This is a genomic window from Synechococcus sp. MU1648, assembly GCF_023630615.1.
Lineage (GTDB): Bacteria > Cyanobacteriota > Cyanobacteriia > PCC-6307 > Cyanobiaceae > Parasynechococcus.
In genome coordinates, this window is sequence record NZ_JAKUHI010000001.1 from 1 (window position 1) to 107,568 (window position 107,568).

Consider the following 107,568-nt stretch of genomic DNA (forward strand, 5'->3'; position numbering starts at 1 on the left):
GGGGATGGTGGTCGCTGGGGTACGGGGGGCATGACGACCAAGCTGGCGGCAGCCCGAATCGCCACCGCCAGTGGCATCACGGTGCAGCTCGCCGATGGCCGCAATCCTTCCCGCTTGGAGGCCTTGCTGCAGGGGGAACGAGGTGGAACGGTGTTCCATCCCCACCCCGAACCCCTGGGCAATCGACGCAGTTGGCTGGCCCACGTGCTCCGGCCTGAGGGTGAACTGCAGCTGGATTCGGGGGCCTGTGATGCGCTGAAGCACCGTGGCGCGTCTTTGCTGCTGGTGGGTGTGACGGCGGTGCGGGGCGACTTCGCCGCCAATCAACCCGTTCAGTTGCTGGACCCCCAGGGCCAGGACGTCGGCCGCGGCCTCTGTTCGATGGACAGCGACCAGCTGCGGGCCGCCATGAACGCCGTATCTCCGGGTGAGGCTTCCCCGGTGGTGGTGCATCGCGATGTTCTGGTGTTACGCGGTCGTTAGCCACGTCTACGATCCGCGCGACTGTCGTGGCGGCCATGCGTTTCAGCACCCTGATCAAGGTTCTGCAGACCGGTGATGCAGGCTTGCGCTGGAGCCAGCTCGGATTGGATCCATGGCTGGAGGGTGCCGCTTCGCTCGACCAGGCCTCGTCCTCGCAACTCAGCTTCCTGGAGAAGGGCAACGCCTTAACTGCTGCGCTTGGCGCCAGTGGAGCGGGTGCTCTCTTGCTGCCCGACCAACAGGACCTGATTGATCTTGCTTCCGAGCACGGCATTGCCTTTGCCGTCTTCGCTGACCCCCGTCTGGCCTTTGCTGAAGCCCTCGACCAGTTGCATCCCCGTCGCCGGCCGTTGGCGGAGATTCATCCCTCGGCGGTTATTGATGAACGGGCGGTGGTGGGGCCAGGTAGTGCTGTAGGGCCGCGGGTCTGCATCGGCGAGGGGAGTCGTGTCGGCTCCGATTGCATCCTTCATCCCGGGGTTGTGATTTACGACGATGTGGTGGTGGGTGATGGCTGTGAGCTGCACGCCAATGCGGTGCTGCATCCTGGAAGCCGTCTTGGAAAGCGATGCGTGGTGAATTCCAACGCCGTTGTCGGGTCCGAGGGCTTCGGCTTCGTGCCGACGGCGAAGGGATGGCGAAAAATGCCGCAGACCGGTCAAGTGGTTCTCGAGGATGGCGTTGAGGTGGGTTGTGGAAGCACCATCGACCGTCCATCGGTGGGGGAGACCCGGATTGGTGCCGGCACCAAGATCGACAACCTCGTCCAGATCGGCCACGGCGTAACGACAGGCCCTGGCTGTGCCTTCGCCTCCCAGGTTGGAATTGCTGGAGGAGCCCGGATCGGTCAGGGGGTGATCCTGGCGGGCCAGGTGGGTGTCGCCAATCGAGCCGTGGTGGGCGACCGTGCCATTGCCAGCTCCAAGAGCGGCATCCACGGTGAGGTGGCTCCCGGTGAGGTGGTGAGCGGTTACCCCGCGATTCCGAATCGTCTCTGGTTGCGTTGCTCTGCCGCCTTCAGCAAGCTGCCGGAGATGGCGAAGACCTTGCGCGAGCTCAAACGCGACTCCCCTCAGTAACCTCAGCGGTCGACCTGCCGCACCGCACCGTCATGGCTCAGCACCGCGTTGTTCTTCTGCCAGGTGATGGGATCGGCCCGGAGATCACCGCTGTCGCCCGACAGCTGCTGGAGGTTGTCAGTGAGCGCCATGGCTTTGCGCTGAGCTTCGAGGAACAGCCCATCGGCGGCAGCGCCATTGATGCCACCGGTGAGCCACTTCCCGCCAGCACCCTGGACGCCTGCCGGTCAGCGGATGCTGTCTTGCTGGCAGCCATCGGCAGCCCTCGTTTCGACAGTCTTCCCCGCGAAAAGCGTCCGGAAACCGGTCTGCTCGGTTTGCGATCCGGCATGGAGCTGTTCGCCAATCTTCGCCCGGTCAAAATTGTTCCGGCCCTCATTGATGCCAGCAGCCTCAAGCGAGAGGTGATTGAGGGTGTGGATCTGATGGTGGTGCGTGAACTCACTGGTGGGATTTACTTCGGTCAGCCCAAGGGACGCATCGAGACCGAGGGAGAGGAGCGTGGCTTCAACACCATGACCTATTCCGCCTCGGAAGTGGATCGGATCGCAAAGGTGGCCTTTGAGATCGCCCAGGAGCGGCGTGGACGGCTGTGCTCGGTGGACAAGGCGAACGTTCTCGACGTGAGCCAGCTCTGGCGTGATCGTGTGGATGCCCTGGCGCCCGGTTACGCCAGTGTTGATGTGAGCCACATGTACGTGGACAACGCAGCGATGCAGCTAGTGCGTGATCCCCGTCAGTTCGATGTGCTGCTCACGGGAAACCTCTTCGGAGACATTCTCAGCGACGAGGCGGCGATGCTCACCGGCTCGATCGGGATGCTGCCTTCGGCCTCCCTCGGCAGCGCAGGGCCTGGACTGTTTGAGCCTGTGCACGGTTCGGCCCCGGATATCGCTGGTCAGGACAAGGCCAACCCGATGGCCATGGTGCTCTCGGCGGCGATGATGCTGCGCACTGGTTTGAAGCAGAGTGCTGCTGCCGATGATCTCGAAGCCGCTGTTGATGCCGTTCTGGCCGGCGGATTTCGTACCGGTGATTTGATGGCAGAAGGCTGCACACAACTGGGTTGTCGCGCAATGGGTGAGGAATTGCTCAAAGCTCTTTGAACTTCGGATTGGTGTAATTGGGCCCTGATCTGGCAAGATCGCCGGGCCTCTAGTCCCCGCGTCGATGTCGAAGCGTCATCCGGTTGTCGCTGTTACTGGTTCTTCCGGAGCTGGAACCAGCACCGTCAAGCGCGCCTTCGAGCACATCTTTGCGAGGGAGGGCATTACCCCTGCAGTGGTGGAAGGCGACAGCTACCACCGCTACGAGCGGATGCCCATGAAAAAGGCCATGGCGGATGCCCTGGCCAAGGGTGAAAACTTTTCTCATTTCGGCCCTGAGGCCAACTTGTTCGACAAGCTTGAGGAGCTATTCCGCACCTATGGCGAGACCGGGGCCGGTCAGAAGCGCTACTACCTCCACAGCCCCGAAGAAGCTGCCGAACACAACGCCCGTCTCGGTGTCAACCTCGAGCCGGGTCAGTTCACGCCTTGGGAAGACATCCCCTCAGGCACTGATGTGTTGTTCTACGAAGGCCTTCACGGTGGCGTGAAGGGAGAGGGATACGACGTGTCGGCCCTGGCTGACCTGCTGGTGGGCGTGGTGCCGATCACCAACCTCGAGTGGATTCAGAAGATCCATCGTGACAATGCTGAGCGCGGCTATTCCGCTGAAGCGATCGTTGACACGATCCTGCGCCGGATGCCGGATTACATCAACCACATCTGCCCCCAGTTCAGTCAGACCGACATCAACTTCCAGAGGGTTCCCACGGTGGACACCTCCAACCCCTTCATCTGCCGGAATATCCCGACGCCTGATGAAAGCTTCGTGATCATTCACTTCCGCAAGGGTGCTCGCGAGAAGTGGGGAATCGACTTTGGCTATCTGCTGAGTATGATCCACGATTCCTTCATGTCCAGCCCCACCAGCATCGTGGTGAACGGCGGCAAGATGGGCTTTGCAATGGAACTGATTCTCACTCCGATCATTCACCGCATGATCGAGGAGAAGAAGAAGGTCAGCTGATCGCTTTTCGATACAACATTCATCTCTACAATGAGTCCATCTGAGTGATCAGGTGGGCTCTATTTCTTTGTCAACGCCCTCCTTCGAAATTCGTGGAGCTTCGGGTGTGCCGTCGGCTCCACGCTGGGATCGCATTGACAGCCGTTCGCTGATTGCCCAAGCCCGTCGGGTCTACTTCGCTTATCTCTCCAGCACACCTGCGGGGCATGAGCCTCTTGGGGTTGTTGTTGATTCGCAGCAGCCCGACGGTCGGGTGGTCTTCGAGACGCCCGTCCTGCTGCCGGATGAAGAGTTCATCGCGATCGATCTGATCCGTGGCCGCACGAGCCGTGGCAGGACCCGATGGAAGGGTTGATCTTGCTTTGGATCGTTTTGCTTGGCGCCTGCGTTGGCAGCTTCACCAACGTGGTGGTGTGGCGCTTGCCCCGTCAGGAATCGGTGGTGTTTCCCGGCAGCCACTGCCCCAAATGTGGCCATTCCATCCGCTGGTATGACAATCTCCCGGTGCTCGGTTGGCTTCTGCTGAGAGGGCGCTGTCGCGACTGTCATGCCCGGATTAGCTGGCGCTATCCAGCGGTGGAGGCCCTGAGTGCCGGCTTATGGATGACAGCTGTATTGGTGTGGCCTGGTGCTGGTGCCGGGCTCCCCGATCTCTGGCTCCCCTGGGCTGGTCTTCCTCTGATCGCTCTGCTGCTGCCTCTGGTGTTGATCGATCTTGACCACCTTTGGTTGCCGGAGCCCCTGTGTCGCTGGGGTGTGGTGCTGGGGTTGTTCGTCAGCAGCGTTGGTGGGGTCTCCGTTCTTGCAACCCATCTGATCGCAGCTGTACTGGCTTTGCTGCTGTTGGAAGGTCTCAGTGCCCTAGCCGAACGGCTTTTGGGTCAACCTGCGCTGGGCCTGGGTGATGCCAAGTTGGCTGCGCTGGGTGGGGCATGGCTGGGACTTGGGGGTATCGCAGCCGCGATGGCCATTGCGATTGCGTCGGGTGCCGCTGTTGGCGGTGCAGCTCGTTTGAGTGGGCATCTTGGCCCTAGGGAACCCTTCCCCTTCGGTCCGTTTATTGCTCTCGGCATCTGGTTGGTCTGGTTGACGGGTCCGCTGTGGTGGTGGAGCGAATGGGTGATGCTGCTGGGTGGCTGAACCGATCTGGGCTCAAGCTCCTGCGCTACTTCCCTGGGAATCAAAGGCTCGGCCTGCTTTCACATTGGCCAGCAGCGTCCCATCGAGGAATTGTTGATCCAGAAGAATCAGCGCTGCGCTGTTCGAATCGGCCAGGCGCAACCGTTTGATCACAAAACGAGCTTCTGATTCTTCCTGTAGTTGTTCTTCGATAAACCAATCCAGCATGGCTGTCGCGGTGCGATCTCCTTGCTTCTCTGAGAGGTTGTAGATGTCGTTGATCGAGCGTGTGACGTCTTTCTCCATGCTGTAAACCATGTCGAAGAGTGCTTCGACGGAATCCCAATCCCGTTGCGGTGACTCAATCGTTGGCAATTGAACCTCGCAATCACTGTCCACCAGATACGAGATCAGCTTGGAGGCATGTCCACGCTCTTCAACGCTTTTGTTCAGCATATAGCTGGAAAAACCGATCAGATCTTTTTCCCGCAGCCAGATCGACATAGCCAGGTAAGTGTGGCTGGCTTGGAATTCAAGGGATAAGTGGGTATTGATGGCAGCTGTGTGGGAGCTCATGCCTGACGTTGCTCAATCTCGTTATCGGCAGGCTAAAGACAGCATCTGTCGGGTTCAAAAACGAAAAAACATTGCCCCAGAACATGGATCACGTTCTGGGGCAGCAGAGGGTGGTTCGCTCTGCTGTGAGCCATCTGGAAGGTCTTCCCCCGGGCAGCTTTTAATGGAGAGAGCTGACAGCCCTGTGTGTCTCTGTTCGATTGGTTTGCTGATCGCCGCAAGGGTCAGTTCGTTGCCAACGTCAAGCAGGAACCCGATGAAGGCGATGGTCTGTGGAGCAAATGTCCTGAGTGCGGTCAGGTCGTTTATCTCAAAGACCTGAAGCTGAATGCAAGTGTTTGCGCTAACTGCGGCTACCACCACCGGATCGACAGTGCTGAACGCATTGCCCTGATTGCCGATCCCGACAGCTTCCAGGTGCTGAATGCTGATTTGGCACCGGTGGATCCACTGGGATTCAAAGACCGGCGTGCCTATGCCGACCGACTGCGGGAAAGTCAGGCCTCGACTGGGCTGCGGGATGGCGTGGTGACGGGGCTGTGCCGGGTTGAAGGCATCCCCATGGGGTTGGCGGCGATGGATTTTCGCTTCATGGGTGGGTCGATGGGATCCGTGGTCGGGGAAAAAATCACCCGTCTGATCGAGGAGTCCACAGCCCGAAAGCTGCCGCTTCTGATCGTCTGTGCGTCCGGCGGTGCCCGGATGCAGGAGGGGATGCTCAGCCTGATGCAGATGGCGAAGATCTCCGGAGCACTGGAACGCCACCGCGAAGCCGAGCTGCTCTACATGCCCTTGCTCACCCACCCCACCACCGGGGGGGTGACGGCCAGTTTCGCCATGTTGGGAGACTTGATCCTTGCGGAGCCGAAAGCGCTGATTGGCTTTGCTGGGCGTCGCGTGATTGAGCAGACCCTGCGCGAGAAGTTACCGGACAATTTTCAGACGGCTGAATATCTGCAGGAGCACGGGTTCGTGGACACGATCGTTCCACGCACCCAGCTGCGCTCCACCCTGGCCAATCTGCTGCGCTTGCATGGCTGCAAACCGATGGAGCTCACCAGCGCATGATCAGGTTCGGACTTGCCCTGATTCTGGGTTTGATCTGCTGGGCAGCACCCGTCTTGGCCGCTCCTGTCGAATGGATCGAGGTTCCTTCCACCGACGCTGGCCAGCAGTGGTGGGATCGCGGCAGTGTCCGGATCGATCGGGATGGCTTCCGAACGGTGCTGAGCCGCTTCACACCAGCGGCAACTGACGATGGCAACCAGCCTGCTGGGGAGCTTTATGTGATGCAACTGGACTGTGCGCAAGGTCTCTTTCGCGACAAGCAGGTGAATGGTTTGCCGCGGTTTCGTGCCCAATGGCAGCCTGCCGGGGACGACGGGTTGATCACCTCTGTGATTGAGGCTGTCTGCACCGAACCCCTCTCCAGCTGAGATGCCTCCACAACCCATTGGTGTTGCTATTGCCGGTCTCGGCTTTGGTGAGAAGGTGCACCTACCGGCGCTTGCCGCAGCTCCCGATCTGAAGGCGGTCGCCCTCTGGCACCCACGTCAGGAGCGGCTGGATGACGCCACGGCCGTGCATGGGCTGAAGGGATACAGCGACTGGGACGCTCTGCTTGCGGATCCTGCAGTCGAAGGAGTTGTGATAGCCACACCGCCTGCACCGCGCTTCGAGTTGGCTCGTCGAGCCCTTGAGGCCGGTAAGCATCTTCTGTTGGAGAAGCCCATCGCCTTGCATGCCGATCAAGCCCGGGAGCTTCAGCGGCTCGCGATGGCAGGGGCTCTATCGGTTGGTGTTGATTACGAATATCGAGCCGTCCCCTTGTTCATGCAGGCGGAGCGTCTGCTTCGGGCCGGTGCTGTTGGTACTCCCTGGCTGGTGAAACTCGACTGGTTGATGGGCAGCCGTTCCGATCCCCGGCGCAGCTGGAATTGGTATTCCCAGGCCGATCAAGGCGGCGGTGTGATTGGCGCTTTGGGAACCCATGCCTTCGACATGCTCGCCTGGTTGGTTGGTCCCCTGGGGTCTGTTCAAGCTTTGAACAGCGTGTCGATTGCTCAGAGACCTCATCCCAATGGGGGCTTGGCCTCTGTTGATGCACCGGATGTGTCATTGATTCAGGCCAATCTGCAATGGCAAGGCCGACCGGACGTGCCGGTGCCAGCCCAGGTCAGCTTGAGTTCGGTGTCCCGCTGCGGACGTGGGTACTGCCTCGACATCACTGGATCAGACGGGTCCCTGGTGCTCAGCAGCAGCAATCAGAAAGACTATGTGCACGGATTCGAACTTCATCACGCACCGTTGGGTGAGGGCCTAAAAGAGGTGCCTCTAGATGCGGACCTCGCGTTTAAACAAACCTGGAGTGATGGTCGGATTGCGCCCGTTGCCAGAGTGTTGGGTTGGTGGGCTGACAGCATTCGCAGCGGCAATCCGATGATTCCCGGCTTGGCTGAAGGAGTGGTGAGCCGCGACGTATGCGATCGGGTTGAAGCATCGCTATCTCACACTTGATCGCTTCAAATGATGCAATCTCTTGGCCTGATTTATAGGCCTGCACTTAACTCACGTGTGTTTTTTCATCAGTTCAGATTGAAAAACTGATGTTGCTTGAACCGACTCGACGGTTCTAGTGGATTACACCTTGGAACTGATGGCTACAGCGCCACCCCTTGCCGCTCCTGGGAAGGAGATCTTGGCTGTTGATGAATCCAACCAAGACGCTTGGTATGCGTCTCGCTCCCATCGGGGAGGGCTTGGACAGCCAGCAACCCGCTTGATTTCAATCCTGTATCAACGGAGACGCCTTGGCGTGTCTTTGAAAATGTCTCGCATTTTTTCAATCGCTTTAATAAGTACATAGCTCTTTGATCAATGCTTAGAAAAGTAACTTGCATTGCCGCCCTTCTCCTGATGGCGGCATGCTCCTCTGGATCGGTCGGCGAGGATTCATCCAAGGAACAACCTGATGTGAAAACCGGTGAGGTTGAAGCCTATGAGCAAAATGACACCACCCTCTCTGGAGAACAGAATAACAAAGATTTCGTCAACAAAGTTGAGGGCAAAGATCTCGCCAGTGCTCTCAGAGATGGCGGTTATGTCATCTACATCCGTCATGCCAAAACCACAAAGGACTGGGGCGATCAGGTCAGCCCTGAGCTGAATCTTTTGGATTGCACCACTCAGAGACGCTTGAGTGATGAAGGCAAAGCTGATGCTAAAAGAATTGGTGAAGGCATCAAGGCTGTAGGTATTCCAGTAGGAGATGTCATCTCAAGTGATTACTGCCGTGCGTACAACACAGCTGAGTTGGCTTTCGGCACCTACACCAAGAACTCAAATCTGAATTTCTTGCCTTGTGTTGAGTGCACTCCTGAGGATTACAAAGAGTATGCGAAGCGCGTTGCTCCCTTGATGTCCGCGAAGCCTGAAGCCGGGGAAAATACATTCCTCGTTGGACATGATGACCCTTTCCAGGGTGTGACGATGCCGATCGTTCCAACCAATGGAATTTATCCCGCACCCATGGGCGTCGCATACGTTGCAAAGCCTCTCGGTGATGGCAGCTTCGAATTAGTTGCCAAAATTCTGCCCAATCAGTGGCAGGCCCTCTCTCAGCTGTGAATCGGTCTGCTCAAGATTGAGGCTTGGTTCGAAAAAAAAGGCTGGCTCTTTTCAGAGTCAGCCTTTTTTGTTGAAGAGGAGTATTGAACGAGGATCGATCCAAAAGGGTGAGGCGTCCAGCAACAGTGCGCATCTGAAGCCTGAAATCACACCATCCATGGGCACAACCCATGCGCACAACTGGTCCAATCTCGCACGCCCTCAAAAACCAAAAAATACAAATAGCTCGTAGCAAATATTACTCAAATGCGTAATCAGAGAGGCCAGGTTGTCCTTCGAGGCCCCGAGACTCCCTCAATTCCGATAAGTCAAATGGCACTGTCTGATTATTCCTCCGAACTGATTGCAACCGCACAATCCCTTGCCTCACCTGGCAAAGGAATTCTTGCTGTTGATGAGTCCACCAAGACGATCGGCAAGCGTCTTGGCTCCATCGGAGTGGAGAACACCGAAGCCAATCGACAGGCCTATCGGGGGATGCTCTTCACCACAGCGGGGCTCGGAGATTTCATCAGCGGAGCCATTCTTTACGAAGAGACCCTCTTCCAAAACCATGCTGACGGCGAGTCCATGGTGAACAAGCTGGGCAAGCTCGGAATTATTCCCGGCATCAAAGTCGATATGGGCCTGAGGCCTCTGGGTGGTGCCAACGCCGTCGAGACGCTCTGCACTGGTCTTGATGGGTTGGTCGAGCGTGCTGCTGACTATTACGCCCAGGGCGCTCGCTTCGCCAAGTGGCGTGCTGTGCTGCAAATCACGGCAGATGGCTGCCCTTCAGCCCTCTCTGTTCGCGAAAATGCTTGGGGTTTGGCCCGCTATGCCCGCTCGGTTCAGGAATCCGGCCTTGTTCCCATCGTGGAGCCTGAAATCCTGATGGATGGCAACCACAGCATCGAAACCACCGCTCGAATTCAGGAACACGTCATTCAGGAGGTGTATCACGCTTGCTACGCCAACGGTGTCTTGCTTGAAGGAACCCTGCTGAAGCCCTCGATGACGGTTCAGGGCGCGGACTGCCCAGACAAGGCAGACCCTGCAAAAGTCGCAGCCATGACAGTGCGAACCCTCGAGCGCAGTGTCCCTGCCAGTGTGCCCGGCATTGTGTTCCTGTCCGGAGGCTTGAGTGAGGAAGCTGCTTCGGTGTACTTGAACCACATGAACAGCATTGAGCGCAAGGCTAAGTGGAACCTCGGCTTCTCCTATGGCCGTGCCCTGCAGCACTCTTGCCTCAAAGGTTGGGCTGGTACTAACACCGAAGCTGGCCAGAAAGCACTGTCTGCAAGGGCCCAAGCCAACTCTGAAGCCTCACTCGGCAAATACGTGGCTGGCTCTCAGCCTTCGTCGGATGAACAGTTGTTTGTCGCCGGTTACACCTACTGATACTGAATCGAATTTCACCAAGCCCTGTCGTTTGTTTGGATGGGCTTGGTGACAATTTGAACACAAATAGGTAAAGTCGTCGCCCGGCGGAGTCTTTCCGTCAAGGTTCCGTATCAGATTTTTCCTATGGCGCTCGTTCCGCTTCGGCTTTTGCTCGACCATGCCGCCGAAAACGGCTATGGCATCCCTGCGTTCAACGTGAACAATCTCGAGCAGGTCCAGGCCATCATGGAAGCGGCTGACGAGACCGACAGCCCCGTGATCCTCCAGGCGTCCCGCGGTGCCCGCAGCTACGCCGGCGAAATTTTCCTTCGTCACCTGATCCTGGCCGCGACCGAGACCTATCCCCACATCCCTGTGGTGATGCACCAGGACCACGGCAACGCTCCTGACACCTGCTATTCCGCTGCCATCAACGGTTTCACCTCCGTGATGATGGACGGATCCCTGGAAGCCGACGCCAAGACTCCCGCCAGCTACGACTACAACGTCAACGTCACCAAGCAGGTTGTTGACTTCGCCCACTCCGTCGGTGTGAGCGTTGAGGGTGAGCTGGGTTGTCTGGGATCCCTGGAAACAGGTAAGGGTGAAGCCGAAGACGGCCACGGTTTCGAGGGAGAGCTGTCCAAAGACATGCTGCTCACCGATCCTGCTGAGGCAGCTGACTTCGTCGCTAAGACCAAGTGTGATGCTCTGGCTATCGCTATCGGTACCAGCCACGGCGCTTACAAGTTCACCCGCAAGCCCACGGGCGAAGTGCTGGCCATCAGCCGCATCGCTGAGATCCACAAAGCCATCCCCAACACCCACCTGGTGATGCATGGCTCCTCCTCCGTTCCCCAGGAATGGCTGGAGATGATCAACAAGCACGGTGGTTCCATCCCCGAGACCTACGGCGTTCCCGTCGAAGAGATCCAGGAGGGCATCCGCAATGGTGTGCGCAAGGTGAACATCGACACCGACAACCGTCTGGCCTTCACCGCCGCTGTGCGTGAGGCAGCCATGGCTGACCCTGCCAACTTCGATCCCCGCCACTTCAACAAGCCGGCGCGGAAGTACATGAAGCAGGTCTGCCTCGACCGCTACCAGCAGTTCTGGGCTGCCGGCAATGCCAGCAAGATCCAGCAGCAGAGCATCACCCACTTCGCCGGCCTGTACGCCAAGGGTGCTCTCGATCCCAAGGCTGCTGTCGCCGCCTGATTCAGAGATCAATCTCCAGCAGGGGCCCTTCGGGGCCTCTTTTTTTGTGGATGATTGATGCCAGAGCTCATGAAATCTGGACTTCCAAGTCCAATCGATTGTTGTTCCTACGGTTCTCCGCTTCGATCACAATCTCCTCAGGATCTGCGATCACTGTGATCAGCTGCTTGCCGCTTGGGAGGGATAACGACAAGGTGAATTCCTCATCGTCGCCTGCACTTAACCAGGGAATCCTGATGTAACGACGACTGCTGTAGCGGTCATTAATCACAACGGCCACGCCAACGTCGCTCACGTCCATTTCCCCTGCATTCACAACACGAAAACGAATCATTCCGTTGTCGAAGCTCAAGTCTTCAACGGCCATATCGCTTCCAAGGGCACTGAAAGTCTGGAGTGGATACAGCCAAAGGCGTTCCAATTGTTTGAGTCTGGTTGAAGCATGTTCATGGTGAAGATGTCCTCCATAGGCCAGATCAGTGCTGCATCCATGGAGATGCAAGTGGGCGCCTGGCTGAGGAACGGTGACGCGCCCCAGCTCCGGTTCGGTGTCAAAAAAGCCACAGCAATCCCACTGCATCGCGCGTCCCAGATAGCGGATTGGATCGTTGGTTTTCTCCGTAGGTTGCGGCGCCAGTCGGTAGTGCTGAAGCATGTCGTAGATGCTTTGACCTGCGGTTGATGATCCCGCTTCACTTGCGGCGACTTTCATGTTGCGCCGCTGCTGACCCATGCAGAGCTTGGAGGCCACGGTGATCACGAGTTCATGCCAGTGGGTCAACATCCGCACTCCGTAGATGGGAGCCGACTCAAGGGTTCCGGAGCGTTGTCCCTGGGCGATTGCTTCTGCCACCAGTCTTTGCAGAGGCGCTTCCTCCGTGGGTCCGAGCGATTCAATCGCCACAGGGCGACGCAGGGTGGATGCATCCCTTGTGAAGCACACATATGGGAAGTGACCACTCCCATCGCCAGGAGAGAGTTTGATGATGCTGCCGTCATGGGCCACGCAACGCCAGATGGCTGATGTCGATGCGCTGTCCTGCAGAAAGGTCAGCTCTCCGTTGTCAATGCTGGTCGTGGTCCCAAGCCCAAGCACGTCGCCCTGCAGGGGAATCTGCTCCAGCGGCAAATGTTCGCGGACATCACCCAGGATCAGATCGGACACCGTGTTCGCGATGGTGAGGTCGGCCACGAGGGTCAGCTGCTTTGGTCCATCGCTAGCGGCAAAGCCACCGAAGGACCAGCGTTTTGCCAACAGATCAGGGAATCAGGCTGAGAAGGCCCCGCTGGCCATCCAGTTGTGCTTGTGATCCCAGAGGTAAAGCCTCGTTGGGGCGACCATGGCCCACCGGCAGATTGAGCACTAGGGGAATGCCAAGATCGCCCAGGCGTTCCTCAAGGATCTCCTCCATGGTGAAATCACCGGGGAGGATGTCGTCTTTTGCCCAGCTGAAGCGACCGCAGGCCACCCCCGCCAAGTGCTGCAAAAGGCCAGCGCTGCGCCATTGGGTCAGCATTCGGTCCACCCGGTAGGGCGCTTCTCCAACGTCTTCCAGCACCAAAATGGCCCCCTTCAAAGAGGGAAGCCAGCGCGTTCCGATCAGATGGGTCGCCACGGTCAGATTGGTGACAACCAAAGGGCCGCGAGCGATCCCCCGCCGTCTTGGCTCTCCCTGCAGAGGTTCTACCGGACGTCCACGGAGCAGATCCACCGTCCGTTGCCACTGCGCATCTGTGCCGCCGCTGGATCCATGGATCCCCCCAGGCAGGCCGGCGGCCCATTGGGCCAGCAGCAGGGAGCTGGTGTCAGAGAACCCAAGGCTCCATTTTGGATGTCGTGGAAAGCGGAATCCGGCTTCGAGCACGCGGGCGGCCCCCCAGCCACCTCCGACGGTCAGCACAGCATCAACTGTTGGATCATTCCAGGCAGCCGTCAGATCGCTGCTCCGCTCCCGGTCGGTTCCGGAGAAATAGCGCCACTGACGGGTGACTGCTGCTGGGATCTCCAGATGCCAGCGCTGTTCATCACAGCGCTCGAGCAAGAGTTTCAGATCGGTGTCTGGATCTATCCATGTGCCGGGGTTCACGGCGCGGATGCGTGCTCCAGGTTTCAGCGGTGCCAACCTCCGCTGGGCGCTCATGGCCCGGGGGGAGAGCAGGGCCGTGACGACAGTGGATGCAATGGTGGATGCCCCTGAGATCAGCAGCGTCCGGCGGCTCTGCATCAGCCCAGCAGGGCCTCCAGCATGCGTCGGCCGTCGGTTCCTCCAGTCGCAGGATCACAGGCCCGTTCCGGGTGGGGCATCAAGCCCAAAACGTTGCCGCTGGTGTTGGTGATGCCGGCGATGTCTGCGATTGATCCATTGGGATTGTTGCCGTAGCTGAGGGCAATGGCGTCTTCGTCCTGAAGCTGTTTCAACGTGTCATCACTGCACTGATAACGGCCTTCCCCGTGGGCGATCGGCAAGGTCAGCGTTCCGCCCCCGTCGCTGTACCCCTGCATCCAGGCCGAGCGCTGACTCACAACCTTGAGGGGCGTGTTCTCACAGATGAAGTGCAGATCCCGGTTTCTGGTCAGTGCTCCGGGCAGCAGCCCAAGTTCCGTCAGTACCTGGAATCCGTTGCAGATCCCGAGCACGCGACCGCCCCGGGCTGCAAAGTCAATCAGCGATTGCAGGGCTGGTGCGAAGCGTGCAATGGCACCGCAACGCAGATAGTCGCCGTAACTGAACCCTCCAGGCAGAACGATGGCGTCAAAGCTGCTCAGGTCGGTCTCTTCATGCCAGACCCGGCGTGTGCTCAAGCCCAGGCATCCCTCCGTTGCCCATTGCACGTCCCGATCACAGTTCGAGCCCGGAAAAACGATGACCCCGATGCTCATGAGTGGTTCAGCTCCAGAGTCCAGTCCTCGATCACCGGGTTGGCCAGCAGTCGATCACTGAGCAATTCCAACTTGCGGCGGGCCTCCGCTTCATCGGGGGCCTCTATCTCTATTTCCACGGCTTTTCCGATCCGCAATTTGCTGAGGCCTTCCACCCCAAGACGTTCAGCGGCACCACGCGCGGCTTCTCCGGCTGGATCGAGCACAGAGGGGCGCAGACGCACAAGGACGCGGGCTTGAAAACGCGGCACGATCAGCAACTGGTCTGATCGAATCCTGACAGACACCAAACCCTGAAGAGATCTGATGCCCCCCACGGGCGTGACAGTCGCCCGTTCGCATGGTGAGGAGGAGTCCTTTCGCCAGCGTGCTGCCCAGCGAGTGTCTGTGTTTCACATCAAGCTCTGGACAGCTGCTCTACTAATAATCGGTAGTTCAGTCGGCGGCACGTCCGTTGCAGCGGCATCGATGCGCTGCCGGATCGGAGAGCAGGCCTGGAGTCCATGCCGCATGGTCGCCGCGACTCCTGGACAGCGCTGGGTGTTGACCTGGGATCAGCAGCGCGTCGAATTCGTCCATGACGGAACTGGTCAGATGATGATGCGGGTTGGTCAGAACCAGGCGTGGCTGCAGGTGCAACCCTCCTGGACGGCGGATCGCAGTCTCTGTTGGGGCGCTGTCTGCGCCCATGGGGCCATCCCTCTGGAATGAAATCGTGGTGATAGACCTGTGGAGAGGGCAGATTCCCGATGGCTGTTTTTTCTCTCCCCTGTTCCAGCTGCGGAACACCTGTTGAGATCCCAGGCCGTTACGGCTTCAAGTTGAAAAATGCAGGCATTTCCAACACGGTCTGCACCAGCTGTCGTCAGGAATCATTTTTGGCGTCGCGGCGCGACAACATCTCCCAGCAGATCACTCTCGGAACAAGTGCGGATCAGCGTCGCTTGATTCCTTTCACGGCTGCTGTGGCTGCGTTGGCCTTGTTGATTGGTGGTGTTGTCTGGCGTTCGGCAGCCCCGACCCATCAAGACGCTTTGCCAGTGAGTGAATCTCCCTCTAAGTAGAGCGTTTGGCTTGGGAAGGCAAATTCAATGCCTGCTCGGGCAAAAGCATCCATGATTGCGAGGTTGATCGCTTGCTGATCATTTAATGCAACGGTGAAATCTCGGGTGTCGATGTAATAAACAAGCTCAAAATTCAGACTTGAATCAGCAAATTCGGTGAAGTGACAGCGATTGAAGGTGCTGTGCTTCTGAGAATCGATGATGGTTTGAATGATGGTTGGGATGGACTTCATCTGATCGACAGTTGTGTCGTAGGTGACGCCAATCGAATAGATCATGCGGCGTTGCGCCATTTCGGCGAAATTAAGGATGGTTGAGCCTGTGAGGGTTGAGTTGCTCATCACCACTTGTTCGCCACGCAGGCTTCGCAGATGGGTGGAGCGAACACCGATTCTTTCCACTGTTGCTGATGTTGAGCCCACCGAGATGAATTGACCAACGGTGAATGGCTTATCCAGAAGAATCATCATGTAGGCAAACAATTCCTGGGCCGGCTCTTTCAAGGCCAAGCCAATGCCGATACCGCCGGCGCTTAATAAGCCCCAGATCACGGTCATCTTGACACCGAGGCTCTGCAGCAGCACCAGGGTGCCGATGCCCCAGATCACTGCTCTTAGTAGTGGGAGAAGACTTTGAAATAAATGCTCAAGATCTTCTGCACCTGAACGTCGGGCGACCCCCGTCAGAAAGCGAGCGCCGACACGGTTGACAAACCTGATCAGAACGATTGTTCCAACAAGTGTTAGTGCTGTGTCGTAGGCACGCTCAACGTTGATGGGCAGCCCAAGTTCTTTTTGCGTGAGGATCAGGACGACGACAATTCCGAACGGAATGATTGAATCCGCAAGGGCATTTAGGACAAAGTCGTCGAAGTTGGTTTTGCTTCTCTTGGTGAAGCGAGGAAAGATTTTCCTGCACAGAAAGGACAGGACCAGGGTGGCAGCGATGCCGATCAGGATTTTTATCAAGAGCTCACCAAGACCCATGCCTTCCGCCGTTGTCAAGGCTGAATTGTGGAGTGCCTGGTGGGAGCTGGCAAGAACCTCTTCGCTCAACGGCGGCGAAGCACCAGAGTCAGGTTGTTGGCGGGCATGGGCACCACGTCGTCGATTTTGAAACCAGCGTTTGCGGCAAGAGACGTTACCAAGCTCACCTCTCGCAACCCCCACTGGTTGTTCCGCTCCCTTAGCGATCTGTCGAAGGCGGCATTGCTCGCGCTCGTGTGGGCGCCATTGCGCATGAAGGGGCCATAGATGATCAGTGGGGCCCCGCTGGGCAGCAGCACGGCAGATTCTTCGAGCACCGCATTGGTGCAGTTGGCTGGACTGATGTGCAGCAGGTTGATACAAACCACAGCGCTCAGTGACGCTCCAATGGTTTGGGGGAGGGGCCAGGGTCGTTCCTCAACATCAAGATTGAGGGCTGCTGGCATGACATTGCTCAGGCCTTGGTGGCGGATCCAGGCATCGATGCTGGCGCGATGGTCTGGATCCGGATCGCTGGCCTGCCAGAGCAGATTCGTGAACCGCTGCTGAAAGCAGACGGCATGTTCTCCACTCCCACTGGCCAGCTCCAGCACAGCTCCTGCAGCGGGCAGCAGCTGGCTCAGCAGATCCCCGATGGGCCTGCGATTGCGTTCCGTTGCCGGAAAAAAAAGCCGTTGGTCCATCGTTATTCCTGACAGGGGACAGCGTCTTGGCTGCAGTGGAGGCGCAGATCGGCTAGCCAGGCCTCCAGCGCTGCGAGGGCATTCGGTTGCAGCCGGTAGTAAATCCAGCGACCGCTTTGCCGATCGCTCAGTAGCCCTGCTTCGCGCAGCACCCTGAGGTGAAAGGAGAGTTTGGACTGGGGGAGGTTGAGATCCCCCGTTAAATCACAGACGCATCGTTCCCCCAGCGCCAGTGCATGAATCACCTTGAGGCGGATGGGGTCGGCCAGTGCTTTGAGCATCTGCCTCGACTGCTCGACATTGAGGGTGTTCTGCATCACAGGAGCAGCATCCACCGATCTGTTTGGATCAACATAATTTGATTGATCAGTGGGGTTGCTATGCGCATCGGTATCAACGGGTTTGGACGGATTGGTCGTCTGGTGTTTCGGGCTCTCTGGGGTCGGCCTGGCATTGAACTGGTGCATGTCAATGATCCCGCTGGTGACGCTGCAACGGCGGCTCACCTGCTGGAGTTCGATTCCGTCCATGGTCGTTGGGATCGGGGGATCGCCAGCAGTGCCGATGGTTTCACTGTGGAGGGATCCGAGCTCACCTGGTCCAGCGAAAAAGATCCCACGGCTGTGCCCTGGATCGATCGGGGTGTGGAGATGGTGCTGGAGGCCAGCGGAAAGATCAAGACGCCGGAGACCCTCAACCCCTACTTCGAGCAGGTGGGCCTGAAGCGTGTGGTGGTGGCCTGTCCGGTGAAGGGTGTTGTTGCCGGTGAGGAGGCGCTCAACATTGTTTATGGCATTAATCATCAGCTGTATGAGCCAGCGCGGCACAAATTGGTGACGGCGGCCTCCTGCACCACCAACTGCCTGGCGCCGGTGGTGAAGGTGGTGCACGAAAACTTTGGGATCGAGCACGGACTGATCACCACCATTCATGACATCACCAACACCCAGGTGCCGATCGACTCCTTCAAAAGTGATCTGCGCCGGGCACGTTCCGGACTGACCTCACTGATCCCCACCACCACCGGGTCGGCCAAGGCGATCGCCATGATCTTCCCCGAGCTCATGGGCAAGCTCAATGGCCATGCCGTGCGCGTTCCCCTGCTGAATGGTTCCCTCACTGACGCGGTGTTCGAGCTCAAGCAGAACGTCACGGTGGAGCAGGTGAATGCTGCTTTCAAAGCTGCAGCCGATGGTCCGCTGCAGGGAATCCTCGGCTACGAGGAACGCCCGTTGGTGTCTTGCGACTACACCAACGACAACCGCAGCTCGATCGTCGATGCCCTCTCGACGATGGTGGTGGATGACAACCAGCTGAAAGTGTTCGCCTGGTACGACAACGAATGGGGCTACAGCTGCCGCATGGCCGACCTCACCTGTCATGTGGTGGAACGCGAGTCATGAAGCTCTCGCCGCTGCAGCAATACGGCATCGTCACCGCCAACTATTGGGCCTTCACGCTCACCGACGGTGCCCTGCGGATGTTGGTGGTGTTCCATTTCCACCAGCTCGGCTACACCACCCTCGAGATCGCCGCTCTGTTCCTCTTTTATGAATTCTTTGGGGTGGTCACCAACCTGTACGGCGGTTGGATTGGTGCCCGCTATGGGCTTCGGCTAACCCTCTGGATGGGCACGCTGCTCCAGATCCTTGCACTGCTGATGTTGATTCCCGTCACAGCTGGGTGGCCGAAGCTGTTGAGCGTGGTTTACGTGATGGTGGCTCAGGCGATCAGTGGCATCGCCAAAGATCTCAACAAGATGAGCGCCAAAAGTGCCATCAAGACGGTGGTGCCCGAAACCCCAGAGGATGAACAGCAGGGGCAACAAAAGCTGTTCAAATGGGTGGCGATCCTGACGGGATCGAAGAATGCTCTCAAGGGTGTGGGCTTTTTTCTGGGTGGGGTGTTGCTCACCGCTTTTGGCTTCAACGCCGCCGTGGGCTGGATGGCCGCGGGCCTTGCCCTCGCCTTCCTGCTGACCCTGGTGCTGCCGGGGGAGATCGGAAAGATGAAGTCAAAACCAGCGTTTGCAGCCCTGTTCTCCAAATCCCAGGGCATCAATGTGCTGTCTTTGGCGCGCTTCTTTCTGTTCGGTGCCCGTGATGTCTGGTTCGTGGTGGCCTTACCGGTGTTTCTGGAGGCTTCCTTGGGGTGGAGCTTCTGGGAGATCGGTGGCTTTCTTGGCCTTTGGGTGATCGGTTACGGCATCGTCCAGGGAACAGCTCCTGGTCTACGAAAACTCTGGGGTCAGACCGCTCCGCCTGGCGTGTCCGCCGTGCAGTTCTGGAGTGCGCTTTTGACGGCGATCCCGGCTCTGATTGCTGTTGCGCTTTGGCGAGAGGTTGATGTGGCGGTTGCTATCACCGCCGGCCTTGCCGCCTTCGGGGTGGTGTTCGCGATGAATTCGTCCATCCACTCCTACATGGTGCTGGCCTACACCGATGCGGAGAGTGTCAGCCTCAACGTGGGCTTCTATTACATGGCCAATGCTGCTGGGCGCCTGGTGGGAACCATGCTCTCTGGAGCGGTGTTCATGCTCGGGAAAACGGAGGCCGCTGGCATGCAGGCCTGTCTCTGGGCTTCATCACTGTTGGTGTTGTTGTCATGGGTCAGCAGCCTCAGACTGCCGGCTGTGCGAAATGCCCCAGGATGAAGAGGATTGCTGCAGCACTGTTGATGGCTTTGGCTCTGCCGCTTTCGAGTCGCGCAGAGTTGCAGCCGGTTCGGGTGTTGAGCATCAGCAACGCGCAGCAGCTGCTGGTTGAGTTGGATGGTCAGGGGAGAGCGGTTCGGTTGGCTTGTCTCCAGGCTCCGCGACGGAGTCAGACGCCATGGGCAACGCGTGCATCGGTGGCCATCAGTGCCTTAGTGAAGGTCGGAGACCAAGCTTTGTTTGAGCTCCGCTCACGCGATGTGTACGGACGCCTGGTGGGACGCCTCCTGATCGATGGGGAAGATCTCGGTGCTGCCTTGATTCGTCAAGGTGCGGTTGTTGCCTGGGATGGCTTCCTTGGACGTTGTGATGATCTCGATTATTCCGTTCTTGAAACGGAGGCGGCCTCTGCAGAGCTTGGGGTCTGGTCAGCGCAACCTCCGCTCGAGCGTCCTTGGGATGTGATGGAACGGGAAGGTGGTGGTGAACCCTGAATTTCTGCTGAATATCGCTGCATTGGTAGGGATTCAGACACCCGAATGCCGGGATTTTCTGCTGAATGGAATTATTCGCTTCCGATCTGATGCGCGATGAGCCTGGCAGCCCTGATTGTCGTTTGGTGATCGACGCCAAGCGATCCCTGGAAGATGTGCTGCGTTTGATCGCTGATCTGCCCCACACCGATCACATGCGGCGGCAGCTTCTGTCGGTGTACAACCAGTTGGAGGGCATGCACGACTTAAAACGGAGTGGTGGTGCCAATGTGTCGTTTCGCTCTGCCGATTGGAGTTCGTCGGCGAAGTGATGCTGGTTCGGCCGCTGCTGATCAGACTTTGAGCAACTGATTACGTTCAGTGGTCTGGGGGGTCGCTTTTTTCTGTGTGCTGGCGATCGGCAGTTGTCATTGGCTGGCCAGTTTGGTCGTCTCGCGTCCAGACCAGCATCAGCAACGCTGGGCGTCGGTTGGAGGTGGGGCTGGCTTGGCCTATGTGTTTCTCCATCTGCTGCCGGAGTTGGCAACGGGGGGATCTGAACTTTCGGACGCTCGGGGTCTCATCGATTACGTGCCGACACCTCTGGTGGAGGCTTTGCTGTTCCTGGTTGCCCTCTTGGGCGTCCTGGTGGTTTTCAGTCTGAACGTGGTGATGAAGCAAAGGCAAGATGCACCTCCTTTTGCGGTGTGGTTGCAGCTCTTCAGCTTTGCGGCGATCAACTATCTCTATGCCTATTCCCTGCCATCACTCATCACAACCGGGATTGGTTACGGCATCTTGTTCACTGTTGCGATCAGCGCCCACGTTCTGTTGACGGACCGCTACGCCGCGGTGCACCATCCTCAGCGATTTCGCCGTCGGAATCGTTGGATTGGAAGCGCCGCCCTTGTTGTGGGGCTTCTGCACGCTTTGGTGTTTCATCCCGTGGATGCGCTCACCCTGGCCATGGCGACGGCATTCTTGGGAGGAGGGCTTTTGATGGCGGTGTTTCGCGATGAATTGCCTGACGCCCGGCAGGCTCGTCTTCCCTGGCTCTTGGTGGGATGCGGCGGCATGGGAGGGCTGCTGCTGCTCCAACTCCTTCGCCATGGCCATTAATGCGCGTCACCGATAAGGTCAGTTGTCGCCTTCGCTTCCCTTAGAGATGTTTGAAAACGACCGCCGTCCCGCTTGGCTGAACTGGGTTTTTCTCGGGATGTTTCTCTGGTCGTCTTGGCAGCTCTTTGGCTTTTGGTCCCAGCGGCTCAGCGGTTGAGCGATTGAAACTTGGATTGATGCGGTGCTCTTAGACAAGGGCGCCGGTCAGACGCAGGGTTCCCCACAGGTCGAAGACACAGAAAATTAGTCCGATCACGATGATGTCCCAGGCCTTATGACGCAGGGCCCAAGGAGCGAGAAACAATTCAGCAATCCCGTGGAGTGCCGTGCCCATCGCGATGTGCTCAAGCACCAGCAGGCCATGGGCCAACAGGAACAACGCACTGGCGATGCATCGCATTAGGACTTGCCAGGAACCGAGCAAAACCCGCAGGACTGGATGGTCCGACACCTTAAAGCGTGCTGACGTCTCGACTCAAGCCCAGTGAGCACTTCGGGTGAAGCCTGCTCATTTGCTATCAGCACTTAATTCTGTGACGTTATTTCTCCTGGGTTGAGGTAAAACTTTTGATCGCTAAATTTCAGCTATCTCTCTTCGAGTTCCTCGATGCGTCTTCAATACTGGATTGGACAGCAACTTAGAAAGCACAAAGAGTTGCTCTATAACCTCGGAGCGATTTCGTCCTATGCATCCATGCTGACATTCTTTTGGCATGGGATCGGCATGATTCTTGCAAAGGAGCATCCAAAACACACATTGGTTGTGTATGCCGGGTTGACGTTGTTTTCGATTTTGGTGATGGCACCCTATAAGTGGGATAAGAAATGGATGCGTATCAAGACATCGGTTGGAATGTTGGTGTTTGGTTTGTCGCTGCTAATCTATTTGTTCTGCTTCATTGTTTATTGACGAGGCTTTAGGTATCAGCATCAGATTGGTGTATCCCGATATGTAGTTCGGTTTTGTTCGATTGCAGTTGCTTTGTCTCAGTGAGATCGGGTTGAGCCCCCATTGGTTTCCCCGGTTGGCTTCCTGGTGGGGGGATTCAGGGTTTGCTGAAGCCGCTCAGGTGCACAGAGGCGGTCGACATGCGACGATGCCTATGCACCTTAATGCTGCTTTATAAAAAAGAGTATTGATTTGGTTTAAATATTTTTTAGCTCCGCTTTTGCGCAGGAGAGCCCTTCAGTCTTTGTAGGGATAGTGGTTGGGAACAAAGAACTGTTCGTTGAAGGGAGGTCGCTTATAGCCGCCTTGCTTTGGACGTTTTGGCATCTTGATCGGTTCTGGTGTCATGTCTTCATAGGGCACCTTGCTGAGAATGTGGCTTAGGCAATTCAGGCGAGCACGACGTTTGTCATTGGCTTCCACGGTGAACCAAGGTGCTTCTGGAATATGCGTCTTGGAAAACATGATGTCTTTCGCTTTGGAGTACTCCACCCAGCGATTGCGCGACTCGATGTCCATAGGACTCATTTTCCAGCGCCGCTCTTCGTTATCAATGCGTTCCTGGAAACGCTTCTCCTGCTCATCATCATTGATGGAGAACCAGTATTTCAGCAGCAGAATTCCGTCCTGCACCAGCATTTGCTCAAACCGGGGGCAGGACACATAGAACTGCTCGACCTGTTCGGCGCTTGCAAAACCCATGACCTTTTCCACCCCGGCCCGGTTGTACCAGCTGCGATCGAAGACGACGATTTCTCCAGCACCGGGGAAGTGCTCGACGTAGCGCTGGAAATACCATTGGCTTTTCTGATGCTCTGACGGGGTACCCAGGGCAACCACCCGACAGCCCCTTGGGTTCAATGGTTCCGTCAGACGTTTGATCGATCCTCCCTTGCCTGCGGCATCCCTTCCTTCAAACAGGATGATCATGCGAAAGCCCGTGGCTTTCACCCAGTACTGCATCTTGACCAGTTCCGTCTGGAGTTTGGCCAGCTCCTTTTCGTAGATCTTTTTGCTCAGCCGTTTGTGCTTGTTGGAAAAGCCCTCTTGTAGCTCCACCATGAGTTCCTGTGGATGCTCGATATCGCCATCGCTGTAGTGATCTATGGCCTCGAGTACACCTGTGAAGTCATGTTCTTTTGACTGGCTCATGCTGGAGATGGATTTTTCTTCTGTTTTGGCAGGAACGCCGTCAGCGGGCACGATCCGGGCCGATTTTTTACGGAATTACGGTACTTTTCGTCTCATCCCCTGGGGAGGTTGATGATGACGCCAAATCGTCCTGGGTCTCCGTTCCCTTGCCGGAAATTGATCTTTCCCTCGTGGGTGCGGATCACATGATTCACGATGGCCAGCCCTAGACCGCAATGGCCTTGACGTCCCCGTGCCGAATCCAGGCGTTGAAAGGGTTGCAGAGCACGTTCCCAATCACTGCTGGGTATTCCCTGGCCCTGGTCCCAGACTTCAATCGCTACCTCTGATCCCGTCTTTCGTAGGCGAACGACAACTGGTGTGGTGCCATAACTGAATGCATTGTCGACCAGGTTGCTCACGGCGCGCCCCAGGGCAATCGGTCGAATTCGCACGCTGATGGAACTGAGTTGGAGTTGCAGCTGGTTACTGGGCTGTCCAGCAACCGTTTCAGCCAGCCACTGATCCAGCGGACAGACGACATACTCCTCGCGCTCACCGCCTCCGGCGTACAGCAGAAACTGGCCTGTGATCCGCTCGAGTGCATCCAGATCGCTTTGGCAGCGCGTTCGCTCATCTGCGTTCAGCTCCGGCATCGACAGACGGAACTGCAACCGCGTCAAAGGTGCCCGCAGATCGTGGGCGATGCCCGCCAGCATGGTGACGCGCTCCCTCTGAGCTTCCGCGAGCCGACGCACCATGGCGTTGAAGCGTCGCGAGATTCGCCGAACCTCTGGAGCCCCCTGCTCCGGGACCGGATCGCGGTCGTTGTCCTCCCCAACGCGGGACACCGCGTCCTCGAGCTTTCGAAGGGGACGGGCGACATCAAGGAGTAGGTAGAGCACCCCAGTGATCACGACAGCACTCACCAGGGCCAGCAGCAGGAGCATCGGTTGCGGCGGCCAGGCGCGTGCCATCGGGAGGGGTGTACGCAGCCAGACCGGTTCCAGCGGAGAAAACAGCTCAATCCAAACCTCGGGCGTTCCAGACCTGTTGGGGGCTGGTCGGAGCTCAGGGCAGTGCGTCAGGCGAGAGCAGAGCACTTGTTGCAGTTCCTGGCGCCGCTGGGCCATCCCCTGCGTCTCTTTGGTCGGTCTCGATGGTTGTTGGCTGACCAGCAGTTCCAGACCGGTGAGCTCGCTGATCAGTGCGGGGGGATAGCGCTCCAGGGTCAATTCGGTGAGGCGCACGTTCAACGCCAGATCTCGACCCAGCTGCAGGGTTTGGATGCGTTCCAGTTGCCGCCCGAACAGCACCTGCAGCACCAGTAGGGCCAGCATCCAACTGGCTAGAAGCGTCGTACCCCAGACACCGAAGCGGGCTAGTCCACGTGTCACCCCCCGTTGGCTGGGCATCTCAGCGGGATCTCGGCGTGCCATCCGGGACAAAGACATAGCCATATCCCCAAACCGTCTGCACGTAGCGGGGCCGGCTTGGATCCGGTTCCACCAACTTGCGCACCCGTGACACCTGAACGTCCATGCTGCGGCTATCGGTGTCGCTGCCGGGACCTCGGGCGAGTTCGATCAGGCGCTCTCGGGAGAGGGGCCGATGCGGGTGGCGAACAAAGGCGGCCAGAAGACTGAACTCACCACTGGTGATCACAACCGGTTGATTGTTCTTCAGCAACGTGCGTGAGGAGAGATCCAGCTGGTTGTCTCCAAAACCGACGCACTCACCACCTTCCACCGGTGTTCCTGCAGGCAATGCGTTGCGCCGTCGCAACACGGCTTCGATCCGGGCCGTGAGTTCCCGAGGTAAGAACGGTTTGGCGATGTAATCATCTGCGCCCTGCTCGAGGCCGATGATCCGATCAACACCGTCGGCACGGGCGGTGAGCATCACCACAGGGAGATCATCTCCGGCATCCCGCAGTCTCCGCAGCGCCGTCAGGCCATCATCGCCGGGCAGCATCAGATCAAACACCACCAGGTCTGGGCGTTGGCACTCCAGACGCGCCTCGAATTGCTTTACATCGCAGAGACTGCGCACGTCGTATCCCTGATCCATCAGGTACGTGCCGACCATCTTTCTCAGTTCCGGGTCGTCATCCACCACCCAGATCATGGTGTCCTTGGCCATGTCCATCAGCGGTTGGGCTGATGGTATGCAGTGGCTAAGCCTCTGTCCCTTTCCGGTAGGACCCAGTCACAGCTGATCAGGCGTCGGTCATCCATCAGTCATCGTCAGAGATGCCCAAGCTCCATAGGCTGGCGTCATGAATGCGCTGACCGCCATCCGTGTGCTCGGGCCGTTGGCATTCGTGGTGAGTCCCTTGGCACTGCAGGCTGGCCCGGGCAACAAGACCATGCGTGTTTACAGCGCCAGGATGGAAACATTGTTCATCCGCTTGGACGTCAACAGTGATGGTCGACTGGATGCGTCTGAAGTGCAGGGACGCCGTGGGCTGAGCCGTCGGCTCAAACGCCAGAACAATCGTTCCTATCTTCTGCTGGAGGATCTACGTCTCCAGGATTCATCGCCCAGTGGGCCAAGGCTCAAGCAGCATTTCAGCCAGGCCGACCGCGACCGGAACCGTGGCTTGGATCGACGGGAAGCCAAACGCATCCCTTGGATCAGTCGCAACTTCAACGTTTTGGATCGTGATCGGGACGGAACCGTGACGTTGCAGGAGTTGTGGAATCATCAGCGCTCCTTAGCTCCGCGTCAGCGCCTTCCTTGATTGGGGGGAGACACCACCAGTCGGATGATGCGAATCAACCTCCAGAGAGCACCAAGCAGGAGGACTCCAGCCAGAAGCGCAATAGCAGTGATCAGCACGATGGCGGCAAGCCTGAGCAGGGCCTCCAGCAATTGCTGGACGCCGCCAATCAGATCATCGATGGCTTCACTGACCAGCAGCATGATGTCGACCTGCTGGGGCAACTGCTGCAGCAGCACGACGAGGCCCGCTGCACCAGCCAGCATCAGCACGACGACAGTGAACTGACGCAAGACTGGGCCGTAGGGAAACCGACGCCGGGGCCGAAAGACTCGCCGCTGATCGAGTTTGCTGCTCCGGCGTGCCTTCTTCATGGCCTGGTGCGGATCAGGGTGCCGTCACTCCGGCGATTCTGAAGCGTGTTTCCTGCACGTCAACGGTCTGACTGCGTTTCCGGCTTCTCCACGGGCGCTGCAGCTGGCGATGTCTCCTTGATCTCCTGAGGCAATGGAACCAGCCATGCGGTCGCAATGGAGCATGCAAGGGCGACCCCAGCAAGAAGTGGCGGTCCTAGGCGTTTCTGCAAAGGAATGCGATCGACGATCTCCTGGCGCTGCAGGGGCCGGTCCTCGGGAAACGTCCAGGTCAGCTTGACCCTGGTGTCGATCCGCAACTGATCGAGGCAGCGCACCAGGTCAGCCAATTCAGCGTCATCGAGCTTGAGCTGAAGCGGCTCAACGCCCTCTCGGCTGCTGCGTAGTTCCAGCAGATGGTTTGTCTGATTCGGCCCGATGCTCACAAAACCGCTCTCCTGGCCAAAGCGGCGTTGCACTCCAGATAAGTGATGTCTGGCGTAGGGCATCACTGCTGCCATCAGGGCCTCGAGATGATCCCGGGTGCCTTCCAGTTCCGGTGCTCCCACCAACTGCAGCCGCCAGGACGAGAGGATTCCGACCGCATCACTGGAATGCCCGGCGGAGAGATCTGGAAAGCCCTCCACCACAAGCCGTGCTGCCGTTTGTTCGTATTGGTACGTCGTTTTCAACATGGTCGGCCTATGGAGTGGGATCGAGCAAGGTGGCGCGGAGCCGATTGATTCCACCTGGGCCTGCGCAGAACGCCAGGGTGCTGATCAGCTGACGGTGCAGTGCTCCTGCCGGCTCCATCTTGAGAAGGCGAACCACGGCTTCCCTCCGCAGATTCATTCGCTCCTCAATAAGGTCCCGCAGACGCTCGTGGAATAACTGCCAACGCTGTTGAGTGAGCTGTTCCGGCTCGCGGCTCGACAGGAGTTGGTGGAGCATCGGATACAGCCGCTCCGCCATGGCACAGACCAGGCAGATTAGGGATTCGGCATCGACAGGGTCGAGCTGGTCCCGACAGGTGGTGCGCCTCAGGGGGTTGTGACAACGCCGCTTCCAGAGCTCAACCCGGTTGGGGAATTGAGCCTGGAGGCCCATCTGCTGGCTGGTCCAGACCATCGCCTCGCCACCATTGAGGTCGAGAGCCTCGATGGTCAGCAACAGCAGATCGAGACGCTCAACGCCCCGTCGGCTAAGTCGTGCACCCCCTTGGAGAATGCTGGACGATGGAGCTTCAGTCATGGCTGCGATGATGCCAGGGGCCATGCCATTGCGTCACCTGGATTTGGATCTTCAGTCGCACATTCGCTCAATTCCCGACTTTCCCAAGCCTGGAATTTTGTTCCGAGACATCAACCCGCTTCTGCGATCACCAGAGGCCATGGCTGAAGTGATCCGGCAGTTGGGCCGGGTGTGCGATGAGGTGAAGCCTGATCTGATTGTGGGGATCGAATCCCGGGGTTTCATTTTTGGGGCTCCTCTGGCCAGCGACCGACGCCTTGGCTTCGTGCCTGTGCGGAAGCCCGGAAAGCTTCCCGGTGAGGTGGTTGGTCTTGATTACGCCCTGGAGTACGGCACCGATCGGCTAGAGATCCAAGCCGATGCTTTTGAGAATTCGCCGCGGGTGCTTGTGGTGGATGATCTGCTTGCCACGGGTGGAACGGCTGCAGCGACAGGACAACTGGTGGAGCAGGCCGGTGGTTGCTTGGTGGGTTTTGCGTTCGTGATCGAGCTGGAGGGGCTTGGTGGGCGCCACGCGTTGCCCGCAGGTCAACCCGTGGAAGCGTTGTTGCGTTACGGCTGACTGTTCTGCCAGTCGAAGACCTCTTCGAGCTGGTTCAAGCTCAACAAGCCAAAGCTCCAAAGCACGATCGGCAGTGGGGCCTGTTCCAGTTCCGCCTGGCGTTGCCCCAGTTCAAGGGCACTGGGGCTCAGTCCCAGCCGACGCTGAAGAAATTGCAGCAGGGAGTCGGCTGGTGGAGGTTGCCGATGGCTGCACAACACCATGGTCTTGACCGGCGCTGCTGTCAGTTTGGCAACGCCTGCCAAAGCTGCATGGGGCCGTCACTCATGGCCCGCAGGCTGAGCCTGCGCAGACCAGAAAACTGTTTCAGCAGCTGCAGAGCCAAGCGCCGCAGCGGCAACAGCAGCGGTTGGCGGTTGGAAAACACACGCACCAGAAGATCAGTCGCCAAACCCACTTGGAGCACATCCAGCCAGCGGCTCATCCCGTAGTTCCTCGCGATCGTTGCGGCGCTGCCGCCCCGTTGCACGGCGCAGAGAAGACCATCAACATCGCGCCAACACAGATTGAGCCCCTGCCCTCCTACGGGATGGCAGCGGTGAGCGGCTTCTCCGATCAGCACGCCTCGACCGCGGTGAAAGCGCCGAGCTAGCAGCCATTGTTGAGGGAAAGCTCTGGGTTGATCGAGCAAACGATCTGGCTCAATTCCTGGGGGAAGAACGGCGGCCAGCTGATCCAGAAACTGACTGCGCTTCAGCGTGCTGCGCTGTTGGCAACGCTGCCAGGGTGCGCTCCACACCACCTGGAAGCGTCCCTGCCCCAAAGGCAGGACAGCGAACGGTCCTTCCGGCCGAAACATCTCACAGGCTCTGTCGTGGGCGAGTCCCCGCAGAACGACCTTGGCAGTGAGACAACCCTGGCGATAACGCATCTGCCAGTGATGGATTCCCCAGGCTTCTCGGGTGGGGGAAGCAGGTCCATCAGCCGCAACGACCAGGGCGTCTGAGCTGGGCTCAGGGCATGGTTCAGCCAGATGCAATTCAACGTTGTTGTGGCCCTGCAGTCGGGCCAGCAACAGCTCCATCAATGGACGGTGATCCAGGATCCAACCAATTCCGTCGTGGTTCCTGTTGGCGGCAGCGAGATCGGCCTGGCCGAACAGGACCCGAGAATTCGTGGCACCGTCCCGTAAATCCAGTTCTCGGAAGGGCACCAAGGCATCGGAGAGGTCCTCCCAGAGCCCGAGGGTCGTCAGTAGCCGACGACTGGAATGTGTGATTGCGTAGGCCCGGCTTCTTGCCTGAAGTTCGGAAGCTGTCAACGGGTCAAACAGGACCACACGCTGACCATTGAGGCCGAGGGCAAGTGCTGTGAGGGCACCGGTTGGACCAGCACCCAGAACGCGTATTTCAGGAAGGGATGGAGCCATTCATCAAGTCTGGCCAGCCATCCCTCCGGAGCGCGAGAGGATCAACCCAGGCCGAGCAGCCCGTGAACGAAGGATTCGCCGCCCAGTGCCAACTCAGTGGCCAGCAGAGAAATGAAGCCGAGCATGGCCATGCGGCCGTTCAGCTTCTCGGCGCGGTCATGGAACCCCCAGCCTTGTTCAGCTTCAACCACTTCCATGCGGGGTTCGGATGCAAAGGCGTTGAGACGGCCACCGTCTTCCGTTGTGACCGTTGCTCCGCGGATGACCGCAGCGTTGGAGGAGGGGGTCTGAGACATGGGAGCCGCTCTTGAATTGCTACGAAGTGTAAACCAACTTTAAGAAATGTTCACGGATGGTTGCTTGTCGGCCGTTTTAACGGCGGTTGATGCGGAGCTGGCACAGCTCTTCAAAGGCGGGTCTCAACAAGAAGGGGTATTCACCCACCCACATCTTCAAGCCAGGCAGCCAGGCATCGCTGAGAGCACCGATTTTTGAGAAATCCTTGCGCTCACTCAGCACCAGACAGCGGATCAGGCTGCCGCGGCGAATCGATTGATGTTTTTTGTCCATCGGAAAAGCCACCCGACCGAGGTAACCCTCCTCGTCCTCGAGTTCAAGAAGCATCCAGGTGCGTCGGTTCTCCACAAGTTCAAGCCGGCCGCGGCTATCGGCCTGTTCGTGGCGGTTCTCGATGCGCTCTCGGGTGATCACGTCTGCCACCTCTCCTTCGAAGAGGGCTGCCGCCGGATAGCGACGCAGGGTGGCATTGCGTTGACCTGCCTGAAGGATCGGTCCCCAGAGCACGTAAAGCAGAAACACCACGCCTGTCACCAGCCAGAAGGGGCCCCAGCGGCTGGACATCTGGCTCTGACTGATCAGCAGGGTGATCACCCCGCCGATGGCGGCGACCATCAGGCGTTGCAGCACCTCCTGGGGCTTGCCGAGGGAGACGCGGAATTGGTTGCCGGTTGCAACGGCTGGAATCAGGCGTTGCAGTTCACCGGGGCGGAGGGGAATGAGCATGGTGTCGCCCTCAGATCAGACGCTCGAGGCCATAAACAAGGCTGCTCAGGCTCCCCACTTTGCGCACCGTGAGCAGCACGCCTGGCATGTAGGCAGAACGATCGATCGTGTCGTGACGGAGGGTGTAGGTCTCCCCGGGGGCGCCGAACATGACCTCCTGATGCGCCACTAGCCCCGGCAGGCGTACGGAGTGAAGCCGCAGGCCACTATCCCGTTGCCCGCCGCGGCAACCCGTCAGGGACTCGTGCTCCTCCACCTCTTCCGGATTGAACGTCTTGCCGAGTTCTTCCATCAGCTCAGCGGTTTTGATGCAAGTGCCGCTGGGTGCATCCGCCTTGCGGTTGTGATGCAACTCCGTCAGTTCTGCGTGGTCGTAAAACCGCGCCGCGGCTGCCGCCGCTTGCTGCAACAGCACCATGCCCACAGAAAAGTTGGGAATCACGGCTCCACCCACGGACGCTTTCGAGGAAAATTCGGTGAGGTCGTTGAGTTGCTCAGGGGATAACCCGGTTGTGCCGATCACGGGATGAACGCCATAGGCAATCGCTGCCCTGGTGTGCTCGTACACAACCGAGGGGTGCGTGAAGTCCACCAGGACGGCACCGCTGCCGCTGTCACGTACCGACTGGCTCACAGCACAAAGACAACCTTCGAAATCGGCTGTGACGGCCACCTCCAGCTCGCCCAACCCCAATTCCAGCCCAACATCCACGCCTTCTTTGCCAGGAGTGTTGTCGATCGCTCCAGCCAGGCTGCAGTCCTCGGCTCCCACCACAGCCTTGATGACTTCAGCTCCCATGCGCCCCAGGGCACCGGCGACAACAACGGGAATAGGAGCGGTCATGAAAGCGCAGCAGACGCTTCAAAGCCTATGGGGCGGCTCGTGTAACGGCCGATCCAAAATCCTCGCGCCCAAGGGGCGGTCACCGTAAGGTTCTTCACATTGCTCAAAGCGCTGATGTTCACACAGGTCCGCTCCGCCGATCGCCGCGTTGCTCCTGTGGAGGGTCAGAACCACAAATCCGTGATGAAGGCGGTTTATGTGGTGCTTGAGCCCCAGTATCAAAACGCCCTAACCCAGGCAGCTACTGCGCTTAACGCCTCTGGTGGTGATCTCGGAATCGAGCTGAGCGGCTACTTGATCGAGGAACTGCGAGACGAGGACAACTACGCCGGGTTCTGCGCAGACGTGGCCGAGGCGGATGTGTTTATCGCCTCGCTGATCTTCATCGAGGACCTGGCACAAAAGGTTGTTGATGCAGTGGCGCCTCACCGAGATCGCCTGAAAGCAGCGGTGGTCTTCCCGTCCATGCCCGAGGTGATGCGGCTCAACAAGCTGGGCAGCTTCTCCATGGCGCAGCTTGGTCAGAGCAAAAGCGCCATTGCTGGCTTCATGAAGAAGCGGAAGGAAGCCGGAGGCGCTGGTTTCCAAGACGCCATGCTCAAGCTGCTGAACACGCTGCCCACCGTTCTCAAGTACCTGCCGGTTGAAAAAGCGCAGGATGCCCGCAGCTTCATGCTGAGCTTTCAGTACTGGTTGGGGGGGACGCCCGACAACCTGCGCAATTTCCTGCTGATGCTGGCGGACAAGTACGTCTTTCCTGCAGCGGAAGGAGATGAACGTCCAGCGATGGAGGTGGCGGAGCCCGAGGTCTTCCCTGACCTTGGCATTTGGCACCCCCTTGCCCCTTCGATGTTTGAGGACCTCAAGGAGTATCTGAACTGGACGTCAAGTCGTACGGATCTTTCTGAGAAAGCCCTTAAGGGGCCCATGATTGGTCTGGTGTTGCAGCGCAGCCACATCGTCACCGGTGACGATGCCCACTACGTCGCCATCATTCAGGAACTGGAGTTTCGCGGTGCGCGAGTCCTCCCGATCTTCTGCGGTGGTCTCGATTTCTCCAAGCCGGTCAACGCCTTCTTCTTCGACCCCCTGAATCCCGAGCAGCCCTTGGTGGATGGGATCGTCTCCCTGACGGGCTTTGCACTGGTCGGAGGGCCTGCTCGCCAGGACCACCCGAAAGCCATTGAGTCCCTGAAGAAGCTCAATCGTCCATATATGGTCGCGCTTCCTCTTGTGTTCCAAACCACCCAGGAGTGGGAACAGAGCGACCTCGGCCTTCACCCTGTGCAGGTGGCCCTGCAAATCGCCATCCCTGAATTGGATGGCGCGATCGAGCCGATCGTTCTCTCCGGCCGCGACGATGCCACCGGCAAGGCCCATACCCTCCAAGATCGTGTTGATGCCATCGCTGAGCGCGCGATTCGTTGGTCGTCGCTACGGATCAAGCCCCGCATCGACAAGAAGCTGGCGATCACGGTGTTCAGCTTCCCTCCCGACAAGGGCAATGTCGGAACGGCGGCCTATCTCGACGTCTTCGGTTCCATCCATCGGGTGATGCAGGAGATGAAGGCGAAGGGCTACGACGTGCAGGGCTTGCCTTCGACGCCTCGTGATCTGCTGGAGGCGGTGATCAACGACGCCGATGCCATGCAGGGCTCGCCGGAGCTTTCCATTGCCCATCGGATGAGCGTTGAGGAATACGAACGCCTGACCCCTTACTCCCAGAGGCTTGAAGAGAACTGGGGCAAGCCTCCCGGCAATCTCAACAGCGATGGCCAAAATTTGCTGGTCTTCGGTCGCCACTTCGGCAATGTCTTTGTCGGCGTTCAGCCCACCTTCGGCTACGAAGGCGACCCCATGCGCTTGCTCTACTCCCGTAGTGCAAGCCCCCACCATGGATTTGCTGCCTACTACACCTATCTGCAGAAGATCTGGAAGGCCGATGCGGTGCTCCACTTCGGCACCCATGGCTCCCTGGAGTTCATGCCCGGCAAGCAGATGGGCATGAGTGAAAGCTGCTACCCCGATTCATTGATCGGTGCCCTCCCAAACCTCTATTACTACGCCGCCAATAACCCCTCGGAAGCCACCATCGCCAAGCGTCGTGGCTACGCCTCGACCATCAGCTACCTCACCCCACCGGCTGAAAATGCAGGCCTCTACCGGGGTCTGAAGGAGTTGGGTGAGCTTGTTGGTTCCTACCAACAGCTGCGTGAAGGTGGCCGCGGCGTTCAAATCGTCAACACCATCATTGAGACGGCGCGTCAGTGCAACCTCGATAAGGATGTCGACCTGCCCGAAGACGACGCCTCTTCCATCGACCTGGAAGGGCGCGATGCCTTGGTCGGTGCCGTCTACCGACAGTTGATGGAGATCGAGAGCCGTCTTCTGCCCTGTGGTCTCCACACCATCGGTAAACCTCCCACTGCAGAGGAAGCCATTGCCACATTGGTGAGCATCGCTGCTCTGGAGCGTGAGGAGGATGGCCTCCGTTCGCTTCCCGGATTGTTGGCTGAAGCGATAGGTCGTTCCATCGAGGATGTCTACAAAGGCAATGACGAGGGTGTGCTCGCCGACGTTGAGCTCAATCGCACGATCACGGAGACATCCCGAGCTGCGATCGGAGCCATGGTCCGTACGCTCACCGGTCGTGACGGTCGGGTCAGCTTGCGCAACAGCTTCGGCTGGTTCTACGACCTCCTGGCCAAGTTTGGTTTCAAGCTGCCCTCCCCCTGGCTGCGGGCCTGCTGCACCGCGGGCTTTGTTCAGATCGACGCCACCGAGCTCGACAAGCTCTTTGCTTACCTGCGCTTCTGTCTCGAGCAGGTGTGTGCCGACATGGAGATGGAGAGTCTGTTGAAGGCTCTTGATGGCGAATACATTCTTCCGGGTCCTGGTGGCGACCCGATTCGTAATCCTGGCGTGCTGCCCAGTGGCAAGAACATCCATGCACTGGACCCGCAGGCGATTCCTACCCGCGCTGCGGTCGCAGCTGCCAAGGGTGTTGTTGACAAGCTGATTGACCGTCAGCGCGAGGAGCAGGGCACATGGCCCGAGACCATTGCCTGTGTGCTCTGGGGAACTGACAACATCAAGACCTACGGCGAATCCCTGGCTCAGATCCTCTGGTTCGTTGGTGTCAAGCCGATGCCGGATTCCGTTGGTCGAGTCAACAAACTCGAGCTGATTCCTCTGGAAGAACTCGGACGCCCCCGTGTTGATGTGGTGGTGAACTGCTCCGGTGTGTTCCGTGATCTGTTCATCAACCAGATGGCCTTGATTGATCAGGCCGTAAAAATGGCGGCCGAGGCCGATGAGCCCCTGGAGCAGAACTTCGTGCGCAAGCATGCCCTGGAGCAGGCGGAGAAGGAAGGAACCAGTCTTCGGGATGCAGCCTGCCGGGTGTTTTCCAATGCCAGCGGCAGCTATAGCTCCAACGTGAATCTGGCTGTTGAAAACAGCACCTGGGAAGAGGAAGGCGAACTTCAGGAGATGTATCTCTCTCGTAAGACTTTTGCCTTCAATGCCGACAATCCCGGCGAGATGAACCAGAAGCGGGAGGTGTTCGAGAACGTGATGAAGACAGCGGATGTCACCTTCCAGAACTTGGACTCTGCTGAGATCTCCCTCACCGATGTGAGCCACTACTTCGATTCCGACCCCACAAAGTTGATCGCTGGACTCCGTGACGACGGCAAAGCTCCCACCAGCTACATCGCTGACACCACCACTGCCAACGCCCAGGTTCGCTCGTTGAGCGAAACTATTCGATTGGATTCACGCACAAAGTTGCTGAACCCCAAGTGGTATGAGGGCATGCTTAATTCCGGATATGAGGGTGTGCGTGAGGTTTCAAAACGGCTCAACTTCACTCTGGGCTGGAGTGCCACCAGTGGTGCCGTAGACAATTTTGTCTACGAGGAAGCCAATGAAACCTTCATCAATGATCCGGAGATGCGCAAGCGTCTGCTGGAACTGAACCCCAATAGTTTCCGCCAAATTGTGGGCACGCTTCTCGAGGTGCATGGTCGGGGTTATTGGGAGACCTCAGACGAAAACATCGAGCAGTTGCAGGAGCTTTATCAAGAGGTGGAGGATCGTATTGAGGGTGTTGTTACGGACTAATCGCGTTGTTTTAATACAATTAAGCCAAACTTAGATCAATACATTTACTTGAATGGCTTTGCGCTATTTCTAGTACAGACTTGCATGATAGTTGAATGAATAAAATGCATTAAACAGCGATAGGATGACTTTTTATTGGCCAATTCCTGTAATTGTTGGTCTTTTGTCTGCTGTTAAATATTCAATCCTGTTTTGATTGTCCAATTAGAGCAAATGCACTTGTTGTTAGAGTAGAGGTTTCCGTCTTCGCCAACTGTGGTAAAAAATATTTTTGAAGGCTTGAGAAGGTAAATATTTTTTTCCCATGCTCTATACATCGCACGATGCTCTCTTGCATATATTTTCAACTCTTTTTGGGATTTGATGTTTTTCTCAGGGCAATCTCGCTTCATTTTTTGAATGTAAGCCTTGCTTGAATTGGTGTATATTGTGTTGACAATGATATTTTCAAACCTTGAAAAAAATTGATGCTTGAGAAAGCTGGACACCATTAAATCGCAAATTTTTTGATCTGCTCTTTTTTTGCGAGGTACTGGAATTTTTGTAATCGATGTAATTTTCCTTCTGTCGCTTTCGCCTGAGGCATGATGTCCAAGAATAGCGGTTAAAAGTTTTAGATCGATGTGCATGAGAATATGCTTCGAGAGCTGCTTCTGGTTGTTTAAATTATTGATAAATCTGCCTTCAAACGTTGATCCATTTTTAATTGCTTCGATGTAATCATCATATTCTTGATGGGGGATGCCACTCCTTGTTTTCTTGAAATCTTCGTGGAATTTCTGGCCGTAGAGATTTACGTCAAGAGTGTGAGAATGTTTGATTATTGTCGATTTCCCTGCCCCTGAGCATCCAGCAATAATCAGGCAGGTTTTTAAATCTTTTGCAGTTGAGCTGTACTCAATTTTATTCTTCTGATTTATCGGTTCTGATATTTGCATCTAGCAAACCAGATCTAATCCTAATCTTAGCTTAATTTCTTCTTAATGTCTAGTTTTGATGGGCTCTATGCCTTTGCTTGCTCCTCTGGTATGTGCTTTGTGTTTTGAATGTGCTAGTGGTCAGCCTGGATAGCAACAATTGCAGCTCACATTAAAGAATTAGTTTTTGCTTTCGGATTTCCTGAAATAGGCGAGAATTTTGTTCAAATAATTTAGATCATTGTTCGGGCTTGCTTTTGAAGTCCAGTCTGGGCAGATGCATTTATTGTTAGAGTAAAGCCCTCCGTCTTCACAGACTGTGGTAAAGAATATTCTGGAAGGTTTAAGCAGGTAAATATTTCGTTCCCACGCCTCGTACATGGCGTGATGCTCCCTAGAAAATATTTCACTTTTTTTGTTGCTTTTGATTTTTTCGTTTGGTCGATCTCTTTTCATTTTTTGCACGTAATTTTTATCGCAATCGGTGTAGACTGTGTTGATAACAATAGCGTCAAACCTTGAAAAAAATTGATGCTTGAGAAAGCTAGATACTAATAAGTCACAGACCTTCAGATTCACTCTGTCTTCGTGGGGTGTGGGGAATTTGGTGATCGACTTGATTTTTCTTTTATCGTTTTCTGATGCAGCACGGTGACCAAGAGTGCGGATTAAAGATTTAAGATCGACATGCATAAGGATATGCTTTGGTGGGTCTTTTTCATCCTTTAGATTTTTAATGTGCCTTCCTTCGAAGGTTGCCCCATTTCTGATTGCATCGGAATATTTATCAAATTCTTGATGGGGGCTACCACTCCTTGTTTTCTTGAAATCCTCATGGAATTCTTTCCCGAAGAGCTTTACGTCAAGAGCATGGGAATGTTTGACGATGGTTGATTTTCCTGCTCCAGAACAGCCCGCGATGATGAAGCAGGTTTTTAAATCTTTTTCGTTGTGCCCTTTCTTTTTTGCTCTTTTTTGCTCAGCCGTTTCTGCTATTTGCATCTAGCTATCTAGACCTCAATCTAACCCTAGCTTAATTTCCTCTTAATGTCTAGTTTAGAGCGGTTCTCCGCTTTTGCTTGCTCCTCAGGTCTTCACTTCTGTGTGCTGATTGGGAGTGGTCAGTTTTTATGCGTCTTCAGTTTTGCGTTGTGCCGAAATGACCACGCTCAGCACTTTCGCTGATCTCTGATGTCTTGAAATTCACCCCCGCCCATCGCTCATAGTCATGCAGGGAGCGTTGCTCTCCGAGCCAGTAGTCGTGGATGTCAGTCACGTCACTGGCCGTCGGTCTGAGTTGCTGAGGAGCGCGATCAAGGCTTTGCAGGAGCGTGTGCACCCGCACCAAGGATTTCCGGTTCAGCTCAAACCAGTTGTCGTGATCGCTCCAATGGTTTGCTGATTGCTCGACCGGTGTGGCTTCCGTCTTGTAGAGATGGAAAAGCAGCAGACGATTAGGCACGTAAATATTGAAGCCTGAGGTCCACAGCCGTGCCGACATGGCCACTTCCTCCCCATAGAAATAGAGCCCTGGGTCGTAGGGCACTCCGCTGGCGATCGACCCAGGCCCGAAAAGGAATCCTCCGGCGATAAAGGCCCCGGGGATTGGACGCTCAGGCTGTTGTTCTGGCAGTTGGAACCGACTGATGCCTTGGAACCTGAGAATGCCGTTGTCGTCAAAGCCGTCGGCTCCCATGACCGGCAGTGTTGACGTCTGTAGGAAGCACGGTTGCTGGAAGCCATTGGGGTAAACACTCAGAACTGCGCCTGGATCGCTGCATTCCGCCCAGGTCTTCTGAAGCAGCTCATCCCAGCGCTCCACAGCGCGCATGTGACTGTCGATCTGGAGTAGGAAATCTTCCCCGCCGTAAAAACTCTGAGCCTGTCGTCGCGCCCAGCAGGCTCCCAGGCTGTCAGAGGCACGAAACGAGCAGACGCTGATCTGAGGATGATCTGGAAACGCATTGGTTCCCCAATGGTTCGGATCGTTATCGCCAAGTTGCAGGCAGATGCCGAATTGCAGGCGTTCTGGCTGGGCTGCCCTCTCGATCAGGTTGTGAAGTGTGGCTGGAAGATCTGGGTCTCGGTAAGCCGCGATCTGCACGAAAATCGTGGCTGTCACCAGAGTGCGGCAGCCATGCGTAGTGTCTGGCTGATTGGCCCCACATCGTGCACCCTCAGCACGGCTGCACCGGCCTGAGCGCAGCGGCAGGCCACCGCAGCGGTTCCCCAGAGCCGCGCCTTCGGTCGCGGTTCGTCGAGCACGGCACCAATGAAGCGTTTGCGTGAAGGGCCGATCAACACCGGTCGCGGCCCCCGGGTCAGTTGTTCCAGATCTCGCAGAAGCTGCAGGTTCTGCTCGTGAGTCTTGGCGAACCCGAGGCCTGGGTCCCAGATGATCTGGCTTTCTTGGACGCCCGCCTTGATGGCGGCTTCACTGCGCTCCACTAACGCCCCTTTCACATCCGCTACGACATCGGAGTAGCTAGTGAGTTGATCCATGCTTTGACTGTTGCCGCGGCTGTGCATCAGCACCACTGGACACCCTGCATCGGCGACCACCCGCAGCAGATCGGGGTCGTGTCTGCCACCGCTCACATCATTGATCCAGCTTGCACCTGCCTCCAGTGCCCTGGCGGCAACCGGTGCGAGAAACGTGTCCACGGAGATCAGGGCGTCTGGGTTCCTTTTCCTGATGGCTTTCAGTGCTGGCAGGAGCCTGCGCAATTCCTCCTCTTCACCCACCTCCTCCGCGCCAGGTCGAGTGCTTTGGGCGCCCAGATCCAACACGTCGGCCCCGTTGTTCAGTTGCCGCTGGGCTTCAGCGAGGGCACGTTCGCTTGCAAGGAACCGTCCTCCATCACTGAAGGAGTCGGGGGTGATGTTGATCACCCCCATCACCGTTGTGCGTTGGCGCCAGCCCTGGGGCCAGACCCCTGAGTCAAGCGGTTTGGTAATTCGCAATGCGGGCAAAGCTTTCGGGTTCCAGTGAAGCGCCCCCCACAAGCACCCCATCGATATCGCTCATGCCCATCAACTGATCAATGTTGGTGGGTTTGACGGACCCTCCGTACTGGATCACGAGATCAGGGGAGCCGACCCAGCTCCGGATCAGACCGCAGATACGGTTTGCTTCCTCGGCTTCGCAGGTTTTGCCTGTTCCGATCGCCCAGATCGGTTCGTAGGCCACGACTAACTTCTCGGCGTCGAGTCCCTCCAGACCCTGCTCGATTTGGCGTCGAATCACCCGTTCTGCTTCGCCGCGTTCGCGTTGCTCATCACTTTCACCGACACAAACGATCGGAATTAAACCGTTCGATTGGGATGACCTGGCTCGGTGGTTGATTTGCTCGTCGCTTTCACTGAAATATTTTCTTGGTTCGCTGTGGCCCACGATCGTGTGGGTGACCCCATGCTCCTTGAGCATTGCAGGGGAGATCTCGCCAGTAAAAGCTCCTTGGCCTTCCCAGTGCACGTTCTGGCTGGAGAGACAAAGGCGGGAGCCTTGGCTGAGATCCGCCATTGTGGACAGCGCCGTGAACGGTGGTGCCAAGACCAGGTCGCGGTCGTCAGGGGTGTCAGCGATCAACGGCAGGAAGGCCGCCATGAACTCCCGCGACTGGGCACACGTCATGTGCATTTTCCAGTTGCCAGCGATCACCGGTCTTCGCACGCCTTGCTTCCCCATGGAATGGCAGCCAACTTACGGCCCGGCCGCGTTTTCGCGCCCCACAACGGACTCCTCCCCAGCAAGCACAACCCGATCTCCCGAGGAAAGTTGGCGTCCTCGCCGGGTTTCAACGCTTCCATTGACTTCCACCTCACCCATCTGAATGCGTTGTTTCGCTTCACCACCTGTGGACACCCAACCCTTCCATTTCAGGAACTGATCCAGCTTCATCGGAGAGAGTTTTAAGCCCACCATTGATACTGTGCCGCGATGCTGACACCATCCCAGGCCGGTTTCCGCCGACTGCTGCCGCTGCTCCGCCCCCACCTGCGTGAACTGCTCTGGGGGGGCTGCTGCATGGTCGTCTACGTCGGTAGTTTTCCGCTCCTTGTTCAGCTGGCAGGAGATCTGTTTCCCGCATTGGGGTCGGGTGATCTCGCCCGAGTGCTTCACCTGATTGGCTTGGCGTTGCTGATCTTTGCTGTTCAGAAAATCGCTCAGTTCGGCCAGGACTCTCTGCTGGCCGGTCCTGCTCTGCTGGTGAGCCAGGGGTTACGTCGGGATCTGTTCCGTCGCTTGCAGACCGTTGAGCTCGGTGCGCTTGAGAAGCTCTCGGCCGGTGATCTCACCTACCGCTTTACGGAAGACGCTGATCGCGTCAGTGAAGTCCTCTACAAGACCATCCACGACACAGTCCCAAGCGTGCTGCAGCTCCTCGCGGTGCTGGGGATGATGCTCTGGCTCGACTGGAAGCTGACGCTTGCCATCCTGTTGCTTGCGCCTGTGATCGTCTGGCTGATCAGCCTGTTTGGTGCTCGCGTCATGGCAGCCACCGAACGCAGTCAGCAAAAGGTGAGCGAATTGGCCGGGTTGCTGGGTGAGGCGATTGAGGGCTTGCCTTTGGTGCGAGCTTTCGCGGCTGAGCCCTGGCTGCAGGACCGTTTCGAGACGGAGATTGACCAGCACCGGCAGGCCCGTCACCGCACCTACAGCCTTGTGGCTCTCCAGCATCCGGTGGTCGGCATCATCGAGGTGTTGGGCCTGTTTGCGGTGTTGGCGCTCGGCGCCTGGCGAATCCAGACCGGTGATCTGAGCATTGCCGGGCTGAGCAGTTATTTGACGGGACTGATCGTGCTGATCGATCCCATTGCGCACGTCACCAATAACTTCAATGAATTCCAGCAGGGACAGGCTTCGCTGCGACGTCTGCGTCAGATCGAAAGAGAACCTCAAGAGGCCGCTGATCCAGCGGAGGCGCAATCCATCGGCACTCTCAAGGGGGATCTGGTCTTTGACCAGGTGAGCTTTGGCTATGACCCTGCCGAGCCGGTGCTGCAACAGCTGGATCTGTGGGTCGATGCGGGCCAGGTGTTGGCCATCGTTGGGCCCTCAGGTGCTGGCAAAAGCACCCTGCTGTCGCTCCTGCTGCGCTTCAACACAGTGCAACAGGGCCAGATTCGTCTCGATGGCACCGACATCAGCCTGATGCGCGCCCGTGAGCTGCGGCAGCAGGTGGCCCTGGTTCCCCAGAGAACAACCGTGTTCTCTGGAACGATTTCGGAAGCCATCCGGTTTGGACGTCGCGCGACGGACGACGAGGTTCGTCATGCCGCGCGTTTGGCCAATGCAGATGAGTTCATCCGTGCCTTGCCTCGTGGTTACGACACCCAGTTGGAAGAAAGAGGGACCAACGTTTCTGGTGGACAACTGCAGAGAATCGCCATTGCTCGTGCGGTCTTAGGCAATCCAGCGCTGTTGCTGCTTGATGAGGCCACCAGTGCTCTTGATGCTGAGGCGGAGGCTGCGGTTCAACTCGGTCTCAAGCAGGCGATGAAAGGACGAACGGTGTTGGTCATCGCCCATCGTCTGGCAACGGTGCAGGAGGCGGATCGAATTGTGGTTCTTGAGAAAGGTGCTGTTGTTGATCGAGGAACCCACGATGAGCTGATGCAGCGAGGTGGGCGTTACCGCGAGTTGTGCGAACGCCAGTTCATTAGGGATCGGCAGACGTCCTGAATCCATCTACGATCTGGCCGCCGGTTCCACGCCATCCCGGCGATGAACGATGACTGACTCTGCAGCCAACAACCCTGTCCTGACGTTTGAGGGAAAGCGCTACGACCTCAATACACTCCCTGATGAGCTCAAGGAGCTTGTGCGTGGCATGCAGGTTGCCGATGCTCAGCTGCGGATGCATGAAGACACCCTCAAGGTTCTGGCTGTAGGACGTCAGAGCCTCGCCACGCAGCTGAATGACAAGCTTCAGTCCGTTACCCCGCTGCCTGATGGTCAGGGCTGATTGCCTGCCAATAAAAAAGGGGGCTAGGAGCCCCCTTTTGGGATGAATCTTTGCGGCATCAGTCGCTGAACTTGTAAGCCTTGGTGAGTTTGAACACTGTTCCCGAGAGGAGCAGAAGGGCAACAAGGTTGGGGAGGGCCATCAGCCCGTTCAGCGTGTCGGCAATCGACCAGATCACTCCACGGTCACCGGCCACAGCGCCGATCACAACAACAGCCACCCAAACCAGACGGAACGGCATCACGGCAGACTCACCGAACAAGTACGTGGTGCAGCGTTCGCCATAGAAGCTCCAGCCCAGAATGGTGGTGAAGGCAAAGACCACCAACCCCAGCGTGACCACCACGCCACTGCCGGAGATTCCGGTGTTGAAGGCAGCGATGGAGAGGTCTGCGCCGCTTAGTTTTTCGCCAGCTGCATCGAGGATCAGATTGGCTTTGGTGGTGATGATCACCAGAGCGGTCATCGTGCAGATGATCAGGGTGTCGATGAAGGTGCCCAGCATGGCCACCGTTCCCTGTCGAACGGGGTCATCGGTTCTTGCGGCAGCGTGAGCGATCGGTGCGCTGCCGAGGCCTGCTTCATTGGAGAAGATGCCCCGTTTGAAACCCATCAGCACCACCTGACCAAGAGCACCACCGGCAGCTGCTTTGCCGGAGAAGGCGTTGGAGAAAATCGTGGCGAAGGCTTCAGGTACGCCCCCCAGATTGAGAAGCAGCACCAATAAGCATGCCGCTACGTAGAGGATCGACATCAGGGGAACTATGGCTGAAGCCGCTTGGGCGATGCGCTTGATGCCTCCGATCACAACAGCAAAAACAAGTGCTGCCAGAACGATTCCGGTGACCAGCTTCGGAATGCCAATCAGGCTCAAGGCAGACGAAACCTCAAAGGCCTGAACCCCATTGCCGATGCCAAACCCAGCCAACATGCCGAAGAGAGCAAACAGGCCCGCCATCCAGCTCCAGCCGCTGCCGAGCCCATTGCGGATGTAATACATCGGGCCACCGACATGGTTGCCTTCCCCATCGGTTTCACGGAATTGAACCGCGAGCACCGCTTCGGCGTATTTGGTTGCGATACCGAAGATCGCGATGATCCACATCCAGAAGACGGCTCCAGGCCCGCCAACGGCGATCGCCCCTGCAACACCGGCGATGTTCCCTGTGCCGATCGTGGCGGACAAGGATGTCATCAGTGCCTGAAAGGGCGTGATCTCCCCTTCGGTTTGTGATGCAGCAGGGCGGAGCATCATCGAGATGCCATATCCCAGCCTTTGCAGCGGCATGAACCGCAACCCCACCATCAAGAGAATGCCCGTCGCGGCAATCAAAATGACTGTGGGCCATCCCCAAACGACACTGTTGATCGGGCCATTGATGGCCTGAATGGTCGACTCGACTCCGCCCATGCCTTTCAACAAGTTTGGGCGGATGGTCTCATAGCCGGCTGGTACCGGCAATCAACTCAGAGTGATTCGAGATCTTCAAAGCGGAAGGTCTGACGTCCGGCTGGGGTGTCGCCGTGGGCTTCGGTGGTCACGACCCGCTCGGTCAGCACCCAGGGACCATCCCCCGGAAGAGGAGCGAAGGTGTCTTTGAAGCTGCTGCGGCCGCCCCGGGCTTCTCCCGTTGCGGGGTCGGCGTATTGACTTGTGTAGGTATGGCTGAGGTATCCCGAGCCCGTGTGGGTGACATCGGTGGTGAAGATCGTCACGACGGTGCCGTGGATGTGTCGGTGAACCATGGTCACCACGTCATCTTTGATGCGGTATTTGTCACCTGCTCCCTTGCCGCCGATCAGAACTTCGGTTCCCACCTCGTTGGTGTCACCGGCCGTGAAGGTGTTCTCCCCGTGGGTCTGATCGAAGCTGCGACGAACGCGATGGATCGCCACCTCCCAAAGCTGTGAATTCACCGCCTTCAGGATGTCTTCGTTCTCAATTCCCTCAACCTTGGCCTTCAGATCAGCGCCAATTTCGAATTGGCCTTCGACCCGTTGATCGTCCTGCTGCCAGATGCAGCGTCCGTGATAGCCGGAAAAACCGGGGGCCCAGGTGTAGCGGTTCTCGTAGGCGCGACGAAAAACATCACGCAGGTCGCATCCAGGCTTGACGGGAACGGAGGCTGTCACAGCAGTGAGGTGGCTTCTGCAACCCTACCGGTGGTTTAACGCTGCATGGCGTGGATGTCTTGCAGTGCATGGATGCTGAGCCTTGGCTGTTGCTGGAGCGCGGAGATTGCTTCCACCGCAGCCCGTGCGCCTGCGAGGGTTGTCACGGTTGGTACGGCGTAATCAAGCGCTGCCCGGCGTAGATATTTGTCGTCATGGGCTGCTTGACGGCCAATCGGTGTGTTGATCACCAGCTGGACCTGATTGGAGCGGATCTGGTCCTCGATATTGGGTCGGCCCTCGTGCACCTTGAGCACGGATTGGACTTTCAGTCCAGCGTTGGCGAGCGCTTGAGCGGTTCCTGAGGTCGCTGTCACATCAAACCCGAGTTCGATCAGCCGAGCGGCGATGGGCACCAACGCTTGCTTGTCGCGGTCGTGGGTCGAGAGGAACACTGTTCCTTGGGTGGGCAGCGCTTCACCCGCGCCGAGTTCGGCTTTGGCGTAGGCCATTCCGAAGCTGTCGGCACATCCCATCACCTCACCAGTGGAGCGCATTTCTGGCCCCAGCACCGTGTCAGCTCCAGGGAATCGCCTGAAGGGAAGCACGGCCTCCTTGATCGCCTGCAGCGGCGGCTTCGGTTCGCGGGTCAAGCCAATGTCGCTGAGGGTTTCGCCCGCCATCAGACGGGTCGCTAATCGTGCCAGAGGTTGTCCTGTGGCTTTGGCGACGAAGGGGACCGTCCTGGAAGCGCGGGGGTTGGCTTCAATGATGTAGACGACTTCCGAACCATCGGTGTTGCGTTGAACGGCGAACTGGAGGTTGATCAGTCCACGAACCTCCAGGGTTTGTGCCAAGGAGCGACTCCAGTCGCGAATGGTGTTCAGCGCCGCTTCACCAAGGGAGACCGAGGGCAAACAGCAGGCTGAGTCACCGGAATGGATCCCAGCCGGTTCGATGTGTTCCATCAGACCCCCAACGATGACGGCGCCGTTGTGATCGCAGAGGGCGTCAACGTCTACTTCAACGGCATTTTCCAGATATTGGTCAATCAGAACCGGATGGTCGGGCTCCACCTGAACGGCCTCGCGCATGTAGCGGTTGAGTTCTTCTTCGTCGAAGACCACCTCCATGGCACGTCCACCTAAGACGTAGGACGGCCGAACGACGACTGGATAGCCCACTCTGGTGGCCACGGCCCGCGCTTCCTCCTCACTGCGCGCCAGGCCATTGCGGGGTTGCCGGATGTTCAGATCGCGGAGGATGGCCTCGAACTGCTCGCGGTCTTCGGCGCGGTCGATCGATTCAGGGGAGGTGCCCCAGATGCTGGTGCCTGTCGCGCGTCCCTCCTCACTCTCGAGCCAGCGCAGCAGGGGAATGGCAAGTTTCAGGGGGGTTTGTCCACCGAACTGCACCACCACTCCATCGGGACGTTCCGCTTCGATCACATTGAGAACGTCCTCCAACGTGAGTGGTTCGAAGTAAAGGCTGTCACTGGTGTCGTAGTCGGTGGACACCGTTTCGGGATTGCTGTTCACCATCACTGTGGTGATCCCTTGCTCCTGCCCGGCAAAGGAGGCATGACAGCAGCAGTAGTCGAATTCGATGCCCTGCCCGATCCTGTTGGGGCCTCCGCCCAGGATCATCATCTTGCGACCGTCCTGGCGACGCGTCACTTCAGAAGAGGCTGGAAGGGTCTTGAGGGACCCATCCGCCTGCAGGGTCTGTAGCGGACGTTCATAGGTCGAGTAGTGGTACGGGGTGGATGAGGCGAACTCCGCAGCGCAGGTGTCGACGGTTTTGAAGATGGCGCGAACATCGAGCTGATGACGTCTCTGACGCACCAACAATTCATCGCTTTTGGTCTGCCAGGCGATCTGTCGGTCTGAAAAGCCCAGCTGCTTGGCTTCAAACAGGCTCTCGGCATTGAGCTGCTCGAGGCTTTTGCCCTTGATGAGCCTTGTTTCCGCCTCGATGATCCGCCGCAGTTTTGCCAGGAACCACGGGTCAATCTTGCTGATTCGATGAATCTCTTCATCGCTGCGTCCGCGCACCATCGCCGTTCGCACGCTGAGGATGCGCTCTGGTGAGGGGGTCCTCAGCCGACGATCGAGCTCACCGTCGCTGTGGTTCGGTTCCTCCCGGTCGCCTCCCCAGCCCGAGAGCCCTGTCTCCAAGGAACGCATGGCTTTCTGGAACGACTCTTCGAAACAGCGGCCGATGGCCATGGCTTCGCCCACCGACTTCATCGACGTGGTGAGCACCGCCGGACTGCCCCGGAATTTTTCGAAGGCGAAGCGCGGGATTTTGGTGACGACGTAATCGATCGTCGGCTCAAAGCAGGCTGGCGTCTTGCCGGTGATGTCGTTGAGGATTTCGTCGAGGGTGTAGCCAACGGCGAGACGTGCGGCGATCTTCGCGATCGGGAAGCCGGTGGCCTTACTCGCCAAAGCAGAGGATCGACTCACCCTGGGATTCATCTCGATCACCACAACGTCGCCGTTGTCCGGGTTGATGGCGAACTGGATGTTGCTGCCGCCTGTGGCAACACCAATCTCGCGAATGATGGCGATCGATTGGTCGCGCAGCCGTTGGTATTCCCGATCCGTGAGGGTTTGGGCTGGGGCCACCGTGATCGAATCCCCTGTATGCACCCCCATCGGGTCCAGGTTTTCGATGCTGCAGACGATCACCACGTTGTCCGCCAGATCACGCATCACCTCGAGCTCGAATTCCTTCCAGCCCAGTAGCGATTGCTCGATCAAGATTTGGGAGACCGGACTCGCCTCAAGCCCGCTCTTGCAGATCGCTGCGTATTCCTCGGGGTTGTAGGCAATTCCCCCGCCACTTCCGCCGAGGGTGAAGGCAGGCCGGATGATCCGGGGGAAACTGCCGATTGCGGCCCCAACGGCTTCGGCTTCCTCCTGAGATGAGGCAATCCCTGATGGGCAGACCTTCACACCGATGCGCTCCATGGCCTGCTTGAACAGCAGACGGTCCTCCGCCTTTTGGATCGCCTTGAGGTCGGCACCGATCAATTCGACGCCGAAGCGCTCCAAGGTGCCGTTTTCAGCCAGGGTGACTGCCAGGTTCAGAGCGGTCTGACCGCCCATGGTGGGGAGAAGAGCATCCGGTCGCTCCTGTTCGATCACCCGGGTGACGATGTCCGGCGTGAGCGGTTCGATGTAGGTGCGATCAGCCATCTCCGGGTCGGTCATGATCGACGCCGGATTGGAATTGATCAGAATGACCTCATATCCCTCGGCTCTGAGGGCTTTGCAGGCCTGGGTTCCGGAGTAGTCGAACTCGCAGGCCTGGCCGATCACAATCGGACCTGACCCCACCAGGAGAATGCGACTCAGGTCAGACCGCCTGGGCATGGGAAATCGTCCTAGGCCAAACAGTTCAAGCCTCTCACGCGGCCAAGCCCTGAGCCCCGAGCTTGGCCTCGCTACGGTGATGGAATATCAGCACCAGATTTGCGATGAGTGAGCTCCAGCGCCTGAAGGGGGTGCTGCCACCGGAAATGCAGAGCTGGGTGTTTGTGGAATCAGCTGCTGCAGTTGATCCTCCCTTAATCACCCTTGAAGAGATCGGTCGGGATGAAGTGGAGATCCAGGTGGATCTCGACGAATGGGATTCCCTCGCGTTGGACCACCGCAATTTGCTGTTCTGGCACGAGGTTGGTCGCATTCAGAACGACACCATTCCCAGGGATGGGTGGGAGATGGCCGCCCTGGCCATCGGCCTCGGCGGTGCCATCGGTGAATTGTGGGTTCAGGACGGCCTGCTGCTGCTCATGGCCCTTGGCCTTTCTGGCTTCGCGGGATACAGGCTCTACCTGAAGAACAATTCGGAAAAGCGTCTTCAGGACGCCATCAGTGCCGATGAGCGTGCGATTGATCTGGCCTGCCGGTTTGGTTACAGCGTTCCGAACGCCTATCGGAGTCTGGGGGGAGCACTGAAAGAGTTGGTCGAAAAGACCCGCAAGAAGAGTCGTCGCAGCTACTACGAGGACCGTCTGGAAGCCCTGCGGAAAAGCGCCAGCAAGGCCAGAGCCGAAATGGCTCAGCAAGAGGGCTCGCGCAGCTCAGTCACTAGCGAAAATGTCTATGGATAGTCAAAAGCTTGCCGAGCTGGTCGCCGACGCTTGCGATGACCGCAAGGCCACCGACATCCGTCTGATTCGCGTTGATGAGGTCTCCAGCCTGGCCGATTGGATGGTGATCGCCGGTGGTCAATCCGACGTCCAGGTTCGTGCCATTGCACGGTCGGTTGAAGACAGGCTGGAGGCTGAGGCAGATCTCTTGCCCTTGCGTAAGGAAGGTCTCAATGAAGGGCGCTGGGCTCTTCTGGATTACGGCGATGTCATCGTTCATGTGCTGATGCCCGATGAGCGCGGTTACTACGACCTTGAGGCTTTCTGGAGTCACGGTGAAAGTAGAACCTTCTTACCGTCAGCTCACTAGCCGCTTTCCCTATGCCAGAAGCGGTGTCCTGCCCCGTTCCTCCGGAGCAGCGGCCTCTTGAGGAGTTTCAGCAGCTCTGTGAGTCGTGGTTTTTTTCTTGGCCGGCAGGCCAGGATCCTCGTTTGATGCAACACCTTGCCGGCAGCTGGCTGTTGATGCTGCCGGTGTGCAGTTTGATCGCCAGTGGCAGTTGGACTCTCAAGCAGGATCCGCCCAGGCTCGTGGCTGCAGCCGCAGTTGCGGCTCTCGTTCTGCCTTTGCTGCTCCTTGTGCGCCAATGGCTGGGATGGACCTACGTCATGCAGCGTCTGCTGCGTGAATCCGTCGACTACGAGGAATCCGGCTGGTACGACGGGCAGACCTGGGAAAAACCCTTGTCATGGCGAGAACGAGATTTGCTTGTAGCTCGGCATGAGGTTCGACCAATCCTTGGGCGTTTAGGCCGTGCAATGGCCACCTCGGCCGGTTTGATGCTTGCTGGTGCCAGTCTCTGTCAGGCTCTTTGAACCACTCGGGGTGACCGATGACTTTGCCCTCGGGCTTCAGCCCTGCAGCCCGGTCCGGGTCAGCGCCCCTTGAGGTTTGTCTTCGGCGGGGATCGATCACGGAGTCGGTGCATCGTGTCCATGCGGTGGTTTGCGATGGACGTGGTCGGGTGCTGATGTCGGCTGGGAATCCTGGCTTGGAAAGTTTCATGCGCTCGGCGCTCAAGCCGTTTCAGGCTCTGCCCTTTCTCAGCAGTGGCACCGCCGGCCAGATGGATGTCGATGACCGGGGCATCGCCATCAGTTGCGCGTCCCATGCGGGCACCAATGCCCATGCGCGGGAAGCCTTCCGGTTGCTGTGGAAAGCGGAGTTGGACAGCGCTTCACTTCAATGTCCGGTTCCGGATGGTGCTGACAGTCCGCTTCAGCACAATTGTTCCGGCAAACACGCTGCTTTTCTGGCCACCAGTCGGAAGATGGGATGGCCGCTCGAGTCGTATCTGCAGAACGACCATCCGCTGCAGGTTGAAGTGAACCGTCGGGTTGCTGAACTGATTGGCCTGCCTGCGGAGGAATTGGTTGCAGAACGGGATGATTGCGGCGCTCCGACCTTGGTGCTGCAGTTGGCCCAGATGGCGCTTCTGTATGCCCATCTCGGGGCCTCACAGCATGCTGAACTTGAACAGATCAGTCGGGCCATGCTGAGTCATCCCGACCTGGTGGCAGGCGAGGGGCGTTTCGACACCGAGCTGATGCGCCGCAGCCATGGTCAGGTCTTGAGCAAAGGTGGAGCTGAGGGCATTCAATGTCTGAGCCGCATTGGTGAAGGTCTTGGGGTAGCCATCAAGGTTGAAGACGGCTCCCGTCGTGCCAAGCAGGCGGTTGCATTGCATGTGTTGCGTCAACTGGATTGGCTCACGCCCATGGGGCTCGACGAGCTGGACGAGCAGGTGCTGGTCGTGAACCCGAGCGTCAAGCTCACCGTGAATGGCGCCTTGCACACCTGACCTCTGCAGTCATGCGTGACACCGACATGTATGATTTTCAGGTCGCCGCGGGGTAGAGCAGTCTGGTAGCTCGTCGGGCTCATAACCCGAAGGTCGGGAGTTCAAATCTCCCCCCCGCCACCAACTCTGATTGAATGAAAGATCTCCCTCAGGGGGGATCTTTTTTTGTCTGTGGTCGTTCCATGAGCAGTCGCTCTATGAACTGCGATGGCCCCTGGGACGCCATCGTCGTTGGCTCGGGAGCGAGTGGAGGTGTGGCAGCCATGACGCTGGCTGAGGGCGGCGCGCGGGTGCTTGTGGTGGAGGCTGGCCCTGACCTCACCAGCACGGAAGCCTTCGGGTCTGAGCCGGGCAATCTGTTGCGGCGGATCGTGGGACTGACCAGCGGCAGTCATCGCCGGCAGTCCCAGCATCCTGGCTACTGGAAAGCAAACCCTCGGCTGTACGCCGACGAGAGAATCCACCCTTACGACCACCCGACGGACCAGCCTTTTCTCTGGACGCGAGGTTTGCAGGTTGGCGGTCGCAGCCTGACCTGGGGTGGCATCACCCTGCGTCTTTCCGATGAGGATCTGGCCGGTGTCAACGTTGACGGCGAACAGGTTGGTTGGCCCCTGCGTAGCCGTGACCTGATGCCGCATTACGCCGAACTGGAGCGCTGGCTCGGCGTTCATGGTGGGCGCGATGGTTTGGATCATCTGCCGGATGGAGACACGCAACCGGCTCTGGCGGCGACGCCGGCAGAGCAGCGCTTTGCCGAGGTTGTGCGGCATCGGTTGGGTTACCCCGTGATTCAGTCCAGGGGGTTTGGTCCATGGCTACAGGAGACAAACGCACCTTGGCCTCGCTCAAGCAGCCGCGGCAGCAGCCTTCCTCGTGCCATGGCCACAGGACGCACACAGCTGCTCTCTGAGCATCTGGTGGAGCGTCTACTGGTGAATGCAGGTGGCGACAAAGCCACTGGTGTGGTTGCCGTTGATCAAGCCAATGGCAACAGAAAGGAGTTGAAGGCGGATCTCGTGGTCTTGGCTGCTTCGACGATTCAGACCGTTTCCATCCTGCTGCGTTCCCGTCGTGGAGAGCAGAGCAACGGTTTTGACGACCCTTCAGGACGTCTCGGTACACGCCTGATGGATCACGTCTCTACGTCGCAGTTTTTTGCTTTCCCCGAGCAAGTCCATGCAGCGCAGCCACCTCTCACGGGGGCCGGAAGTTTCTTTGTGCCCTTTGGGCGGCACCTGTCATCTGCTGAATTTCAGGGCGGCTATGGACTCTGGGGAGGTATTGGGCGGTTTGACCCACCTCGATGGTTGAGGCGTCGCCCGTCCTGCATCACCGGGTTCCTCATTGGCCACGGTGAAGTCCTCCCGAGGGTTGAGAACAGAGTGACGCTGAGTGAGCGCAGCGATCGCTGGGGCGTGCGTGTTCCCTTGATTGCGTGTCGTTGGAGTCCCAATGAGCTGGCGATGGTGACGCACATGCGCGCCTCCATCAAGGCCTGTATCGACGCTGCCGGAGGTGAAGCCCAGCCGATTAAGGACCTTTTCCATCTCCCCTTCGTCGAGCCTTTCTTGGATGGGGCGGTTGCTCTGTCTGACGGCGCAGCACCACCGGGCTATTACATCCATGAGGTTGGAGGGGCTGCGATGGGCTCGAACGAGACAAGCAGCGTTCTCGATTCCTTCAACCGGCTCTGGCGCGTCCCCAATGTGTTGGTGGTTGACGGTGCCTGTTGGCCCTCCTCGGCCTGGCAGAGCCCAACGCTCACCATGATGGCCCTGAGCCGTCGGGCGTGTCTGCTGGCCCTTAGTGGTCGGGGCGGATAAACAAATCGTCGAGATAGCGCTCGGTTACGGCGCGGTCGTCACTGCCGTTCTGAAACAGAAAGTGGGCAAGGGCGGAACTCATGACGCGGTATTGATCCCAGGTGGGGTTCTCACCGATGAAATCCTTCATGCCTCGATAGAGCACTTCGGGAATTTCAGTCTCCAGGCTCACGTAGCTGGCTTTTGCAGATGTTCCGCGTTCTGTTGTCCCCATCTCATGGCATCGCTCGAGATGATTTCGCTCCATGTTGTCTAGCTCGCCCATGTCCAACGCCACTAAGAAAGCCACACAACTGCCATTTGCGTCAAAGCCGTCTCCATTTGCTGAATTACGAATGAGACGAGATGAGACAGCAGTCTGAGACTGGGGTTGGATGCATGAAGGGCGACGAAGGTGGCTTGGTCTAGGGAGTTGGAGCGGACTGTCAACCCGATGGTGCCCTTCCCGTGGAAATTCACAGGTTGACCGTCACGTCCGGCAATCCACCTTCAGCCTGTGGAAAAGGGTTGTGTTTCCTGTGGAGAAAGCGGGCGAACCCCTGTAAAGGATTTTCGATAAGCAAATCTGATCTTTGCCCCGTCGCTCCTGTCGCTTTCAAGAACCGTGTCATTGGTGACCGAGGAACGGTTTTGCTTAAGGGATATGGATTCAATCTTTAGGAGCGTCGCTGGTGCGCTTCAGCGTGGTGGGCCCCAAGGGGTGATCGGCATGGGGATAAGGGGGGTGATGGTGGTCATGGCTGTGGTCTGCCCCATGGCTGTGGTCTGCCCCCTGGCTGTGGTCATGGGCAATCGGTAGGCCGTCGGGTTGGCAAGCCCCTGTGCACTCCAATTCGCAGAGCGTGCAGCTTTCCGCAAGTCCTTCCACGTGATGGTGGTGGCTTTCCTGCGCACGCCCCACGTCCTGTTCGAAGCCCAGCACCTGGGCTCTGTACTTGCAGAGCGAGCAGTTCATGGCAGTGTCGCCTCGCAACACTTCCTCGACCCGCTCTTTGAAGGTGTCCACCACCAGTGTGTGGTCGCCCAGGTACCCCGCCGAGAGAAACTCCACCTCAGGGTGGTCCGCTTCTACCAAAGCGGTGTGTTGGCGGATTCGGCTCACCAAAACCCCTGAAAAGAGGAAGTAGGGCACCACCACAACACGTTTGAAACCCAGCTTCACCGCATGGCGTAGCCCTGGTTCCACCAGCGGGAAGGTCACGCCCGAATACACCGTTTCTCCCCAGCCGAAGCCAAACCCTTCCACCAGTAGGCGCGTCACCTTGGCCACGTTGGAGTTGGCGTCTGGATCGGATGAACCTCGACCCACCACCACCAGGAGGGTTTCTGTCAGCGGGACGGTGCTCGTGGCGGCGTCGAGACATTCCTGAACCCTTGCTCCGGCAGCCGACACCATCAGGCGATCCACGCCCAGCTCACGGCCGTAATCGATCGGCAGACCAGTTTCAGCGGTGTAGGTGTTGAGAACGGAGGGGATGTCGTTCTTGGCATGCCCCGCGGCGAAAAGCATGGCGGGAATGGCCAGCACCTTGGTGACGCCTTTCTCGCGGAGCGCTTCAAGACCATCCCGAAGGATGGGGCGGGCAAATTCCAGGTAGCCGTGTTCCACCGGCATCGGGGCGAGCCGAGGCCGTAGGGCTTCCACCATCTGGGCGAACTCTTCAACGGCCAGTCGGTTGCGACTCCCGTGGCCGCAGATCAGAACGCCAAGATGCTCGTTGCCGGTTTCCGCGTGCTGTTCGGCCAAAAGGTCGCTCTGCTGTTCCAATGGATTGACGATATCGGTCGCATCGCGATGGATTCAGACCGTCCCGTTTTCATCAATGCGCAGGCGGCTGATGCGAGGTGCTCCGGCCTGGTATCTCCACGGCCGGAAACCTTGAGTGATTGCATTCGGGATTGGAGTGGTCCGCGGCCATTACGACTCTGTGGGGGTGGCACCACATCTCGCGCCGCCGCCGCCGACAACTGGACGGTGGATGTTCAAACCCACTTCAAACGTCTTGATTGGGAGCCTGCCGATCAGACGGTGTTGATTGGTGCAGGGTGCCGAATGGGAGAGGTGCTCGATGCGTTGCTTCCTTACGGCCGAACGATGGCTGCCGGTTTGTCGGGGCTGCCCGGGCTTGGTTATGTGCTCACCGGCGGCATGGGGCCGCTGAGTCGACAAGTGGGGCTGGCTGTCGACCAATTGCTGGAGATTCATGGTGTGTGGGGTGATGGCACCCCCTTTGCGCTGTCACGAGCAGCTGATGGTGGCTCGTTGGAGTGGCGCGGCCTGTGTGGAGCAGCACCGTTTCTGGGTGTGGTGAGCGAGGTGCGCATGACCACCCATCCCGTTCAGCCGCTGTGGGTGGAGCAGCGTTCGGTTTCTCCGGATCAACTCGCTGCACTCATGCTCCAGGCGGAAGCATCGGACTCCAGTGCCAGCCTGCAATGGCATTGGGAGAGCGCCGACGCGGTGCAGTCGCTTTGGGTTGGTCATGCTGCATGGGCCGGAGCGCAGCGGATCGAGGGGTTGCATCAGCTCCCATCGTTGAGAGGATCAGCTCCGCTGCCTCCCCGTTGTCATTCGGAGGTCGTTGGTTTGTTGGGCCCTGCAGCTGCTGAGGCCTGGGGACATTTGATGCCGGAGCTACGCCATCTGCTGCAGCACCGTCCGCATCCGGGCTGCAACCTGGCCTGTCAGCAGCTTGGTGTGGTGACAAAAAAGGTTCCAGTCGCGGCCACCTCGTTTGTCCACCGCGATGCCGAGTGGAAACCTTGGATCACGGCGGCTTGGACGCCAGGGGATGCCGATGGCCGATGCCGCAGCCTCGCTTGGCTGCAAGCGGTTTGGCAGATCCTCCAACCGGTCTGCCCTGGAGTGCATCTGGCGCAGTTTCATGACCACCTGCCGTTTCACCAAAGGGAGTTGGAGGCAGCGTTTGGACCCTGGTTGCTGGAGTTGCGAAAGCTGAAACAGCGCTTGGATCCGGCAGGCATCCTGCCGGCGCTCTGATTTACGGTCGCCCCTAACCGGCATCCGCTGATGGCCAAGCGATCCAACCCAACCCTGGTGAATCAGTGGTTTGCTAATCCCAGCAAAGACCTTCTTTCCGGACTTGTGGTGGCTTTCGCCATGATCCCGGAGGCCATCGCTTTTTCTGGGATCGCTGGGGTGGATCCCAAGGTCGGTCTGTTCGGAGCGTTTTGCCTGTCGCTGACCATCGCTGTGGTTGGGGGCCGGATGGCGATGATCACGTCGGCAACCGGCTCCACGGCGCTCTTGATGACAGGCCTGGTGGCGACGGGTGAGGCTCGGGGGCCAGGCCTTGGGGTGCAATATCTGATGGTGGCTGGTCTGGTGACGGGCCTGCTCCAGATCCTTTGGGGGTATCTGCGATTGGCGTATCAGATGCGTTTTGTTCCCCAAGGGGTGCTGAGCGGGTTTGTGAACGCGCTGGCCTTGCTCATCTTTCAGGCCCAGTTGCCTCAGCTCGGTTTGAATCTCCATGCTGGAGAAGCCGATCACGGAGCCTCCTCTCTGTTGCCCCATGGCGGGCAGATCCCAGTCGTCTGGGGGTTGGTCCTGCTCGGCCTGGTCATCATCTATGGCCTTCCAAAGCTGACCCGTGTGGTGCCATCGCAGCTGGTCGCCATCGTTGTGCTGACGGCGATCAGCGTGGGTTTCAGCTTCGACATCCCTACGGTCAGCAGCCTGGGCACCCTTCCATCTGGCCTCCCCTCCTTCAGTCTTCCCTTCGGCGCCGGAGGTGTTCCCTTCAGCCTGGACACTCTGGGGCTGGTGCTGCCCACCGCCCTGGCCATTTCGCTCGTGGGCCTAATGGAAACCTTCCTGACCCAGGACATCCTCGACGACAAGACCGACACCACCACCAACAAAAACGTTGAGGCCCGGGGTCAGGGCATTGCCAACATTGTCGCGTCCTTGTTTGGTGGCATGGCTGGCTGTGCCCTTGTGGGCCAGTCCGTGATGAACGTGGATAACGGTGGTCGCACGCGCCTCTCAACCTTGTTTTCTGGAGTCAGCCTGCTGGCGATGATCCTTCTGGCTGGTCCTTGGCTGAAGCAAATTCCGATGGCGGCTTTGGTGGCCGTGATGATCAGCATTGCCGTCAGCACGGCTGACATCAATGGCCTCCTCAACTTGCGTCGCATTCCGAAGAGCGACACGTCGGTGATGCTGATGACCTTCGCCGTCACCATGCTCACCACCCCTCACAACCTCGCCCTTGGTGTTTTGGCTGGCGTGGCCTTGGCAGGAATTCTGTTCAGTCGCAAAGTTGCCAAGGTGATTCAGGTGGAGACCATCGAGATCAGTGATCAGGAGCGTCTGTACCGGGTTGAGGGGCAGCTGTTTTTTGTGAGCAAGGTCTACTTCCTTCAGGCATTTGATCTTCACGACCATCCCGAGCGCATCACTCTTGATCTGTCCAAGGCCCATATCTGGGACCAGAGCGGCGTGGCTGCACTGGATCAGGTCATCCGCAAATATCGCAACGGTGGTTCGGTCGTCAGCGTTGTAGGCCTCAACGAAGAAAGCCTTGATCTGTTCGAGCGGATTGGGGGGCAGGAATCAGCGCATGCCTGATCTTGAGCTTTGATTTCAGAATCTTGAGGCTGAATTGGGAGCCCCCATCGTGGCGAGACAGACACTGAGGTCTTGGTGCATGGCCAGGAGGCGTTGCTGAACCTGCGCATCTTCAGGGTTGGTCTCCACGTACCTTTCGGTGACGTCGTTGCTGATGCTCAGCAACAGGCAAAGCGTCTGAAGGTCACCACCAGCGCGTTGCTGAGCACTCTCTAAAAGAACCCCCAACAGAGCCATTTTGTTGTTGTAAGCCCCCCGATCGCTGCCCTCCCATGAGAGAGCAGCGGGGGCAGTGGTTCCAGCGATCAGTCCGGCCAAAAGCCCGGCCAAGACTTTCATTGCGGTGAATTTAATTAAGGCGAAATTAAGTCGGTTCCAATCGATTTGCCCGGGATCTGGGACAATCCCACCCGATCCGTACCAACGCTGATGTTCCGATCCCATTCGCGTGCTCTGATCGCTGCATTGGCAGGTCTGTCTGCCCTGCTCAGCTCTTGCGCCTCACTGGATAGTGCGGGTGGTTCGCGCCTGGATCTTGTTAAAGCGCGAGGCGAGTTGCTCTGCGGGGTGAGCGGCAAAATTCCAGGTTTCAGTTTTCTTAGTCCTGATGGGCGTTACACCGGATTGGATGTCGATGTCTGCCGTGCCATGGCAGCTGCTTTTGTGGGGGACGCTGAGAAGGTTCAATACCGGCCTTTGACCGCTCCAGAGCGATTCACTGCATTGCGATCGGGAGAGATTGATCTGTTATCCCGCAACACGACCCATACCCTCAGTCGCGATGCGGTGGGCGGGAACGGTCTGCGCTTTGCTCCAGTGGTGTTCCACGATGGCCAGGGATTGATGGTGAATGCGGCCAGCGGTGTGCGCTCTCTGGCTGATTTGAGCGGCAAATCCATTTGCGTGGGATCAGGCACCACCACCGAACAGAACCTCAACGACGCCTTCGCGTCTCAAGAGCTGCCTTACACCCCGATTAAATATCAGGATCTCAATCAGGTGGTCGGTGGCTACCTCCAGGGGCGATGTGAAGCCATGACTTCGGATCGGTCTCAACTGGCGGCTGCACGTTCTGGCTTCAGCGATCCACAGCAGCATTTAATTCTCGACGACAGGATCAGCAAAGAGCCTTTGGCTCCGGCCGTGGTGGGTGGTGATCAGCCCTTGGGCGATGCCATGGCATGGGTGGTCTATGCCCTGATCGAGGCGGAGGAGCGGGGCATCACTCAGGCCAATGTCGACGCCTTGGTGCAGCAAGTTGAAGCCGACCCTTCCCAGACGGCTCTGCGGCGATTCCTGGGTGTGGATGCAGGCCTGGGTCGCAAACTCGGGCTCCCCGATGACTTTGTCGTTCAGGTGATTCGTTCGACCGGTAATTACGGCGAGATCTACAACCGCCATCTGGGTCCGGAGAGTGCGGTGGCCATCCCAAGGGGTGCCAATCGCCTTGCCGGTGAGGGTGGTTTGATGATTGCTCCACCCTTCACCTGATGCGGCATCGTCGTCTTCTGCTTCAGGTTGGTGTTGCCGGGGTTCTGTTCGGCTTGCTGGCCCTGTTGGTCAATAATCTGGCCGTCAATTTGATCCGTACGGGGCTGGGGCTGGGTTTTGGCTGGCTTGGCCGACCGGCAGGCTTCGCTCTGGCGGAAACCGCTCTCCCTTATGCCCCATCCGACAGCTATCTCTGGGCGCTGACCATCGGTTGGCTCAACAGCCTCAAGGTGATCGTGGCTGGTCTTGTGCTGGCCACCATCTTGGGTGTGGCTGCAGGTGCAGCCCGCAGCAGCGGCAACCGTCTGCTTCGCAGCCTGGCCGGGGGGTACGTGGCGCTGATTCGTCAGGTTCCCCTGCTCCTGCAGTTGCTGTTCTGGTATTTCGTTGCCTTCCTCGGTCTTCCTGCAGCACCGATCGGTGGCTTGATCAGGCTCTCGAATCAGGGCATTCAGTTGTTGGGCTTGAATCTCAGCGTTGAATTTTGCGCTGTTCTCGTCGGACTCACCGTATTTACCGGTGCATCGATTGCCGAGATTGTGCGCGGTGGCATCAATGCAGTGTCAAGGGGCCAATGGGAGGCCTTCCGCAGTCTTGGACTCGGAGAAGGTCTCGGGTTGCGTCGCATTGTGCTGCCCCAGGCGCTACCGGCGATTCTTCCTGCGCTGACGAGCCAGTACCTCAATCTTGCCAAGAACAGCACGTTGGCGATTGCGGTGGGTTATGCCGATCTCTACGCCGTAAGTGACACCACCATCACGCAAACCGGCCGCGCGATTGAAGGATTCCTGCTTCTGTTGCTCAGCTTTCTGCTGCTGAATTTGCTGATCAGCGGTGGCATGGCCGCCTTCAACAGTGCGGTGCTGGGCCGTTTGAACAGGAGCCGCTGATGAACCGTTGGTTGGATCGCTCGATCACCCTCCTCCTGGTGGCGCTGCTCGGTTGGGCCGGCTGGTCGCTGCTGCATTGGTTGCTGCACACGGCCGACTGGTCTGTGGTGACAACGAATCTGCCGCTTTATGCGGTGGGCAGTTTCCCGGCGGATCAACGTTGGCGCCCGCTGCTGTGGATGGCTGGATTGATCACCCTCACGTTGCTGACCCTCTGCGGTCCGAAGCGTGGTCCTGTTCGCCGTTGGCTGCCGCTGCTCTGGATCGCAATGGCACCGCTGGGGCTTTGGCTGTTGGCAGGAGGCCTTGGCCTTCTGCCGGTGGGATCGCGTCGTTGGGGTGGGCTGACACTCACGCTGCTGCTCACGGGAGGCAGCGGCGCTTTGGCGCTGCCGCTTGGAATCCTGCTGGCTTTGGGCCGCCGCAGTGACCTTCCGGTGTTGCGCTGGAGCAGCTCCACTTACATCGAATTGATGCGGGCTGTCCCGTTGATCGCCGTTCTGTTTTTCGGACAATTGCTGATTCCGCTGTTCCTTCCGCCAGGGCTTGAGATCAACAGGGTTTTACGGGCGGTCGTGGCCTTCGCCTTGTTTGCAGCGGCCTACATCGCTGAGGATGTGCGCGGTGGATTGCAAGCGATTCCGCCCACCCAGCGGGAAGCGGCAGCCGTGCTTGGCCTTTCACCACGACAATCACTGCAACTGGTGGTGCTGCCCCAGGCGCTGCGGGTGGCACTGCCGTCGCTCACCAACCAGGCGGTGGGTCTGCTGCAAAACACCAGCCTGATGGCCATTCTCGGTTTGGTCGAGTTGCTGGGCATCAGCCGCAGCCTGTTGGCGAATCCCGCTTTCATCGGTCGCTATTTGGAGGTGTATCTCTGGCTTGCTGCGGTTTACTGGCTGGCGTGTACGGCGATGGCTCTGCTGGCCCGGCACCTGGAACTTCAGCTCGATCCTGCCCGCTCTGCCCCATGACCGTTGCCATTCGTGCCACTGAGTTGGTCAAGAGCTACTCCCAAGGGGTGAAAGCTCTTGATGGCGTCAGTTTGGAAGTGAACAGCGGCGAAGTTCTGGTGGTGATGGGTCCTTCGGGATCCGGAAAGAGCACCTTGATCCGTACCTTCAATGGTCTGGAATCGCTGGATGGCGGTGCCTTGGATGTGCTGGGGGAACGCTTGGATGCCACCCATGGGGAACGTCAGGTGCGGGCGATTCGCAAACGTGTGGGCATGGTGTTTCAGCAGTTCAACCTGTTCCCCCATCTCTCGATCCTCGACAACATCACCCTTGCCCCGATCAAGGTGCAAAAGCGAGCAAAGGCTGATGCGGAGCATCGCGCCATCGAGCTTCTCGACCAGATGGGAATTCGGGAGCAGGCACGGAAGTACCCGGCGCAACTCAGTGGTGGTCAACAACAACGGGTGGCGATCGCCCGGGCTTTGGCCTTGGATCCGGAGGTGATGCTGTTCGACGAGCCCACGAGCGCTTTGGATCCGGAGCGGGTGAAGGAAGTGCTTGATGCGATGCGCCAATTAGCCCAGGGCGGCATGACAATGGTGGTGGTGACCCACGAACTGGGCTTTGCCCGTGAGGTGGCGGATCGGGTGATGTTTATGGACCGGGGCCAGGTGGTGGAGACCTCCGACCCGCAGACGTTCTTCACCAATGCCAGAGAAGAACGCAGCCGCAGATTCCTGAACCAGATGCAGCACTGAAAGAGCTGAGAGACTTCGTTTCAGCCATCAGGCTGACTGTCGTTCCCTCCACGGTTCAGCGGCCTTTCTGCTGTTGGCTTGAGGCAATGGAACTTTGCTGGATGTGGTTCGCTTCGACTGCTGCCCCTTCCAATGGAAGTAAGCGGTGACGCTGACCAGCCAAAACATCACAAAAGCGAGGGTCAGCACCAGACCATGCATCCGAAAAAAGGTCAGCACAATATGGATCGACAGGGCAACTGAACCACCAAATAGGAACGTATTACTCAAGACCGAAGCGACGGCTGCCTTGAAGGATTTCAACCCTGTCGCTCCATTCCGGCTCACCATACCGAGCAAGAATTGCTGTGCCAGCCCTCTGATCTCTGCAGGAGCGTATTGGTTGTTCAGTCCTCAATAAAAAACCCCTCCCATGGATGGGAGGGGTTGGAAGAGGTTGGGAAACTTCAGAAGATGGATCTGCAGATCACTCGTCTACCTGGTCAGCGGCTTCGCTGTGCTCTGCAGCTGCACCTGTGGGGATAAGACGGATGGCTTTTTTGCCCAGTTTGATTTCAAACTCATCACCTGGCTCGAGATTCAGCATGGCGGTGTAGGCCTTGCCGATCAGCAGGTTGCCGTTGCCCTGCACTTTGGCGATGTAGCTCAACTTGCGGCCACCTTTGCCAATTGCAGCACCGCCGCTGCTCAGATTGACGCCTTTGGCCTCAAGCAGCGCCTCATAGAAAGCAGTGAAATTCAGGCGATCGCCACCGTCTTTCTTGTCAGAGACGTAGCCACAAGCTCTCACTAGATCGGATTTGGAAACATCCCCTAGTTCTTTGACCTTTGCAAGCAGCTCGGAACCGGTCAGCATTGTGAATGCATCTCATTGGATGATTAGTTCATAACTGATTGGTTGGCTGGGTGTCAATCAGTTGACCCAATATTTCCATGACTTAGTGGCCTGATTTTTGGCATCTAGGGATGCGTCTCTGTGGTCTGACCCTTGAGACTGCTTTCTTGTTATGAACCTTGACTGGGTGATATTGAGCCCTGTGCAGCGGTTTTACCTCAGGATCATTCAAGCGGTCGTTTCAGGCTCGCGTCGTGGAGACTGTCTGAACCCTCACAGATGATCGTGTAGTCGACACGATCATCGTCAGAACAGCAGAAATCGCTGTAGTACCGCTCAAGCTCATCGTATGCAGCGTCGTAGCTGTCAAAACGTTGCCGCGTCAGGCGGTCCTCCGTACTGTCGCTACGCACGATGCGATGGCGTGAAGCTGGATTCATCAGCTGGTTTCACGCGACATGTCGGAACGCAGATTAGGCGCGTCCGTGGGTGAATTAGGACGGTGTCTTCATGGAATCTGCTTGTCGTTCAAGCTGTCGTTCTTTCCCCATTGAATGGTTTTGGTCTGATGCGTCAGCCGCCTCAGCTTTCTAGGGTCGTGATCTGAGCTGGATGTGCCGATGCTTCGGTTTTTGCTGGAGCTTGCGCCTTCCCTGCTGATCGGGTTTTGGGCTGGAGGACGCCATGAAATCCTCGCCGCCCGCTTGGCCACACCGTTGGTGAGGTTCGGGGTACCGATCAGTGTGATGGGCCTGCTGTTGAAGGGTGGCCTGAGCGGCGACATGTTGCAGGCAGCGGGTCTTGCGGTGCTGGCCATGGGCCTTGTGCTGGTGGGGGCGTCGCGCTTACCGGGATTGGCTGAGCTGGTCTCTCCAACGCTTCGGTTGGGCAGCTGCACTGGAAATACGGCTTATTTCGGAGTGCCTCTGGCCTTGGCCTTTCTGCCTGATGAGGCCCTCTCTATCAGCATTGGCTACGACCTTGGGGCGACACTGCTGACTTGGAGTCTTGGTCCGCTGCTGATCGGTGAGCGGGTCAACGGCTCTAAAAGGCTGCACGGTCTCATGAGCAGCGTTGCGGCGAGCCCAGCGACCCGCGGGCTGATCGGTGCATTGCTGATTCAGGCGACCCCCTGGTCTGAACTGGTGACCGACGCTTTGTGGTGGCCTTCCCGCTTGGTGATCTTGCTGGCTCTGATGGTGGTGGGCATGCGCCTTGGCAGCATCCATCGCAAGGGAATCACTCCATCGGCCCGACCGTTGCAACTGCTGAGGCCACTGGTCGCCAAACTCCTGCTTTATCCGTTGCTACTGCTGCTGCTTGCATCTCTGCTGCGGTTCGATCCGCTGATGGTTCAGGCGGTTGCGCTGCAGGGGGCAGCGCCGACGGCGATCTCACTGCTATTGATTGCGGAGTCTGTGGGGGCTGATCAGGAGCGGGCTGCAGGTCTGGTGTTCTGGAGCACGCTGCTGGCGTTGGTCACGGCGCCTGCTTGGGGTGTGCTGCTGCGATCTCAGTTTTGAAAACGGCGAAAGGTGAGATTGATGCGCGTGGTTTGTACTTTCCGCCGTTGCGGAACACTGTGCATCCATTGGCTCTGACACCCCGGGTGCATCACGAGCAGATCACCATCGGCCAAAGGCAGCGATATCCGGCGTTGGGGAGTGCTGCGATGGCGGAGCTGAAAATCGCGTGTAGCCCCGAGTGAAAGGGAGGCAATCGGAGCCCGCTGATCAATCTCCGGTTCGTCATCAGCGTGCCATCCCATGCGGTCGTCCCCGTGGCGATACAGATTGAGCAGACATCCGTTGAACTCGGTCTCACAGGCTGCATTGACCTGAATCAGCAATGGCTTGAACCATTCAGGCCAACCACAGCCCTTGTGAACGGCACCGCTATAGCGATATTGAATGCCTTCGTTGGCAAGAAACACCGTCATCCTGGGGACTGGATGACGCTTGCCATAGACCTGCACGACTGGCTGTTGCCAGAGGAGCTGTTGTTCAAGCAGCGTTTGCCAGCGCCTTGCTTCGTTTGCCTGGAGCCACCCCTCTTGCAGGGACCATTCCGTTTCGGGAGCGGCCGGATTGACGTTCATTCGTGACGTCGGATGACGAGGTCGGTTCCATCTCGAGACTGTCCCATACATTCGAATGCATGGGAGCCCGAATCACTGAAGAAGAATTCCTCAAGCGCGCTGTTCAGCGTTTTGGTGATCAATTCGACTACAGCCTGATCCGCTGGCGGAGTTACAAGAGCCCTGTTCAAATCCGCTGCAAAGAACATCCGGTTCAACTGATCACAATCACGCCGGAAAAGCATCTCCAAACCTTGGGCGGATGCCGCCACTGTCTTCGTGAAAGGCGCATTGCCTCGCTGGAACGGGAACTCAACCGCAAGTCCGCTCAGCGTCCTGATTCCGTTTCTGTTGAGTCTTCTCCTGTTGAGTCTTCAATAACCCTCGAAACAACACCTAACCGTACGGTTTAAAGCTCGCGATGGTGGTGTCGCTGGTTGGAGTTTTGGGGCTCACCCTGACGGGATGGTGGATCAGTCGCTCGACAGGCATTGGACGCCAGCTCGGAACCACGATGGTGGTTCTGCTGATCGGATTTCTGGTGACGAATGTCACCGGTTGGCAGCCGCAAACAGCTGCAGTGAATTGGGTGAGCGGTCCGCTGACGTCCTTGGCCATTACCCAGCTCCTGCTCGCTGTTGATCTGCGACGGATCTGGCCAGAGGCTCGGCGTCTTTTCGCTCCTTTTGTTGTGGCTGTGGTGGCGACGCTGCTCGCCGTTCTGCTCGGGGCTGTTTTGCTCAAGCCCTGGCTTTTGGGCAACAGCACTGTTCTTGCAGGCATTTACACCGCCACCTTCACGGGAGGAAGCCTCAACTTTGTATCCGTCGCCCGCACCCTTCAGCCGCCGGAGCCACTGCTCCTCTTGGCCACGGCAGCGGATCATGTGGTCTTTGCCACTTGGTTCGGCCTCAGCATCCTGATCGGTCGTCGTTGGGGGAAAGAGGTGGAGTCCGTTGCCCCCCAGTTGCATCGAGACGAGCTTGATGCGCCATCGCGATCTGATGGTCCCCGGGTCCTGTGGTCACTGCTCTGGGGCGGTGCCGTTCTGTGCACAGCGGAGTTGATGACGGCTCTGATTCAGCGGGGTTGGAGTGACTGTCCATCCATCCTGGTGCTGACCACGACGGCGTTGATTGCTGCCCAGCTCCCTGGTGCATCTTTGCGCTCGGGTTGCTACGGGCTTGGCTTGCTGTTGATCCAACCTTTCTTCACTGTGATTGGACTCAGCTCTCCCTTGACCGGGTTGTTTGGTTCTGGATGGCCTGTCTTTTTGTATGCCGTCTGGATTGTTGCTGTTCAGGGGGTTCTGTTGTTGGTGCTGCGTTCCTGGCAACGTTGGCCTCTGGTCGAATCTCTGGTGGCATCCCAGGCAGCCATCGGTGGCCCAAGCACTGCTCTGGCCCTGGCAACATCCCTCAACCGCCCAGCGCTTGCCATGCCTGGGGTAGCCATCGGTCTGCTGGGCTACTTAATCGGCACCTACCTCGGATTGTTGTCTGCGTTTCTGTTGGGTTTGACCTAATGCAGCTCAGGCCTTAAGGCTGACCCGCTGGTAGCAGAACCACAGCCATTGTTGGAACAGAAGGTTCCTATGAGACCGCCAGAGGGTCTGGGGACGGGCGGGATCAAAATTCTCGGGCGGGGGAACATCACCCCGGGCCCGGTCACGTTCCATTTCTCCGACGATGCGCCCGACGTTGTATTCGGGGTGGCCCAAGTGCATCAGCTGGCGTTGATCCGGGGTCTCGAAAATGGTGTAGCCCACCTGCTCGCCGTGGGCGAGCAGACGGAGACGTCCATCCCGTTGCGCGGCTTCCATGGCAGCGTCCGGCAGCCCTGCATGACGGCTCTGGGGACAGACGAAATCATCGTCTTGGGTGCCCATTAAGGAATGACCAGGAACCAGGCTGCGCATGGGGTAGATCCCGAACAGTTTCTGCGGGAACGAAACCTTGTCGACGCCAGCCAGGTAGGCGAGGGCGAAACCGGCCCAGCAAAGGCCAAGGGTGCTGGCGCAGGTTTGTCGCGCTTCCTCGATCAATTTGACCAGCTCTGTCCAGTAACTGACCTGTTCAAAGGGCAGGTGCTCCACGGGGGCACCGGTGATGATCAGGCCATCAAGGGGACCCTGGGACAAGGCCTCATCCCAGCTCACATACAGCTGGTTGAGATGGTTTTGATCCCAACTCTTGTAGGCATGGGAGTTGAGTCGAATCCAAATCGGTTCGATCTGCAGCACCGAAAGGCCCAGCGGATGCAGCAGGTTGAACTCGTACTGCTTGCCCAGCGGCATGATGTTGAGAATGCCAATACGCAGGGGCCGGATGTCCTGGCGTTCGGCCTGTTCAGGCTCAATCCAGGAGATCCGGTTGCGTTCAACCTCCGCGATTTTGTGGTAGCTGCGAGGAAGGATCAGCGCCATGGGGGCTGTGTCGGCATTCAGCTGAGAACGGCGAGGGCCTGCTCGAAGTCGGCCTTGATGTCGTCGATGTGTTCGAGTCCGACGGAGACCCGCACCATCGTGGGCGTGACGCCAGCAGAGGCCTGTTCAGCCTCACTGAGTTGCTGGTGGGTTGTGGACGCGGGATGAATCACCAGCGTTTTCGCATCGCCCACGTTGGCGAGGTGGCTGGCCAGCTTGAGGCTGTCGATGAAGCGCACGGCATCGTCATAGCCGCCGTTGAGGGAGAACATCAGCATGCATCCCATGCCCCGTCCTGTCAGGTATTTCTTGGCGGCAGCGTTGTAGGGATCGTGCGCCAGGCCGGGATAGCTCACATGGGTGATGGCGGGATGCGAATCCAGCCAAGTGGCCAGAGCCATGGCGTTTTCGGTGTGGCGCTCCACGCGCAGACTCAGGGTTTCTAGACCCTGCAACAGCAGGAAGCTGTTGAAGGGACTGACGGCCGGCCCCCAATCCCGCAGACCTTCCACCCGGGCCCGCAGCGCGAAGGCGATGTTGCGGTCATCCGGCAGGCCAAGCATCTTGCAGACGTCACTGCCGAAGCCAAACGCATCCCAGTGCACCAAGCCGTGATATGCCGCACTTGGTTGGCTCATCAGCGGGAACTTGCCGTTGCCCCAATTGAAGGTGCCGGCATCCACGATCACGCCCCCCAGGCTGGTGCCGTGGCCCCCGATCCATTTGGTTGCACTCTCCACCACCACATCGGCGCCATGCTCAATCGGTCGCAGCAGAGCACCGCAGGCTCCCAATGTGTTGTCAACGATCAAGGGGATACCTTTCTCTTTGGCGAGCGCTGAAAGGCCCTCGAAATCGGGGATGTTGAAGCGGGGATTGCCCATCGCTTCGACATAAAGCGCTTTGGTGTTGTCGTCGATTTGTGCGGCAAAGCTTGCGACGTCATCGCCTTCTGCAAAACGCACGTTGATTCCCAGCCGCGGGAACTGCACCTTGAACTGGTTGTACGTGCCGCCGTAGAGGTAAGACGTTGAGACGAAGTTGTCTCCCGCCTGCATGCAGTTGGTGATCGCGAGAAACTGAGCCGACTGCCCTGAGGCGGTCGCTAGAGCTGCCACTCCGCCTTCGAGGGCGGCGACGCGTTTCTCAAACACGTCTGTGGTCGGATTCATCAGTCGGGTGTAGATGTTCCCGAATTCCTTCAGACCGAAGAGGTTGGCCCCATGTTCGGCGTCATTGAAGACGTACGAACTGGTCTGATAGATGGGAACCGCCCGCGCGTTGGTTGCGCTGTCGGGCGATTGCCCGGCATGAAGCTGCAGGGTCTCGAAGCGGTGAGACATCGTCCTCGGCGTTGGACACTGCCCCTGTTCTAGTCGTCAGCGAGCTCAGGTTTGTCGGTTTCCGCAAGAGAAGGGAACGTGCTGCGAATGACAGCCTGGATGTCGCGGTGGGCTTCGCTGCGGAATCCAGCCACGCCGTCGGCACTGAGCAGGGGGTAGGTGCGATCACTGGCATCCACCTCGCGTAGGTGCTTCCACCGGTTGCTGCTGTCTTCCGCTTTGAGTGCGATGAGGGGAGCCTGGAAGTCGTAGACCTTGGTGTTGCCGAGGGCGGCCACCTGGGCGGTGAGCTTTTCACGCACTGGGCTGAGGGCTTTGGCCTTCAGCGTGTCCGGCAAGCCAAGCACAGGCTCGTAATGGTCGAGAAGACGGAGTTCGGCCTCCAGCAGCACGGGCCAGGCACCGCGTTCGCCTTCGGTCAGGCCCATCGCCGCCTCGGCCTCGGTCATTGCCTCCAGATGGAAGCGCAGCCATCGGTAGTAGGTCTTGTCTTTGATTGGTTTCTTGGCCGCAGCCCTTCCGGACACAATCGCCGGAAGAGCTTTTTCGGCCTTGCGCAGGAACAGACGATCCTCCCGTTCCAAATTCATGGCTCCCCAGCGCTGCCGGTACTCCCAGAGCTCGATGTAGCGAGCTACATCAATCTCGGACCATCCGAGACCTTTCAGTTCATCACCGCGATGGGAGGTTTCCTTGGACACCCGCTTCCTGGATCACGCCAGTTCTCAGCGTAGGTGTCGATGCTCACCGGTTTGGTGATCTGCTGGCGGGGTTGGTCTGAAGAAACTCCTGAACACTGATCCGCTGCGGCTGGTTGTAGCCCACCGGCAACCAAAGATCGCCGGCTGCAGCATTGAAGTGGATTTCCCAGTGATATAAACCGGTGTAGGCCGCGGGATCCTCCCTCATCAGCGAGGCATACAGGAGCACCGCGCGGCCGTAGTAATCGCTGTTGTTGTAGCCCCATAGGCCGCGGCGAATGTCCTGAAGTCCGCCACGGCGCACCAGATATCGCGCCGCAGCCTGGATGGCGTCGTGGTGATCGCGGATGTTCCCGGCGCCAATCCCAGGTTCTGCCCAGGTGGTGGGCAGGAACTGCATGGGCCCCTGGGCATTGGCCACGGAGACGCCATCGATGCGCCCCATGCCGGTTTCCACGAGGTTTACCGCAGCTAGAACCTCCCATTCAATCCCCGTCGCCGCCTCGGCCTTGCGGTAGTGGCTGAGCAGCTTTTCCGCTGATTCGGGCTGAATGATCCGCCAGGCGGGGAGCATGGACGGTCCACGGCCACGGCTCATACGCACGAATTCGCGCCGTGCTGCGAGGTGCCTTTCTGCCACGTTGCGCCAGCGCGGAGGCAGGCCGTTGATGACCTCTTGGGCTCTGGACTGGTCCGTGGACAGCACCCGGTAGATCACCTGTTGTTGATGCCCAAGATCGGGCAGTGCATCGGCCGGCGTGGCTGGGTCCCGTAACGCCTTTTCAACATCTGCCAGCAGCGTTGCCAGTTCAGTTGTGTCGGCAGGCACAAGGGGGTATTGCCTGCCGTCTCGTGTTTTGGGTTGGGTCGCTTGGGCAGGAAGTGTTACAGGCGCGGTCACCACCGGTGCGGTCACTAACGCTTCTGCCCGTGGCTGTTTCGGTTTAAGCCACAGCCCCCCCAGCAGGGTTGCCGTGAGAGCCGAGACAATCAACACGTTGCGGCTGCGCATGGTGAGGCAGGGGCGCTGTGCTGACACTACCGGTGCGGTTCAGGCCGTAAGGAAGGTGCTGCGGTCGTGAAAGTCCGGCTTGCGTCCGTGGCAGAGAGCCCAATGTCTCAGACCGTCCTGATTGCTATCGATCACAGCCGTCAATGCCAGGTCTGGGCAGCCCCCTGGCGTCCACCAGGGTTCCAAAGCAATCCTGGCGTCCAGCCGCAGTTGATGCGCCCCGCGTTGCAGCCGCACCGTTGGGGGTGTGCTGAGCTCTTGCTGGGTCTGGCCACTGCGGTAGTGATCAAAGCGATAAACCGCCCAATCCCCATTGGGAGCAAGATTTACTTCCCAATAACGTTGCTCGCCAGGGGCGGCGAGAAACGCCTCGAAGCACGTGGTGGTCCAGAGATCATCCCTGCGTTGTCCGTGTTGTGGCCCATCATTCAGATCCGTCGGCAGACGCAGCGCATTGATGCCTGTGGCCGTGTGGCCCAGGACTCCATAGCTGAGTTCCAGCCATCCATCACGGGTCCAGACGAGCTCGGCGCTGATCTGTAACCCTGGAGGCATGGACCGTTCAAAGGGGATCAGGCGGCATGCCTGACGCAGCATCACTGCAGAACGACTCATCTCAGTGGCTTGAGCCCTGCTGACGCTGCAGCCGCTTGACCAGGTGTTCCAAGTCGCTGAACTGTTGTTCCACCGCTTCTGTGAGTCGGAATTGAACCAGGGCGCGTTGCAGATTGTGCCCAGGTCGATCGCAGCGGAAATACACGTCGCCCTCAAGATGATCCGTGAGGAACCTCAGCCCCAGTTCCATCGGGATCAGACGGATGCAGTGGGGCAGATAGTGCAGGTCCCAGTCACTCAGAAATCCACCAGCAACTGACAGATAGCCCTTGAGAATGGCCTCACAGAGGTTCATGTCGAAGTCCACATCGTCCAGGGAGAGTGTTTCTTCTCCGGCTGGATTGCAGCAGGACCGCAAACAGTCGCCGATGTCGTAGTGAACGAGTCCCGGTTTGACCGTGTCCAGGTCAATCAGACCGATGGCCTGACCGCTGGCCTCGTCAATCATCACGTTGTTGATCTTCGGGTCCCCGTGGATGGGACGGTGATGGAGTTCGCCGCGTGCAAGAGCTGCTTCAAGAACATCCACGCCCTGGCGGCGCTGCTCTACAAACGCGCAGGCGTCACGCTCGGCAGGGCCCATGCGGCCCGTGGCCGCGGCGATCTCATCGAAGCGTTGAAGGTAGGCCGGTGTGACATGGAAATTTTCCAGGGTGTCAGCCAGCTGATCGGTGGGCAGGTCACTGATCAGGTGGTGGAACATTCCCAGCCCATAACCCACTTCCTGGGCGTGGGCACTGTCCCTGATGACATCACTGGTGGTCGCTGCACCGATGTAGGTGATCGAGCGCCAAAACTCGCCGTTTTGTTCGATCCAGGGGGAGGCTTCCCGACGACAGGGAACCACTCTGGGTACTTCCCAGCGGCGTCCCTTCAGTTGTGGAGGTGGAGAGGCGAGACGGCGCTCCATGTGTTCGCCCAGGGCCTGCAGGTTCTGCATCACCAGGTCGGGACGATCGAAAACGCTCGTGTTCAGCCGCTGCATGACGAAGGCGCCGTCTTGTCCCTCATGAGTCACGAGGAAGGTTTCGTTGACGTTGCCTGAGCCAAGGGAGCGAATGGCTTTGATCCCCTCGCGAGGATGGAAGCGATCAGCGATGGCTTCCAGGGCCTCGGTCATGAACGGTCGCATGGGTCTCAGGCCGCACCTTGCCGCGCTTCCTGCGTTCTGCCCCGTTCAGGTGTGCAGAACAGCAGCCGACTCAGGCTTCGAGCTGGCTTTCGATGACGTCCATCAATTGCAGGTAGGCCGGTGTCCCGGTCTCACCGTTCTCGTCGAGGGCCATCTTTTTGCGCATGGCCTGATTGGCATTGTCCGCAATGACGGCATTCACCACGAGGTCGAGAGCTTTAGGGACCTCCAGGTTTTGCAGAGCCTCGGCATACCGACGGCTGTGGCTAGGTCGTACTGATTCCTGGCAGTAGCTGGAGAGTTCCCGGCTTTCCGTCATTACCCGGTAGGCGGTGTCCTTGACGCCAGCACGCCCGTAAATCGCCATATACAGCAGATTCACCATGGAAGCGTCGTGGGCTGGGATCGCGTATTTGCGGGCGATTTGAGGCCAATACCGCAGAGATTTCAAACCCTCTAGTCCGCCTTTGCGCAGGCCTGCGGCTTCACACCACTGTTCCAACTCCTCCATGGAATGAGGACAGCGGCCCTGATCGCGCATCTCCTGTGCCATCACTTGGCCGGCCTGGAAATTACGGGTTGGGCTACCGGAGACGGGCAGCATCATGCTGCCGCGCACATCAGCCACCATGGCCGTGAGCTGGCTGAAGGTGTGGTCCCGTACCCGCTCGAAGTCGCCGTCGCGCACCAGGGTGGATTCAATTCTTGGTACGGCGTAGCCCAGTTCTGTAAGAGGGAAGGGCTGACGGTGGTACAGCCGTTGTCGGTCGGGTCGTGCCATGGACACGGTGGCCGCCTGATCCAGGCACTGGTTCAGAAGCAGGGTTAGGAGCGTTGGCAACACACCTGGGTTGTCCTGATGGAAGCCATAGCCGAAACCGGCAAACACCGACGCCATGTTTTTGGCGGCTTTGATGAACTGCCCCTCCACGTTGTGAACACCAGCGGAGACCTGGATGTTGGGGGACAGTTGATCCATCAGCTGGGCACCCAACATCGCTGTTAGGGCGTTCGGATGGCAGAAGTTGGCTGTGAAGCTGTCGAAGGGATTACGTAGAGCTCCATGGCGGTGAAAGCCGGAGAAGAAAGCGAGCTCCGGTTGTTGCTCACAGAGCACATAAGCGCTGTTGTTGATCGGGTCATGGCTGAAGGACCCCGCCAGGCAGGCCAGCACCACTTGGTCTCGATTGAGCTCTTGCCGCAAACGACAGGCTTCGTGGAGGTCTTCTTCGATGTGATTGCTGTTGGCGCTGAGCACAACGAGGTCGCAACGCTCGATGAGATCGCTGAGGGTGTTGGCCACAAGCTCACCGCCGCTGCGATGGCAACCCATCTCGAGCACGGTCTCCACGTGCTCGTCGTCCATCGTTTCAATCGTTTCTCTGGGGAAGGCTCCCAGCAGGTCCCGGCCAGGACGAGGGGCTAGTAGCAGACGCCCTTCTGCGTTCTGCATGGCGCAGTTGTATGCCAGCGACGCGGGATAAAGCCCGACGCTGTAGAACCCCACCTTGCCGTTCGACAGCTCCTGCACGCGCCGTCGTATTGCTCCGGCGTCCAGGCTTTGGTCGAAGAAGGAGTTGCGCATGCTGGCAAGCCTAAGCAGCGTCCCTGGTGGGACTGCTCACAACAGACAGACACGATTTGCTTTCGTGATGCGGAGTTTCGCTATCCCGCAAGCTATGAGCCGACTTACTTGATCGATGCTGATCGCTTCGAAGACCTATGAAGATGTCTGCAATGTGGAAAATTGAATGAGGGAATAAACAGGAGATGAATAGCAGATGAATAGATTAAAGGCCCATGATCTGTTTGTAGTTTTGGTTGGAGCGTGTTTGCTCATTGAGGGACTGGATTTCTGGATAGGCTGAGAGATCTTCGTTGGGATAAAAAATGGGGAGGTAGCCGAGATATGCGTTGACTGCACAATCGGCAGCCGTCCAGCGATCACCCACCAAAAACTTTTTCTTGCTGTAGAGGTCATTCAGTTTCGCCATCAGTCTTGGAAACTCCCGCTCCTTATTGGAGGGAACGAATAAAGCGATCGCGAGTGTGGAGTTGGCGAAAAGAATCCACTGGCTGATGGAGGCGCGTGTTGCCGGGTCTTTGACTTCGTTGGTGTAATTCTCGGAGAGATACTGAAGAATGGCGCCTGACTCAAACAGCACTAATCCATTGCTGTCGTCTTTAAGGGCAGGTAACTTGCCGAAAGGATTCACCTCCAAATAACTCGGTTCAAGATTTTGACGAGCTGCCAGGTCAATGTTGACGTAATTGTAGGAAATACCTTTTTCTGCCGCGTACCATTTCGGCATCGATACACGGGTCTTGGGGCCGCCGTAGAGATAAAGCGTCATCACTGATTAGCGATCAAAGCTATGCTAGCTCTCGTGATGCTCCCTGACATTTAGATTGTCTAGGAGGGTTGGTTTGTTTCGGGAGTCATGATGGGTTTGCTGGGCAGGATTGTGTTTATAAAGGATTCGATTTTTTAGTTCTGACCTGGTACTTTGATGTCTTCAGTAATTTCTCTTGTTTGATTATTTTCGAATTACTTTGTTCCCTGATGTTCCTGGAGTCATCGATCGAGAGGTGGTGATGGCGTCTGGGCGGGCGTGTTCGCTCCAAACACGTTGTAATGCGCTCAAGTCATTGTTCACATGCCTGTGTCCAGCCGTGATCTGCTGATGGCGTACCGCTGGCCTGCGGCGGTCGTCTTGTCCAGCCTGGTTTTGGCGGCCACGGCAATAAAGCTGCTCAGTCGGCCTATCCCCATTGCGATTGAGGGTGGATTGCAGGTGGACAAGCTGGTCCTTCCCCCCAGCGTCACCATCCGCTCTGATACGCCTTTACCGGTGGTGGTGCAGGAGCAGGTGACCATCTCCGGAGATGCCCCCCTTGCGATTGAAGGTCCCGTGTCGGTGAAATCGATTGCGGGGGCGGTGACGGTGAATGCCGATGCACGGGTCAGTGGTCTTGACGGCGAGGTGTCCGTCAAGGCGGATCAACCGCTCCCTGTGCGAGCCGATGTGTCTGTCGACAACAAAGTCACCATCGGCGGCAAGGTCGATATTCAGGGCAAGGTGAAGCCGACCTTGCTTCCTGTTCCAGGGCTCTGATCAGCGGTTGCGGGGGGCCTGGCCGTTGCCGACGGTCAGGCCCTGCTCCCAACGGTTGAGCTGTCGCAGTACCAGGCCCGTCACTGCGGCGGTGACCAATCCGACGCTGCTCCAGGCGCTGCCTTGTTCGATGCCCACGAGAGCTGCGGATCCCCACAGCAACGCCCAGGTCCATGGACGAGCCTTTTGAATGTTCGCCAGAGCTGCAGAGCAGCTGCGGCAATGGATGGTGTGGCTTTGGTACCGATCCATGAGCTCTGTTGTTGTTTGCCTGGGTGGTAGGCGTTGCCCTGCAAAGGGCTCGCCGCCGTTGGCGTTCAACCAGCGATGCAGGGCAGCGACGTAGACGTCTGACGTTGTGGGCATAAAAAAGCTGCGCTCCACGGCGGAACTACCGCCGGCCTGCTCCAGTACCCGTTCCTGCCAGTGCAGAAACACCTGATCGTCCTCCAGCACCTTGTGGTTCCCGATGTGCTGCAACCAGCGGGGACGCAATCCGATCAGGAGGCGAGGTAACGCGGATTGGAATTGGAAGGGGAAGCGGGCGAACAGGCGGCACTCGCCGCGTCGGATCGGGACGGCATATACAACGGTGAGGATGCGGCCAAACCCCTTGGCGGTGAGGTCGTGCCACATCAGTTGGGGCGCCCGAAAGCAGGTGGACTGGGCGCCGAGCTTGCCCCGGCGAGGCCCCTCCTCCCAGAACGCTTCGAAGCCATCAGCGTCTTCAAGGGTGACTTTGGCTTCAACGGGGGCAGCGTTGTCCCGCTTGCCCACGGTTTTGTGGTGGGTGAAAGGAACGTGACTGACGTCGAGCACGTTTTCCAGCAGGGTCACCGCATCCATCGGCAGATCTCGGAAGGTGTCTTGCACCGTCCAGCTTTCGGGATTGTCTTCAAGAGCTGGAACCAGGGGGAGCTGACTTGGGTCTGCGGCATCGGGGGCACCCATCCAGACGAACAGCAGTCCCTGCCCCGTCGCTGTCGGCAAGCTGGCGCAGCGGGACCGTCGGTTGTTGGGCTGAGTGTTCTCGAGCGCTTGCGGCACGCGCTGGCACTGGCCGCTGCCATCGAAACTCCAGCCGTGATACGGACATTCAAGGAGCCCTTCGTCGTTGATCCGACCTTCGCTGAGGGGAACCAAACGGTGGGGGCAGACATCGGGGAACACTCGCCAGCGTTCCTTGCTGTTATCCCACCAGATCACCAGATCCCGCTCTAGCAGGGTGAATCGACTCGGCTTTTTAGGGTCGAGGTCCTGCACATAGCTGATGGGCCACCACTGTTCGGTCCAGGTGGGGTGCATGGCAGGAGCATCAAGGCCGCCATGTTCGCTAGCCGGATGGCTTGACCGCGGTGTTTCGCTTGCCATCAGCGCTGCTCCATGCCTCCGCTACTGGACTTCTCACTCGTTTGGAACTAAGGAGTTGCGCGAAGAAATTGCACTGTTGTGCATTCGTCTGAAGCGACATCTCTGAATCTCCATGCCCCGTCTGACGCCCGACCAGTTCCTGCAAGAGCTCACAGGTGCTGAAGATCTGTTGATCGTGCAGGACCTCGATGGCGTCTGCATGCAACTCGTCAAGGATCCACTGACACGGTGCATGGATCCTGCCTATGTGGAAGCAGTCGCTGCCCTGGATGGCCAATTCGCTGTGTTGACCAATGGTGAACATGAGGGCCGTCGCGGGGTGAACCGTCTCGTGGAACAGGCCCTGGCGGATCCCGATTTACCCAAACGTGAGGGCCGTTATCTGCCGGGTCTGGCGGCTGGAGGGGTGCAGTTGCAGGATCGCTTTGGCGACCTGAGCCATCCCGGCGTCTCGCAGGAGGAAATGACCTTCCTTGCTCAAGCCCCCAGCAGGATGGAATCCCTGCTGATGGAGCGGCTGCCTGCCCTGCTTCCGCAGCTGCATGGTGACGCCCTGGCTCAGGTTGCCAAAGCCGCTGTGTTGGACACCCAGGTCTCACCGACGATCAATCTCAATGGGATTTTTGCTTTTGTCCCCGGTGATGTGACTTGTCAGCAGGCTCTTCAGACGATGCTGTCTGAGCTGATGCATCAGTTGCTTGCCGAAGCTGCAGATCAGGGGTTGGAGGGGTCTTTCTTTTTGCATGTGGCTCCCAACCTGGGCCGTGATGCACAAGGGGATGAACGGATCAAACCCGCTGCTTTCGGGGATGTCGGAACCACCGACATTCAATTCATGCTCACAGGTTCCATCAAGGAGGCTGGCCTTTTGGTGCTGCTCAATCAGCACATCAAGCGCCGTTGGGGTGAATCCCCCTTGGGTGATGCCTTCAACGTGAGAACGGCTCCCCACGCACCCGATGCGCTGTTGGCCTTGGTGAAGGAGCGGATCCCCGCGGAACGGATGCCGTTGTTGGTGGGGGTGGGCGACACCGTTACCTCCACTGCATCAGCTGATGGCGCGGGGTGGCTGCGAGGCGGCAGTGATCGAGGCTTCCTCAACCTGTTGCAGGACCTTGGGGCCTGGTCTGGTCAACCCAACCGCGTTGTTCTCGTCGACAGCAGCCATGGCGAAGTGGATCGACCCAGCCACGCCGATGGGAGCTTGCAAGGAATCACCGATCCAGAGGATTCCCTGCGGATTGACGTGCTGATGCCCGACGGTCCGGACCAATACATCGCCTGGTTCCGCCAGCTTTCCGCGCGGCGCTCTGCGGACCCTGTGCGCTAAACCACAACCGCGCTTGACCGGTGTCATCGGGAATCAGCGCTGAATTGAGGAGGGTTGCTTCAGCACCAACCCAGTTCTCATGTTTGCCAAAACCGTCGCTGTTCTCGCTGTCCTCAGCGATTGCCCTTCCGATCGCCGCCTTGTCGATTCATGCGGTGATGGAAGCTCAGATTCCCCACTGCACGATTGATTTGCCGGCTTCAGAACCTATCTGTACGGATGCGGTTACCGGCCTCAAGTTCGACCATCAGTTTCGCCGCAGTGGAATGTTCGCCTCCGCCGGTGAACGCAGCTGATCAAGAGAAGACCCGTTGATTGTGTCGACAAGAACCAACTCCACTCCGATCTGCTGTCTGGAAGAATCGGCTTTATCTGTTAGGTGCCGGTGACTGTCGTTGAGAGGGTTTTCCCGCCACTGAAGCGCGGACTGCTCACAACGCTCCAGGTCAATCTTGGGTACCGCTGCAACCAAAGCTGCGCCCATTGCCATGTGAATGCTGGGCCGACCCGCACCGAGATGATGGCTGCGGATCTTCTGGCGTTGATTCCTCAGATTCTTGAGCGCCATGGGATCGCCTGCCTCGATCTCACGGGGGGAGCACCGGAGCTGCATCCGGGCTTTCGTGATTTGGTGCGGCAGGCACGATCACGCGGAACCGCGGTGATTGACCGCTGCAATCTCACAATCCTGAGTGAACCGGATCAGGAGGACCTGGCTGAATTCCTGGCGGATCAGGGTGTTTGCATCACAGCCTCCTTGCCCTGTTACAGCGCTGAGAATGTCGATCGCCAGAGAGGTGATGGCGTGTTTAAACGCAGCATCAGCGGCCTACGGCAGCTCAATGCTCTGGGCTACGGAACGGGCGATCCCAACCGGCAGCTGGATCTCGTTTACAACCCCCTTGGCCCGGTTTTGCCTCCCCCCCAGCAGGCCTTGGAGGCTGATTACAAGACCGCATTGGCTGGGTTGGGGATCCGGTTTGATCGTCTACTGACGCTGGCCAACATGCCCATCCAACGGTTCGCCAGGCAATTGGAACTCAACAGCGAATTGCAGTCATATCAAGCCCTTCTGGAGGAAGCGCACAACCCCGAAAATCTGGAGTCTGTGATGTGCCGCCAGCTGATCAGTGTGGACTGGCAAGGTCATCTGTATGACTGCGATTTCAACCAGCAGCTCGGACTCCCCTGTTCCGGGGAGCTCCGTCACCTTCGTGATCTGATGCGCCTCTCAACCGTTCCTGCGGATCAGTCGATCCACACGGCTCAACATTGTTTCGGCTGTACCGCTGGCGCAGGGTCAAGTTGTGGTGGAGCACTTCAGGGCTGATTCTCTCTTCATGGGCATAGTGGGGAGATCTGTGTTGAGGCCATGCCGCTGAATCGCATTTTTTCCTCTGCCGTTGTTCTTTTGATGTCGGCGACGGGAGCCATGGCTGAGGCGCATGGCCAACCCAAACAGGCGATGTTCAGCACCAAAGCTGAAGCCGAAGCGGCTGCCCCGGGATTTGGTTGCAAGGGTGCGCATCAGATGGGTGAGATGTGGATGGTCTGCGACAAGCACGGTGAGACGGATCACCATGGAGCGCACTGATTCATGAGTGAAGGTGGGCACTGCGGCAGCAAGCCGAAGCGAATTGCGATCGGGGTAGCTCCTCTGGGCACCATCTCCATCGGCATCGTGCCGATGGGGGTCATCTGCATTGGGGTGGTGCCGATGGGGGTGGTCTCGATCGGTGTGGTGGCGATGGGCGTGATCAATGCAGCCATCGTTGGGATGGGATTGGTGGCGGTGGGTGTCAACACCATGGGGGTGATCACAGCCGGCCCGATGAGCATGGGGTTGATTCAGATTCGCTCCACGACCAACCCGCGCTATCTGGCCTATCCAAGTCGAGAGGAGGCGGAGGAGCAGGCACGCAAGTTGGGCTGCAAAGGAGTGCACCGCATGGGCGATCGCTACTGGATGCCTTGTAACGAGCACCCTCAGTAAGGCCTCCACAGGAAGGTCTCCAAGGGTTCGCTTCACAAAAGCTTCGGAAGACTTCTGTTGCAGGCACCTTCTCAGAGGTCGTTCTGCTGGCTTCAGTGTGAGAAAGAGGGGCGTACCCGATGTCATCGTCTCCACGTGAGCGTCTTCAATCCCTACTCAGTGCCCGATGGCTGGAGATGGGTGAGGTGTCGTTGATGCATCACCGCCAGGTTCAAGTCTTGTTGAACACCTTGAGGCGCGAAAAAGAGCTTGTTTCCGTGCAGCTCATTGACCTCCTTGTGACAGATCTCTACGACAGGGAATTTCGCGCTTAATGATCAGCTGTTAAGTGCTTATCCCTGGCACTTGGGGCAGATCGCGCGCACATTCAGGCTGGATTCAATGAGTTGAAAGCCAACATGTTCTGCGGCAGCAGCCCCTGCTGCAAGAACGGATTCGCTTTCAAATTCTTCTGTCCGTCCGCAGCGGATGCAGACCACGTGGTGATGTTGACGATGATCTTCGACGGCAAGCTCGAAGCGTCGTCCACCCTCACTGAGTTCCAGTTCTTGGAGCAATCCCATGTCGGCCAGGAGGCGCAGGGTGCGATACACCGTGGCCAGGGACACCTTCATGTCGAGTGCCGCCAGCTGCTGGTGCACCTCCTCGGCACTGAGGTGGCAACCGGATCCACAGTGTTCAAACAGTTCAAGAACACGTTTGCGCTGCGGGGTGAGTCGACGCCCGTCCTGATGCAGGCCCCGCTGCAAAGTTGTGTCAGTTGAGGCAGGCGCGGAGGACGATGTCACAGCTTCTCCTCGCTTGTTCTCAATAGTAGTCCTTAATGAGAGTGCCGTCTCGCCTCTATTTCATTGTCGTGATCTAATCCCCTCGGTTGCCGAGAAGCAAGACGAATTCTGGTGATAACGTCCGCCAGCGATGTCGTTCTGGTCGATGGAAACCCACGTCCTCACCTTCACGATCACTAAGTCATTTGCTGAATGGGTCGCCACCTATGACGCATCTCTGCCGCTTCAGAAAATCGCTGGTATTACTTCCCTCTACCGGGGAGTCAGCAAGGAGGACCCCACCAAGGTCTGCGCCGTGATGCAAGCCTCTCCCGGTGTGATGGAGCAATTCATTGCCGACAACACCGACATGATCGAGGCTTCAGGGCATGTGATTGAGAGCACCATCAGCCAGGTGTTCGTCGCCAGCTGATGGTTTGGCGTCCTGCGAGGGCCTGGACCAGCCAGAGCCCGGTTGCCGGTTATCGCCATTTCGAGTTGATCACGCAGGGTGGGAGCGGTGATCAGCGCTGGGTGGAATTGGCCGCTGTCCTGAAGCCATCCCATCGGGAACGGGTGCTCTGGATCGAGCTCAAAGATTCAAATCGCTGGAGTAGCGGCTGGCAGTCCATTCCTGAGGACGATGCGAATTCTCCAACTGAGTGATCCACACCTGGTGGCAGCTGATCAGGGTTTGGTGCGGGGAAGGCTGGCCCTCGCACACCTGGAGCAAGCTCTGCGGGTTGGCTGCGCCGTGGTCCCCGATCTGGTTCTGGTCACGGGTGATCTGTGCCAGGACGAAAGCTGGGGTGGGTACGTCCGGCTGCGAACAGCCCTGACCAACCACGTGCGCTGCAAGGTTGCTCTGGTGCCCGGTAACCACGATCACCCGCTGTTGCTGGATGCGGTTTTGGGGAGGGCGTGCGTGACAGGCCCCGCTGATTTTGTGGTCAGAGGAGTGCGCTTGGTACTGCTGAACAGCCACAAGGTTTCTTCTGCAGCCGGTCAGCTCGGCTTGGCTCAGCTCCAGTGGCTGGAACGGCGTTTGCAGTGTTCAGAGCGCCGTGATCTGCCCCTTGTGGTTGCTCTTCATCATCCTCCGATCGCCATCGGTGATGACGGCATGGATGCGATCCGGTTGCTTGATCAAGATTCTCTTGAGGCTGTGTTGCGTCCCCATCTCGCTCTGCGGGCGGTTTTGTTTGGCCATATTCATCAGCATTGGCAAGGCCACTGGGCGACGCGTCCTGATGTGTCACTTCTGGGCTGCCCTTCCACGCTTTGCAGTTTCAAGGCAGTGCAGGCTTGTCCCCTCGACCGAGCTGGTGATCCAGGCGGAAGGCTTCTCGACCTGACGTCTGATGGAGATCTTCAGCATCAAGTGCTGCGTTGGTCTGACGTCAGCCCATCCCTTTCTGGGATTCGCGGAAGGCCTTGAGCTTGTCGATGTCTTTTTCTTCGTCGATGGAATAGTCCGTCAGGATCAAGGCCTTGCCAATGGTGCCCAGGGCGTACTCGATCCGGTCGAGATCCCGACGTCCCTCTTGATCCAGCCTCGCTGAGCGAATCACTTCAGGGCGCAACTGATCGGCCAACTGCTCCAACGCCGATGCGATCGCTTTGGCCTGCTCGAGTGGCTCTGTTTGACTCATGAATCCTGAACAGATGCAACCAGTTGACTCTGGCAGCTCTCCTCAGAATCCCTTGGCGGTGGGGCGCTGACTCGAGAGGGAAACGTTGCCAAGGGGCTGCTGCTGGGCGGGCTGTTGCATTGCGGTTGGTGCAGCACCAGGTGCTGCCATGGCATTGAAAGCGAGGGACCAGCGCTCCCCTTCACCACGGAAGGGCATCACCGAATGGGGTTGCCAGGCTGGGAACACATAGAACTCTCCAGGGACGGGCAGCACGTAGTGCGCCATTCCGGTGCGGAACGATTGCAGATGCCAGTCTTCCGGACCGTGGAAGCAGAGTTGGCCATCAAAACTATCGGCATTGATCTGGGGTGGCACCTTTAGAAAGATCACCCCGGAAAAGCTGCCGCCATGGGTGTGGGTGGGGTTGTAATCGCCTGCGGTCTGGCAATTGAGCCAGAGATCAATCATCTGCAAGCGATATCGACCGGGAACCCAGGGGCCGCGACCTTGGGGAGGCTGACGGTCCATCACATGGCGGATCCAGCGATCACAGGCAGGCAGCAGGTGGTTGTTGCTGAGGTCCTGCACGCCGGGTTGGTCCGGCCGCAGTTCGCGTTGCTGACGCAGTTGACCGGCCAGCTTCGCTGATGCATCGGGGCTGGAATCAGGATTGGCGAGAACGCTTTCACTTAGATCAATCAGCAGCTGGAGCAAAGGGTCCGGCAGGGTGCCCCGAAGGATGGAGCGTGGAAACAGATCGAGAACGTCCACCAATGACTGGTCTGCTGCAGGTCATCGTGGCAGCCCCAAAGTGGGTGGACTGTTCATGCCGATCGTGATGCTGCGCCACGCACTCCTGCTGCCTTTGGTGTTTGTGGGCTCCGTTGCTGTGGCGGCTCCTGATCTACTGGGGCAACAGGGGCCCACGACAGCCTTGCTGCAGGGCGGGGCACTGCAGCTCAGTACCCGCCGAACTGCTGAGCGGTTCCCTGACGGCAACCGCATCTGGAAGGTTGAGCTGCATCGAGGCGCTCGGCTCCTGGCCAGTTGGCCAGCAGCCAGTGGTGTTGCCGGGCGCCAAACCGCTGATCGCCGCTGGAGTCCCGGCAATGCTGCCCCCTTACCCGCCGGCGAGTACAGCTTGGGACGCCCCGAACCTTGGGGTAACGATCTTTGGTTTGATCTGACCCCTCGCTTCGACACCACTCGCAGTGCTCTAGGAATCCACCGCTGTTACCCCGGCACAGGGTGCATCTGCATACCAAAGAGGGCTGACATCGATGCACTCGCAAGTTGGGTTAAGGCCTCGGGAATTCGTACGCTGAAGGTGGTGAACTGACTTTTTGCGGCCTGTCATGCACCAGGTGACGCCAGCACCGTTAAGCAAGAATCAAAAATCAACTCTTGACGGGTCAACTCGGTTTTCAGCGAGATTGTTGAGCAATACGGACTGCTTCTTGAAACCAGCAGACGTATTGAATTCATTGTCACAGGGCTTTGGCTCATTTGAACAATGTCGTTGACTCATCGGAACGCCATCGAACATTTCACTGAGAGATCATCGATTTGGACGCTTGGAGAAGCATCCAAATCGATGATTGATCGTGTCATCGGGCGCTGGTACACCAACTGACTTCTTCGTCGTAGGGGGAGTCGGTCCAGCGTTATCTCACCCTGATGAGTCGTCTTGAAACTTGCTCCCGTCTCATTTGGTCAAAGTCACTGCTTCATCGGAACGGTAATTGCCACTTTTCAAGGTCATCGTTGCTTTGAAGGGCAGCTTGACGGCGCCTCTTCACCCGATGATTCTGGCGAGCCATCGGGCGCTGGAGCAGAACTGACTCTTCTTCATGAGCGATGGAGAGTCAGTCCAGCGTTACCGCATTTGCCTTAGACAGCTTTGAAACGAGACCTGGTTTCATTTGAGTGATGCCAACTTCTCATTTTCATGCAACGCCTGCGTGAGCCGGAGGCAAGATGAAAATTGAAGGTTCTCGCGAGGCACCTTCAATTCGATGACTTATCCGGGTCATCAAGCTGGGGTTACAGCTGACTCTTCTTCATGAGCGACGGAGAGTCAGTCCAGCCAATTTTGTTTTGATTGCAATTTTATTTTCATGGCTAAGAGCAAAGGTGTTCGAATTGTTGTCACTCTTGAATGTACAGAGTGCAGAACAGCTGCAACTTCCGAAAAACGCTCGCCAGGTGTATCCCGTTATACGACCACAAAAAACCGGAGAAATACTCCCGATAGGCTTGAGCTCATGAAATTCTGCCCGCAGCTCAACAGAATGACATTGCATCGTGAAATCAAGTAACAAGAGCAAGAGTTTGTCTTTGCTGGTTTTAGAATCATTGATTTACTCAAAAGCTCTAATGTGAGATAGGAAGATGCATTCTTATGAGCAGTTTTATCTTCCTGCTGTATCTTTACCTAGGTGTCGCTGATGAGCTCCCATGAGCACAATTGGCGATGAGGGGATAGTGGATTCGATTTATGCCAGCGTGACTCTCCTCTCTTGGTTCTAAGTGAGTACCATGGCAATGCTCATTGTCAATGATTTGCGAATTATTGATTGATCGGCTCTTGGGTATTTGAATATTTTTTGCGTATCAATACGATTGGCCATTGGTAGAATTTAAGACGACCCTTGAGCGGCATTCAGGCTAGTTTCTAAGCAACTGCATTCTAGTTATGACAAACATCGAAGCATTTGCTCATATCATTGACTTGGCAAACCGAACCACTGATAAGACTACCTATGACTATTTAATGCAGGAGGCTCAGGAGATCATGAGAGATAAAGAGACAGAAGATATAAGCTATTGTGATTTTGCGGAGTTGGTTAAAGAGCGGCTTGAAAATGAATCGCAAAGGCTAAAGATTGACTAATGTTGACCTAACCAAAAAGGGATTGCGGCAAGGGTGGATATGGTTGGGTGAAGCTACTGGCAGTCACTGAAGCGCATTGTGAGGGAACTGTTGTTGCTTCGGCTTGGCACTGACTCGTCAATCCTGTTCTTGGCAGACCAGCCGGTCAGGCTTCATGTTTAGGCGCTAGCCGAGAATGACTTGTGGATTCCAGGGGAACCAGCCTGAGAACCTACTTGTGGTTTGTCACACCGTTCTCAAGCCTTGCCACGCCACCAGCACTGATTCATGGAAGATCGAGAGAGTTGCTCCCTCAGTCTGGGGTTGCATTGGTCACGTTGTCATTGCTCAAAGGAATCTCGCTGTAGCGGCATTGGAAGCACATCTTTCCAGAGAGCCAGCGAATATTTGTTTGAACAGTTCATTCCAGCCGGAGCTGTTCCTGCAATGGATTCGCTGCTGTCGAATTCATTGTGCGTCGTCTGGCCCTTTTCCCCTCCAGGTTCAAGGGTCAGTCAGGCGTGCACTAAAAACAGTATTAATGTCGGTGCTGATTGGGTTGCTTTTTTGCTCTAATCAATCGCCTGCATGAGTCTTTACCACTCTGGCCCTGCACTCTGATGTCCCGTAAGACAACTCGTCTCACCAACCTTGATGCATCAGTTTTAGAAGCAGAGATGCGTTGTGGAACTGAATGGCCGATTGGTCTTATTGATGCGATTGCACAAGCCCATCAGACCACAGTTCGATGCGTTACTGAGCGGCGTCGAGTGTTGCGTCCCACCGTTTGGCATGATCCCTATAATCCACACTCCACCAGTAATTCGTAATGCTGATGTTTTGCTAGGTCTCAGTAGCAAAAAATAATAGTCAAAATATTGTTCCATTGTTTTGACGCCTCTTTTTGGCTTTGATATGAACGTTGGTGGAATTGCCCATATTCTTCAATCTGGTGGTAAGGATGGCTCGAAGTCATCGCATATGCATTGCCTTCTGGATGGGCATCACTAAAGGTGTCGCTCTTCCTTTCGATCAATTGACTCGATCAACGTTTTAGATTTAACACCCTCTTGATGCCTTAATTACGTGGCTGTGCTGTCAAGTCTTGATAATAGTTAGGTCGCCCTTGGACGGGGTTCGGCAAAAACATAAGTGATTTACTCCTCGTCAATAATTTCGAGGGGTAGATCTCTTTTTTATTCTGTATTTAAAAGACAAGCCATGGGTGGATGAACCATGGCTCGCCTGAGCCTGCAAAACCCCTGCAGGCTCAGGCGAAATCTAAAGACTGTTCTTCTATGCCTGCGCATTCATTTGATACTTCGAATGCTCTCAATTGCTTTTGTGCTTTGTTGTGGATGCCGGTGGGTTTTTGTAGCTAGCACGATTCAGCATGTTCTTGATTGATCCACTGCTTGCTACAATTAGTCTTTCCTGTTGTCTCCATTGATGCGGTCAAGGTTTAATTTGTGCAAATGATTCTTTTTCTGGTTAAATAAGATCTACCCCTAAAAAGTAATGTAAAAATAAGGCGAATTAGATCCGGCCAATTCTTAAGTTGCGAATGCCACATTTTTTTGAAAATGCAGTCTTATGGAAGTTCATCAGTCAGTTATGACTGGTGGGCTGGAAACTCAGGCGTGGCTAAACGCAGCGGCTCTTTTATTGCAGCCCATGCAGCCCATGCAGGCTTGATCATGTTTTGGGCTGGTGCCTTCACCTTGTTTGAGTTGGCCCGTTATGACGGAACACTGCCAATGGGAGAACAAGGGCTGATTTTGATTCCACATCTCGCCGGCCTTGGCTTCGGCGTAGGAGAAGGTGCTGTAATCATTGACCAGCAACCCCTCATCGCGATCGCAGCATTCCATCTGGTTTCATCTGCTGTACTTGGAGCAGCTGGAATCTGGCATACGCTTCGAGCTCCCAAAGACCTTTCAGAAGCTGAGGGCCGCGCCCAAAAGTTTCATTTTGAATGGAGTGATGGCAAAAAGCTCACTTTCATCCTGGGTCATCACCTGATTTTTCTCGGCCTCGGAGTCATCGCCTTCGTTGAATGGGCAAAGCGCCATGGAATTTACGACAGCGCTATCGGAGCTGTTCGACGGGTGGAACCAAACATTGACCTCGGCATGGTGTGGGGTTATCAGGCTAATTTTCTTTCCATCAGCAGTCTTGAGGACGTGATGGGTGGCCATGCTGTTTTGGCCTTCATTCTCACGATTGGTGGTGTTTGGCATATCATCTCCAGCCCTTTCGGTCCCTTCAAAAAGGTCTTGATCTACAACGGCGAGTCAATTTTGTCTTACTCGCTTGCAGGTATAGCTCTGATGGGATTTGTGACCGCCATTTGGTGTGCTCAAAACACAACAATTTATCCCGTTGAGCTGTATGGCGATCCATTGAAATTGAATTTCGCCTTCTCTCCCTACTTCAGCGACGCAACTACTCTTGAAGGTGGTGTCCACTCAGCCCGGGCTTGGCTGGCCAATACGCACTTCTACCTTGCATTCTTCTTCCTGCAGGGGCATTTTTGGCATGCCTTGCGCGGCATGGGCTTTAACTTCAAGCGCGTTTCTGAGGCGCTTGACAACATGGGGAATTCCAAGATCAGTGCCTGATTGATCTGCCGTTTCTGATGTACCCCTCATCTCAGTGAGATGGGGGGATTTTTTTGTTTCGTGATTCGGCCGGAAGTCCGCCTTTTTTGATTCTTTCTGAAACCACACCATCCTTTTCCTGGATTATTTCGTCTTGTCGGTAACCTCTTAGCCGTATTTTTTCAGGCTGCGGTGCAGTTCCCACTTCGTTGTCATGAGACCTATGGGCCGTCTCGCGTCAAACATCTCAAGGGCTACAAGAGTATTGCAAGGGCTTGTCGAGCTCCTGAACGGACTATTTTGTATTGGATGGATTCTCTAAATGAAGACTTTTGTCTTTGTATGTGTCGACAAAAAGTCGACCTATCGTCTGCGATTTTGTTCTTTGTTTCTCGTTTTGGTTGCTTCAAGCCTTTGATCGCTGCTTTCAGTGATGCCTGCCAGGCGCTGTGATTCGCCTTGGTTTTGGCTTGTGTCAAGCCTCTTCGTCTCTTAAGAAATTCGGTGGTGTATCGGTAGACACGGATTTGTCCGTCAACGTAATTCCGTGGTCGAATCGCTCCGGTGGTGCATCGCCGTCGACCACACAACATTCATCGTCGACGCGCAGATTGCAGCGGACGGATCAGATGCCATCCGATGACTGGGTGGTCTGTAGCACCGACGTTCCCTCGGCAGAGCACTACAACGGAGTCAATCCAGCACCTTGACCGGTTTCATGGACGTCAGCCTCTGGATGATTGTCGGTTTCCTCCTGGCGGCGTACTCCGTCGTCGCGAACGACTCTCTTCAGACCCTCGGCACCTACATCTCGTCCAACAAAAAACGCACGCCAAAGCCGGTGCAGATGCTTTTCATCTGCTCGGTAACGAGCGTGGTGTTGATGTTGGGCTGGGTTCTGTCCAATGGTGATCCCGCCTGGGGAAGGCTCAGTGTTCCTGGCAAAGAGTTCCCTTTACCTGAACCTTTTACCTGGGTTTATGTCCTTCCCCCGCTCGCTGTTCTGGCGTTAACCCAATGGGGGGCGCCGGTGAGCACCTCGTTCTTGGTGTTGTCCTCGTTCCAGCCGGCCAACATCGGCAAGCTGCTGAACAGTTCTCTAACGGGCTACGTCCTCGCCCTCGCCGTGGGCCTCGCCGCCTATGGCCTGGGCATGTGGTTGCTGGAGCGCTGGGTGTTCTGCTGCTCTGAGGAGGGTAAGGATCCCAGCAAAATCTGGTACCCACTGCAGTGGTGCTCCACCGGTTTCCTTTGGAGCATGTGGTTGGTGCAGGACTTGGCCAATATCTTCGTGTTCCTGCCCCGTCAGCTTGGGTTCTTCCCCATGCTGATCTGCACGCTGGTGCTCTGCGTGGGCCTATGTGTTCTGGTAGCCACCGGGGGTGGTCCTATACAGGCTGTGCTCCGCTCCAAGACCAATACGTCCGATCTTCGGTCGGCCACGGTGATCGACTTCTTTTTTGGCCTTTGTCTGCTCTATAAGGCGTTTCTTTCGACGTTCCCTTTGAGCACCACCTGGGTGTTTTTGGGGCTGCTCGGCGGTCGAGAGATTGCCCTGAGGATCAAGGAAAGGGAATTCGAGTACGTGTTCACCAACCAGGAAAGCGGCACGCTCGCCAAGATCATTGGTAGTGATCTTTGGAAAGCCGCCATCGGCGTGGTGGTGAGTCTGGTGATTGCCCTCAGCATCCAGCCTCTCGCTCAGTTCACTGCAGGTTGACCGCTTGATCTCATGGCAGCTCCCCGATCCACGTCCAGAGATTCTGCTGGTCGCTTTCAGGCCAGCAAGGAACCCAAGGCCAAGCCGGTGCAGGTTTGGTTGAAGCCTGATGTCCTGCAACGGCTCGACACCTACTGCGCCTTTTACGGCGTCGGTCGTGGTCGGGCCATTGGCCACCTCCTGCAGGGTGCTCTGCCTGACCCCAACTGGTTGCCCCCGGTGATTGATTTGCTGGAGGGAGCTGAGCCTGTTGCTGCAGGTGGCAACGAGCCTGATCATTCACAACATGAACAGGGGCAGGCGTTGACGCCGATGCCTTGTTTTCATGTGGGTGATCGTGTGTGCAACAAGGCCAGCGGCCGTTGCGGTGTGATTGCTGATGAGCCCCTTCTTTGGGTCGAGCCGGGGCCATCTTCCACCGGAATGCGCGGTGAAGGCCATTGGAGTTACGCCGTGGCCTGGGACGGTCAGCTGGGATTAACGATCCGTTATGCGGAGTATCTGCTTGTCCCAGAGGGTGTGGCCTGAGTCGCCTGATCCTGTGGTCAGCCGATGAATCCATGGCTATGGCAGAGAGGGATGAGGCCCTGCATGGGACGTTGTGTTCTCCTATCGCTTTTGCTCCCCTGGTTGATGGGAGGGTCGGTGCTTGCCAAGCCTGAGCCGCAGCTCAGTGCCAGACAGACCATCCTCGAGGCGAACCGCCATCTGATCGCCGATGGTTGGCGTCCTGCCCCTGAACAAATGCCAACGCCGGAAGAGCGGCGCTGGTCGTCGGTTGCACTCAAAAGTCTCTCTGCTTGTTCCGGCACAGGCGTCGGCTTCTGCCGTTTTGATTACCGACGTGATCTGCAGCGGTTGTCGGTGGTGACAGTACCCAGTAAACCGGGCCGCCCTTCTGTTGGTCGCGTCGATCGTTGGTGGTGATTAGGGGTTGAGCGATTGCTCCTGCCAGTGCGTTGTCGCGCTCCAACGCGTGCGTTCATGGGGATGAGGCCCCAGGTGGAGCCGCTCGACGGTCTCTATCTGCAACTGCAGCACCACGAAATGGTTTGGTAGCGGTGACGTTTCACTGAGTTGCTCGGGGAAAGTTGCTGAGGGATCCAGTGGATCGGCCGGTGTGGGCCAGCCCCAGACAGCACGTCCGGTATTGGAGAGCTGTTGCCAGCGCTGCCGACAGAGTTCAGCTTGTTCGGCCGGTGTGATCAGCTGCACCATGCCGCGAAGCCTGAACTGCTGGCGGGCTTTGGGGAACAGCCAGCACAGTTCTGCAGCCCCATCGCCAGAGAGTTCCTTCACCTTCTCGCTGCGTTGATCAGTGAATAGTTCCAGCTGGTCCACACCGGACCAGCCTCGGAACACCAACGTCCGCACCCGGGGCGTTCGATCGCGCCCGTTCGTGGCCAGTTGCACCCAGCGGGCGCTAATGGAGCGCCCCTCCCGCTGCAAGGCAGCGCGAAGCAGAGGTCTCCAGGGGGGCAAGGCCTCAGTCATGGCAGATCGAACAAGCGAGCTTGCTCGGCAGCGGCACGCACAACGATGGCGTGGCGCTGCACCAGCGGGGTGAGGGCGTCATAACCACCACCGATCACGGTCGCGGTTGGAATCCTGCGGCGCAGACAGGCATCGAGCACGAGTCGATCCCGCATCATCAGTCCCGCATCGCTGAGTGCAAGTCGGCCGAGTCGATCATCGCGATGGGGATCGACGCCGGCGTTGAAGAGAACCAGTTCCGGCGCGATGTTGTCCAAGGCGTCTGGCAATCGATCGGCAATGGCGGCGAGATAGTCGTCATCGCTGGTGTGATCGGCGAGGGCAATGTCGATATCCCCCTGCACTTTGCGCAAGGGGAAATTGCTGCCGGCGTGCACCGAGAGGGTGGTCACCCTGGGGTCGTGTTGAAAACAGGCTGCTGAACCATCGCCCTGGTGCACGTCGAGATCAATGATCAGAATCCGCTGCACCTCCCCTGTTGTCAGCAACACCCGTGCGGCGACAGCACAGTCGTTAAAAATGCAGAATCCGCTCCCGAAGTCGGGGTGGGCATGGTGGGTGCCGCCAGCGAGATGACAAGCCAGGCCTCGCTGTAGAGCCAGGCGTGCCGTTAACAAGGTGCCTCCCACGGCGAGCCAGGTGCGCTGCACCAACGGGCGTGTGGCAGGGAGCCCAATGCGGCGTTGCGCCGGATGGGGCAGGCGGTCGCGGCTGAAGGCTTCGTGATAACCGCGGGGATGCACATGTTCCAGATCCTTGCGGGCGATGCTCAAGGGCCGATGGACCTGGTTGGCCTGGATCACCCCCTGCTCCAGCAGAAGTTGATGCAGCAGCCGGAACTTCGCCATCGGAAAGCGATGGGTGCTCGGCAGCGGAGCGGAGTAGCGAGGGTGGTAGACAACCGAAAGCGTCAAGGGGTTGTTCTCACCCAAGAGGTCTCAGGCCCATTCAAGGATTATGCAGGCTGCTGGTTCAGCAACCAGTCGTTGAAGCCACTGGTGTTGAGCTCGCTGATGCAGCGCTGTATTTTGCGCAGATGACTCTGTTTGATCTGGGTGAGCCGTTGGCCCTCTTCGGATGATGCTCCGACGCGGATTCGCTGTTGGTTGAGCAGGTCCATTTCGCGATCCAGATGCTCCATCAGGTTGAGCAGTGCGTATCCCTGCTTGACCTCTTGCGCGCTCAGCTGCTTTGCGAAGTAACCCATGCAGCACCCCTTAAGGATCGCTTAATTATTTCACGATGAGACTCGCCGGTCTCTTCCATGGGCTCAATAAAAAGGCCCCCGGATTGAACGGAAGCCTTTGGTCCGCGTGTGAGGGGTGTCTCGCCCCCGAGCTGAGTGTGGTCTCAGCGAGCGGATTAAGGATGACCAGGCTGTGCCGAGGGAGTGTCCAAGTGTGACTCCCTCGGCATGGAGTGGGTTGAGCTGAAGTGCAAATCCGGGATTTCAAGTTTCTGCTGGGGCCAGATCAGGCTGGTCCCTGTGCTGGAGCTGATCCGTAAAACCCCATAGACAACTTCGCTTCCGAGATCGATGCGTGCATTGCAGCTGCAGGTTGTGATCCCGTCTTGGTGGCTCATCCGCCAGCGCCCCAGGCGCCTTGCTTGCAGCATGAGATCGGGTTCAAGCTTCAGTTCAAGGCTGTTGTCGTCGAGCTTGACGCTACAGACAGCTTCTCTGGTGCCATTCCTGCAAACCGTCTGTTCAAGCTCAGTGCCCTTGGCTGCCTCTGGTGCGATGGCACATGCGGCGATAAGTGCTGCGAACAGCATTGGGATCGATCGCTGAAGCTGAATCACTTGCGGTCAGTTCGGGACAAGCTTGTCGGTAGAGACACACCGGGCCCAGCCGGTTGATGGCAGCTCGGGGTTGTCACGGTCAGCAATTTTGTAGATCAGCTTGAACTGGCAGAAGCCAGCGGCGTCTTTCTTCGGTGGAACATGAACACGTACTTCCGGCAGCTGCAGCAGAAGCTCTTGCTTGGCTTGAGGTTTGGAATAAAACGACGTGCCGGGTTTGACAGTGAAAACAGCTGCTTGCCCTGCAGGGAGAAGCGTGTAAAGCAGGAATCCAGCCGTCAGAAATCCGCGCATTCGGCTGAAGTGGGTGCGGCAAAGCTAAGAAGCGTCGGTTCCACCGTCAACGTCAGGCCTGACTCTCCGATCAGCTCTCGTAGATCGAAGTGGTTATGGTTTGATGGATTTGATGCATGGACATGGGTGACTACGCAACAGCGATCTGGGTCACCATCGGCTTAACAGTCATCATCACAGTTCCTGTCGTTTGGCAATTTCTTCAGCCAAACGACGATGATTTTGGAGACCTCACGCGTAGAAAGTGAGCCAACACGAAGCCGTCACCATCCGTTGCTGGCAATTGACGGGTGAAACAGCCCTTGAAGACATGGTTCTCGGTGTCGACGAACGTGCTGTTCGCGATGGCGTCAATGTTTTGTCCTCCGAAGATTTTGATGCCTGTTTGGCGATCGTCTTATGTCGAATGGGGCTGAATTTCTACGCACACCTTTCGCAGGTGGTGGGGCATTACAAGGGGGACCCCAATGGGATCTGGGACCGCAGTCGAGGCGGCGGTGCTCCCGAAGGCACGGCCTATGAAATCAGGCCGATCACTCGTATTCATCGGGTTCCGGATGCTTTGATCGGTCCCGATTGCTCCGATGGAGTTGGGGTCGCCCATCGAGTTGCGGTGATGCACTATCTGCTCGACATGGGCTGACCTCTACAGCGGATGGATTTGATTTGGCCATCAATGCAGGAATTGTGATCGAACAGTGTCGCTTTCTTGTGCCAATCATCGCCGTTAAGATTGCTTCTGATTGAGACAGGGATAGATCACATGCGACCCGTTGAAAATGCTTCTGAATATCCTCGTCCCCCCTTGGTTGAGCTGGTGTCGGGTTCTGTCGAAATTTGGATTTTGGGAGAGTTGATTGCACAAGATCAGCGCTATGTGCGTGTCTGTGAGACATTCCACCCTCCTACGATTTATCTTCATCCTTCGGCTTTTAAACCTGGCACGCTCCACCCTTCAACGGGGCGGCCGTCGTTTTGCGAATGGAAAGGAGTTGCTTCCTACTGGGATGTAAGCGCTGATGATGGAACCAGTCGTCGCGTTCGTGCGGGGTGGAGCTATCCCGATCCAACCCAATCGTTTGCTCTCTTAGCCGGATGGATCAGCATTTATCCAAGAAGTGTTGATGGTTGCAGGTTGGAAGGGGAAACGGTTTTGGCTCAGCCAGGTTTGTTTTACGGAGGCTGGATCACACCTTGGACACGTGGTCCGTTTAAGGGGGATCCCAACCATCCGGAACTGATATGAAGAGGACGTGTTCAGTTCGATGGAGCCATGGGATTGGGATCTGTATCCAACATGAATTGGTTGCTGAAGGTGTTCATCAGAATCTCCCAAAAACCAGGTCGGCGAGCGAGTTCATGGCTTGCCTCTTGGATGGCTAAGTCTTTTTGAAGCTCCGTAAGATCAAGACTCTGAGTTAATTGATCGAATGCTTTGCGTTCTGCCGAGTTAACAGCAAACCCGTAGTCCTCTCGGCTGCAGCCAATCACCATATAAGCGAGCTTCGCGGCCAGAGGGCGGTCGGCAATTGCAATCTCCTGGGCGAGTTGCTTCAGATCCATCGGGTTTTCAAAAGCCTGATCCCAGCTATCGAACTCTGACTTCTTGAAGTATTGCTTGCTCAATCTCTCCAACATCACAAGCTCTTCTGGTGCAAGGACACCATCGGCACTTGCCATCAGCACCAAGATGCGAAGCAATGCACCTGAAGAACGAAGATCCACAGTCGGTTGTGCTCAGCTTTTCAGATTCATCTTGCAGGAGCTGTCATGTATCGAACATGCCCCTGTATGACCTTGACATCTGATTGGACGTCTAAGAGCTGGGGCGGTGAAACGGAGCTGCTGATGACTCGAGCTTGGCGTGAGCCTTGTCAGCCTTCTTCAGGATCTTCTGGGCTTCGTCGCGGGTCTTGCACTCTTCAGCAGCGAGCTGGAGGGACTCGAGACGTAGGTGAGCAGTGCTTGTCTTCATCGCTTCATAACCAATTCATAACCTTCTATCGCAAAACGTCCATAACTTCAAGAGTCATTGCAACAAACGGGTTTAAGGGCGACTTTTGCATGACTTCTCTTGTAGTGGCGATGCGACGAGTTGCAGTCCCCATCGAAGGTTTTTGGGGATTGCCTGCAGATGTCGATGGAGTGGGGGCCTGGGAGTCACTGCTGAGGTGTCTAATAAGCCCCCGAGGCAATCAGTTGCAGCCGAAAACCCCGAAGGTGATCTGACTGATGATCCCGTGTCCCGTCAGGGCCTCCGTCAGGACGCCCACAACAAAGCCAATCATTGCGGTGCGGCCATTGAGTAGTTCGGCTCGCTCAAAGCGCTCGTTGCGGATTTGTGCAGCGGCAGCGTTTTGGAACCAGTCGTCATTGGGGGTGGAAGAAGCCATAACCGTTCTGTAGATTTCGAAATGTTAAGCCCTGCGTAACAGTTTGTAAAGCACGGGCTGAAGAGCTGTCTCCCTAAGGAGCGTCACCGACTGCTGGCAAAGGGATTGGTTTGGATGCAGGCCGGAGGCATGTCATCTCCCCCAGCCATGTCAGCCTCGCGAAACCGAGCCCAGAGGCGCTTTTCGTCACTCCGATTCGATCAGGAATTGCGGTGGTGGCCGGCGCGGATGTCCTGTTGCTTGACGAGTTCAGCCCCGAGTCCCTGGCAACCTTGGTTCCCATGCTTTGTCCTCAGGCAGAGGCGCGCCCTGCTCGGGCCTCCATCGTGCTGGCAGCATCTGGGGTCACCCCTGCCGACTTGAAGCTCAACGCCAAAACTGGGGTGGATCTGAACATGCGCTTTGCGCTGAGCCAGGTCGCGACGGCGGAGCCGGTCATGGTTCAAGGCGCACCAACTGCAGGGCATCTGTGCAGCCTCGATGCCCCTGGTCGTAGATGCTTGGGACGAAACAGCCTCGCCAGCCGGCCGGCAGCTCGGCCAGCAGAGCCTCTGCATAGGGATGGCGGCGGGCGTTGAGGGCGATGGTGTGGGCTGGATAAAGCCGAACCTGTCGGCGACTGACACGGCACAGTTCCGCCAGAGCAAGGCGATGCCAGGTCAGATCCAGCCCCTGACCAGCCATCAGCCCCCCATCGGCCAGGGGTGCATAGGAGAACAGCAGGTGACCGCAGAGCACCAGATCAAAGCTCTGATCCTTGAAGGGCAGATCGGGCAAGGCCGCACTCAGATAGCGATCTGGATGGGCCCGGTGGTCGTCGAGAAATTCTTTTAGGGCGACTAGGTGCTCCTGTCGACAGGCCTCAAGATCAAAGTCGCTGCGCAGTGTGGGGCTGGTGGCCTGTATGGCCATGGTCTGCTCCAGATCCGCCAGGGCGCGGCGCTCGAGGTCCGCCCGGGGGAGCGCATAGACAGGATCGATGGCCGTGACGTCGCAGCCTTCGGCGCGCAGGTGGGCCGCCAGGGTCCCCGGACCTCCAGGGCAGTCGAGAACTATGGAGCCCCGCCAGCGGTCGAGTTCAGCCGCGAGACCGAACATCTGCATGGCCTGCTCCCCAAGTCTCCCGTAGAAAACGACACGATCTAATTTCATGAGGGAGAAATCTTCGTGAGAGGCCCAGTCCACGAACATCAGCCATGGATCCTTCGTTCAAGTTTATCGATGTAAAATGACAAGCCAGGGTAATTGTTGAGGCCGAGACAACGAGGGCTTGCAGACTGCATTTTTCACAACAAGAATGAAAATTGGTCTGTCTCAAGTTGCGATGTTATTTGTGTAATGTCTCCACGCCGCTCTTGTTAGATGACAGTATTTCTAGTTCATGCAGAGAGATGTTTTTGCAAGCTATGGTGCCAATTAATGCTTGCCGGGTTTATGTCTTTCAAGCATATTGGTTAAAAAGACAACACAACGCCAATTAAAAGTCCGCAGGTATTGGCTAGAAAATCCATGCATTCTCTTTGGCGATTCACACGGGGCTGGATCAGTTCGATGAAGCCGCTGTAGAGCGCAAAGCCGAGGATGATGAGCCTCGTCTGGGCTGGCGCCGTGCGGTTGGAAAGGCCAGCGCTGCGTAGGCAACGAAATGATGGGTTTTGTCGGAACCTGGACCTTCAGGAAGCGTGTTGAGGGGATGTAACGACAACGCTGTGATGCACACAAGCAGGGTTGAGCTCAGGTTGAGCCAGTGGCGTTGAATGAATTGCGTCACTGTCTTCCTCTGTGCATTGGCCTGAGGCCAGATCATTCGCGCTTAAGCGAAGCGTCTGTGACGTTCTTCCCGCTTCTTCTGTTGTTGGGATCCGATGGCCAAGTGGTGAAGTTCCTCTGCATTCAAGGGACGCAATGCAGAGATGAGTGCGTCATCAGTCCAGTAGTCAGGACTGTCGAGAAGTCCTAAGTGCAATGGGCAGGACGGGCCAGCAATCATGGCTGCTCCCTTAAGAATGTCTTCATCATGGCGCAGCATGATTCCATCGCTGGGTTGACGCTCTCCACCAGATCTAGTGTCTGGCCAATCACTAGCTTGTCGCCGCGACAAGCATGGTCGATGTGGGTGAGGATGCCTAACTACCGCTAGCACTAGATGCAGTGCTGCCCTTGCCTGATGGAGCTTCGTTACGCATATTCATTTGAGTCTTAAGTGACTGTTGTCGTCCACTACATCTGGGGGCTAATGGGTATTATTTTTCTATTGCATCAAAATCTGGTGCAGATTGCCGGGTGATGGGGATTGCTACGGCTCTTGAAACCGCTCCTGCGATGGGGCGGTTTTTTTGTCTGCACCGAACGATTTATAACCTCGGTCTCCCTTCGAGCAAGCCTGTTGCAGCCGGATGCGGTCAGCTGTTGATCTGCACCTGCAACCCTTGCTTTGGCAAGCCATGGTTCGCACTCAAGGAGCTTGTGGAGCCTGATCAGGCTTGGGTTGTTTGTTGGCTCCGATTAAGGCCGCTTGCAGTGGTGACGGCCTTTCTCTTGGCGCCAGGCTTGTCAGCACCATGCCAAAGCCGGCGAGTCGGATTGAATGCAACAACGCTGCGGAGAAAAGGACCGATCGGGTGGCGCCATTGGAGTGAGGTACTCCCATCGCCACTGTGTTGATGAATTGATCCGGAGACTGGATGACGCCATCGATTACGAAAGAGGAGCAACTTCATGAAAGCGTCAAAGAACTCAGCACATCTCGAAATCAAGATCGATCTCTCAGTGCAGAGATTAATGGGTCTTGCATCTTTATTTTTACAGCTTAATAGTGATTTTTAGTGACACGGATGCATCGGGTGAAGTGTTGATATGGCTTAATCAGTCAGGCCGATGGCGTGGAGCATCACCAAGCAGAATATATGTTCTTAATAAGCCCAATCCAAAAGCGAGGTATAGGCAAAATTCTGCCCACTCTTGATCGATATTAATTACGAAATCAGTCCCCGATTCCGTAGCTACGAAATAAGATAGTAATGCGGCGCAGAAGAATAACGGCCAGAAATATCTCGGCATAAAGAATGCTGTGGGCAAAGTTGCCCCACCGCTAAGAAGTCTTGATCGGATTAAGCCAACAGAAGGTCGCCATAGCACCAAAATCAGGATCAAGGCTGAAAACAAGAAAAGATTGAGATCGAGATGGTTCTGGAAGAACTTTAGGTTGTGAAATGTGGTTTGATTCTGAGCATTAACAGCTGCAATATTCTCTGGTGTTTTCCATCCAAATAATACTTGACCCCAAGCAATCTCCTCTAGGCCAACGAAGAACATGCCAAAAGAAATGATGGCGTAAATGACAGCGTGCAAGCGCATGAATAGACGTCTCCATAGATCCCTGGAAATCAGCCAAGAAACCCACGCCGAAGTAAATAAGATCAGGGCTTGCAAATACTCAAGAATTCCTCCCTCACCCAGCAGGCGCTTGTAACGCAAGACATCCTGAACGGAAAACTTGAGCAGAACCAGGCAGCCCATGATCAAGCACGCAAGGGCAAGCATGAGTAGTGAACGTCGAGCTCGAGCTGAAGGGCTGAATTCCGAAAGCAAGGACGTTGAAAAAGCTGAGTTGCGGACAATGCTTCCTGAGATAACCAACACCAACCCAACGGCTCCAAGCAGCAGCTCGGGCCAGGGAGAAACATTGAGCCAAAAAGCGCTAAAAAATTTATAAAGTGAAACCCCCAGAACAACGACTCCAAAAAACACAAAGGCTTGGCCACATATCTTCTGCACAGTCTTTTGCCTCACCAAGCTCTCCGATTGACCATCTCCAGAGGATTGCTGAGCCTCAGGACTCGGCTTCAGGGAGCGATTCATGCGGCAGTGCTCTGCTGTTTAACAGGAGGTTATGACGCGACGCCTTTCATTGGTGCAGGCCGATGAAGAGTGGGTTGCACCATGCAGCTGCTGCTTGCATGGTGCAACCCATGCTGAAGCCCCGCCATCGCTCAGCCTGGGCTGAGCCTCTCGTTCATCGTGGAGCGGTTGTTCCGATGTAACGCCGCACTGGCTTTCGAAGTCGATCGAGCCATTCGATCGTTGAATTTCATCCGACCTGTGCGCTGGTTTGTTCTGAGGAAATCCCTCACATGGTGCGTCAAGACTCAACCAGCAATCCTGGCTTGACGAATCGATTCAAAGTCGAATCCCATCACCTTGGTTAAATAAAAATAGGCGCCCCAAGCGACGATATTGAGAGCAAGGGCCCAGATGAATAGCGTTCGTCTGGCTTGCGATGTCTCTTCTTTCATGGATTATTGCCGGTTCAGCAGACACCAAGCTCCGTAGATGGCCAGCCCAAGCAGAATCCACGGGAAAATGGTCCGCAAAAGCGTTAAACCGATCAAGACGACCACAAGCGTGATCGCGGATCGTTTGACCATTGCTTTGCTGCTGTCAGTCATGTACTGCCAGCGGGGAATCAAGGCCATAACGACAAGAGTGTTGACTTGCGTTCTAGGGGACTTGGGCTGAAAGCGCCAACTCCCCTAGAGCTTTTAGACCTCCATGGCATTTCGGCCGAGATCCTGCTATTAAATCGGGAGCTCTTGGCGCGGGGGCGCTCTGAGTTCTTCCAGTGGGATCACTTGAATATCCGAAGTGGCCTCTTCATCCACTTCGCATCCATGGTTTTGGCAGGTTCAGCAGTCGTATTCGAGGGTTGATTTCTGCTGTCTCTTAATTGCATTTGTTTCCCTCATCTGCGATTCGTCGTAGGCAAATTCGCCGTAAATTGTTGACTCTGAAAAGCTTTTTTTCAGACGTAGAGCGGCGATGCGCTGACCAAGAAGATCGAATGACCATTTGGCTGCGGAAAGAACCTTGCCCATGACAACTCTTTTCAACTCTTCTCTGGTGATAGCGCATTGCTACTGCCTGAACATTGGTGCATATACTTATTGCAGGCCGGGCCAATACGCGATTTTGGTTAAGTCACCTGATCGTTGTTGAGGATTCAAGCCTCGGTTGCTCCATCGGCCTCTTGCTTCAAGGCATGTCGGCGACGTTTCGCTTCACAGTTCCGGCACTCTTTGTTGTCCAAGCCAAAGAAATTCAGGATTTTGATGTCACCGCAGCTTGTGCACTGACGTCCCTCTGCAGGGGGAGCTTCAAAGGCCATGGTTGTTGCATCACGCACCCAACACTTAGCAACTGAAACGCAGCTGTAGCAGCCCGCAGTGTCTGAGCTCAGTTGCAGAGAATCAGTTCGAGGAGTTTTGCTGCCAGCCTCCGTTGGCCTGAGGGGAGACAACATCGGAGATCCTTCTTCTATCTACGACAAGTCGGACACTCACAGTCGTCGTCCCATTGCTGTCGCTGACGGTATCGACCGAAATAAAAATGACCGACCTGTTTGTCACCAGAGTTTTAACCCCAGCTTCAGCACCCATGGGCTAGTAACGGCCTCTTTTGAAGCACTGCACTGAGCGGTCATCCCATCCGAGGAGCGGGATGCCTTGCCAAAACACCCCATGCGAGTCATCGTCCGCGCTGTCTTCAGATTGGTTTTGGCTGGCTCTTCCTTGCTTTGAAACGATCAGCAAATGGATTGGGTCTCCATGTTTCTCTCTGCGCAGTTGCCCTAAGGCTGCTCAGATCGTCCGCTTTTACGTTGCACTGAGGGCAGTCGACTCTCACGCTCGAGTGCATGTGACCACAGTGAGCACAACAAATGAGTGACATCCTTGTCTTTGCTGATGAACCACGTTGATCGTTCAGATCATGGAATGCATCGGTGTTTGTCCCTATGCATACCTATAGCCCTGTTCCCTAGGTCATGGCCATCGAGGTAAGAGCATCAGATGTGAGTGATCAGGATTGATCAAAGATCTTTTGCAGGATGTTTCTTTCATTCTGGAGTGAATTAGCTCGCATCGGCTTGCCCAGGGGTCTTGGCTGTCGAGGGCGATTCAAAAAGACCTTGCTGAGCCACCACAGCTGAAGACCGACAAAAGCAAGAGTGAGCAGTGCCAGTTCTGTTGCTCCCTGCATCAGTAGTGCTTGCTGCGGTTCTCAATCGCATCTGCTTTAAAGCATTCCAGCTCTTCAGGTGTGTGCAATGGAGGCTTTTCCCGTTTGCCTACCAATCGCTGAAGCAGTCGCTGCAGTCGTTTCATTTTCCTATTTTGGTCAATCACACTCAGTTCTGCTCAGGCCATAACGGTGAAGGGTGAGCCTATCGATGTCCGCCCCGAGAGTTTAACGCCATCGATGATGAATTCATGCAGGCTGAGAGACATCCAATCCTCTCTGAGCGTTCCTTATGATAAGCAGGTTTAAAAGTAGCTGATTCCAATGACGTTCCAGGAGCTTGTTGCCAGTTTTAATCAACAACAAACAACATGGGAAGAGCTCTGCCTGGAAATCAGGTGCGAAAGCTGCTTCGCTTCGGTTTTTGATGAAGTCACCGAACAAATGGGCTCCGCAAGCCATGCGCTTGTTCTCCTTGCAGATGAATTCCCGAATCATTTCAAGAGTTATGCGAAGGAGAGAGGCCTTGATCAACCTTGATAAATTATTTCCTAATCATCTGTTTGAAGACTAGCTCTTGATTGATGTAGATGGCAATTCTCTTTTATGGATTCTCAGAGTTGAACTCAAGCTTCTTAAACGTTTTGCTGGCTTCAACGCTAATCAGGCTGAATGAAGTCTGTCCACTAACCTTCGGGTTTAAATCGCCATGTAATTGAACAATTTGATTAAAATGCTTGTATCCACCTCTGGAGCTTTAAGGCTCAAAAACATAATTCTTTTTCTATGTAGTTATTGTCAGGATACCAGAGTTGAAGTGCTGCATTGTGCATGATTACTTTCGTGGCTGTGAGTTTCCTTTCGTCCAGGTACAGGTGCCCATCACGCTCTGCTGAGCGAGCGTGCTGATGGGCATCATCGATAAAAATATAGAAACGACAACTAATCCGAATGAAGAGGCTCCGAAGTGGTTTTGTCTCAAGCCAAGAAGAGCAATCCATCTTTATTGTTGCAATACATTTAAATTGTTCCGATCCTTTGCTGGTCTAGGCCTTGCAACCGATGATGTCGCTTTGAGCAAGTGCTCTAGATGGAGCCATTGGCTCCATTCTCGTTCATTTTTATCGCTCATACCCGCGAGGCAGGTCATCGAGTGCTCCATTGAGGTGCACCTGAATATCTCTACTCATGGGCGGCTCAAGCTGAAGCCATAACTGATCTGATGGCTCCACTCAAGGCCGAATCACCTTGTCTTAGACGACTGGAGTTGCTAGAGCGCAACCAAGCAACCATCCGTCCATGAACAGAGCACTCTTCGCGCTGCTGCCTTTGGCACTTGCTTCAGCCATGCCTGCTGCAATGGCTCAAAAGGAGATCCCTAAAGCTCCGGGGCATGACCAGTGCCCGCTTGGTTACGTCAATACCCTTGGTACGACATGTGTGTCGCCCATCTATTACGAGGTGGCCCCTACTGCCGGCGAAGCTTGCCCGTCAGGATGGATGAATATTGGCGCTGGCTACTGCAAGAAGAAAAAGGGACCTCTCGGCATCCTCTGAGCTCTTAAGCGGGGCTCAGTTTCGAGGGACCCCCCCATTCCTCAGCTGAGCTCAGGAGGTCAAGGTTCGCTGCTCCATCGCGATCTTCAGATCCTGGTGTGGGCGATGCCATGCCCGCCTGACCTGAACAAAAAATAGGCAATTGTTCCCCACGTATGCAATTGAGAGAATGAGCCTTTGACGGTCAAATAATGAAAAGAAAATAATTACCTATTTGCGTAATATAAAGCCTTTGGCTTGGTTAAGCGGGTAAGTGCTTAAGTCCACATGTATTTTATGGAGGACATTATGCACGGCCAGAAGAACTCCCCTGCGTGTTTCTTGCGCTGGTCTGTCAGTAAGGTCGCTGACAAGCTCTATGCCGTAGCAGCAACGGTTGATGGAAAAGAGTACGATTTTGTCGGTAATTTTAAAAGTGTCCGTGAAGCACAAAAAGCAGGTCGCCAATATGCTCAAGATTTAGTTCATAACTCGATGGCTGGAGGTCGCTTATCTCTTAAGCAACAGTCTTTGGCTGCATAATTACAATGTTTCTGTTCTGTTGATCCTTTCTGGGTTGTTCCTGAATTGGTCCAAGCCTGATGGGTGTTATCGCTAGAAGAAAAATCGCCTTTGGTGTGTTTCCACTCCAAGGGTTTTTTATTGCTTCTCAGTATTGCTGCTGATGCTTTCCCGGGTGTCGGTGCTGAGTGGGTATCGCTATGTTCCACTCAAATGCTGCTTTTCAACGCAGCTGCCGTTGATGAGGCGCCAGAAAAGGAGTGAAATGGCCGACAGCTCGTTAACCACGCATCCATCGAACAACCGCGCCCGATGTGGTTTCCCTCTCGCATCTAGGCGACAGGTCTGCATAGAGATTATGGCTGTGTGATGCTGATTCACAGTGAGACCATCATCGAAGGTGGAGCGACGATGCAGAAGTTAGGCCGTCTGCGTTGCAACCCTCCAAGCGAAGAAACGCTGGTCTGACTCCCCGCATCGCCAGAAGAGAGTCAGTGCAGTGACCAGCGCCCAATGGTTAACGGAAATACCATTGGAAAGAAGGTGCCTTCGTATGCGCCTTCTTTGGTCAGCTTGGCGCTTACAAGACCTCTCATGTCTGACTTATGAGCAGATTGCGCCGCTCAAAAGATCCTGGCGCGGGTTCAGGATTGGCCAGCATCTGTCTGTTAGGCATCAAAAACGCCTTCTACGAGACCAGTTGATGGATTAGTGGGTTGAATCGGTACAGCAGGAAATAATGCTGCCGCTAATTTGATGTAACAAGACAATAATCGTGTGGGCTATTTTATTGATAATTGATGAAAGTTTCCAGTTATGTTATTGCCTGTTGGACGTCAATCGAGTGCAGAAGCAACGAAGGAGCATTGACTCATTACATAACTATTTTGAATGCCATTCAACAATCTGGCCTCCTGTTTGGAAGATGCCTATGAACAAGATTCCAGAGCCTGGTTAGGTACTCACGTTTCTACGTCCTGCTACTTGCATTTCGTGCATCCAGCGTTTCGGCAAGCAGATCAACAGGACGCTTGATAGGAACCTCAGCTCTTCTGCGTCATCCCAGTGGACATCTTTCGAATCACGGCGTTGCAGCCATGATTCCCATTCGTTGACTGATCGCGATTCGAGCATTCCTCTACTTCAGCATGGGCCGAGACGGCAGAACAGCTTCTGAGACTCTTCTGAACATTGCACGAATAGCTCGCCCCGTATTCCGTCCGTCATCGCTTTGCCAAAGGGATGCACGCCACCAATATCCCTTCGCCAACATCTGCGAGGCAATGGGTCACTCCATCGAGGCTCACCTGAAGAGCTACGCCAGGCTCAAGCCAAATGCAACGGCAGACCTAGTGGCAGCGGTCAACGTTTGATTGATTAGTCAGACTCCGCGCCATGCCGAATAAGGACCGCGCTACCAATCCACCCCTAGAAAAACCGGGTGATGAGGGTCAAGCACTGGCCTACGTCCTGAGGTATTCGGCCATAGACAAAGAAACAGCCATTGGCTAGCCGTGAGAGGTGTGGCTATGGATGAAAGATGCAGGTGGTAACGACCCAATTGAGAAAGTCATCCCTTATCAATACATCCATCTATCTGTTGCCAGTATTGGCATTAATACCAGGCCAGGCTTGGACAAATGTGCAAGTAAAAGCTATGCGGATATGATTTGCGGGACCTATCTAAAAACAGCTGAACCAGAAGACCCAGAAATAAAGATGCGCTGCATTTCTGGGCTGGTCAGACTTGGCAAAAAAGCACTCCGGGTTTCCGGGAGTAGTATTCAACGATGCAAAGCTGAAGCTAACTTTTTCAGTTGTATAAGTGGATATACCTCAGATGCCAGTCGATAGGCAAGAACAGCACGTGAACACGCTGTCGAGATTCGATCTATATCGCTAACCCCACACCTCCTCAACAGTCCTCGCCTAGAGGAACTTGGTCAAACCATTCAAGATGTTCTAGGACCACGTTCAATCATCTGGTCCAACAATTCAAAGACTTTCGGATGCAAAGGGCGAAGCCTGTATGGGTACTACAACATCCCAAGAGGATTCGTAGTGATGTGCCAAGGTTTTCATAAAGGAGACTTTAATGAGATTGTTGATACCCTCAAACACGAAGGATGGCATGCTGTTCAGCAACAATGCCGAAAGGGGGCGCCTGTTCTAAGTCAGCAGCAAATCGCATCCCAGATTTGTCGTGTAGATATTTTCAACGTTGATAATTACCACCCCAAGCAACAACGCCTTGAAAGCGAGGCAAGGATTATGGCCAAAGTGAATGTCAAGAATTGGATACGCCTTGTAAAACAAGAATGTAGGGGAAAGCACAAAAAGCGCTATACCAATTTGATCTTGGGTTGAGCAACCGGAATACCACCAATGCCGTAAACCCGCAGGCGGATGCTCAGGTACAACGCCATTGAGGCCTGGGACAAGATGCTCAGAACAGGCTGGCTCAGGTGTTCGCTACCAGTGCAGTGATTCAGAACTTTCTTGGGTAAGGGGGGTTTCCTGCCATCTCAACGTTGATCTCCCTGCAGATGTTCATCCATGCCCCCAATCCAAAATTCACGCCATTAGGGCCATCGATGAATTCCTGAAACTCCTCCGCTGTGATTCCTTCGCGGACTTCCCAGATGCAGAAAGCAGGGCCTTCAGGGCCAACGGGACAGAACGAATGGTTGTAGAACCCCGCTTCTAAATTTTTGGCGACGGCCTCATCCCAGCCACCACCTGGAGTCATGGCTGCCTGGGCCGTCTCCCACCACTGTTGTGCTTTGCCTGCGCGGAACTCGTGATGAACGTGGAAAAATTTGGATGCCATGAAGCGGATGGCTTTCGGCACATCCTGGGTTGAGAACTCAGCCTTCTTTGTGGCTTGCAGCACTCTGCAGGAACTGACTACTACTTGGTTAGGTGCAGGCCGCCACGGTGCCGCCGGCTCTCATTAGTTGGGTGATTCAGCCTTTGCCTCCTGTTACTCGGCCGGCGACGAAGCCGATGCCGCCAGCGACGACGGCAGCCTGCATCTGCCAGATAAGACGCCGGTTACGCCATGTCGTCTTGTTGAGCCAAATCCCAGTTCCTACCGCCATGATCAGCAGGATGATCAGGACCGCCTGGTTGAGGTTTCTCATGTGATCTCAGCCTCGACCAACTGTCTTGGCAAGGGCATGCTCCATGCGCACATACAGCGGGAGAAGTTTCGATGGGACCTGCTTGAGAAACTCCCTCTCCGCTTTGACTGTTGCCAAAGCGTGGATCTCTTGTCCTTTCGGGTCTTGGTAGGTGAAGATCTCAAGCCCTTCTGGTGAGACGGCAGCCCCGACCTTGTTCCCGTCTCTGAGTAGAAAACGCGCCACGTTCATTTGAAACCAACGGTCATTTTTAGATGGTTTTTGCCTGGCTAAGCCGTTGTCTGTATACCGAGACCTTGGGGCCCTAGCCCGCTTCTGGTTCCCAGCCCATTTCCTTCTGCCAGATGGGCGCCCAAAGCTTGCAGCTCTTTTTTATGCGAGCTGCAGTTTTGCTGATGGTTTGTTTCAACACAGTTCTCACCCCTGAAGACGCCTTACAAAGGATTAACAACTGAAGGAGGTGCCATGAGCCGATCAAGGTCGTTCAACCGCTTTCATCGTTATTTGGCTCGGCAGAAACGCCGTGGACTGCGCTCCGTCCTGCCGCAGTTCCAGATGGATTTCGAGTACTACGGATCGCCCATCGATCACAGCCGCGACATGCTCAACAGGCTGAAAGGGCGTGAAGTGGAGATTGAGCTGCTGGACACTGAGTCTTGACTGAACTAACCAGCCTGATGTGCCCAGCCCATCTCCTTCTGCCAGGTCGGTGCCCAAAGCATGCATTGCTTCTTCAGGTTCTGCCCCTGTTGCAGCTGCTTCAGCATGGGGGGGCACCCCACCAGGCAGCCAACGCTTGAAGAGGTCAGAAGTCGTTGGCTCGTAGTGCTGCCACGAGTTCCCCCAGCAGGAACAGGGCAATGCGGGTGTCGCGGGTCATGGTTGAGACGTGACTGTCTTGAGAGTTCCCCGCTCTCCAGACTCCGGCGATGCCGAAGAAGGTCCGCGCCACCAATCCCCCGCCAGAAAAACCAGGCGGTGAAGGTTGGCTGGTCAGTCCTGAACAGCAACTGCTTTGTCAGTTCAAACCCGACTCAGCAACGGTCTATGCGCAGTGGGTTGCGGTGCGCACCTATCGCTGCGTTCCGCCTAGCCCACCAGTCCCGCAAACCCGCCGGCAGATGCTTCGCTATAACGCAATTCATGATTGGGACAAGTTGTTGAAAATCGGCTGGAGGCGCTGCCTCCCGCTTGTGCGCGGGTAGCTACAAAACAGGGAGAAGGATCTGGCAAATGAAAAAACTTCTCGTCGTATTGCTCATGACCATGCACCCTCAAATTGCTGCAGCCGACGCAGATCCAACAATCGACAATGGCAACTTTGCGTTTACAAAGCCTTACTTGATGTCAGTGAGCTACTCAAGATCATCAGAAGACAAAGCATTGTTTGGCCTTGCGATTACAACCAAAGAGCAAAATAAAGATCAAAACGGATTGGACGTGCCGACCGCGATGGTAATGAATTGTAAGACCGACACATTCTCTGCTGCCCTTTATTTTGAGTTGGAAGAGGCAATCGAAGCAGCGAAGCTTATTGCAGGATCTTTTTGCTTGATGCATAAACAGTACTGGTCACATTCTTTTTGGTGATCGCCTCTCTTTCATGAAGGCCACCAGTGCCCCAAA

At 56.8% G+C, this 107,568-nt stretch carries 135 protein-coding genes and 1 tRNA gene (1 of these 136 only partly in view); 68 read left to right on the forward strand and 68 right to left on the reverse strand.

The genetic code is table 11. The features are described from left to right. The 6 genes from NCN06_RS00005 to NCN06_RS00030 form a co-directional block, all read left to right on the forward strand. On the forward strand, positions 1–483 hold a 483-nt coding region (locus NCN06_RS00005; RefSeq protein WP_350223170.1), incomplete at its 5' end, for a PUA domain-containing protein. Positions 484–518: 35 nt separating this feature from the next. Continuing rightward, positions 519–1,562 (forward strand): UDP-3-O-(3-hydroxymyristoyl)glucosamine N-acyltransferase, encoded by a 1,044-nt coding sequence (lpxD, locus tag NCN06_RS00010; RefSeq protein WP_115025242.1) that lies wholly within the window; start codon positions 519–521, stop codon positions 1,560–1,562. Positions 1,563–1,594: 32 nt separating this feature from the next. Further along, positions 1,595–2,668: a 3-isopropylmalate dehydrogenase gene (gene leuB / locus NCN06_RS00015; protein WP_115025241.1), complete on the forward strand. Its 1,074-nt coding sequence runs from the start codon at positions 1,595–1,597 to the stop codon at positions 2,666–2,668. A 64-nt stretch (positions 2,669–2,732) separates the two neighbouring features. Then, positions 2,733–3,635, forward strand: a complete 903-nt coding sequence (locus NCN06_RS00020; protein ID WP_115025240.1) for a phosphoribulokinase — start codon at positions 2,733–2,735, stop codon at positions 3,633–3,635. A 106-nt stretch (positions 3,636–3,741) separates the two neighbouring features. Next, positions 3,742–3,990: a hypothetical protein gene (locus NCN06_RS00025; RefSeq protein ID WP_250398494.1), complete on the forward strand. Its 249-nt coding sequence runs from the start codon at positions 3,742–3,744 to the stop codon at positions 3,988–3,990. Next, a complete protein-coding gene (locus tag NCN06_RS00030) occupies positions 3,978–4,775 on the forward strand; it encodes a prepilin peptidase (protein ID WP_115025238.1) in 798 nt (265 codons plus the stop codon). The genes NCN06_RS00025 and NCN06_RS00030 overlap by 13 nt, the downstream gene beginning before the upstream one ends. Before the next feature lie 12 nt (positions 4,776–4,787). Here NCN06_RS00030 and NCN06_RS00035 read toward each other — a convergent pair whose 3' ends face one another. After that, positions 4,788–5,330, reverse strand: coding sequence for a ferritin (locus NCN06_RS00035; RefSeq protein WP_115025237.1), 543 nt, complete (start codon positions 5,328–5,330; stop codon positions 4,788–4,790). A 186-nt stretch (positions 5,331–5,516) separates the two neighbouring features. On the opposite strand from NCN06_RS00035, the gene accD reads away from it, so the two are divergent. Genes accD through NCN06_RS00050 form a run of 3 tightly spaced genes read left to right on the forward strand, consistent with a single transcriptional unit; the run spans position 5,517 to position 7,847 of the window. Next, positions 5,517–6,398 carry an acetyl-CoA carboxylase, carboxyltransferase subunit beta gene (gene accD, locus NCN06_RS00040; protein WP_115025236.1) on the forward strand — a complete coding sequence of 294 codons (882 nt, stop codon included), beginning with the start codon at positions 5,517–5,519 and terminating at the stop codon, positions 6,396–6,398. Continuing rightward, positions 6,395–6,766: a hypothetical protein gene (locus tag NCN06_RS00045; protein ID WP_115025235.1), complete on the forward strand. Its 372-nt coding sequence runs from the start codon at positions 6,395–6,397 to the stop codon at positions 6,764–6,766. The genes accD and NCN06_RS00045 overlap by 4 nt, the downstream gene beginning before the upstream one ends. 1 nt (position 6,767) lies before the next feature. Next, on the forward strand, positions 6,768–7,847 hold the full coding sequence (locus NCN06_RS00050) for a Gfo/Idh/MocA family protein (RefSeq protein ID WP_226422370.1): 1,080 nt from the start codon (positions 6,768–6,770) through the stop codon (positions 7,845–7,847). A 143-nt stretch (positions 7,848–7,990) separates the two neighbouring features. Here the strand turns inward: NCN06_RS00050 and NCN06_RS00055 are convergent, their stop codons facing one another. Continuing rightward, positions 7,991–8,290 (reverse strand): hypothetical protein, encoded by a 300-nt coding sequence (locus NCN06_RS00055; protein ID WP_226422688.1) that lies wholly within the window; start codon positions 8,288–8,290, stop codon positions 7,991–7,993. Between NCN06_RS00055 and NCN06_RS00060 the strand changes: the two genes are divergently transcribed. From NCN06_RS00060 to fba, 3 genes are all read left to right on the forward strand, one after another. Further along, positions 8,247–8,957, forward strand: coding sequence for a histidine phosphatase family protein (locus NCN06_RS00060; protein WP_250398495.1), 711 nt, complete (start codon positions 8,247–8,249; stop codon positions 8,955–8,957). The two genes, NCN06_RS00055 and NCN06_RS00060, sit on opposite strands and share 44 nt — an antisense overlap. A 312-nt stretch (positions 8,958–9,269) precedes the next feature. Then, positions 9,270–10,337 carry a class I fructose-bisphosphate aldolase gene (locus tag NCN06_RS00065; protein ID WP_115025232.1) on the forward strand — a complete coding sequence of 356 codons (1,068 nt, stop codon included), beginning with the start codon at positions 9,270–9,272 and terminating at the stop codon, positions 10,335–10,337. A gap of 126 nt (positions 10,338–10,463) precedes the next feature. Next, entirely contained in the window at positions 10,464–11,537 is a 1,074-nt protein-coding gene (gene fba / locus NCN06_RS00070) for a class II fructose-bisphosphate aldolase (protein ID WP_115025231.1), read from the forward strand. Positions 11,538–11,604: 67 nt separating this feature from the next. Here the strand turns inward: fba and NCN06_RS00075 are convergent, their stop codons facing one another. From NCN06_RS00075 to purS, 4 genes are read right to left on the reverse strand one after another with little or no spacing between them, the layout of a single operon-like run. Further along, on the reverse strand, positions 11,605–12,792 hold the full coding sequence (locus tag NCN06_RS00075) for a CARDB domain-containing protein (protein ID WP_250398496.1): 1,188 nt from the start codon (positions 12,790–12,792) through the stop codon (positions 11,605–11,607). A gap of 4 nt (positions 12,793–12,796) precedes the next feature. Continuing rightward, the gene (locus NCN06_RS00080; protein ID WP_250398497.1) at positions 12,797–13,762 is read right to left on the reverse strand and encodes a S66 peptidase family protein; all 966 of its coding nucleotides are present in this window, start codon (positions 13,760–13,762) and stop codon (positions 12,797–12,799) included. Then, the gene (gene purQ, locus NCN06_RS00085; RefSeq protein WP_115025229.1) at positions 13,762–14,418 is read right to left on the reverse strand and encodes a phosphoribosylformylglycinamidine synthase subunit PurQ; all 657 of its coding nucleotides are present in this window, start codon (positions 14,416–14,418) and stop codon (positions 13,762–13,764) included. The genes NCN06_RS00080 and purQ overlap by 1 nt, the downstream gene beginning before the upstream one ends. Beyond that, complete coding sequence (gene purS / locus NCN06_RS00090) at positions 14,415–14,669, reverse strand: phosphoribosylformylglycinamidine synthase subunit PurS (RefSeq protein ID WP_115025381.1); 255 nt, start codon at positions 14,667–14,669, stop codon at positions 14,415–14,417. Before purS ends, purQ begins: the two co-directional genes overlap by 4 nt. 55 nt (positions 14,670–14,724) lie before the next feature. On the opposite strand from purS, the gene NCN06_RS00095 reads away from it, so the two are divergent. Beyond that, complete coding sequence (locus NCN06_RS00095; RefSeq protein WP_226422374.1) at positions 14,725–15,129, forward strand: hypothetical protein; 405 nt, start codon at positions 14,725–14,727, stop codon at positions 15,127–15,129. Positions 15,130–15,167: 38 nt separating this feature from the next. Beyond that, on the forward strand, positions 15,168–15,482 hold the full coding sequence (locus NCN06_RS00100; RefSeq protein ID WP_115025228.1) for a Tat pathway signal protein: 315 nt from the start codon (positions 15,168–15,170) through the stop codon (positions 15,480–15,482). Here NCN06_RS00100 and NCN06_RS00105 read toward each other — a convergent pair. From NCN06_RS00105 to NCN06_RS00115, 3 genes are read right to left on the reverse strand one after another with little or no spacing between them, the layout of a single operon-like run. Next, a complete protein-coding gene (locus tag NCN06_RS00105) occupies positions 15,443–16,537 on the reverse strand; it encodes a mechanosensitive ion channel family protein (RefSeq protein WP_350223171.1) in 1,095 nt (364 codons plus the stop codon). The two genes, NCN06_RS00100 and NCN06_RS00105, sit on opposite strands and share 40 nt — an antisense overlap. Further along, positions 16,534–17,151, reverse strand: coding sequence for a DUF938 domain-containing protein (locus NCN06_RS00110; protein WP_226407905.1), 618 nt, complete (start codon positions 17,149–17,151; stop codon positions 16,534–16,536). The genes NCN06_RS00105 and NCN06_RS00110 overlap by 4 nt, the downstream gene beginning before the upstream one ends. A 2-nt stretch (positions 17,152–17,153) precedes the next feature. Then, positions 17,154–17,468 carry an ArsR/SmtB family transcription factor gene (locus NCN06_RS00115; protein WP_226408280.1) on the reverse strand — a complete coding sequence of 105 codons (315 nt, stop codon included), beginning with the start codon at positions 17,466–17,468 and terminating at the stop codon, positions 17,154–17,156. Positions 17,469–17,531: 63 nt separating this feature from the next. On the opposite strand from NCN06_RS00115, the gene NCN06_RS00120 reads away from it, so the two are divergent. From NCN06_RS00120 to NCN06_RS00140, 5 genes are all read left to right on the forward strand, one after another. Continuing rightward, positions 17,532–18,554 (forward strand): ArsJ-associated glyceraldehyde-3-phosphate dehydrogenase, encoded by a 1,023-nt coding sequence (locus NCN06_RS00120; RefSeq protein ID WP_226422375.1) that lies wholly within the window; start codon positions 17,532–17,534, stop codon positions 18,552–18,554. Continuing rightward, positions 18,551–19,804: an organoarsenical effux MFS transporter ArsJ gene (arsJ, locus tag NCN06_RS00125; RefSeq protein WP_115025224.1), complete on the forward strand. Its 1,254-nt coding sequence runs from the start codon at positions 18,551–18,553 to the stop codon at positions 19,802–19,804. The genes NCN06_RS00120 and arsJ overlap by 4 nt, the downstream gene beginning before the upstream one ends. Next, complete coding sequence (locus tag NCN06_RS00130; protein ID WP_115025223.1) at positions 19,801–20,298, forward strand: thermonuclease family protein; 498 nt, start codon at positions 19,801–19,803, stop codon at positions 20,296–20,298. The genes arsJ and NCN06_RS00130 overlap by 4 nt, the downstream gene beginning before the upstream one ends. Before the next feature lie 89 nt (positions 20,299–20,387). After that, a complete protein-coding gene (locus NCN06_RS00135; RefSeq protein ID WP_041435027.1) occupies positions 20,388–20,609 on the forward strand; it encodes a hypothetical protein in 222 nt (73 codons plus the stop codon). Positions 20,610–20,658: 49 nt separating this feature from the next. After that, positions 20,659–21,396 carry a hypothetical protein gene (locus tag NCN06_RS00140; protein ID WP_226422376.1) on the forward strand — a complete coding sequence of 246 codons (738 nt, stop codon included), beginning with the start codon at positions 20,659–20,661 and terminating at the stop codon, positions 21,394–21,396. A gap of 187 nt (positions 21,397–21,583) precedes the next feature. Here NCN06_RS00140 and NCN06_RS00145 read toward each other — a convergent pair whose 3' ends face one another. After that, positions 21,584–21,796: a DUF8641 family protein gene (locus NCN06_RS00145; RefSeq protein ID WP_170951270.1), complete on the reverse strand. Its 213-nt coding sequence runs from the start codon at positions 21,794–21,796 to the stop codon at positions 21,584–21,586. A gap of 207 nt (positions 21,797–22,003) precedes the next feature. On the opposite strand from NCN06_RS00145, the gene NCN06_RS00150 reads away from it, so the two are divergent. Beyond that, the gene (locus NCN06_RS00150) at positions 22,004–22,306 is read left to right on the forward strand and encodes a hypothetical protein (protein WP_226422377.1); all 303 of its coding nucleotides are present in this window, start codon (positions 22,004–22,006) and stop codon (positions 22,304–22,306) included. 276 nt (positions 22,307–22,582) lie between these two features. Here the strand turns inward: NCN06_RS00150 and ppk2 are convergent, their stop codons facing one another. The 3 genes from ppk2 to NCN06_RS00165 form a co-directional block, all read right to left on the reverse strand. Beyond that, positions 22,583–23,497 (reverse strand): polyphosphate kinase 2, encoded by a 915-nt coding sequence (gene ppk2, locus NCN06_RS00155; protein ID WP_350223176.1) that lies wholly within the window; start codon positions 23,495–23,497, stop codon positions 22,583–22,585. A 92-nt stretch (positions 23,498–23,589) separates the two neighbouring features. Then, complete coding sequence (locus tag NCN06_RS00160) at positions 23,590–24,915, reverse strand: ATP-binding protein (RefSeq protein WP_250398498.1); 1,326 nt, start codon at positions 24,913–24,915, stop codon at positions 23,590–23,592. Next, positions 24,893–25,618 carry a response regulator gene (locus NCN06_RS00165; protein WP_170952223.1) on the reverse strand — a complete coding sequence of 242 codons (726 nt, stop codon included), beginning with the start codon at positions 25,616–25,618 and terminating at the stop codon, positions 24,893–24,895. Before NCN06_RS00165 ends, NCN06_RS00160 begins: the two co-directional genes overlap by 23 nt. A 136-nt stretch (positions 25,619–25,754) precedes the next feature. On the opposite strand from NCN06_RS00165, the gene NCN06_RS00170 reads away from it, so the two are divergent. Then, a complete protein-coding gene (locus tag NCN06_RS00170) occupies positions 25,755–26,219 on the forward strand; it encodes an EF-hand domain-containing protein (RefSeq protein WP_115025221.1) in 465 nt (154 codons plus the stop codon). On the opposite strand, the gene NCN06_RS00175 is transcribed toward NCN06_RS00170, so the two are convergent. Genes NCN06_RS00175 through NCN06_RS00185 form a run of 3 tightly spaced genes read right to left on the reverse strand, consistent with a single transcriptional unit; the run spans position 26,204 to position 27,802 of the window. Continuing rightward, the gene (locus NCN06_RS00175) at positions 26,204–26,572 is read right to left on the reverse strand and encodes a hypothetical protein (RefSeq protein ID WP_115025220.1); all 369 of its coding nucleotides are present in this window, start codon (positions 26,570–26,572) and stop codon (positions 26,204–26,206) included. The two genes, NCN06_RS00170 and NCN06_RS00175, sit on opposite strands and share 16 nt — an antisense overlap. A 59-nt stretch (positions 26,573–26,631) precedes the next feature. Continuing rightward, on the reverse strand, positions 26,632–27,246 hold the full coding sequence (locus NCN06_RS00180) for a DUF4335 domain-containing protein (RefSeq protein ID WP_226422380.1): 615 nt from the start codon (positions 27,244–27,246) through the stop codon (positions 26,632–26,634). A 7-nt stretch (positions 27,247–27,253) separates the two neighbouring features. After that, the gene (locus tag NCN06_RS00185) at positions 27,254–27,802 is read right to left on the reverse strand and encodes a DUF3038 domain-containing protein (RefSeq protein ID WP_115095335.1); all 549 of its coding nucleotides are present in this window, start codon (positions 27,800–27,802) and stop codon (positions 27,254–27,256) included. 7 nt (positions 27,803–27,809) lie between these two features. On the opposite strand from NCN06_RS00185, the gene NCN06_RS00190 reads away from it, so the two are divergent. Further along, on the forward strand, positions 27,810–28,364 hold the full coding sequence (locus tag NCN06_RS00190; RefSeq protein WP_250398663.1) for an adenine phosphoribosyltransferase: 555 nt from the start codon (positions 27,810–27,812) through the stop codon (positions 28,362–28,364). On the opposite strand, the gene NCN06_RS00195 is transcribed toward NCN06_RS00190, so the two are convergent. The 5 genes from NCN06_RS00195 to dapB all read right to left on the reverse strand — a co-directional run bounded on the left by NCN06_RS00195 (position 28,355) and on the right by dapB (position 31,600). After that, positions 28,355–28,567 carry a DUF2949 domain-containing protein gene (locus NCN06_RS00195; RefSeq protein WP_115025373.1) on the reverse strand — a complete coding sequence of 71 codons (213 nt, stop codon included), beginning with the start codon at positions 28,565–28,567 and terminating at the stop codon, positions 28,355–28,357. The genes NCN06_RS00190 and NCN06_RS00195 overlap by 10 nt on opposite strands. Positions 28,568–28,587: 20 nt before the next feature. After that, positions 28,588–29,733, reverse strand: coding sequence for an FAD-dependent monooxygenase (locus NCN06_RS00200; protein WP_250398499.1), 1,146 nt, complete (start codon positions 29,731–29,733; stop codon positions 28,588–28,590). Between the two features lie 41 nt (positions 29,734–29,774). Next, entirely contained in the window at positions 29,775–30,029 is a 255-nt protein-coding gene (locus NCN06_RS00205) for a CAB/ELIP/HLIP family chlorophyll-binding protein (RefSeq protein WP_226407866.1), read from the reverse strand. 76 nt (positions 30,030–30,105) lie between these two features. Beyond that, positions 30,106–30,756 carry a DUF8619 family protein gene (locus NCN06_RS00210; protein WP_115025215.1) on the reverse strand — a complete coding sequence of 217 codons (651 nt, stop codon included), beginning with the start codon at positions 30,754–30,756 and terminating at the stop codon, positions 30,106–30,108. A gap of 10 nt (positions 30,757–30,766) precedes the next feature. Further along, positions 30,767–31,600, reverse strand: coding sequence for a 4-hydroxy-tetrahydrodipicolinate reductase (dapB, locus tag NCN06_RS00215; RefSeq protein WP_250398500.1), 834 nt, complete (start codon positions 31,598–31,600; stop codon positions 30,767–30,769). A 114-nt stretch (positions 31,601–31,714) separates the two neighbouring features. Here dapB and NCN06_RS00220 point away from each other — a divergent pair, with 114 nt between their 5' ends. After that, positions 31,715–35,725, forward strand: coding sequence for a magnesium chelatase subunit H (locus NCN06_RS00220; RefSeq protein ID WP_250398501.1), 4,011 nt, complete (start codon positions 31,715–31,717; stop codon positions 35,723–35,725). Positions 35,726–35,898: 173 nt separating this feature from the next. Here NCN06_RS00220 and NCN06_RS00225 read toward each other — a convergent pair whose 3' ends face one another. The 6 genes from NCN06_RS00225 to NCN06_RS00250 all read right to left on the reverse strand — a co-directional run bounded on the left by NCN06_RS00225 (position 35,899) and on the right by NCN06_RS00250 (position 40,543). Further along, entirely contained in the window at positions 35,899–36,663 is a 765-nt protein-coding gene (locus NCN06_RS00225) for a hypothetical protein (RefSeq protein ID WP_250398502.1), read from the reverse strand. Between the two features lie 159 nt (positions 36,664–36,822). Next, complete coding sequence (locus NCN06_RS00230; RefSeq protein ID WP_250398503.1) at positions 36,823–37,644, reverse strand: nucleoside/nucleotide kinase family protein; 822 nt, start codon at positions 37,642–37,644, stop codon at positions 36,823–36,825. A 136-nt stretch (positions 37,645–37,780) separates the two neighbouring features. Next, complete coding sequence (locus NCN06_RS00235; RefSeq protein ID WP_250398504.1) at positions 37,781–38,764, reverse strand: GlcNAc-transferase family protein; 984 nt, start codon at positions 38,762–38,764, stop codon at positions 37,781–37,783. Further along, entirely contained in the window at positions 38,761–39,657 is an 897-nt protein-coding gene (gene folP, locus NCN06_RS00240) for a dihydropteroate synthase (RefSeq protein WP_250398505.1), read from the reverse strand. Before folP ends, NCN06_RS00235 begins: the two co-directional genes overlap by 4 nt. Beyond that, positions 39,584–40,315 (reverse strand): triose-phosphate isomerase, encoded by a 732-nt coding sequence (gene tpiA / locus NCN06_RS00245; RefSeq protein WP_166017363.1) that lies wholly within the window; start codon positions 40,313–40,315, stop codon positions 39,584–39,586. Before tpiA ends, folP begins: the two co-directional genes overlap by 74 nt. A gap of 30 nt (positions 40,316–40,345) precedes the next feature. Next, positions 40,346–40,543 carry an RNA-binding S4 domain-containing protein gene (locus tag NCN06_RS00250; protein WP_226422388.1) on the reverse strand — a complete coding sequence of 66 codons (198 nt, stop codon included), beginning with the start codon at positions 40,541–40,543 and terminating at the stop codon, positions 40,346–40,348. 39 nt (positions 40,544–40,582) lie between these two features. Here NCN06_RS00250 and NCN06_RS00255 point away from each other — a divergent pair, with 39 nt between their 5' ends. Both NCN06_RS00255 and NCN06_RS00260 read left to right on the forward strand, forming a co-directional pair. After that, positions 40,583–42,328 (forward strand): ABC transporter ATP-binding protein, encoded by a 1,746-nt coding sequence (locus tag NCN06_RS00255; protein ID WP_250398506.1) that lies wholly within the window; start codon positions 40,583–40,585, stop codon positions 42,326–42,328. A gap of 49 nt (positions 42,329–42,377) precedes the next feature. Then, positions 42,378–42,611: a DUF6447 family protein gene (locus NCN06_RS00260; protein ID WP_115093491.1), complete on the forward strand. Its 234-nt coding sequence runs from the start codon at positions 42,378–42,380 to the stop codon at positions 42,609–42,611. Between the two features lie 58 nt (positions 42,612–42,669). Here the strand turns inward: NCN06_RS00260 and NCN06_RS00265 are convergent, their stop codons facing one another. From NCN06_RS00265 to carB, 3 genes are read right to left on the reverse strand one after another with little or no spacing between them, the layout of a single operon-like run. Further along, the gene (locus NCN06_RS00265; RefSeq protein ID WP_115025206.1) at positions 42,670–44,022 is read right to left on the reverse strand and encodes an alanine/glycine:cation symporter family protein; all 1,353 of its coding nucleotides are present in this window, start codon (positions 44,020–44,022) and stop codon (positions 42,670–42,672) included. A gap of 56 nt (positions 44,023–44,078) precedes the next feature. After that, positions 44,079–44,744: a DUF3386 domain-containing protein gene (locus NCN06_RS00270; RefSeq protein WP_166017195.1), complete on the reverse strand. Its 666-nt coding sequence runs from the start codon at positions 44,742–44,744 to the stop codon at positions 44,079–44,081. 35 nt (positions 44,745–44,779) lie between these two features. Next, complete coding sequence (gene carB, locus NCN06_RS00275) at positions 44,780–48,103, reverse strand: carbamoyl-phosphate synthase large subunit (RefSeq protein WP_250398507.1); 3,324 nt, start codon at positions 48,101–48,103, stop codon at positions 44,780–44,782. Between the two features lie 104 nt (positions 48,104–48,207). Here carB and NCN06_RS00280 point away from each other — a divergent pair, with 104 nt between their 5' ends. From NCN06_RS00280 to NCN06_RS00305, 6 genes are all read left to right on the forward strand, one after another. Next, positions 48,208–48,843 (forward strand): DUF3318 domain-containing protein, encoded by a 636-nt coding sequence (locus NCN06_RS00280; RefSeq protein WP_115025203.1) that lies wholly within the window; start codon positions 48,208–48,210, stop codon positions 48,841–48,843. Then, entirely contained in the window at positions 48,836–49,192 is a 357-nt protein-coding gene (gene rsfS, locus NCN06_RS00285) for a ribosome silencing factor (RefSeq protein WP_115025202.1), read from the forward strand. Before NCN06_RS00280 ends, rsfS begins: the two co-directional genes overlap by 8 nt. 11 nt (positions 49,193–49,203) lie before the next feature. Beyond that, positions 49,204–49,698 carry a CGLD27 family protein gene (locus tag NCN06_RS00290; RefSeq protein WP_115025201.1) on the forward strand — a complete coding sequence of 165 codons (495 nt, stop codon included), beginning with the start codon at positions 49,204–49,206 and terminating at the stop codon, positions 49,696–49,698. Positions 49,699–49,715: 17 nt separating this feature from the next. Continuing rightward, the gene (locus NCN06_RS00295; protein ID WP_250398508.1) at positions 49,716–50,684 is read left to right on the forward strand and encodes an asparaginase; all 969 of its coding nucleotides are present in this window, start codon (positions 49,716–49,718) and stop codon (positions 50,682–50,684) included. Between the two features lie 46 nt (positions 50,685–50,730). After that, positions 50,731–50,807, forward strand: a tRNA-Met gene (locus NCN06_RS00300). A gap of 59 nt (positions 50,808–50,866) precedes the next feature. Further along, positions 50,867–52,510, forward strand: a complete 1,644-nt coding sequence (locus NCN06_RS00305; protein ID WP_250398509.1) for a GMC oxidoreductase — start codon at positions 50,867–50,869, stop codon at positions 52,508–52,510. Here NCN06_RS00305 and NCN06_RS00310 read toward each other — a convergent pair. Beyond that, positions 52,491–52,757 carry a DUF2811 domain-containing protein gene (locus NCN06_RS00310; RefSeq protein WP_226407837.1) on the reverse strand — a complete coding sequence of 89 codons (267 nt, stop codon included), beginning with the start codon at positions 52,755–52,757 and terminating at the stop codon, positions 52,491–52,493. The genes NCN06_RS00305 and NCN06_RS00310 overlap by 20 nt on opposite strands. Before the next feature lie 402 nt (positions 52,758–53,159). Next, the gene (locus NCN06_RS00315) at positions 53,160–54,257 is read right to left on the reverse strand and encodes a sirohydrochlorin chelatase (RefSeq protein WP_250398510.1); all 1,098 of its coding nucleotides are present in this window, start codon (positions 54,255–54,257) and stop codon (positions 53,160–53,162) included. Here NCN06_RS00315 and NCN06_RS00320 point away from each other — a divergent pair. Then, positions 54,222–55,511 carry an FAD-binding oxidoreductase gene (locus tag NCN06_RS00320; RefSeq protein ID WP_250398511.1) on the forward strand — a complete coding sequence of 430 codons (1,290 nt, stop codon included), beginning with the start codon at positions 54,222–54,224 and terminating at the stop codon, positions 55,509–55,511. The two genes, NCN06_RS00315 and NCN06_RS00320, sit on opposite strands and share 36 nt — an antisense overlap. 30 nt (positions 55,512–55,541) lie before the next feature. After that, positions 55,542–57,104 (forward strand): SulP family inorganic anion transporter, encoded by a 1,563-nt coding sequence (locus NCN06_RS00325; protein ID WP_250398512.1) that lies wholly within the window; start codon positions 55,542–55,544, stop codon positions 57,102–57,104. A 15-nt stretch (positions 57,105–57,119) separates the two neighbouring features. Here the strand turns inward: NCN06_RS00325 and NCN06_RS00330 are convergent, their stop codons facing one another. Then, entirely contained in the window at positions 57,120–57,443 is a 324-nt protein-coding gene (locus NCN06_RS00330) for a hypothetical protein (protein ID WP_115025197.1), read from the reverse strand. Between the two features lie 90 nt (positions 57,444–57,533). Between NCN06_RS00330 and NCN06_RS00335 the strand changes: the two genes are divergently transcribed. Genes NCN06_RS00335 through NCN06_RS00350 form a run of 4 tightly spaced genes read left to right on the forward strand, consistent with a single transcriptional unit; the run spans position 57,534 to position 61,199 of the window. After that, a complete protein-coding gene (locus tag NCN06_RS00335; RefSeq protein ID WP_115025367.1) occupies positions 57,534–58,595 on the forward strand; it encodes an amino acid ABC transporter substrate-binding protein in 1,062 nt (353 codons plus the stop codon). After that, entirely contained in the window at positions 58,595–59,485 is an 891-nt protein-coding gene (locus NCN06_RS00340) for an ABC transporter permease subunit (RefSeq protein ID WP_115025196.1), read from the forward strand. Before NCN06_RS00335 ends, NCN06_RS00340 begins: the two co-directional genes overlap by 1 nt. Further along, a complete protein-coding gene (locus tag NCN06_RS00345; protein WP_115025195.1) occupies positions 59,485–60,459 on the forward strand; it encodes an amino acid ABC transporter permease in 975 nt (324 codons plus the stop codon). Before NCN06_RS00340 ends, NCN06_RS00345 begins: the two co-directional genes overlap by 1 nt. Continuing rightward, positions 60,456–61,199: an amino acid ABC transporter ATP-binding protein gene (locus NCN06_RS00350; protein WP_115025194.1), complete on the forward strand. Its 744-nt coding sequence runs from the start codon at positions 60,456–60,458 to the stop codon at positions 61,197–61,199. The genes NCN06_RS00345 and NCN06_RS00350 overlap by 4 nt, the downstream gene beginning before the upstream one ends. Before the next feature lie 27 nt (positions 61,200–61,226). On the opposite strand, the gene NCN06_RS00355 is transcribed toward NCN06_RS00350, so the two are convergent. From NCN06_RS00355 to NCN06_RS00365, 3 genes are all read right to left on the reverse strand, one after another. Beyond that, the gene (locus NCN06_RS00355; RefSeq protein ID WP_250398513.1) at positions 61,227–61,502 is read right to left on the reverse strand and encodes a hypothetical protein; all 276 of its coding nucleotides are present in this window, start codon (positions 61,500–61,502) and stop codon (positions 61,227–61,229) included. Positions 61,503–61,665: 163 nt separating this feature from the next. Beyond that, positions 61,666–62,055: an AbrB family transcriptional regulator gene (locus tag NCN06_RS00360; protein WP_006849603.1), complete on the reverse strand. Its 390-nt coding sequence runs from the start codon at positions 62,053–62,055 to the stop codon at positions 61,666–61,668. Positions 62,056–62,258: 203 nt separating this feature from the next. After that, complete coding sequence (locus tag NCN06_RS00365) at positions 62,259–62,474, reverse strand: hypothetical protein (protein WP_115025192.1); 216 nt, start codon at positions 62,472–62,474, stop codon at positions 62,259–62,261. 180 nt (positions 62,475–62,654) lie between these two features. Here NCN06_RS00365 and NCN06_RS00370 point away from each other — a divergent pair, with 180 nt between their 5' ends. Next, positions 62,655–63,557, forward strand: a complete 903-nt coding sequence (locus NCN06_RS00370; protein ID WP_250398514.1) for an AEC family transporter — start codon at positions 62,655–62,657, stop codon at positions 63,555–63,557. Here NCN06_RS00370 and NCN06_RS00375 read toward each other — a convergent pair. Next, entirely contained in the window at positions 63,548–64,132 is a 585-nt protein-coding gene (locus NCN06_RS00375; protein ID WP_226422404.1) for an alpha-ketoglutarate-dependent dioxygenase AlkB family protein, read from the reverse strand. The genes NCN06_RS00370 and NCN06_RS00375 overlap by 10 nt on opposite strands. A 59-nt stretch (positions 64,133–64,191) precedes the next feature. On the opposite strand from NCN06_RS00375, the gene NCN06_RS00380 reads away from it, so the two are divergent. Beyond that, entirely contained in the window at positions 64,192–64,524 is a 333-nt protein-coding gene (locus NCN06_RS00380; protein ID WP_250398515.1) for a DUF723 domain-containing protein, read from the forward strand. A gap of 8 nt (positions 64,525–64,532) precedes the next feature. Next, on the forward strand, positions 64,533–65,636 hold the full coding sequence (locus NCN06_RS00385) for a DUF819 family protein (protein WP_250398516.1): 1,104 nt from the start codon (positions 64,533–64,535) through the stop codon (positions 65,634–65,636). A 6-nt stretch (positions 65,637–65,642) separates the two neighbouring features. Here NCN06_RS00385 and NCN06_RS00390 read toward each other — a convergent pair whose 3' ends face one another. The 8 genes from NCN06_RS00390 to NCN06_RS00425 all read right to left on the reverse strand — a co-directional run bounded on the left by NCN06_RS00390 (position 65,643) and on the right by NCN06_RS00425 (position 73,693). Then, entirely contained in the window at positions 65,643–66,536 is an 894-nt protein-coding gene (locus tag NCN06_RS00390; RefSeq protein ID WP_250398517.1) for a homoserine O-succinyltransferase, read from the reverse strand. A 17-nt stretch (positions 66,537–66,553) separates the two neighbouring features. Beyond that, positions 66,554–67,879, reverse strand: coding sequence for an O-acetylhomoserine aminocarboxypropyltransferase/cysteine synthase family protein (locus tag NCN06_RS00395; RefSeq protein ID WP_226398146.1), 1,326 nt, complete (start codon positions 67,877–67,879; stop codon positions 66,554–66,556). A 29-nt stretch (positions 67,880–67,908) separates the two neighbouring features. Continuing rightward, entirely contained in the window at positions 67,909–68,580 is a 672-nt protein-coding gene (locus NCN06_RS00400; RefSeq protein WP_250398518.1) for a hypothetical protein, read from the reverse strand. Positions 68,581–68,623: 43 nt separating this feature from the next. Then, positions 68,624–69,592, reverse strand: a complete 969-nt coding sequence (locus NCN06_RS00405; protein ID WP_250398664.1) for a lytic transglycosylase domain-containing protein — start codon at positions 69,590–69,592, stop codon at positions 68,624–68,626. 39 nt (positions 69,593–69,631) lie between these two features. Further along, positions 69,632–70,207 (reverse strand): DOMON-like domain-containing protein, encoded by a 576-nt coding sequence (locus NCN06_RS00410; RefSeq protein ID WP_226398144.1) that lies wholly within the window; start codon positions 70,205–70,207, stop codon positions 69,632–69,634. Position 70,208: 1 nt separating this feature from the next. Then, positions 70,209–71,339 carry a phosphotransferase enzyme family protein gene (locus tag NCN06_RS00415; protein ID WP_250398519.1) on the reverse strand — a complete coding sequence of 377 codons (1,131 nt, stop codon included), beginning with the start codon at positions 71,337–71,339 and terminating at the stop codon, positions 70,209–70,211. Positions 71,340–71,409: 70 nt separating this feature from the next. After that, positions 71,410–72,924 (reverse strand): DUF8648 domain-containing protein, encoded by a 1,515-nt coding sequence (locus NCN06_RS00420; RefSeq protein ID WP_226398142.1) that lies wholly within the window; start codon positions 72,922–72,924, stop codon positions 71,410–71,412. Between the two features lie 205 nt (positions 72,925–73,129). Continuing rightward, the gene (locus NCN06_RS00425) at positions 73,130–73,693 is read right to left on the reverse strand and encodes a glutathione S-transferase family protein (RefSeq protein ID WP_226398141.1); all 564 of its coding nucleotides are present in this window, start codon (positions 73,691–73,693) and stop codon (positions 73,130–73,132) included. 303 nt (positions 73,694–73,996) lie between these two features. On the opposite strand from NCN06_RS00425, the gene NCN06_RS00430 reads away from it, so the two are divergent. Next, a complete protein-coding gene (locus NCN06_RS00430) occupies positions 73,997–74,455 on the forward strand; it encodes a hypothetical protein (protein ID WP_250398520.1) in 459 nt (152 codons plus the stop codon). On the opposite strand, the gene NCN06_RS00435 is transcribed toward NCN06_RS00430, so the two are convergent. After that, on the reverse strand, positions 74,456–75,760 hold the full coding sequence (locus NCN06_RS00435; RefSeq protein ID WP_226398139.1) for an aromatic ring-hydroxylating dioxygenase subunit alpha: 1,305 nt from the start codon (positions 75,758–75,760) through the stop codon (positions 74,456–74,458). A gap of 178 nt (positions 75,761–75,938) precedes the next feature. Between NCN06_RS00435 and stpA the strand changes: the two genes are divergently transcribed. The 6 genes from stpA to NCN06_RS00465 all read left to right on the forward strand — a co-directional run bounded on the left by stpA (position 75,939) and on the right by NCN06_RS00465 (position 79,463). Then, a complete protein-coding gene (gene stpA / locus NCN06_RS00440) occupies positions 75,939–77,156 on the forward strand; it encodes a glucosylglycerol 3-phosphatase (protein ID WP_226398138.1) in 1,218 nt (405 codons plus the stop codon). Positions 77,157–77,239: 83 nt separating this feature from the next. After that, positions 77,240–77,452, forward strand: coding sequence for a hypothetical protein (locus tag NCN06_RS00445; protein ID WP_226398137.1), 213 nt, complete (start codon positions 77,240–77,242; stop codon positions 77,450–77,452). A gap of 89 nt (positions 77,453–77,541) precedes the next feature. After that, positions 77,542–78,486 (forward strand): arsenosugar biosynthesis radical SAM (seleno)protein ArsS, encoded by a 945-nt coding sequence (gene arsS, locus NCN06_RS00450; protein WP_250398521.1) that lies wholly within the window; start codon positions 77,542–77,544, stop codon positions 78,484–78,486. Positions 78,487–78,528: 42 nt separating this feature from the next. Next, complete coding sequence (locus NCN06_RS00455) at positions 78,529–78,750, forward strand: DUF3721 domain-containing protein (RefSeq protein ID WP_370629813.1); 222 nt, start codon at positions 78,529–78,531, stop codon at positions 78,748–78,750. Positions 78,751–78,753: 3 nt separating this feature from the next. After that, positions 78,754–79,149 (forward strand): DUF3721 domain-containing protein, encoded by a 396-nt coding sequence (locus tag NCN06_RS00460; protein WP_115025176.1) that lies wholly within the window; start codon positions 78,754–78,756, stop codon positions 79,147–79,149. A 119-nt stretch (positions 79,150–79,268) separates the two neighbouring features. Next, complete coding sequence (locus NCN06_RS00465) at positions 79,269–79,463, forward strand: hypothetical protein (RefSeq protein WP_115025175.1); 195 nt, start codon at positions 79,269–79,271, stop codon at positions 79,461–79,463. A gap of 18 nt (positions 79,464–79,481) precedes the next feature. Here NCN06_RS00465 and NCN06_RS00470 read toward each other — a convergent pair whose 3' ends face one another. After that, positions 79,482–79,937, reverse strand: coding sequence for a Fur family transcriptional regulator (locus NCN06_RS00470; RefSeq protein WP_226398135.1), 456 nt, complete (start codon positions 79,935–79,937; stop codon positions 79,482–79,484). 145 nt (positions 79,938–80,082) lie between these two features. Here NCN06_RS00470 and NCN06_RS00475 point away from each other — a divergent pair, with 145 nt between their 5' ends. The 3 genes from NCN06_RS00475 to NCN06_RS00485 are packed head-to-tail and all read left to right on the forward strand — an operon-like array spanning position 80,083 to position 81,354. Continuing rightward, positions 80,083–80,349, forward strand: a complete 267-nt coding sequence (locus NCN06_RS00475; RefSeq protein WP_115025365.1) for a DUF3764 family protein — start codon at positions 80,083–80,085, stop codon at positions 80,347–80,349. Then, entirely contained in the window at positions 80,349–80,582 is a 234-nt protein-coding gene (locus NCN06_RS00480) for a TIGR02450 family Trp-rich protein (RefSeq protein WP_226398134.1), read from the forward strand. Before NCN06_RS00475 ends, NCN06_RS00480 begins: the two co-directional genes overlap by 1 nt. Next, positions 80,560–81,354 carry a metallophosphoesterase gene (locus NCN06_RS00485; RefSeq protein WP_250398522.1) on the forward strand — a complete coding sequence of 265 codons (795 nt, stop codon included), beginning with the start codon at positions 80,560–80,562 and terminating at the stop codon, positions 81,352–81,354. Before NCN06_RS00480 ends, NCN06_RS00485 begins: the two co-directional genes overlap by 23 nt. Here the strand turns inward: NCN06_RS00485 and NCN06_RS00490 are convergent. Beyond that, on the reverse strand, positions 81,317–81,568 hold the full coding sequence (locus NCN06_RS00490; RefSeq protein WP_115025171.1) for a hypothetical protein: 252 nt from the start codon (positions 81,566–81,568) through the stop codon (positions 81,317–81,319). The two genes, NCN06_RS00485 and NCN06_RS00490, sit on opposite strands and share 38 nt — an antisense overlap. Positions 81,569–81,610: 42 nt before the next feature. Then, a complete protein-coding gene (locus tag NCN06_RS00495; RefSeq protein WP_226422417.1) occupies positions 81,611–82,321 on the reverse strand; it encodes a putative 2OG-Fe(II) oxygenase in 711 nt (236 codons plus the stop codon). Positions 82,322–82,361: 40 nt separating this feature from the next. Between NCN06_RS00495 and NCN06_RS00500 the strand changes: the two genes are divergently transcribed. The 7 genes from NCN06_RS00500 (at position 82,362) to NCN06_RS00530 (ending at position 89,669) form a co-directional block, all read left to right on the forward strand. Next, positions 82,362–82,889: a hypothetical protein gene (locus NCN06_RS00500; RefSeq protein WP_370629812.1), complete on the forward strand. Its 528-nt coding sequence runs from the start codon at positions 82,362–82,364 to the stop codon at positions 82,887–82,889. 778 nt (positions 82,890–83,667) lie between these two features. Continuing rightward, positions 83,668–83,868, forward strand: coding sequence for a 50S ribosomal protein L33 (gene rpmG / locus NCN06_RS00505; protein WP_115025170.1), 201 nt, complete (start codon positions 83,668–83,670; stop codon positions 83,866–83,868). Positions 83,869–84,245: 377 nt separating this feature from the next. Beyond that, entirely contained in the window at positions 84,246–84,443 is a 198-nt protein-coding gene (locus NCN06_RS00510) for a hypothetical protein (RefSeq protein ID WP_115093525.1), read from the forward strand. Between the two features lie 1,562 nt (positions 84,444–86,005). After that, positions 86,006–87,043, forward strand: coding sequence for a chlorophyll a/b binding light-harvesting protein (locus NCN06_RS00515; RefSeq protein ID WP_226398159.1), 1,038 nt, complete (start codon positions 86,006–86,008; stop codon positions 87,041–87,043). Between the two features lie 697 nt (positions 87,044–87,740). Beyond that, complete coding sequence (locus NCN06_RS00520) at positions 87,741–88,742, forward strand: hypothetical protein (RefSeq protein WP_226398131.1); 1,002 nt, start codon at positions 87,741–87,743, stop codon at positions 88,740–88,742. Between the two features lie 12 nt (positions 88,743–88,754). Then, positions 88,755–89,270, forward strand: a complete 516-nt coding sequence (locus NCN06_RS00525) for a hypothetical protein (RefSeq protein WP_226398130.1) — start codon at positions 88,755–88,757, stop codon at positions 89,268–89,270. 63 nt (positions 89,271–89,333) lie between these two features. Further along, positions 89,334–89,669: a hypothetical protein gene (locus tag NCN06_RS00530; RefSeq protein ID WP_115025165.1), complete on the forward strand. Its 336-nt coding sequence runs from the start codon at positions 89,334–89,336 to the stop codon at positions 89,667–89,669. Here the strand turns inward: NCN06_RS00530 and NCN06_RS00535 are convergent, their stop codons facing one another. From NCN06_RS00535 to NCN06_RS00555, 5 genes are all read right to left on the reverse strand, one after another. After that, the gene (locus NCN06_RS00535) at positions 89,670–90,236 is read right to left on the reverse strand and encodes a pyridoxamine 5'-phosphate oxidase family protein (RefSeq protein WP_226398129.1); all 567 of its coding nucleotides are present in this window, start codon (positions 90,234–90,236) and stop codon (positions 89,670–89,672) included. It abuts the gene before it with no gap. Beyond that, entirely contained in the window at positions 90,233–91,150 is a 918-nt protein-coding gene (locus NCN06_RS00540; protein WP_226398128.1) for a histone deacetylase family protein, read from the reverse strand. Before NCN06_RS00540 ends, NCN06_RS00535 begins: the two co-directional genes overlap by 4 nt. A 41-nt stretch (positions 91,151–91,191) precedes the next feature. Continuing rightward, positions 91,192–91,443 (reverse strand): hypothetical protein, encoded by a 252-nt coding sequence (locus tag NCN06_RS00545; protein ID WP_226398127.1) that lies wholly within the window; start codon positions 91,441–91,443, stop codon positions 91,192–91,194. Between the two features lie 155 nt (positions 91,444–91,598). Further along, positions 91,599–92,039 carry a hypothetical protein gene (locus tag NCN06_RS00550; protein WP_226398126.1) on the reverse strand — a complete coding sequence of 147 codons (441 nt, stop codon included), beginning with the start codon at positions 92,037–92,039 and terminating at the stop codon, positions 91,599–91,601. A 6-nt stretch (positions 92,040–92,045) separates the two neighbouring features. Further along, positions 92,046–92,333: a hypothetical protein gene (locus tag NCN06_RS00555; RefSeq protein WP_226398125.1), complete on the reverse strand. Its 288-nt coding sequence runs from the start codon at positions 92,331–92,333 to the stop codon at positions 92,046–92,048. A gap of 122 nt (positions 92,334–92,455) precedes the next feature. Between NCN06_RS00555 and NCN06_RS12740 the strand changes: the two genes are divergently transcribed. From NCN06_RS12740 to NCN06_RS00565, 3 genes are all read left to right on the forward strand, one after another. Further along, on the forward strand, positions 92,456–92,581 hold the full coding sequence (locus NCN06_RS12740; protein WP_255617931.1) for a hypothetical protein: 126 nt from the start codon (positions 92,456–92,458) through the stop codon (positions 92,579–92,581). Further along, on the forward strand, positions 92,578–92,976 hold the full coding sequence (locus NCN06_RS00560; RefSeq protein ID WP_226398124.1) for a hypothetical protein: 399 nt from the start codon (positions 92,578–92,580) through the stop codon (positions 92,974–92,976). The genes NCN06_RS12740 and NCN06_RS00560 overlap by 4 nt, the downstream gene beginning before the upstream one ends. Before the next feature lie 120 nt (positions 92,977–93,096). Then, a complete protein-coding gene (locus NCN06_RS00565) occupies positions 93,097–93,579 on the forward strand; it encodes a DUF427 domain-containing protein (RefSeq protein WP_115025159.1) in 483 nt (160 codons plus the stop codon). Positions 93,580–93,590: 11 nt separating this feature from the next. Here the strand turns inward: NCN06_RS00565 and NCN06_RS00570 are convergent, their stop codons facing one another. The 10 genes from NCN06_RS00570 to NCN06_RS12745 form a co-directional block, all read right to left on the reverse strand. Beyond that, positions 93,591–94,058 (reverse strand): hypothetical protein, encoded by a 468-nt coding sequence (locus NCN06_RS00570; protein ID WP_226398123.1) that lies wholly within the window; start codon positions 94,056–94,058, stop codon positions 93,591–93,593. Between the two features lie 91 nt (positions 94,059–94,149). Further along, positions 94,150–94,308: a hypothetical protein gene (locus tag NCN06_RS00575; protein WP_250398523.1), complete on the reverse strand. Its 159-nt coding sequence runs from the start codon at positions 94,306–94,308 to the stop codon at positions 94,150–94,152. A gap of 220 nt (positions 94,309–94,528) precedes the next feature. Further along, positions 94,529–94,726: a CAB/ELIP/HLIP family chlorophyll-binding protein gene (locus NCN06_RS00580; protein WP_226398122.1), complete on the reverse strand. Its 198-nt coding sequence runs from the start codon at positions 94,724–94,726 to the stop codon at positions 94,529–94,531. A 292-nt stretch (positions 94,727–95,018) separates the two neighbouring features. After that, positions 95,019–95,165 (reverse strand): hypothetical protein, encoded by a 147-nt coding sequence (locus NCN06_RS00585; RefSeq protein WP_226422421.1) that lies wholly within the window; start codon positions 95,163–95,165, stop codon positions 95,019–95,021. Continuing rightward, positions 95,162–95,878: a class I SAM-dependent methyltransferase gene (locus NCN06_RS00590; protein WP_250398524.1), complete on the reverse strand. Its 717-nt coding sequence runs from the start codon at positions 95,876–95,878 to the stop codon at positions 95,162–95,164. The genes NCN06_RS00585 and NCN06_RS00590 overlap by 4 nt, the downstream gene beginning before the upstream one ends. A gap of 1,713 nt (positions 95,879–97,591) precedes the next feature. Beyond that, complete coding sequence (locus NCN06_RS00595; protein WP_226398120.1) at positions 97,592–98,587, reverse strand: pectate lyase; 996 nt, start codon at positions 98,585–98,587, stop codon at positions 97,592–97,594. A 287-nt stretch (positions 98,588–98,874) separates the two neighbouring features. Beyond that, the gene (locus NCN06_RS00600) at positions 98,875–99,021 is read right to left on the reverse strand and encodes a hypothetical protein (RefSeq protein WP_250398525.1); all 147 of its coding nucleotides are present in this window, start codon (positions 99,019–99,021) and stop codon (positions 98,875–98,877) included. 390 nt (positions 99,022–99,411) lie between these two features. Then, the gene (locus NCN06_RS00605; RefSeq protein WP_226398119.1) at positions 99,412–99,600 is read right to left on the reverse strand and encodes a hypothetical protein; all 189 of its coding nucleotides are present in this window, start codon (positions 99,598–99,600) and stop codon (positions 99,412–99,414) included. A gap of 982 nt (positions 99,601–100,582) precedes the next feature. Continuing rightward, a complete protein-coding gene (locus tag NCN06_RS12845; protein WP_502988817.1) occupies positions 100,583–100,762 on the reverse strand; it encodes a DUF8681 family protein in 180 nt (59 codons plus the stop codon). Beyond that, positions 100,762–100,887, reverse strand: coding sequence for a hypothetical protein (locus NCN06_RS12745; RefSeq protein WP_255613907.1), 126 nt, complete (start codon positions 100,885–100,887; stop codon positions 100,762–100,764). Before NCN06_RS12745 ends, NCN06_RS12845 begins: the two co-directional genes overlap by 1 nt. A gap of 178 nt (positions 100,888–101,065) precedes the next feature. Between NCN06_RS12745 and NCN06_RS00610 the strand changes: the two genes are divergently transcribed. From NCN06_RS00610 to NCN06_RS00625, 4 genes are all read left to right on the forward strand, one after another. Beyond that, entirely contained in the window at positions 101,066–101,281 is a 216-nt protein-coding gene (locus NCN06_RS00610) for a hypothetical protein (RefSeq protein WP_115025151.1), read from the forward strand. A gap of 759 nt (positions 101,282–102,040) precedes the next feature. After that, entirely contained in the window at positions 102,041–102,298 is a 258-nt protein-coding gene (locus NCN06_RS00615) for a hypothetical protein (RefSeq protein ID WP_226398118.1), read from the forward strand. Positions 102,299–102,565: 267 nt separating this feature from the next. Further along, positions 102,566–102,820, forward strand: coding sequence for a hypothetical protein (locus NCN06_RS00620; RefSeq protein WP_250398526.1), 255 nt, complete (start codon positions 102,566–102,568; stop codon positions 102,818–102,820). A 2,385-nt stretch (positions 102,821–105,205) separates the two neighbouring features. After that, positions 105,206–105,286, forward strand: a complete 81-nt coding sequence (locus NCN06_RS00625; RefSeq protein WP_226398158.1) for a hypothetical protein — start codon at positions 105,206–105,208, stop codon at positions 105,284–105,286. 1 nt (position 105,287) lies between these two features. Here NCN06_RS00625 and NCN06_RS00630 read toward each other — a convergent pair whose 3' ends face one another. The 3 genes from NCN06_RS00630 to NCN06_RS00640 all read right to left on the reverse strand — a co-directional run bounded on the left by NCN06_RS00630 (position 105,288) and on the right by NCN06_RS00640 (position 106,173). Beyond that, complete coding sequence (locus tag NCN06_RS00630; protein ID WP_226398157.1) at positions 105,288–105,629, reverse strand: hypothetical protein; 342 nt, start codon at positions 105,627–105,629, stop codon at positions 105,288–105,290. Between the two features lie 136 nt (positions 105,630–105,765). Further along, on the reverse strand, positions 105,766–105,942 hold the full coding sequence (locus NCN06_RS00635; protein WP_250398527.1) for a hypothetical protein: 177 nt from the start codon (positions 105,940–105,942) through the stop codon (positions 105,766–105,768). Positions 105,943–105,948: 6 nt separating this feature from the next. Continuing rightward, on the reverse strand, positions 105,949–106,173 hold the full coding sequence (locus tag NCN06_RS00640) for a hypothetical protein (protein WP_250398528.1): 225 nt from the start codon (positions 106,171–106,173) through the stop codon (positions 105,949–105,951). 234 nt (positions 106,174–106,407) lie between these two features. On the opposite strand from NCN06_RS00640, the gene NCN06_RS00645 reads away from it, so the two are divergent. Next, positions 106,408–106,602, forward strand: a complete 195-nt coding sequence (locus NCN06_RS00645) for a hypothetical protein (protein WP_226398114.1) — start codon at positions 106,408–106,410, stop codon at positions 106,600–106,602. A gap of 145 nt (positions 106,603–106,747) precedes the next feature. Here NCN06_RS00645 and NCN06_RS00650 read toward each other — a convergent pair whose 3' ends face one another. Next, positions 106,748–106,894, reverse strand: a complete 147-nt coding sequence (locus tag NCN06_RS00650) for a hypothetical protein (RefSeq protein ID WP_226398162.1) — start codon at positions 106,892–106,894, stop codon at positions 106,748–106,750. Here NCN06_RS00650 and NCN06_RS00655 point away from each other — a divergent pair. The 3 genes in view from NCN06_RS00655 to NCN06_RS00665 are tightly spaced (at most 28 nt apart) and all read left to right on the forward strand, a layout consistent with a single transcriptional unit that may run on beyond the window. After that, entirely contained in the window at positions 106,872–107,147 is a 276-nt protein-coding gene (locus tag NCN06_RS00655; protein ID WP_250398529.1) for a DUF1651 domain-containing protein, read from the forward strand. The two genes, NCN06_RS00650 and NCN06_RS00655, sit on opposite strands and share 23 nt — an antisense overlap. A gap of 28 nt (positions 107,148–107,175) precedes the next feature. Next, complete coding sequence (locus NCN06_RS00660) at positions 107,176–107,532, forward strand: hypothetical protein (RefSeq protein WP_226398112.1); 357 nt, start codon at positions 107,176–107,178, stop codon at positions 107,530–107,532. Positions 107,533–107,558: 26 nt separating this feature from the next. Further along, a protein-coding gene (locus tag NCN06_RS00665; protein ID WP_370629811.1) for a DUF1651 domain-containing protein crosses the window boundary here: on the forward strand, positions 107,559–107,568 show its 5' portion. 92 nt of this gene lie beyond the right edge of the window; only the first 10 of its 102 coding nucleotides appear in the window; it begins with the start codon at positions 107,559–107,561; the stop codon falls past the right edge of the window.

Coding starts and splice junctions, on each gene's coding strand:
- lpxD (WP_115025242.1), top strand. CDS start 519: ATGCGTTTCAGCACCCTGATCAAGGTTCTGCAGACCGGTGATGCAGGC.
- leuB (WP_115025241.1), top strand. CDS start 1,595: ATGGCTCAGCACCGCGTTGTTCTTCTGCCAGGTGATGGGATCGGCCCG.
- NCN06_RS00020 (WP_115025240.1), top strand. CDS start 2,733: ATGTCGAAGCGTCATCCGGTTGTCGCTGTTACTGGTTCTTCCGGAGCT.
- NCN06_RS00030 (WP_115025238.1), top strand. CDS start 3,978: ATGGAAGGGTTGATCTTGCTTTGGATCGTTTTGCTTGGCGCCTGCGTT.
- NCN06_RS00035 (WP_115025237.1), bottom strand. CDS start 5,330: ATGAGCTCCCACACAGCTGCCATCAATACCCACTTATCCCTTGAATTC.
- NCN06_RS00045 (WP_115025235.1), top strand. CDS start 6,395: ATGATCAGGTTCGGACTTGCCCTGATTCTGGGTTTGATCTGCTGGGCA.
- NCN06_RS00050 (WP_226422370.1), top strand. CDS start 6,768: ATGCCTCCACAACCCATTGGTGTTGCTATTGCCGGTCTCGGCTTTGGT.
- NCN06_RS00060 (WP_250398495.1), top strand. CDS start 8,247: ATGGCGGCATGCTCCTCTGGATCGGTCGGCGAGGATTCATCCAAGGAA.
- NCN06_RS00065 (WP_115025232.1), top strand. CDS start 9,270: ATGGCACTGTCTGATTATTCCTCCGAACTGATTGCAACCGCACAATCC.
- fba (WP_115025231.1), top strand. CDS start 10,464: ATGGCGCTCGTTCCGCTTCGGCTTTTGCTCGACCATGCCGCCGAAAAC.
- NCN06_RS00080 (WP_250398497.1), bottom strand. CDS start 13,762: ATGCAGAGCCGCCGGACGCTGCTGATCTCAGGGGCATCCACCATTGCA.
- purQ (WP_115025229.1), bottom strand. CDS start 14,418: ATGAGCATCGGGGTCATCGTTTTTCCGGGCTCGAACTGTGATCGGGAC.
- NCN06_RS00095 (WP_226422374.1), top strand. CDS start 14,725: ATGCCCCCCACGGGCGTGACAGTCGCCCGTTCGCATGGTGAGGAGGAG.
- NCN06_RS00100 (WP_115025228.1), top strand. CDS start 15,168: ATGGCTGTTTTTTCTCTCCCCTGTTCCAGCTGCGGAACACCTGTTGAG.
- NCN06_RS00110 (WP_226407905.1), bottom strand. CDS start 17,151: ATGGACCAACGGCTTTTTTTTCCGGCAACGGAACGCAATCGCAGGCCC.
- NCN06_RS00115 (WP_226408280.1), bottom strand. CDS start 17,468: ATGCAGAACACCCTCAATGTCGAGCAGTCGAGGCAGATGCTCAAAGCA.
- NCN06_RS00120 (WP_226422375.1), top strand. CDS start 17,532: ATGCGCATCGGTATCAACGGGTTTGGACGGATTGGTCGTCTGGTGTTT.
- arsJ (WP_115025224.1), top strand. CDS start 18,551: ATGAAGCTCTCGCCGCTGCAGCAATACGGCATCGTCACCGCCAACTAT.
- NCN06_RS00130 (WP_115025223.1), top strand. CDS start 19,801: ATGAAGAGGATTGCTGCAGCACTGTTGATGGCTTTGGCTCTGCCGCTT.
- NCN06_RS00135 (WP_041435027.1), top strand. CDS start 20,388: ATGCGCGATGAGCCTGGCAGCCCTGATTGTCGTTTGGTGATCGACGCC.
- NCN06_RS00145 (WP_170951270.1), bottom strand. CDS start 21,796: ATGCGATGCATCGCCAGTGCGTTGTTCCTGTTGGCCCATGGCCTGCTG.
- NCN06_RS00150 (WP_226422377.1), top strand. CDS start 22,004: ATGCGTCTTCAATACTGGATTGGACAGCAACTTAGAAAGCACAAAGAG.
- ppk2 (WP_350223176.1), bottom strand. CDS start 23,497: ATGAGCCAGTCAAAAGAACATGACTTCACAGGTGTACTCGAGGCCATA.
- NCN06_RS00160 (WP_250398498.1), bottom strand. CDS start 24,915: ATGGCACGCCGAGATCCCGCTGAGATGCCCAGCCAACGGGGGGTGACA.
- NCN06_RS00165 (WP_170952223.1), bottom strand. CDS start 25,618: ATGGCCAAGGACACCATGATCTGGGTGGTGGATGACGACCCGGAACTG.
- NCN06_RS00170 (WP_115025221.1), top strand. CDS start 25,755: ATGAATGCGCTGACCGCCATCCGTGTGCTCGGGCCGTTGGCATTCGTG.
- NCN06_RS00175 (WP_115025220.1), bottom strand. CDS start 26,572: ATGAAGAAGGCACGCCGGAGCAGCAAACTCGATCAGCGGCGAGTCTTT.
- NCN06_RS00180 (WP_226422380.1), bottom strand. CDS start 27,246: ATGTTGAAAACGACGTACCAATACGAACAAACGGCAGCACGGCTTGTG.
- NCN06_RS00185 (WP_115095335.1), bottom strand. CDS start 27,802: ATGACTGAAGCTCCATCGTCCAGCATTCTCCAAGGGGGTGCACGACTT.
- NCN06_RS00190 (WP_250398663.1), top strand. CDS start 27,810: ATGATGCCAGGGGCCATGCCATTGCGTCACCTGGATTTGGATCTTCAG.
- NCN06_RS00195 (WP_115025373.1), bottom strand. CDS start 28,567: ATGGTGTTGTGCAGCCATCGGCAACCTCCACCAGCCGACTCCCTGCTG.
- NCN06_RS00200 (WP_250398499.1), bottom strand. CDS start 29,733: ATGGCTCCATCCCTTCCTGAAATACGCGTTCTGGGTGCTGGTCCAACC.
- NCN06_RS00205 (WP_226407866.1), bottom strand. CDS start 30,029: ATGTCTCAGACCCCCTCCTCCAACGCTGCGGTCATCCGCGGAGCAACG.
- NCN06_RS00210 (WP_115025215.1), bottom strand. CDS start 30,756: ATGCTCATTCCCCTCCGCCCCGGTGAACTGCAACGCCTGATTCCAGCC.
- dapB (WP_250398500.1), bottom strand. CDS start 31,600: ATGACCGCTCCTATTCCCGTTGTTGTCGCCGGTGCCCTGGGGCGCATG.
- NCN06_RS00220 (WP_250398501.1), top strand. CDS start 31,715: ATGTTCACACAGGTCCGCTCCGCCGATCGCCGCGTTGCTCCTGTGGAG.
- NCN06_RS00225 (WP_250398502.1), bottom strand. CDS start 36,663: ATGCAAATATCAGAACCGATAAATCAGAAGAATAAAATTGAGTACAGC.
- NCN06_RS00230 (WP_250398503.1), bottom strand. CDS start 37,644: ATGCAAATAGCAGAAACGGCTGAGCAAAAAAGAGCAAAAAAGAAAGGG.
- folP (WP_250398505.1), bottom strand. CDS start 39,657: ATGGGGTGCTTGTGGGGGGCGCTTCACTGGAACCCGAAAGCTTTGCCC.
- NCN06_RS00250 (WP_226422388.1), bottom strand. CDS start 40,543: ATGAAGCTGGATCAGTTCCTGAAATGGAAGGGTTGGGTGTCCACAGGT.
- NCN06_RS00255 (WP_250398506.1), top strand. CDS start 40,583: ATGCTGACACCATCCCAGGCCGGTTTCCGCCGACTGCTGCCGCTGCTC.
- NCN06_RS00260 (WP_115093491.1), top strand. CDS start 42,378: ATGACTGACTCTGCAGCCAACAACCCTGTCCTGACGTTTGAGGGAAAG.
- NCN06_RS00265 (WP_115025206.1), bottom strand. CDS start 44,022: ATGGGCGGAGTCGAGTCGACCATTCAGGCCATCAATGGCCCGATCAAC.
- carB (WP_250398507.1), bottom strand. CDS start 48,103: ATGCCCAGGCGGTCTGACCTGAGTCGCATTCTCCTGGTGGGGTCAGGT.
- NCN06_RS00280 (WP_115025203.1), top strand. CDS start 48,208: ATGAGTGAGCTCCAGCGCCTGAAGGGGGTGCTGCCACCGGAAATGCAG.
- rsfS (WP_115025202.1), top strand. CDS start 48,836: ATGGATAGTCAAAAGCTTGCCGAGCTGGTCGCCGACGCTTGCGATGAC.
- NCN06_RS00290 (WP_115025201.1), top strand. CDS start 49,204: ATGCCAGAAGCGGTGTCCTGCCCCGTTCCTCCGGAGCAGCGGCCTCTT.
- NCN06_RS00295 (WP_250398508.1), top strand. CDS start 49,716: ATGACTTTGCCCTCGGGCTTCAGCCCTGCAGCCCGGTCCGGGTCAGCG.
- NCN06_RS00305 (WP_250398509.1), top strand. CDS start 50,867: ATGAGCAGTCGCTCTATGAACTGCGATGGCCCCTGGGACGCCATCGTC.
- NCN06_RS00310 (WP_226407837.1), bottom strand. CDS start 52,757: ATGGAGCGAAATCATCTCGAGCGATGCCATGAGATGGGGACAACAGAA.
- NCN06_RS00320 (WP_250398511.1), top strand. CDS start 54,222: ATGCTCGTTGCCGGTTTCCGCGTGCTGTTCGGCCAAAAGGTCGCTCTG.
- NCN06_RS00325 (WP_250398512.1), top strand. CDS start 55,542: ATGGCCAAGCGATCCAACCCAACCCTGGTGAATCAGTGGTTTGCTAAT.
- NCN06_RS00330 (WP_115025197.1), bottom strand. CDS start 57,443: ATGAAAGTCTTGGCCGGGCTTTTGGCCGGACTGATCGCTGGAACCACT.
- NCN06_RS00335 (WP_115025367.1), top strand. CDS start 57,534: ATGTTCCGATCCCATTCGCGTGCTCTGATCGCTGCATTGGCAGGTCTG.
- NCN06_RS00340 (WP_115025196.1), top strand. CDS start 58,595: ATGCGGCATCGTCGTCTTCTGCTTCAGGTTGGTGTTGCCGGGGTTCTG.
- NCN06_RS00345 (WP_115025195.1), top strand. CDS start 59,485: ATGAACCGTTGGTTGGATCGCTCGATCACCCTCCTCCTGGTGGCGCTG.
- NCN06_RS00350 (WP_115025194.1), top strand. CDS start 60,456: ATGACCGTTGCCATTCGTGCCACTGAGTTGGTCAAGAGCTACTCCCAA.
- NCN06_RS00360 (WP_006849603.1), bottom strand. CDS start 62,055: ATGCTGACCGGTTCCGAGCTGCTTGCAAAGGTCAAAGAACTAGGGGAT.
- NCN06_RS00365 (WP_115025192.1), bottom strand. CDS start 62,474: ATGAATCCAGCTTCACGCCATCGCATCGTGCGTAGCGACAGTACGGAG.
- NCN06_RS00370 (WP_250398514.1), top strand. CDS start 62,655: ATGCTTCGGTTTTTGCTGGAGCTTGCGCCTTCCCTGCTGATCGGGTTT.
- NCN06_RS00375 (WP_226422404.1), bottom strand. CDS start 64,132: ATGAACGTCAATCCGGCCGCTCCCGAAACGGAATGGTCCCTGCAAGAG.
- NCN06_RS00380 (WP_250398515.1), top strand. CDS start 64,192: ATGGGAGCCCGAATCACTGAAGAAGAATTCCTCAAGCGCGCTGTTCAG.
- NCN06_RS00385 (WP_250398516.1), top strand. CDS start 64,533: ATGGTGGTGTCGCTGGTTGGAGTTTTGGGGCTCACCCTGACGGGATGG.
- NCN06_RS00390 (WP_250398517.1), bottom strand. CDS start 66,536: ATGGCGCTGATCCTTCCTCGCAGCTACCACAAAATCGCGGAGGTTGAA.
- NCN06_RS00395 (WP_226398146.1), bottom strand. CDS start 67,879: ATGTCTCACCGCTTCGAGACCCTGCAGCTTCATGCCGGGCAATCGCCC.
- NCN06_RS00405 (WP_250398664.1), bottom strand. CDS start 69,592: ATGCGCAGCCGCAACGTGTTGATTGTCTCGGCTCTCACGGCAACCCTG.
- NCN06_RS00410 (WP_226398144.1), bottom strand. CDS start 70,207: ATGAGTCGTTCTGCAGTGATGCTGCGTCAGGCATGCCGCCTGATCCCC.
- NCN06_RS00415 (WP_250398519.1), bottom strand. CDS start 71,339: ATGCGACCGTTCATGACCGAGGCCCTGGAAGCCATCGCTGATCGCTTC.
- NCN06_RS00420 (WP_226398142.1), bottom strand. CDS start 72,924: ATGCGCAACTCCTTCTTCGACCAAAGCCTGGACGCCGGAGCAATACGA.
- NCN06_RS00425 (WP_226398141.1), bottom strand. CDS start 73,693: ATGACGCTTTATCTCTACGGCGGCCCCAAGACCCGTGTATCGATGCCG.
- NCN06_RS00430 (WP_250398520.1), top strand. CDS start 73,997: ATGCCTGTGTCCAGCCGTGATCTGCTGATGGCGTACCGCTGGCCTGCG.
- NCN06_RS00435 (WP_226398139.1), bottom strand. CDS start 75,760: ATGCACCCCACCTGGACCGAACAGTGGTGGCCCATCAGCTATGTGCAG.
- stpA (WP_226398138.1), top strand. CDS start 75,939: ATGCCCCGTCTGACGCCCGACCAGTTCCTGCAAGAGCTCACAGGTGCT.
- NCN06_RS00455 (WP_370629813.1), top strand. CDS start 78,529: ATGCCGCTGAATCGCATTTTTTCCTCTGCCGTTGTTCTTTTGATGTCG.
- NCN06_RS00460 (WP_115025176.1), top strand. CDS start 78,754: ATGAGTGAAGGTGGGCACTGCGGCAGCAAGCCGAAGCGAATTGCGATC.
- NCN06_RS00465 (WP_115025175.1), top strand. CDS start 79,269: ATGTCATCGTCTCCACGTGAGCGTCTTCAATCCCTACTCAGTGCCCGA.
- NCN06_RS00475 (WP_115025365.1), top strand. CDS start 80,083: ATGGAAACCCACGTCCTCACCTTCACGATCACTAAGTCATTTGCTGAA.
- NCN06_RS00480 (WP_226398134.1), top strand. CDS start 80,349: ATGGTTTGGCGTCCTGCGAGGGCCTGGACCAGCCAGAGCCCGGTTGCC.
- NCN06_RS00485 (WP_250398522.1), top strand. CDS start 80,560: ATGCGAATTCTCCAACTGAGTGATCCACACCTGGTGGCAGCTGATCAG.
- NCN06_RS00490 (WP_115025171.1), bottom strand. CDS start 81,568: ATGAGTCAAACAGAGCCACTCGAGCAGGCCAAAGCGATCGCATCGGCG.
- rpmG (WP_115025170.1), top strand. CDS start 83,668: ATGGCTAAGAGCAAAGGTGTTCGAATTGTTGTCACTCTTGAATGTACA.
- NCN06_RS00510 (WP_115093525.1), top strand. CDS start 84,246: ATGACAAACATCGAAGCATTTGCTCATATCATTGACTTGGCAAACCGA.
- NCN06_RS00515 (WP_226398159.1), top strand. CDS start 86,006: ATGCAGTCTTATGGAAGTTCATCAGTCAGTTATGACTGGTGGGCTGGA.
- NCN06_RS00520 (WP_226398131.1), top strand. CDS start 87,741: ATGGACGTCAGCCTCTGGATGATTGTCGGTTTCCTCCTGGCGGCGTAC.
- NCN06_RS00525 (WP_226398130.1), top strand. CDS start 88,755: ATGGCAGCTCCCCGATCCACGTCCAGAGATTCTGCTGGTCGCTTTCAG.
- NCN06_RS00530 (WP_115025165.1), top strand. CDS start 89,334: ATGGGACGTTGTGTTCTCCTATCGCTTTTGCTCCCCTGGTTGATGGGA.
- NCN06_RS00535 (WP_226398129.1), bottom strand. CDS start 90,236: ATGACTGAGGCCTTGCCCCCCTGGAGACCTCTGCTTCGCGCTGCCTTG.
- NCN06_RS00545 (WP_226398127.1), bottom strand. CDS start 91,443: ATGGGTTACTTCGCAAAGCAGCTGAGCGCGCAAGAGGTCAAGCAGGGA.
- NCN06_RS00555 (WP_226398125.1), bottom strand. CDS start 92,333: ATGCGCGGATTTCTGACGGCTGGATTCCTGCTTTACACGCTTCTCCCT.
- NCN06_RS12740 (WP_255617931.1), top strand. CDS start 92,456: ATGGGTGACTACGCAACAGCGATCTGGGTCACCATCGGCTTAACAGTC.
- NCN06_RS00565 (WP_115025159.1), top strand. CDS start 93,097: ATGCGACCCGTTGAAAATGCTTCTGAATATCCTCGTCCCCCCTTGGTT.
- NCN06_RS00575 (WP_250398523.1), bottom strand. CDS start 94,308: ATGAAGACAAGCACTGCTCACCTACGTCTCGAGTCCCTCCAGCTCGCT.
- NCN06_RS00580 (WP_226398122.1), bottom strand. CDS start 94,726: ATGGCTTCTTCCACCCCCAATGACGACTGGTTCCAAAACGCTGCCGCT.
- NCN06_RS00585 (WP_226422421.1), bottom strand. CDS start 95,165: ATGACCGGCTCCGCCGTCGCGACCTGGCTCAGCGCAAAGCGCATGTTC.
- NCN06_RS00590 (WP_250398524.1), bottom strand. CDS start 95,878: ATGAAATTAGATCGTGTCGTTTTCTACGGGAGACTTGGGGAGCAGGCC.
- NCN06_RS00595 (WP_226398120.1), bottom strand. CDS start 98,587: ATGAATCGCTCCCTGAAGCCGAGTCCTGAGGCTCAGCAATCCTCTGGA.
- NCN06_RS00600 (WP_250398525.1), bottom strand. CDS start 99,021: ATGAAAGAAGAGACATCGCAAGCCAGACGAACGCTATTCATCTGGGCC.
- NCN06_RS00605 (WP_226398119.1), bottom strand. CDS start 99,600: ATGGGCAAGGTTCTTTCCGCAGCCAAATGGTCATTCGATCTTCTTGGT.
- NCN06_RS12845 (WP_502988817.1), bottom strand. CDS start 100,762: ATGCAGGGAGCAACAGAACTGGCACTGCTCACTCTTGCTTTTGTCGGT.
- NCN06_RS12745 (WP_255613907.1), bottom strand. CDS start 100,887: ATGAAACGACTGCAGCGACTGCTTCAGCGATTGGTAGGCAAACGGGAA.
- NCN06_RS00610 (WP_115025151.1), top strand. CDS start 101,066: ATGACGTTCCAGGAGCTTGTTGCCAGTTTTAATCAACAACAAACAACA.
- NCN06_RS00615 (WP_226398118.1), top strand. CDS start 102,041: ATGAACAGAGCACTCTTCGCGCTGCTGCCTTTGGCACTTGCTTCAGCC.
- NCN06_RS00620 (WP_250398526.1), top strand. CDS start 102,566: ATGTATTTTATGGAGGACATTATGCACGGCCAGAAGAACTCCCCTGCG.
- NCN06_RS00625 (WP_226398158.1), top strand. CDS start 105,206: ATGCTCAGGTACAACGCCATTGAGGCCTGGGACAAGATGCTCAGAACA.
- NCN06_RS00630 (WP_226398157.1), bottom strand. CDS start 105,629: ATGGCATCCAAATTTTTCCACGTTCATCACGAGTTCCGCGCAGGCAAA.
- NCN06_RS00635 (WP_250398527.1), bottom strand. CDS start 105,942: ATGAGAAACCTCAACCAGGCGGTCCTGATCATCCTGCTGATCATGGCG.
- NCN06_RS00640 (WP_250398528.1), bottom strand. CDS start 106,173: ATGAACGTGGCGCGTTTTCTACTCAGAGACGGGAACAAGGTCGGGGCT.
- NCN06_RS00645 (WP_226398114.1), top strand. CDS start 106,408: ATGAGCCGATCAAGGTCGTTCAACCGCTTTCATCGTTATTTGGCTCGG.
- NCN06_RS00655 (WP_250398529.1), top strand. CDS start 106,872: ATGCCGAAGAAGGTCCGCGCCACCAATCCCCCGCCAGAAAAACCAGGC.
- NCN06_RS00660 (WP_226398112.1), top strand. CDS start 107,176: ATGAAAAAACTTCTCGTCGTATTGCTCATGACCATGCACCCTCAAATT.